This is a genomic window from Delftia sp. JD2 (assembly GCF_001682645.1).
Classification (GTDB): domain Bacteria; phylum Pseudomonadota; class Gammaproteobacteria; order Burkholderiales; family Burkholderiaceae_C; genus Comamonas; species Comamonas acidovorans.
The window spans coordinates 1-114417 of the sequence record NZ_LFJT01000013.1; the positions used below are offsets into that span (position 1 = coordinate 1).

The following is a 114417-nucleotide window of genomic DNA, read 5'->3' on the forward strand; positions in this document are numbered from 1 at the left end:
GGCTGGCGCCGCTGCTGCGCCAGCCGGTGATCGTGGAAAACCGCCCCGGCGTCTCCAACACCCTGGCCGTGGACATGACGGCCAAGTCCACGGACGGGCACACCATGGTGATGGGCGTGGTCACGGCCCATGCCATTGCCCCGCACCTGCTCAAGCTGGGCTACGACAGCAACCGCGACCTGGTGCCGGTGGCCTATGTGGGCGCAGTGCCCAATGTGCTGGTGGTGGGCAACAACCTGCCCGCCAATTCGGTGCAGGAACTGGTAGCCCTGGCCCGCAAGGAGCCTGGCAGGATCAACTTCGCCAGCAGCGGCACGGGCAGCACCCAGCACATCGCGGCCGAGATGTTCAAGGACGCGGCCGGCATTGAACTGACCCACGTGCCCTACAAGGGCAGCGCCGCCGCCCTGGTGGATCTGGTCAGCGGCCAGGTGCAGATGAGCTTCGACACCATGCCTTCGGTGATCGGCCAGATCAAGGCCGGCAAGCTGCGCGCCCTGGGCGTGACATCGCACCGGCGCAACGCCCAGCTGCCCCAGGTGCCCACGCTGGCCGAGGCCGGCCTGCCCGGCGTGGAGATAGGCGCCTGGTACGGCATCTACATGCCAGCGGCCACACCCCGAGCCGTGCAGGCCCGGGTGCACGACGAGGTCAACAAGGTGCTGGCCATGCCCGAGACGCGCACGCGCCTGGAGGCCGTGGGCGCCGAACTGCAGCCCATGGGCCAGGCGGAGTTCATCGCCTTGCACAACGCCGAGTACCAGCGCTTTGGCGAAATCATCCGCAAGAACCACATCAAGATCGACTGAGCCGCACATGCCCGCATCCGAACTTCCCGTCGTCGCCCTGACCCTGGGCGATCCCGCCGGCATAGGCGCCGAACTGATCGCACGCCTGCTGGCGCGGCCCGAGGCCATGCAAAAGGCCAACATCGTGCTGGCCGGCGACCCCTGGCTGTGGCAGCAGGGCCAGCGCATCGCGGGCCTGCAGGTGTCCACCGCGCCCATCGCCAGCATGGCCCATGCACGGGGCCGCACCGACACAGCCCTGCCCGCCTTCCTGGCCATGGACACGGTGGCCCCCGATGCCGTGCACCAGGGCCGTGCCGAAGCCGCAGGCGGGCGCTCGGTGCTGCAGGTGCTGGACCGGTGCATGGACGCGGCCCAGGCCGGCCAGATCGACGCCATCTGCTTTGCGCCGCTCAACAAGCAGGCCATGAAGCTGGGCGGCCTGCGCCATGAGGACGAGCTGCACCACTTTGCCGAGCACCTGGGTGTGACTGGCTATTTCTGCGAATTCAATACGCTGGGCGATCTGTGGACCTCGCGCATTTCGTCGCATGTGCCGCTCAGGGACGTGGCCGGCTATCTGAGCCAGGAGCGCATCGCGCAGGCGGCCGAGCTGATCTACCGCGCGCTGCTGGCCAGCGGCATGGCAGCCCCCAAGGTGGCGGTGGCGGGCTTCAACCCGCACAACGGCGATGGCGGCACCTGCGGGCGCGAGGAGATCGACATCATCGCGCCGGCCGTGCGCGCGCTGCAGGCCCGCGACTGGCCCACGCCCGATCCGTTCCACGGCCCCTTCCCGGCCGACACCATCTTCCTGAAGGCCCAGGCGGGCGAGTACCAGGCCATCGTGACCATGTACCACGACCAGGGCCAGATCGCCATCAAGCTGCTGGGCTTCTCGCGCGGTGTGACCGTGCAGGGCGGCCTGCCGATCCCCATCACCACGCCGGCCCACGGCACGGCCTATGACATCGCGGGCCAGGGCCGGGCCAGCGTGGAGGCCACCTGGCAGGCCTTCCTGATCGCCTGCCGCATGGGCGCCGCGCGCCTGTGCTGACTGACTTCACTCCCTCGCCATCACCATCATGAAAATCAAATCCGTCCGCGCCCGCGTCTACGAATGGCAAGGCAAGACCGTGCCGCCCCAGGGCAACTTCTGCTCCAACGCCATGGACCTGCTCTATGCGCCGCAGGAGACCATGTCCACCTTCCGCTTCCATTCCTGGACGGTGGTGGAGATCGAGACCGACGACGGCATCGTCGGCCTGGGCAACGTGGCGCTGGCACCGCGCATCGCCAAGGCCATCATCGACGAGTACCTGGCGCCCCTGGTCATCGGCCAGGACCCGTGGGACTACGAGTACCTGTGGCAGCGCATGTACCGCGCCACGCACGCCTGGGGCCGCAAGGGCGTGACCATGGCCGCCATCTCGGCCGTGGACCTGGCCATCTGGGACATCCTGGGCAAGAGCGTGAACAAGCCTGTGTTCAAGCTGCTGGGCGGGCGCACCAAGGAAAGGATTCCCTGCTACTACAGCAAGCTCTACCGCACCGACCTCAAGGCCATGCAGGAAGAGGCGCAAAAATTCCTAGACCAGGGCTTCAAGGCCTTCAAGATGCGCTTCGGCTACGGCCCGGCCCATCTGCAGGAAGGTGTGCGCGAGAACCTGCGCTCGGTCGAGGCCGTGCGCGAGGTCATAGGCTACGACTGCGACCTGATGCTGGAGTGCTACATGGGCTGGAACCTGGAGTACGCCAGGCGCATGCTGCCCAAGCTGGAGAAGTTCGAGCCGCGCTGGCTGGAGGAGCCCGTGATCGCCGACGACATCGACGGCTACGCCGAACTCAACCGGCTCACCAGCATTCCGATCTCGGGCGGCGAGCACGAGTTCAGCCTCTACGGCTTCAAGCAACTGCTCGACAAAAAGGCCGTCAGCGTCGTGCAGTACGACACCAACCGCGTGGGCGGCATCACGGCCGCGCACAAGATCAATGCGCTGTGCGAGGCGTTCAGCGTGCCCGTCATCCCGCATGCGGGCCAGATGCACAACTACCACCTGACCATGAGCACGCTGGCCTCGCCCATGGCCGAGTACTTCCCCATCTTCGACGTGGAGGTGGGCAACGAGCTGTTCTGGTACATCTTCGACGGCGAGCCCGTGGCCGAGAACGGTTTCCTGCAGCTCAGGGACGATGTGCCGGGCCTGGGCCTCACGCTCAAGACCGAGTACCTGGACCAGTTCCGCATCGTCGAATGAGGGAGCACGCCATGCCCGGAATTTCTCGGCCGCGCTACAGCGGCATCTTCCCCGTGGTACCCACCACCTTTCACGAGGACGGCACGCTGGACCTGGCCAGCCAGAAGCGTTGCCTGGACTTCATGATCGACTCGGGCGTGGACGGCCTGTGCATCCTGGCCAACTTCTCCGAGCAGTTCCTGCTGGCCGATGACGAGCGCGAGGTCCTCACGCGCACGGCGCTGGAGCATGTGGCGGGCCGCGTGCCCGTGATCGTCACCACCACGCACACCTCGTCGCGAGTGTGCGCCGAGCGAAGCCGCCGCGCGCAGGACATGGGTGCGGCCATGGTGATGGTCATGCCGCCCTACCACGGCGCCACCTTCCGCTTCGGCGAGCCCCAGCTCCAGGGCTTCTTCCAGGCCGTGTCCGATGCCATCGCCATTCCCATCATGGTCCAGGACGCGCCGGCCGCAGGCACGCCGCTGTCCCCCGCCTTCCTCGCGCGCATGGCCCGCGAGATCGAGCAGGTCTGCTACTTCAAGATGGAAACCGCAGGCGCCGCCGGCAAGCTGCGCGAACTCATCGCCCTGGGTGGCGACGCCATCGAAGGCCCCTGGGATGGAGAGGAAGCCATCACCCTGCTGGCCGACCTGCAGGCCGGCGCCACGGGCTCCATGACGGGCGGCGGCTTTGCCGACGGCATACGCCCCATCATCGAAGCCCACAGAAACGGCGACCCCGACACCGCATTCGCCCTCTACCAGCGCTGGCTGCCGCTGATCAACCACGAAAACCGCCAGGCCGGCTTCCTGGCCGCCAAGGCGCTGATGAAGGCCGGCGGCGTGATCGCCTGCGACGCGCCGCGCGCGCCCTGGCCGCCCATGCACCCCGAGGTGCGCCGCCAGTTGCTGGACATTGCACGGCGGCTCGATCCGCTGGTGCTGCGCTGGGGGCGCTGAGGGATTGGGTTGTTGGGGGCGCATTAGAGGGGCACTAGAGGGGCACCAGAGGGCTGCAGCCGCCTGCGCATGGGCTATGCTGCCGCTCTGCCTGCCCAGCCCCAATGAATCGACTGCCGCCCATGTCCGCCACCTCTTTGCCCCCTTCCGACTTCGAGCTGGACGACGCGCTGTATGCAAGAGCCCTGACCTGGAGCGACGCCCAGGCCCTGGCCCAGCAGACCGTGAGCTTCTTCACGGCGGAGGGCGAGCGCACCATCGGCATCGATATGCAAGTGCTCGGCGCAACGCAGACATCGGCCGACACGCCCGGCATGCTGCAGTTCTCCCTGGTGTTTCGCGGTCCGCGCCAGCCGCAGCTGCCGCAGCGCACTTACCGCGTGCGCCATGCACAGCTCGGTGACTACGCCATCTTCATCACGCCCATTGCGCAGTCGGCAGGCCATGTCGATTACGAGGCCTGCTTTTCCCATGCCGTCTGAGCCGTTTGTGCCCGAGCTGCCGCCGCTGAATCTGGAGGATGTGCGGCTGCGCCTGGCCGAAGAAGCCGACTACGCTTTTCTCCGCGCCCTGTACCGCCAGGTACGCGCTGCCGAACTGGCGCCCGTGCCCTGGAGCGAAGCTGAAAAGCATGCCTTCTGCGATTCGCAGTTCGCTTTGCAGGACCAGCACTACCGCAAGCACTACGCACACGGCGCGTTTTTCGTGATCGAGAGGGCAGGTCTGCCTATAGGCCGGCTCTACCTCAATCTCGCACCCGGGCCGTTGGGAGTGATGGACATCTCGCTCGACGCCGCTGTTCAAGGCCAGGGACTGGGCACGGCCCTCATGCAATGGCTGGCCGGCTGGGCAGATCAAGAAGGGCGCGACATGCAGCTGTTCGTGGAAGCCAACAATCCAGCCCGGCGCCTGTATACGCGCCTGGGCTTTGTCGAGCAGGGCCAGGAAGGCATCTACCTGCGCATGCGCAGGACCGCGGCGCTCAGCCGCGGTTGAACACGGCTTCCAGCAGACCGCCTTGCGCGTCGCTGGGGCTCAGGAAGACGGCGTGGCTTCCCAGAGCCGGATGAGAGATTTCCCAGGTGTCCTGCAGCAACGCGCCAGGGCGGGACAACTCGAACAGTGCGCTGAAAGAGCGGTCGCCCTGCAGTGTGTGCGGCAGCGCTGCCAACGAAACCAAACGTAACTCGGAAACTTCTCCTGCTACCGAGAAGCTATGGCCCAGCAGCGGCTGAAAGTGGCTGCGGCGCAACTCCATGCCAGCCGCACAGGCGATCACTGGAATCCCGGAAACGGCCGCTGCAGCGGGCAAGGCCCCTGCAACCTGCATGAAAGCACGGCGTCCTGTCTTCATCGTGGCCCTTCCTGCCAAAGCAACGGCAGCAAAATATTTTTGCCGCGCAACAGGTTGGCATACTAAACTATTTTGCAATTATTAACGTTTTCTAACTTCACCCCACTTTGCCATGGCTCAACCCTATGTTGGGGAAATCCGGATGTTTGCCGGCAACTTCGCGCCATCAGGCTGGATGTTCTGCGAAGGGCAGCAAATGCCCATCTCGGAATACGAAACCCTTTTCACTCTGATCGGCACGACATACGGCGGTGATGGCCAAAGCACGTTCGCCCTGCCAGACATGCGTGGCCGCATCCCCCTGCACGCAGGCAACGAATTCACGCTGGCACAGGCCGCTGGAGTCGAAGAGGTCACGCTGACCGTCAATCAGATTCCAGCCCACACGCACGGCGTCCCCGCTTCCTCCGGCACCGGCTTTCTGGCCTCGCCCGCCGACGCAGTGTTTGCCAAGCACAGGGATCACAAGGCCTTTGTGAACGGCGCCCCCGCCACGTACATGGCTACATCGATGGTGAGTTCGGCAGGAGGGTCACAGCCGCATACCAATATGCCGCCCTATCTTTGCGTGAACTTCATCATCTCGCTGTTCGGCATCTATCCCTTACCCACCTGATGTCTACCCCTTTTCTCGGAGAGGTTCGCGTCTTCTCCTTCAACTTCGCCCCCAAAGGCTGGGCCCTTTGCAATGGGCAATTGCTGCCCATCAACCAGAACCAGGCACTGTTCTCGCTGCTGGGCACCACCTACGGTGGTAACGGGCAGACCAACTTTGCACTGCCCGACCTGCGCGGCCGCATGCCCATGCACATGGGAGCCGGCCATACGCTGGGAGAGAGAGCAGGCGAGCAAGCCCATACCCTGACCCTGCCAGAGATACCGCAGCACAGCCACGCCATGGCCGCTTCCGGCACCACGGGCCAGGCGACATCGGGCAACGGCAACCTGCCTGCAGCGGCGCGCGGCCACTATGCGCAAAGCGGCAATACGACCATGCCCGCCCTGTTGGCCAATGTGGGCGGCAGCCAGCCACACCTCAATATGCCGCCCTATCTGGCACTGAGCTTTTGCATGGCCATGCAAGGCCTCTTTCCTTCTCAGACCTGAAGACCATGTCCGATCCCTTCGTCGCCGAAATCCGCCTTGGCGGGTTCAACTTCGCACCCAAGGGCTGGGCCTTTTGCGATGGTCAGCTCATACCGCTTTCTCAGAACACGGCGCTGTTTTCCCTGCTGGGAACGGCATATGGTGGAGATGGCAAGTCCAACTTCGCGCTTCCCGACTTGCAGGGCCGCATGCCCATGCACCCGGGCCAAGGACCTGGACTGTCACTGCGCGATCTGGGCGAATCCGGCGGTGTTGAAACCGTGACGCTGCAGGCATCGGAAATTCCCGTCCACAGCCATCTGGCCCGAGCGGGCACGCCTGCGGATCCCGCTGTAGCAAGCCCGGCAGGCGCCGTCCTGGGCACCGCACCGACGCGCCCCTACATCGCGCCAGCCTCCAACACCTCTGCGGTCACCATGGCTCCCCCTCAACCTGCGGGCGGCAGCCAGCCACACAACAATCTTCCGCCCTACCTGGTCATGAACTTCATCATCGCCTTGCAGGGCATCTTCCCCGCACGGAGCTGAGTACACCTATGCGCAGTTCCATTGCGGCCCTGACCCTGTTGGCCCTGACCACGGGGGTCCAGGCCGATCCCCTGGTCCAACGCGAATTCTCCGGCAGGGACAACCGCTTCATAGAGATACCCGGTGCCGGCTTTCGCGCCATGGCCGCAGGCAAGCGCATCAGTTTCGATGCGCAAGGCATGAGCATCGACCTGCCCGGCCAGACCAACGGCGTGCAAGGCCGGTCGGCGGCCGCATCCGGCGTGGCACGGAGCCTGAGCCTGCGCCCGGATTCGCGCCTGCGCTACAGCTTCGAGAACGCATCGATGTCGGCCCCGCAGGGCCTGCACCCTTCGCCCACGCTCTACCACTGGCTGGTCGGCGAAGCCGCGCAATGGCGCACGGGCCTGCGCAGCTTCGGCGCCTTGGGCTACCGCAGTGTCTGGCCCGGCATTGATGCCGTCTTCCAGGGTGAGCCCGGTGGCCTCAAATACCAGTTTGAACTGGCTCCTGGTGCCGATGCCGCACAGGTCTGGCTGCGCGTGGAAGGTGCGACGGATGCACGCATCCTGCCCACGGGAGCGCTGCAGTGGAGCATAGGCAACGACCTTTTCACCGACGATGCACCGCTGGTCTACCAACCCCGGGGCAATGGCCGCGTGGACGTGCCCGCCCGCTACCGGCTGGAGCAGGTGGATGCCACCACCTGGCGCGTGGGCTTTGAGCTGGGCAGCCATGACAAAGGCCTGCCGCTGGTCATCGATCCGGCCTGGACCGGCTACTCGGGCCTGGTCGGAGGCAACTCGGCCGACCAGGTCAACGCCGTGGCGCGAGACAGCGACGGCAACACCTACGCCTGTGGCGTGACGCAATCGTCCGACCTGCCCAACGCGGGCAGCAGCAAAGGTGGCGAGGATGCCTTCGTCGTCAGATTCGATCCCAAGGGTGTCCCCATGAGCGTCACTTATGTGGGCGGATCGGAAGACGACGCCTGCAACGGCCTGGCCGTGGACATACAAAACCGCATCCACCTGGCGGGCAGCACGGAATCCACCGGCTTCCCCCTGCTTGGCACAGATGCCAACCAACGCTTTCGGCGCAGCAAGAGCACGACGGATAGGGATGCCTTCGTCATGCGCCTGGCACCAGACGGTGCCGGCATTCTGTATTCGGGCCTGATTGGTGGAACGGGTGACGATCAGGCCAATGCCCTGGCTCTGGACACCCTTGGCCGGGTCTATGTGACCGGATTCACGGAAGGCAAAGGCTTTCCTGCCGTAAGCGGACCGCAGCTCAACCACGGCTCCGGCCCTGCGCAGTCAGAAATGCGGGATGCCTTCGTGGCCCGCATCGACGCTTCAGGCAGCGGGCTGGAGTACGCCGGATACATCGGCGGCGACGGCGGCGCCGACATCGCATATGCCATTGCCGTGGACGGCACCGGCGCGGCCTATGTGGCTGGCGCTACCGACTCTGTCTCGGGGATGCCGGGCGCCACGGGCCTCAGGACACAAATCAATTCGCGCGCCATCGATGGATCAGACGGCTTCGTCGCCAAGATCCGGGCCGACGGCAGCGCCTTCGACTACTTCACGCTGCTGACAGGCTCGGGCGCCGGTGCAGACCGTGCACTGGCCCTGAACCTGATGTATGACGGCTCACTGCTCGTGGGCGGGGAGACCGGGTCCGACAACTTTCCCGCCGACAACAGCGGACGGCGCCAGGGCCTCGGGCCGCAGATCGCGCGCAGCACCGGCATGGACGGCTTTGTGCTGCGCCTGAATGCATCAGGAGACCAGGTGCTGGACGCCACCTACCTGGGTGGCAATGGCTACGACAGCGTGGAAGGGCTGGCCAGCGACGGCAGGAACTGGTTCGCCACGGGCAGCACCAACAATGGCGCAGGCTTTCCCGTCAAGGCTCAAAGCGGCCTGTCCACCACGCCAGGTGGCAAGCAGGACGGCTTCCTGGTCAGCGTCGCAACCAACAATCCGAACAGCTGGGACTATGCCGGGTTCCTGGGCACCTCGGAAAACGAGGCCATGCGCAGCCTGGCCGCAACCAATGTGCAGGGCAGGACCCTTCTTTCCGTGGGCGGCGCCACCACCACATCGGGCACCAACGGCCTGACCAACCCTGCGAACAGCGCCCTCAGCGCAAACGAGAGCCTTTCGAATGGCCTGGTATTTCGCATCGATCCTTTCGGCCCACCTGCGGCCATGGCGGTGCTCACTGGCTCTCAACAGTCCACCCGCATCCAGCAGCCTTTTGCCACGCCGTTGTCGGTCAAGGTCACCGACATCGACGACCAGCCGCTTGCCGGCATCATGGTGGACTTCAATGCGCCTGCCGCATCGGGGCCATCCACCACCTTTGCCACAAGAACCTCGGTCACGACCAACGCCCAGGGCATCGCATCGCTGAGTGCCACGGCCAACCTGTTCGCCGGCAGCTATACCGTGACGGCGCAGGCAGGGGCGGCCAGCACCTCGTTCTCGCTGACCAATGACAAGAGCCCGCAGGCTGCACTGACGGCAAGTGCAGCACTCCAGACCCTGCCCTATGCCAGCACCACCACGCTGAGCACCAACGGCGGCTCTGGCGCAGGCGCCATCAGCTACGCCGTAACCGCAGGCGCGGCCTATTGCACCCTGACAGGCAACACGGTCACAGCCACGGCCGTGGGCGATTGCACCGTGACGGCGACCAAGGCGGGAGACGCCAGCTACCTGGCCGCCACGACCACCGTGGACATCTCGGTGATCAAGGCCCAGCAGCCCGCTCTGACGGCGACGGCAACGCCCAGCACGCTGGCGGCCTTCAGCACGGCCGCGCTGTCAACCAGTGGCGGCGCAGGGTCCGGCGCCGTGGGCTTTTCCATCACGGATGGAGCCGCCTTTTGCTCCGTCAACGGCAACACGCTCACTGCGGAAGGCACGGGCACCTGCACAGTGACCGCCACCAAGCTGGGCGATGCCAACTACCAGGACACGCTGGCCACCACCGTGGTGACCGTGACCCCTGCAGCCCAGGTCACCCTGAGCGTGCAGTCCACGCCTTCGACCCTGACCTTCGGCGCCACGGCAACCCTGGCGACCACTGGGGGTTCGGGCAGCGGCGCCGTCACCTACGCCGTGACGGGTGGTGCCCAGTTCTGCGCGGTGACCGGCAACCAGTTGAGTGCCATTGGCGCCGGCAGTTGCACCATCACGGCCACCAAGGCTGGCGACATCAACCACCAGGCCATCAGCGCCAGCACCACCGTCATCGTGGCCAAGGCTGGACAGACAGCACTGTCGGTGCAGGCCAGTCCTGCAGCCATCAGCTTTGGCGGCATTTCGCAACTGAGCACCACGGGCGGCTCGGGCACCGGCGCCATCGGCTTGAGCGTCGCGGGCCCCTGCAGCATCGCGGGCTCCACGCTCACCGGCCTGGGTGTCGGAACCTGTACGGTCACGGCCACCAAGGCAGCGGATGCCGACCATGAAGAGGCCACGGCCAGCACTTCGGTGACGGTGTCACAGGCAAGCCAGGTGGCCCTGTCCGTGGTGGCATCACCCGCCAGCATTCCCAAAGGCGACTCCAGCACGGTCACCGTCACCGGCGGCAGCGGCAGCGGTGTGCTCACGCTGGCGCTGACGGCAGGCGCTGGCAACTGCACGCTGTTCGGCAACACCGTCACCGGCACGGCCGTAGGCAGCTGCACGGTGACGGCAACCAAGGCGGCCGATGCCAACCATGCACAGGCCACCGGCTCGGTACAGATTGCAGTCGGCAAGGCAATCCAGAACATCACCTTCGATTTCTCGTCCCTGCGTTATCTGAGCCCCCAGGCCCTGTCGCTGGCAAACGCCGCCGGAACCAACTCCAACCTGCCCATCAGCTTCAGCAGCCTCACTCCTCAGACCTGTGTGGTCACCGGCACCTCGCTGCGGCTGATGCGCACGGGAGATTGCACGCTGCAGGCCAGCCAGGCCGGCGATGCCGAGTACGCCGCGGCAACGCCCGTGAACCAGACCTTCACGATCACCCTGCCCCCCCACTCTCTGAGCACCATCACCGGTGCCGTGGGCGGAACGACGGTCTCAGCAGAGATTGCTGCGGGAAGCCCATGGGTCTTCACACCCATGGGAACAGGCCCGGCGCAGACTGCGGGCTTCATCCCGCTGCAGGGGCACATCAGGTCACCTGCCGACGCACCGCCTGCCAATCTTCAGTTCCCGCTGGGCCTGTTCGATTTCGCTGTCCACAACGGTGCGCCGGGATCCACGGTGAGCATCAAGCTCACGTTCCCGAACAATCTGCCCCGCAATGCACAGTACTGGAAGTACGGCCCCACGTCCGACAACGCAACGCCGCACTGGTATCACTTCACCGGCGCGCAGTTCAACGCCAGCGACAACAGCGTGACGCTGACGATTGAAGACGGCAGGAACGGCGATGACGACCTGGATGTGAACGCCTTCATCAGTGACCCGGGCGGCGTGGCCGTGGTGGCCGCCGCTGCCGGCGGCAGCCCCGCGGCCATTCCCACGCTTTCGCAATGGGGCCAGTGGACGCTGGCAGCGCTGATGCTGGGCGTCGCAGTCCTGGCCGGACGCCGCACGCGAATGCGCAAGCCGCGCTGAGTCGTACGCTGTAGCCGGGGGCTGCTCACGCGCCCCCGACTACCCGAGTCAAGCCCCCACGATCCCCGACACATCCAGCACATACATCTGCCGCTGGTGCTCGTGCACGGAGTCGATGCAGACCTGGCGCCCGTCACGGCTCCAGCGCGGGTGCAGGTCGCAGCGGTTTTCCTTGCTGAGATCGGGCGAGGCGTAGAAGCTGCCCAGGTCGTGGCGCTCGCCCGTGTGCATGTCGTACAGGAACAGGAAGCGCTCGTGCGTTCGGTCGTCGGGGTAGGTATCGCTGAGCAGCCAGCGCGTGTCCACGGGCGAGAAGCTCATGTGGCCGTTCTCCACCAGCACGCCTGCACCCACCACCTGCACGTCACCGCCCTCCACATCGTCATAGAGGTGATAGTGGATCTCCCCGGCATGCGGGCCCCACACAATGATGTGGTTGTCGTCCTGCCATAGCGGATGCGAGATCTGGTATTCGGACTTTTCGTAGTCGAAAGTACCCACGGCCATCGGGTCGAAGTCGTCGGCCAGCTGGGGCAGCGGATGGTCCGAGCATTCGAGCAGGCGCATGTCGGAGCCGTCGGGCGCCATGGTGATCAGGCGGTGCAGAAAGCAGGTTTCGTCCTTGACGCGTTCGGTCCAGCGGTGCAGGAACAGGATGCGCGATGACGACGGGTTGACCTCGATATGGCTGACCCAGTGGATGGCCTTGTCCATCGATGTGCGGTGATGAAAGGCCTTGAGCCGCGCATAGCTGGCCAGCAGCCTTGCCTCGCCCGTCGCGACCTCCATGCGCCAGATGCCGTCGTCCTCGGGCGCCAAGGGCAACGCGAAGGGACCACCCTCTTCGCTGTAGCCAATGGTTTCGTGCGTGACGTACAGACGACGGTAGTCCACGCACAGCGCCCAGGCACTGCTGGGCGCCACCACATACACAGGCATGGGCAGGGTGCGCCGCTCGCCGCTGTCCACATCGATGACCACGGAGCCGAACCCCGGATAGCGTCCCCCGGAATCTGCCGTCCTGTCGTTGTGGATCAGTTGGCGGCCCGCCAGCCCGTCCAGCCACTGCAGCTGGCTGCCCATCTGCCAGTTCCAGGCGCCTGTCTCGCCCACGGCGTGGAAGCGGTCGCCGTTTTCGGTATCGAAGTAGCCGATGGAAGCCCGCGCCTGGGGCGTGAGGTACTGGTCCATCCACGGCGTTTGCTGCGCCAGCACCAGGCGGTTGCTGCGGTCCCAGCTGGACTTGTTGTAGTAGCCGAAGAAGTGGTGCTGGCGGCCATCGCCCAGGCGGCGGCAGGGGACGAAGGATGCGGGGGTGTTCGAAGTCATGGAGCGTTTCATTGGGCGGAGATGTGGCCTTCGGCGATCACGCGGTCCCAACGCTGCTTTTCGCGGGCAACGAAGGATTGCGCCTCAGGCAGGCTGTTGGCGACGGCGCTCATGCCCTGCTCTTGCAGGCCCTTGCGGAACTCGGGCGTGGCCACGACCTTTCGGATGTCGTCATTGAGCTTTTTGACGATGGCCTCGGGCACCTTGGAGGAGACGGCCACCGTGGTCCAGGAGGTGGCCACATAGTCCTTGAGCCCGGACTCGGCCGCCGTGGGCACGTCCGGCAGGGCCGGCAGTCGCTGGCTGCCCGTGACGGCCAACGCCTTGAGCTTGCCGCCGCGTATGTGCGACAGCACCGTGGGCGGGTTCTCGAACATGAGCTGGATCTGGCCGCCCAGCAGGTCGTTGAGCGCGGCCGAGCTGCCGCGATAAGGCACGTGCACGATGGGCGCGCCTGCCTGCAGCTTGTACAGCTCGCCCATCATGTGCACGGACGAGCCCACGCCGGCCGAGCCGAAGTTGACCGTGCCAGGCGCCTTTTTGGCCAGCGCTGTCAGCTCGGCCAGGTTGCTGGCGGGAAGGCTGGGCGTGGCCACCACCACATGCGGCATCTCGGCCAGCACGGTCACCACGCGCAGATCCTTTGCCGGGTCATAGGCCAGCTTGCCGTACACGCCATAGGCGGCATGCAGGCCGATGGAGCCCACCATCAGCGTGTAGCCGTCGGCCGGCTGATCTGCCACATATCGGCCTCCCAGATGACCGCCCGCGCCGGGCTTGTTTTCCACCACCACCGGCTGGCCCCAGAGCCGGCTCAGGCGGTCGGCCAGCATGCGTGCCTGCACGTCGGAGCTGCCGCCTGCAGTGAACGGCACGATGATGCGCAGCTGGCGCCCTGGCTGGGGAAAGCCATCCTGCGCGATGGCGGTGACTGGCGCCGCGCCTGCCACCGAGGCGGAGATGGCCGCAGCGAGCATGGCGGCTTTGCGGCCTGCGCTTGTCTTGATCATGGAATCCTTTCGATGGCGCTGCTGCGCCTGGGCAAACGATGCAATGGGGCCAGTGTAGAAATCCGGGCATCTTTGGAAAAATGCATTTTTCCGTGGCCTCTATACAAAAAAGATATACATTGCCAGCCACCCCGAGCAGGACCGAATCGCCATGTCCAGACCCCTGAGCGCCCGAGAGATCGAAGCCTTCCGTGCCGTCATGCAGACCGGCACCACCACGGCCGCGGCGCGGCTGCTGCACACCACGCAGCCTTCGGTCAGCCGGCTGCTGGCCCAGATGCAGGCGGCCGCAGGGCTCAAGCTGTTCGACATGCACAAGGGCCGCCTGCGCCCCACGGCCGAGGCCGTGGAACTGTTCGCCACCGTGCAGCAGCATTTCCTGGGGCGCGAGCGCATAGAGCGCGACCTGGCCGCACTGCGCCAGTCCGGCGCCGGCACGCTGCGCATAGGCTGCACGCCGGCCCTGGGCCTGAGCGTGATCCCGGCCGTGGTGCGCAGCTTCGCGCAGCGCTACCCGGGCACCCACATCAGCCTGCAGACCCTGGGCTCCACGCCCTTGCGCGAGGGCCTGCTGCATGGCCACTTCGACCTGGTGGTCAGCACCATGGCGCTGAGCACGCCCGAGCTGGATGCCACCGTGCTGCACCGCAGCCGCGCCGTCTGCGTCATGCACCCGGACCATGCGCTGGCCACGCGCACGCGGCTGCATGTGCGCGATCTGCAGGGCCAGCTGCTGCTGACCCTCAACGCCGATGACGACATCTACCTGCAACTGCGCAGCACCATGCAGGAGCAGGGCATAGAAGCCGGCTCCACCATGGAGACCACCTACTCCTCCACCATCTGCAGCCTGGCCGCACAGGGGCTGGGGCTGGGCGTGGTCAACCCCTACGTGGCCTCGGTGTTCGCGCGCGACCTGCGTGTGCTGCCACTGCTTCCAGCCTGCGCGGTGGAGGTGGTGCTGGCCCTGCCGCCCCAATACGCGCCCACCGAAAGGGCTGACTGCTTCGTGCAGTTGCTGCGCGAGCAATTGCACGCCTATCCGCAGGCCCGCACGCCCTAAAATTGCGGCCGATTGGAGACAAGCGGTTTGCAAACGAGTACCCACGAGCCCATGCTCACCCCCGCCGAGCGCGAGGCCATCAATTCCGGCCAGTGGTTCTGCAGCCTTTCGCCCTCGCTGCGCCATGACATCCTGCGTCAGACCACGGTCCGGCGGCTCAAGGACGGGGCACTGATCTATGCACGCGGCGATGTGCCGCACAGGTGGTATGCCTGTGCGCAGGGCGCCGTGCGCATGAGTTCGACCAGCCTGTCGGGTCGGCAGACCACGCTGGCCTATGTGGAGCCGGGTGCCTGGTTCGGTGCCATGTCCACCTTTCTTGACGAGCCCCGCACGCGCGATGCCTATGCCCACGGCGACACCACGCTGCTGTGCGTGGACAAGGACAGCTTCCACGCCATCCTGGCCACGCATGTGGAGTTCTACGACGCCCTGCTGCGCCTGCAGGCCCACCGCATACGCCAGACCTACGGGCTGGTGGAAGACCTCAACACCCTGCCCCTGCGCGCACGCCTGGCCAAGCAGTTGCTGCACCTGTCGCGCAGCTACGGCACACAGGTGCTGGACGACCCGCGCGAGCTGCGCATAGGCCTGCAACTGGTGCAGGAGGAGCTGGCCCAGTTGCTGGGCGCCTCGCGCCAGCGCGTGAACCAGGAACTCAAGCGCATGGAGCGCGACAACTGCATTCGCGTGGAAGCCCAGGGCCTGGTGGTCAGGGACCTGGTGGCCCTGCAGACCATCGTGCGCGAGGCCAGCCTGGCCGGCGCCTGAGGCCGGCGCCAGCGCACCGGCGGTTCAGCGACGCCAGTCGATTCTTGCCGGGCGGCCCGGCAGATGCAGCGCAGCCGTTGCAGCAGGCGCCTCGGCCAGCAACCGGCCCTTGCGGAACACCTTCAGGCGCGTGGCGCGCAGCCGTATCGCCTCGGCCGCATCGCGCGCCTGCAGCAGCACGAAGCTGGCATCGCAGCCGGCCTCGATGCCATAGCCGTCCAGGTGCATCACACGCGCCGCGCGCGTGGTCACGGCGTCGAAGCAGTCGCGCATGCCGTCCTGGCTGGTCATCTGCGCCACATGCAAGCCCATGTGGGCGACCTCCAGCATGTCGCCCGAGCCCATGCCGTACCACGGGTCCATCACGCAGTCATGGCCGAAGGCCACGTTGACGCCTGCGGCCAGCAACTCGGGCACGCGCGTCATGCCGCGGCGCTTGGGATAGCTGTCCTGGCGGCCCTGCAGCGTGATGTTGATCAGCGGATTGGCAATCACGGCCACGCCGCTTTCGGCGATCAGCGGCAGCAGCTTGCTCACGTAGTAGTTGTCCATGCTGTGCATGGAGGTGCAGTGCGAGCCCGTCACGCGGCCCTGCAGGCCCAGGCGCTGCGCCTCGAAGGCCAGGGTTTCGATGTGGCGCGACAGCGGGTCGTCGGACTCGTCGCAGTGCATGTCCACCAGCAGGCCGCGCTCGGCCGCCAGCTCGCACAGCAGCCTGATGCTGTCGGCACCCTCGGCCATGGTGCGCTCGAAGTGGGGAATGCCGCCCACCACGTCCACGCCCTTGTCCAGCGCCCGCCGCAGGTTGGCGACGCCGCCGGGCGAGCGCAGCACGCCGTCCTGCGGAAACGCCACCAGCTGCAGGTCGATATAGGGAGCCACCTGGCGCTTGACCTCCAGCAACGCATCGACGGCCAGCAGGCGGGCATCGCTGGTATCCACATGGCTGCGGATGGCCTGCAGCCCCTTGGCCGCCGCCCAGTCGCAATACTCCAGCGCGCGCGAGATCAGCGCCTCGGCCGTGAGCAGCGGCTTGAGCTCGCCCCACAGCGCTATGCCCTCCAGCAGCGTGCCGCTGCGGTTGACGCGCGGCAGGCCGTGGCTCAGCGTGGCATCCATGTGGAAATGCGGATCGACGAAGGGCGGCGACACCAGCTGGTGCTGTGCATCGACCACCTGGTGGGCAGGCGCTGAAAGGCCCGCTGCGACCTCGACGATGCGCCCGCCCTGCACGGCGATGGACATGTCCTGGCGGCCGTCGGGCAGCGTGGCGTGAATGACGAGTAGATCAAGCATCTGCGTATTCTGCGGGCATGGCCGCACACCCGCAGACTTGCCTGACCACGCTGAATGGCCTGCCAGCGGTCAGACCGAAAGCGCAAGGGATCAGGGGGGAACTACTGGTAGCTGATGGTGAAGGTCGCCGCCGCATTGGCACTGCCTATGGTCACGTTCTCTTCGGTCTTGACATAGCGCGCCGTCAGCGGGATATCCAACCGCGCCTGCCCGTAGGCAACAGCCCCTGCAAACCATTGATTCCTGTTGCCGGCGGCATTGGAGTCCGGGCCAAATCCCAGGATCTGCTCACCCTTGCGAATCTGGACTCCCACACCTTTTGCCACCGAGGTTTTGGACAGGGTCAAAACATTCCCGATATTTCCAGGATTTGCCACATCCGTCAGCGTGACATAGGCGTTGGTCAACGAACCTGGGATGCCGCCCTTGCACAACAACGAGATGAGGAAGGAGCGGGGAGCACCGGTTGAGCCGATTGAGGTGAGTTTTTGAGTGACAGTCTGGGCCATGCGCACGGGCTCCGGCGCCTGTGGGGTACAGGTGGGCACCTTGGGCCGGAGGACGACGGGCGAGGAAAAGTTGTATTGAGCGAGAAGCTGGCCAAATGCATCATTCGCGCGTTCGTACAGGAAATCGCTGTCCAGCACGCCACCTGCAGTGATATCGCCATCTGCGGTCTTGATCAACTCAACTGTGACATCGATAAGTGGATATGCAAAAGATCCGTTGTGATTGGAATACCCCAAACCACTTACAGGCGCAGCACCATATCTAGTCGAAACCCTCATGCCAATACCCTCGACTGTCGTCGGATATATATTATTGACTGGTGTAGATTTACCTAAAATATAGCCCGTGACCGATGGAACACAATTCATCAATCTAGCGCCAAGCCCATTACTTATTACCGCTACAGCGGTTTTTGAGTAAATCACCGTATTCTTGGCCACATTGGAATTGAATTCTGGAGGATTGAAATTACTGAACACATACTTGTAATAGCCTGACCCATCAGTTGTATTTTCAATTGCGCATGCGGACCATGCGGAGGTGGCCATCATTGCCAAAATAAATATCATGACAGCCTTGTTTATTCTGCAAAAAACGCCTATGAATATATGCATTTTTAATACCTCCGGATAATGAAAAAATTCCAAGGCCGCATTTCCTTGGAAAATTTTCAATCGTAGACATCTTTCATCCGAGATGAAATCAGATCAATCTGATTCAAGGTCTGCCCGGTGCCATGAAGGTCGTGGCGAGGCAGGCCCCATCACGTCAACAGCCCCGCATGCCGATACGCTGGCCGAAGCCAGGGCTGACAGCCGCGCTGCCGAATCGCCTGAAAAACACCCAAGCGCAATCGCGCATCAAAATAGGGGCTGACTGCTGCGGCAAGGGCATGATTTTTCGGGTGAACAGGCTGGCAACCACCACAAGAGCAACCATCGAAAAATCACGCAACCATTTGATTTAATTGGATTTATTTATGCAAATCGCCACCTGGAACGTCAACTCCCTGTCCGTGCGCCTGCCGCAGGTGCTGGCCTGGCTGCAGGCCAACCCTGTCGATGCGCTGGCGCTGCAGGAACTCAAGCTCACCGACGACAAGTTTCCGCTGCAGGCGCTGCAGGAGGCCGGCTACCACGCAGTCAGCCATGGGCAGAAGACCTACAACGGCGTGGCCTGGCTGACGCGCACGCCGGTGCGCGACGTGGTGCGCAATATCCCGGGCCTGGATGACGAGCAGGCCCGCATCATTGCTGCCACCCTCGATGCCGAAGGCGGGCCGGTGCGCCTGATCAATGGCTACTTCGTGAATGGGCAGGCGCCGGGCACCGACAAGTTCGCCTACAAGATGCGCTGGCTGCAGGCGCTGCAGGACTGGGTGAAAAGCGAAATGGCGACCCACCCGCGCCTGGTGCTGGTGGGTGACTTCAACGTGGCGCCCGAGGACCGCGACTCCTACGATCCCATCGGCCTGAAGGACACGATCCACCACACGGTGGAAGAGCGCACGCATTTCCAGGCGCTGCTGCAGCTGGGCCTGACCGATGCCTTCCGCATGTTCGACCAGCCGGAGAAAAGCTATTCGTGGTGGGACTACCGGATGCTGGGTTTCCAGAAGAACCGGGGCCTGCGCATCGACCATATCCTGGTCAGCGAGGCATTGCGCCCCAGCGTCACCGCCTGCAGCGTGGACCGTGCGCCGCGCAAGAACCCGCAGCCCAGCGATCACGCGCCCGTGGTCGTGACCTTGGGCTGAATTCCAGCCAGCCGGCTACAGCATGTAGCGGCGCAGCCAGTGGATGGCCTCGACATGGCCGCGCAGCATCAGGGACTGGCGGTGAAGAATCTCGCTGAGCGCCCTGGGCAGACGTACCTGCTCGGCAGCCTCATAGGCGCTCAGCCATTGCTGCTGGCAGGACTCGGCCTGGTCCAGCACGTAGTCCGCGCCCTCTTCCCTGCCCAGCAGCCCGTCCCAGAAGGCGTTGCGACGCAGTGCGGCACGGCTGTCGCGCACGGGCAGGACCACGCCGCCGCTGGAGCCGATGGCACGTTCCAGGTCTTCGACGAGGATCTGGCTGGCATTGAAGTGCCGCGCCAGCACCTGTCCGATCAGCCCCTGGGGCATGGGATTCATGCATTCACCCAGGCGTGCATGGGCCTGGCGGCCCAGGGCCAGCACGGCATTGAGCAGGGCCGTGCTCTGCAATTCCAGCGTGGTGGCCACTGGCTGTGTGGGCGTGCGCTGGCGCGCCTGCAGCCATGAGGCCTCGACGGCCTCGCGCACTTGGCTCCAGCGCAGCAGGCTGCTGCCTCGAACCTGCTCCCAGCGCTCTTCGAGCTCGAATTCGACATCGTCGAAATCCTGCTGCGCGTGCTCGGGTTCAAGTGACGCTTTCCAGCCCAGTGCGTAGGCGGGACGGTATTGGTCGTAACCACGCCCTGCAACGAAGTAAGGCTCCAGGAAGTAGCGGTCATGCCAGTACGCATCGACCGGCTCGCCAAGCGTGCGCGGTGTCGATGGGTACATCAGGCCCGGACGAGCGGGCTTGGCTTTTTGCCAGAGGTTGGAGAGGACTGTGGGCACGATAGGTCGGGACGTAGGCCGTTCCAGCGAAGAGGACTCCATTGTCCCCAGCCCTGGCGGCCCGGCCCGTCAGCACCCCGGGCGCCAGCCTGTAGGAGCCGGACCCTTGCCAAGGCAAGGGCCCGGCCGCCCGCCGGCTTGCCTTACTCGAAGGCGTCCTCGTCCATGCCCAGCTCCTGCAGCTTGCGGGTGATGGTGTTGCGGCCAATGCCCAGGCGCTGGGCGGCCTCGACCCGGCGGCCGTGGGTGACGGCCAGGGCCGAGCGGATCAGCTGCGCCTCGAAGCGGCGGGACAGCTGGTCCCAGACTTCACCATGCCCCTGGGCGTGGGTGTGCTCCAGCAGCTGGCGCGCCTGTTGCCCCAGCAGATGGACCCAGTCCAGGTCGGAAGCGGCCAGGGCGGTGTCATGCGGCGGGGCCAGCGCGGACACGGGCACGGCCAGTCGGCCAAGGCCCTCTTCCGCCAGCGGTGCAGGCGCATGCGGCAGCGTGGCCGGTGCAGGCACGCCGCCGTTGCCACCGCCCACGGGCGGGGCGGCTTCGCCCAGCACCTCGGGGGGCAGGTCCTTGACCGAGATGACCTGGGCAGGGGCCATGACGGTCAGCCAGTGGCAGATGTTCTCCAGCTGTCGCACGTTGCCGGGGAAGGCGAAGGTCTGCAGCCGCTGCATGGCATCGACCCCCATGCGCTTGGGCTCCACGCCCAGTTGCCGCGCGCTTTGCTGCAGGAAGTGGCGAGCCAGCATGGGCACGTCTTCATTGCGCTCGCGCAGCGCGGGCAGGCGCAGGCGGATGACGTTGAGGCGGTGGAACAGATCCTCGCGGAAGCCGCCGTTGCGCACGCGCTGCTCCAGGTCCTGGTGGGTGGCAGCGATGACGCGCACATGGGCCTTGACGGCCTGGTGGCCGCCCACGCGGTAGAAGTGCCCGTCCGACAGCACACGCAGCAGGCGCGTCTGCAGGTCGAAGGGCATGTCGCCGATTTCATCGAGAAAGAGCGTGCCGCCCTCGGCCTGCTCGAAGCGTCCGCGCCGTTGCGTCTGGGCGCCCGTGAAGGCGCCGCGCTCGTGGCCGAACAGTTCGGACTCCAGCAGGTCCTTGGGGATGGCGGCGGTGTTGATGGCCACGAAGGGGCCGCCCGCCACGGGCGAGTGCTTGTGCAGCGCGCGCGCCACCAGTTCCTTGCCCGAGCCCGACTCGCCCGTGATCAGCACCGTGACCTGGCTCTGGCTGAGCCGGCCGATGGCGCGGAACACGTCCTGCATGGCAGGCGCCTGGCCCAGCATCTCGGCCTGCAGCGGGGCCTGGGCCTCGGCTACGTCCTCGCGCAGGCTTTCCTCGACGGCGCGCCGGATGAGTTCCACGGCCTTGGGCAGGTCGAAGGGTTTGGGCAGGTATTCGAAGGCTCCGCGCTGGAAGGCCGAGACGGCACTGTCCAGGTCGGAGTACGCGGTCATGATGATGACGGGCAGGCCGGGCTGCTGGGCGCGGATCTGCTCGAGCAGCTCCAGCCCCGAGCCGCCGGGCATGCGGATATCGCTCACCAGCACCTGGGGCGGCTGGCGCGCCGGGTCGCCGGCATCGACATCGGACAGTGCCGTGAGCACATCGCGCGCCTGGATGAAGCTGCGCGTTGCCCAGCCTTCCCGGCCCAGTGCCTTTTCCAGCACGAAGCGGATGGAAGGGTCATCATCCACGATCCAGATCGGTTTCATTGGTGGTGCATCCTTCCCTTGTTGCAGTGTTGACTTCCGTGGGCCTCAAGGCAGGGGAATGAGGATGCGGAAATCCGTGCGGCCCGGCTGGCTCTCACATTCGATCAGCCCCTGGTGGCGCTGCACGAAGGTCTGCGCCAGCGTCAGCCCCAGTCCCGAACCGCCATCCCTTCCCGATACCAGCGGATAGAAGATCCGCTCCTTGATGGCATCGGGAACGCCTGGCCCGTTGTCGATCACATGCAATTCCAATGCCAACCGATAGCGCTGGCGACCAAAAGTTACTTGCCGGGCCACGCGCGTTCGCAAAATGATCTCGGCATCACCAGCCGCAATGCGCTCCTGCAGCGCCTGCGCGGCGTTCTGGACGATGTTGAGCACGGCCTGGATCAGCTGGGCGCTGTCGCCCCGGAACTCCGGGATGGAGATGTCGTAGTCGCGCGTGATGGTCAGCCCGGCAGGGTGCTCGACCAGCACCAGCGAGCGCACGCGCTCGCAGACTTCGTGGATGTTGACGTCGCCCACCTCATGCGGATGGCGGTGCGGCGCCAGCAGCCGATCCACCAGCGCCTGCAGCCGGTCGGCCTCGTGGATGATGACTTCGGTGTACTCGCGCAGCTCGGGGGCGTCCAGATCCATCTGCAACAGCTGGGCTGCGCCACGGATGCCGCCCAGCGGGTTCTTGATCTCGTGGGCCAGGTTGCGGATCAGCTCCTTGTGCGCCTGGGCCTGCTCGCGCAGCCGCTCCTCGCGGTCCTGGCGGGCCTGCTGCTCCAGCGGCCAGAACTCGACCAGCACATGGCCGGGCCGCTCGGCCAGCGAGACCGTGACGTGCACGGGCAGCGCATCGCCGCCCACGCGGTGCAGGCTGGCCTCGAAGCGCAGGGCCGCGAAGTCGTTGTCCTGGGCGCCACGCAAGGCCTTGTCCAGCAAGGCAGGCTCGGTGAAGCAGGCCGCCAGCTCGCTGCCTTCGAGCATGCGGCGCGACAGGCCCAGTGCGTTTTCAAGGGCGGCGTTGGCGAAAAGCACGGCACCCTGCTCGTCGAGCACGGTCATCAGCGTGCACAGCAGGTCAAGCGCCTGATAGGAGGCCGGGGGCGCCGGCCGGTCGTCCTGGATCATGGCCGGGCTCCGGTGGGCCGCGCGGGCCCGTCAGTTCTTGGGAAGTCGATCCAGCTCACGGCGGATGCCGGCGACATCGCCTTCCTGCCGCGAGATGCTGCTCTTGAGCTGCTCGACACGTTCCAGATAGCCCTGGGGATTGCGCAACTCCAATGCGGTGCGCTGGGGATTGCCATCGTTGTACTCCTGACGCAGCTGTGTCAGCTTCTCCTGGGCGCGGGCAAGCTCGCTTTCCAGAATGGTCCGCGCGTCGGAGTCGCGGGCCTTCTGGGCGCTGCTGTTGACCTTGGCCGGAGCGGGCGATCCTGCGGCCGGAGCGGCGGAGGTGCGCGGTGCCTGGCTGCCGCCCGAGGCCGCCGGCTTGCTGCCGCCATGGATCACCGTCACATGCCCGCCGTCCACCGGCTTGCAGTCCTTGGCCTTGGCCTGGCTGACGTTGTTGGTGTACTCGTTGCCGCAGCGGTAGATCACGTCCTGGGACCAGGCTCCCACCGACAGCAGGGGCAGCAGCAGTGACACAAACAGTTTCTTCATTCCATTCCCTCGGGTAGCCAGATCGGAAGGGCCCAGCTTATCCGGGCAAGTATCGCTCCATCTTCCGGGCTGGACGTCATTTCTTGAGCGGGCCAACCCCTTTTGGTTCCGCGCCCAGCATACCCAGGTCCTGGCCGAAAGCAAAAAAGGCGGCTTGCGCCGCCTTTTTGCCGACTCGCCTTACAGCGAGAAGTACATGTCGTACTCGACCGGATGCACGGCCTGACGGTAACGGGTCACTTCGCCCATCTTCAGCTCGATGTAGGCATCGAGCATGCTGTCCGAGAACACGCCGCCCTTGGTCAGGAACGAGCGGTCCGCGTCCAGGGCTTCCAGGGCCTGGTCCAGGCTGTGGCAGACCGTGGGCACCAGCTTGTCCTCTTCCGGGGGCAGGTGGTACAGATCCTTGGTCGCGGCTTCGCCGGGATGGATCTTGTTTTCCACGCCGTCCAGACCTGCCATCAGCAGGGCCGAGAAGCCCAGGTAGGGGTTCATCAGCGGATCGGGGAAGCGTGCCTCGACGCGGCGGCCCTTGGGGTTGGCCACGTAGGGGATGCGGATCGATGCCGAGCGGTTCTTGGCCGAGTAGGCCAGCTTGACCGGAGCCTCGAAGCCGGGCACCAGGCGCTTATAGCTGTTGGTGCCGGGGTTGGTGATGGCGTTCAGGGCACGGGCGTGCTTGATGATGCCGCCGATGTAGTACAGCGCGAAGTCGGACAGGCCGGCGTAGCCGTCACCTGCGAACAGGTTCTTGCCATCCTTCCAGACGGACTGGTGCACGTGCATGCCCGAGCCGTTGTCGCCCGGATAGGGCTTGGGCATGAAGGTGGCGGTCTTGCCGTAGGTGTTGGCCACGTTCCAGATCACGTACTTCATGACCTGTGTCCAGTCGGCGCGCTCCACCAGGGTGCTGAAGCGGGTGCCGATCTCGTTCTGGCCGGCGCCTGCCACTTCGTGGTGGAACACTTCGACGGGAATGCCCAGCTGTTCGAGCAGCAGCACCATTTCGGCGCGCAGATCCTGGGTGCTGTCCACGGGGGGCACGGGGAAGTAGCCGCCCTTGTTGCGCGGACGGTGGCCACGGTTGCCGGACTCGAACTTGGCGCCCGAATTCCAGGGTGCTTCGTACTCTTCGATTTCGTAGAAGGTGCTGCCGGGTTCGGTGTTCCAGCGCACGCCGTCGAAGATGAAGAATTCGGGTTCGGGTCCGAAGTAGGCGGTGTCGCCCAGGCCCGATGCCTTCAGATAGGCTTCGGCGCGCTTGGCCACGGAGCGGGGATCGCGGTCGTAGGCCTTGCCATCACCGGGTTCGATCACATCGCACTGCAGGAACAGCGTGGTCTCTTCAAAGAAGGGGTCGATGTTCGCGGTCGCGGGATCGGGCATCAGCTGCATGTCAGATGCTTCAATGCCCTTCCAGCCTGCCACCGACGAGCCGTCGAAGGCGTGGCCCGAGGTGAACTTGTCTTCGTCGAAGTGCGACACCGGCACCGTGACGTGCTGCTCCTTGCCACGGGTGTCCGTAAAACGAAGGTCCACGAATTTGACCTCGTTCTCCTTCACCATGTTCAACACGTCTGCAACGGTCTTTGCCATCAGATCTCTCCTGCCAATCTGGCTGATCAAAAAAGATAAATACTCTTAAGCAGTTTGCGTGCCAGGCTGCATCCATTGAGTGCATGCCTGCAGACTGGCACCTGCTTGGCGCGCCAGCCCCGTGATTCTGCCGCCTTGGGAAGGGCTTGTGGATGACATTGAGGCCTCTGTCGGCATCCGATCCACCGCCCGGCATCTTCACCAAATCGGTGCAGATTCAGGGATCGGCCCGTAAATCAGATATTGCGCACCAATTCAGGGCCAAGACTTGCACCAAATGAGTGCAAACCTTCCAGCAGCGTGGGCCAGGCCTTGGTGACGGCACCAGCTTCGCCCTTGACACCAAGTTCTATGTGCCGGCCGTGCTTGGAATCATCCACGCTGGGCAGGCTGAACACCTTGACGCCCGGGTGGTCGCGCTCTATGGCCACCATCAGCGGCGTCAGCGTGGCTTCCATGCCGCCGTAGACGATGACCGAATGCTCCCGCTGCACCGTGCTGTGGAAATGCTTGGCGTAGCGCTGCTCCAGCACCCACTCGACCATGGGCCAGGCCATGACAGGGAAACCGGGCACGAAGTGCACGGTGCCCGCTGTGCCCGAGCAGGAAAAGCCCGGGATCTTGTTGTAGACGTTGGGGATGATGCGCGCGCCTTCGGGGAAGTTGCCCATCTGCAGCCGGTGCAGGTTGTCGGCGCGCTGGGGTTCGTAGGGCTTGCCTTCTTCGGCGGCCACATCGCGCATGCGCTCGCGGATCAGGGCCACGGCTTCCGGGTGCAGTGCCAGCGGCACGCCCAGGGCCTCGGCCGCGCATTGGCGCGTGTGGTCGTCGGGGGTGGCGCCTATGCCGCCAAAGCTGAAGACCACGGCCTGCGATGCGAAGGCGCGGCGCAGGGCGTCGGTGATGCGCGCCCTGTCATCGCCCACGTACTCGGCATGGGCCAGGGACAGGCCACGCGCGCCCAGCAGCTCGATCAGCTTGGGAAGGTGCTTGTCGGCACGCTTGCCCGACAGGATTTCGTCTCCGATGATGAGTGCGCCTACTTGAAGGGTCATGAGGTCTTTTCTTGCGGGGTGGAGGGGGAAGAGGCCGCGCTGGCTCCGAGCGGCGCGTCGGGAGCGTAGGGCACGATGGGGGTGTCGGGCAGCGCCGGTTCCTCCTCGCGCATGCGCTGCAGCGCGGCCAGGCAGAAGTGGGCAAACCACAGCGAGGAGAAAGCGAAGATCAGCGCATAGATCCAGATGGCCACCGGAATCAGTATCCAGAAGGCCGCAATGAAGACCACGCCGGAGGCCCAGACAATGGCCGGCGCCGCGCCCAGATAGCCGCAGACCACGCCCATGAGCATCAGCGCCAGGCGGTGGCGCAGGAACAGGCTGCGGCGCTCGGGCTTGCTGGCGTGGGCAGAGAGCGCGTCAAAGGCCATGACGCGGTAGGTCAGCCAGCCCCAGATCAGCGGCGGGATCACCACCACCAGGGGCGGCACGAACCACAGCGGCACCGAAACCAGCAGCGCAATCAAGGCAATCAGCGAAGAGCCTGCGGACCACACCAGGCTGCCGACAAGGGTGGCGCCCTGCCTGCGCTCCAGCGCGGGAAAACGCCGCTGGGCCACCAGCTCGACCAGGGCCGGCGTCATGAACAGCGCCACCAGCAGCAGCGAGACCACGACCAGCACCGGCGTGACCGAGAGCACGACCAGCACCGGCGCCACCAGCTCGGGCAGCGATTGCACGCCCATCCAGGACCAGACGGTGTGCAGCCAGCCCACGCCCTGCAGGACCCCTTCCGTCCAGACGACCGCATCGGCCCAGAAGAAATAGCCCAGCAGCCAGGCCGTGATGGCCATGAACAGCAAGGGAAACAGCGACCATGCAATCACCCGCTTATGCAGGCAATACGCCGTCGCACGCCAGAAGGAATCGAGTAGCAAGCCCATGCCGGCAAGCATACCCCGAGCCCAGCCTCAAGCGCGACCCATCAACCTTAGGAACCCACGCCATTGCTGGGCCCAAAAGCCCTGGCCGTAGTCGCGCAGCTGGCCCTGGGCATTGGGCTGGACCTGGTCGCGCACGCCGGTGGGATCGAAGCGCAGCTCGAAGTTGGCGGTGCCGAACAGCATGTCCCACCAGGGCAGCAGCACGCCGAAGTTGTTGCCATGCGCCTTCTTGTTGCGCACGGGCGCCATGGGCTCATGACCAATGCCGATGGCGTGGTGGCGGCGGTGAAAGCGCGGGCTGATCCACAGCCGCTCGCCGATGGTGCCGAACCAGACGCGCAGGTTGGCATGCTGGAAGCTCTCGCTGAGCTGGGTGAAAGCCACGATGGCCACGAACTGGCCTGGAGCCACGCCGATGAGCTGGGCCACGAGCACGATGATGGTGTCGCGGATGACATCGTCGAGCAGGTGGTTGCGGTTGTCGCTCCACACCGTCATCTGGCGCTGCGAGTGGTGCAGCGCATGCAGCTTCCACCACCAACCGATGCTGTGCTGGCCGCGGTGTATCCAGTAGTCCAGGAAGTCGAAGGCCAGCAGGTAGATGATCAGGCTGACCCAGGCCAGGTCGGTGACGCCGGGCCACACGCCGTCGAGGTGAAAGCTCGGCAGCCCCCAGACATGCAGGCGGCCCATGAGCTCGTCCCACAGCGGGTCCAGCGTGAAGAACAGGGCCAGCCGGAACAGGCCCAGCCGGTGGACCACGGTGTAGATGATGTCCACGTGGATGGCGCGCCGGTCGGTGACGGGCTCGACCGGCCGCCAGTACTGCAGCGGCGCGATCACCGCCACCATGATGAAGATCTGCAGCAGGCCCACCAGCAGCCAGCCCGTGGCGCCATAGGCGTCCTCCAGCAGGCTGGCCTGCCCCAGGCCGAACAGCAGGGGCTGGACAACGCCCTCGAACAGGCGCTGCTGCGCATTACCGAACCACTGAATCCACCAGTCCACACCACGCTCCCATCGCCCGCCGCGCTGCGCGCGCGGACACTATGCGAATTTTGCTACCCAATCCCGATAGTCGGGATGCTCCCGCAGTGTGCGGAAGCAGAACCCCTGCTTGAGCAGGCCCGTGATCAAAGGTTCCAGCACGGCAGGTGCCCAGGGGTCCTTGCGTGACCAGATGCCCAGATGGGCCAGCAGGATGTCTCCGCTGCGGATGTTCTTGAGCGCCTGGGCCAGCAACTGCGCATTCGGGTAGCGGTCGCTGGGCAGCTCATCGCCCAGAAAACCCGCGCTGGCCCAGCCCACATGCATGTAGCCGCCCTGCCGCGCGGCATCCAGCAGCGCGGGCGAAGTCTTGCCGCCGGGCGCACGGAACAGCGGCAGGGGCTTGCGCCCGGTGATCTGCTGCAGCCGCTGTGCGGATCGGCGGATCTCGTCGCAATAGCCTGCCGCATCGACCGTGAAGTTCTCGTTGGCGCGAGGCCCTGCCGAGGGACGCACGCGAAAACCCGTGACCGGCCCGTTCTTCGAGGCGCGCAGATCACCGCGCCAGTACATGTGGTCGTAGGTGTGCGAGGCGAATTCATGGCCTTCGGCAGCGCGCGCGCGCCACCAGGGCGCCCAGGTCTCGCCCAGGCTGCCATCGCCTTGCTGGGTGGGCTCGTTGGCCGCGAAAAACGTCACTGGCACCGCATGGCGCTTGAGCACATCGGCCACCAGGTCGGCAATGCCCATGTGGCCCGTGTCGAAGGTCAGATACACGGTCTTGGCACAGCCTGTGCCCTGCCCTGCCGCCAAGGCGGGGCGCAGCAGGCCGAAAGCCGCCGCACCGGCCAGCGATTGCGCAAAGAGACGGCGGTCCATCAGCGTTGCGCGTGGGCCAGCGTCCACACGCCGTGCGGCGACTTGCCGACCTTGACCTGCTGGACCACCTTCTTTTCCACGGTGTCGATCACCGACAGCTTGCGCGCCCAGCGCGAGCTGACCAGCAGGTAGCGGCCGTCGGCGGAGACGTCCATGCAGTCGGGGCCGCCCGGTGCCGGGTAGTTGGCCACGACCTGGTTGGTCTGCATGTCGATCTTGCTGATGGTGTTGGCCACGCGGTTGCTCACATACAGGTGGCGGCCGTCGCCGGCGGCGCGCATGGCGTGGGCGCCAGCGGCTGTCTTGATGCGGGCCACGCTGCGCGGCTCGGGGCCGGTGATGTCGAACACTTCCACGCCATCGCTGCCGGTCAGGCCGATGAACAGCTTGGTGCCGTCCGGGCTGCCATAGAGATCGGCCGGCATGGGGCCGGTGGGCACGCGGGCCTTGATGGTCTGGGTGGCGATGTCGATGGCCACCAAGGCATCGCTGTCCTGCATGGTGGAATAGATGGTCGTGCTCTTGGCATCGATCCAGAGATGGCTGGGCGTCTTGCCCGTGGGCACGCGCTTGACCAGCTGCGGGTTCTGGCCATCCCAGCGGTAGATGTCGATGTGGTTGAGGCGGTTGGCCGCCGTGACGAACCACTTCATGTCCGGGCTGAAGCGCAGGTGATAGGGGTCGATGATGTCGCGGATCACGCGCTGCACCTCGCCCGTGCGCGGATCGACCAGGGTCAGGGTGTCGCCCAGCGCATTGGCCACGACCAGCGATTTCTCGTCCGGCGTGAGGTACAGGTGATGCGGCTCCTTGCCCGTGGGAATGCGTGCCGTCTCCTGCCAGGTGACCGGGTCCACGATGCTGATGTTGGCATCAAGCGAGTTGAGCACAAAGATGGGCGTGGGGCCCTGGGTCTGCGGTGGCGGCGTGACACGCGCGACCGGGGCCGCGGGAGCTGCCGTAGCCGAGGGAACGGAAGGCGCGGCAGGAACGGCGGCCGCCTGGGCCGATGCGGCTTGCGCCTGCACGGCAGCAGACGTGGCCGAGGCCGCGCGGGCCGATTTGGATCCGGGCAGGGATGCCACGGCCAGCCAGGCCAGCGCACCGCCGCCCACAACCAAAGCCACAGCCGCGCTCAAGCGCCCGACGGAAAGACGTTTCACAAAGCACCACCTTCTGAGAATCTGCGCAGTGTAGCTGCGCCAATCAGCCCCTCGGACGCTCTGGGGCATCGGCTTTTGCTGCTGTGCAAAAAACCGACATTTGCGCGACGTTGGCCCGAGATATCGCGGCAAGCGCGCCAATCCATGACTTGCATCAAGGCATGACAACGGCGCATGGAAATACCCGCCACAACGAAAAAGGGAGCCGACAGGCTCCCTTCGCTGGCATGCACCCAAAGGCGCAGTGGCGATCAGATCTTCCACTTCTCCATGAGCTTTTCGGGACGCAGGGTGTCGTAGTGCTCGAAGGGCTGGTGGATCCAGGGGTTGGTCGGCAGGTAGTCCACCGAGTAGTCGGGCGTGAAAGCCGACAGGCCCTTGGTCCAGATCACGGCGCTGCGCAGCTCGGTGATCGGCGGGTAGTTGGTCTTGAGCATGGCGATCACGGCGTTCAGCGTGTGACCCGAATCGGCCAGGTCATCGACCAGCAGCACGCGGCCGGCGATCTCTCCCTTGGGCGTGGTGATGAAGCGCGCGATGTCCAGATGGCCCTGCACCGTGCCGGCTTCGGCGCGGTAGGAGCTGGTGGACATGATGGCCAGCGGCTTGTCGAAGATGCGGCTGAGCATGTCACCGGGACGCAGGCCGCCACGGGCCAGGCAGAGAATGGTGTCGAATTCCCAGCCGGACTGGTGCACTTTGATCGCGAGCTTTTCGATCAGTCCGTGGTATTCGTCGTAGCTCACATACAGGTGTTGACCGTCTTCCGTCAGCATGGAATGGCTCCTGGTTCAATCTTGGGGTTCAGCCGCCAGTGGTTCACTGGGCGGCGTAGGGGTTTTGCATCAGGATGGTGTGATCCCGGTCGGGGCTGGTCGAAACCATGGCGATGGGCACGCCCGTCACTTCCTCGATGCGCTCCAGATAGCGGCGGGCATTGGCCGGCAGCTTGTCGTAGTCGGTCACGCCCACGGTGGAATCGGTCCAGCCGGGGATGGACTCATAGATGGGCTTGCAGCGGGCGATCTCGTCGGCGCCCATGGGCAGCAGGTCGATCTTCTCGCCATCGAGCTCGTAGCCCACGCACAGCAGCAGTTCCTGCAGGCCGTCGAGCACGTCGAGCTTGGTGATGCACAGGCCCGACAGGCCGTTGACCTGGGCGCTGCGCTTGAGCAGCGCGGCGTCAAACCAGCCGCAGCGGCGCGAGCGGCCGGTGGTCACGCCCTTTTCGGCGCCCACGGTGCTCATGTGCCAGCCCGGCGTGCCTTCCTTTTCCCAATCCAGTTCGGTGGGGAAAGGACCGCCGCCCACGCGGGTGCAGTAGGCCTTGGTGATGCCCAGGATGTAGTGCAGCATGCCGGGGCCCACGCCCGAGCCTGCAGCCGCATTGCCGGCGACGCAGTTGGACGAGGTGACATAGGGATAGGTGCCGTGGTCCACGTCCAGCAGCGTGCCCTGCGCGCCTTCGAACAGCAGGTTGGCGCCTTCGGCGTGCGCGGCGTTCAGCTCGCGGGAGACATCGGCCATCATGGGCTTGAGCAGCTCGGCATGGCGCATGGCCTCTTCGTACACCGCGTCGAATTGCACTTCGCCATTCTTGATGTACGGCTTGAGCGCGTCACCGAAGGTGAAGTTCTTCGAACCCAGCACGTTGACCAGGATGTGGTTATGCAGGGCCAGCAGTTCGCGCAGCTTGGTGGCGAAGCGCTCGGGGTACTTGAGGTCCTGCACGCGCAGTGCGCGGCGGGCAATCTTGTCTTCGTAGGCGGGGCCGATGCCACGGCCGGTGGTGCCGATCTTCTCGGTGCCGCCCTGCTCGCGCGCAGCTTCGCGCGCCACGTCCAGCGCCGAGTGGAAGGGCAGGATCAGCGGGCAGGCTTCGGACACGCGCAGACGGTCACGCACCTGCACGCCGGCCTTCTCCAGACCTTCGATTTCCTCGAACAGCTTGGCGGCAGAGAGCACCACGCCGTTGCCGATATAGCACTTCACGCCGGGGCGCATGATGCCGCTGGGGATCAGGTGCAGTGCGGTCTTCACGCCGTTGATGACCAGCGTGTGGCCAGCGTTGTGGCCACCCTGGAAGCGGACCACGCCCTGGGCGCTTTCGGTCAGCCAGTCCACCAGCTTGCCCTTGCCTTCGTCACCCCACTGGGTGCCGACCACGACCACGTTGCGACCTTTGGTAGCTTTCATATTCAAATCCGATGAAATCCGAAGAAATTGACAAATGCGTCAGATGGCTTGCACGGCCCACTGCCCGGCAACCTGCACGAGCTCGCGGTCGCAGTGGAATTCGTCCACTTCGCTTTCATGCCCTGGCAGCACGCAGACCACGGTCTCGCCCTGCCGGCGCAATGCAGCAATGGCAGCCGCAACCTGGGGATCGTCGCCCCAGGGTGCGCGGATGGCAGCCTTGAGCGGGCGCTCGGGCACGACGGCGACGAGCTGCTTGATGTCCAGGCTGAAGCCGGCGGCGGGCCGGTTGCGGCCAAAGACCGCACCCACCTCGTCATAGCGGCCGCCGCGCACCAGCGCATCGCTGGCACCCGGCACATAGATGGCGAAGCGCGTGCCGCTGTAGTAGGCATATCCGCGCAGATCGGCCAGATCGAAGCTCACGCTCACGCCTTCGAGGCGCTGCGCCAGCCAGCGCAGCTGGTCCAGCAGCGGCTGCACGCCTGCGGTGCGGGCCAGCAGCTTCTCGGCGCGGTCCAGCACCTCGATGCCGCCATACAGCTGCAGCAGGGCCATCAGGCCTTCGCGCGATGCGGCAGGGAAGTCGCGCGTGAGGCGCTCGAGTTCGCTCGCATCCTTGGCGGCCAGCGCAGCGTGCACGCCGCGCAGCACCTGCATGTCCACCATCACGCCAGCCAGCAGGCTGCGCACGATGCGCACATCGGCCAGATCGACATTGATGTTGGTGACACCTGCGCTGCGCAGGCAGTCCAGCGCCAGGTGCAGTGCCTCCAGGTCGGCTTCCATGCCCTGGTGGCCGTAGATCTCGGCACCGAACTGAAGCGGCTCGCGCGTGGCGCGGGGGCGGTCAGGGCGGGCATGGACGACGGGGCCGCAGTAGCACAGGCGCGTGAGGCCCTTGCGGTTGAGAAGATGGGCGTCGATGCGGGCCACCTGCTGCGTGGTGTCTGCACGCAGACCCATGGTGCGGCCTGTCAGCTGGTCGATGAGCTTGCAGGTCTGCAGGTCCAGCGCCTCCCCTGTGCCGGTGAGCAGGGATTCGAGGTACTCCAGCATGGGCGGCATGACCAGTTCATAGCCATAGCCACGCGCTGTATCGAGCAGGCCTCGACGCAATTCTTCGATGTGCCGGGCCTCGGAAGGCAAGACATCGGCGATGTGATCCGGCAGGACCCAAGCAGACATGGAAAAGGGGGAGGCTGTTAAAAACGTGATTCTACCGGCTGTTGCGGGCCAGCCCAAATTGGGGGTGACCCAAGGCCCACGGCGGGTGTTCGGTATTCCGAATCGATTCGGTGCACGGGCGACAGCGGCGGCGCAAGAAAAAACGGCGCCCCAACAGGGGCGCCGTGCAGGGGCCGGGCGGCGTTGCCGCTCAGGCGCGCTTATTTTCCAGAGCTTCCACCACTGCGGTAGGCCTTGAAGAAATCGGTCTGCGAAGGATCGAGCACGAGCACATCGCTCTTCTTGGCAAAGCTGGCCTTGTAGGCCTCCAGGCTGCGGTAGAACTGCGCAAACTGCGGGTCCTTGCCAAAGGCCTCGGCGTAGGTCCGGGCGGCCTCGGCATCGCCCTCGCCCTTGATCTTCTGGGCGTCACGGTAGGCATTGGCGATGGTGATCTCGCGCTGGCGATCGGCCTCGGCGCGGATCTTCTCGCCTTCGGCGGCGCCGGTGGAGCGCAGCTCGTTGGCCACGCGCTTGCGCTCGGCTTCCATGCGGCGGTAGACCGATTCCGTGATCGTCTCGGCATAGTCCACGCGCGTGATGCGCACATCGACCACGTCCACGCCCCAGGGCTTGGCGCCGCGCACGGTCTCCAGCACTTCGCGCTTGACGTCGTTCATCAGCGCATCGCGCTTGCTGGACAGCAGTTCGCGCACGGTGCGGCGGTTGATTTCCTCCTGGAAGGCATTGCGCACCACGCGGTTGAGCTGCATGGCGCCAGCCGACTCGTCCAGGCCCACATTGCGGATGTACTCCGACGGATCGGAGATGCGCCAGCGCACGTACCAGTCGATGACCACACGCTGCTTTTCGGCAGTGAGCATGGGCTCGGTGTCGGTGCTGTCCAGCGTGAGCAGGCGCTTGTCGATGTAGCGCACGTTCTGGAACGGCGGCGGCATCTTGATGTTCAGGCCCGGCTCGGTGATCACTTCCTTGATCTGACCCAGGGCATAGACCACGCCGAACTGGCGCTGATCGACGACGAACAGCATGGAGCTGAGCAGCGCGAGCGCCAGAAGAATGCTGGTGATGAAAAATCCAACTCGGTTCACTTGGGCTGCTCCTCAGCGTGCTTCGCGGTCACGGCTGCGACTGCTGTCGCGGCTGCGCGCATCGTTCGAAAGGCCGGGAATGGCGGCAGGCGCAGGCGCCTGGGTGCTGGGGGCCGCCGAGCTGTCGGCTGCCGGCACATTGCCGCTCACGCCTTGCATGATCTTGTCCAGCGGCAGGTACAGCAGGTTGGAGCCCTGGCGCGATTCCACCAGCACCTTGGTCACGTTGCCGTAGATCTGCTGCATGGTTTCCAGGTACATTCGGTCGCGCGTGACCTGGGGAGCCTTCTGGTACTCGGTGAACACCGAGCTGAAGCGCTGCGCATCACCCTGGGCCTGGGCCACGATGCGGGCCTTGTAGCCGTTGGACTCTTCCAGCAGGCGCGCTGCCGAGCCGGCTGCGCGCGGCACCACGTCGTTGGCGTAGGCCTGCGCTTCGTTCTTGGCACGCTCGCGCTCCTGGCCGGCACGCAGCACGTCGTCGAAGGCCGCCTGGACCTGCTCGGGCGGACGCACGCCGCCTTGCTGCAGGTTGATGCCCACGACTTCCACGCCCACCTTGTAGCGGTCCAGGATGGTCTGCATCAGGTCGCGCACGCGCGGGGCGATCTGGTCGCGCTCCTCGGCCAGCGCCGTGTCCATCTTCATCTTGCCGACGACTTCGCGCACGGCAGTCTCTGCGGCCTGGACCACGGCCTCGGACGGGTTCTTGCTCTCGAAGAGCCAGGCGCGCGCGTCGCTCAGGCGGTACTGGACGGCGAACTTGATCTCGACGATGTTCTCGTCCTCGGTGAGCATGGCCGACTCGCGCAGGCCCGTGCTCTTGATGATGGTGTCGCGCCCCACGTCGGCCGAGCGGATCTGCGTCACGAAGACCAGTTCATGGCGCTGGATCGGGTACGGCAGCCGCCAGTTGATGCCGGCGCCCACCGTGCTCTTGTACTTGCCGAACTGGGTGATGACGGCCTGCTGGCCTTCCTGGACGATGAAGATGCCCGTGCCCATCCAGATGATGAAGGCAATGCCGGCGATCAGGCCCACGCCCATGCCGGCGCTGCGCATGTCCGGAGGCTGGCTGCCGCCGCCATTGCGGATGGGCGGCTGGCCACGGCCGCCGCCCGGCTTGCCGCCGAACAGGCCCGAGAGCTTGCGGTTGAGGTCACGCCACAGCTCATCCAGATCAGGCGGCTGGCCGCCGCCCGACGAGGGGCGGTTGTCACGGCTGTCGCGGTTGTCGCGTGCAGGTTCCGCAGGCGGGGGCGGCGGCGCGGGACGGTCGGCATCGGGGCGCGAAGCATCGTCGTTCTTGTCGTCGCCACGTCCCCATCGCGGATCATTCAGGTTGAACATCCCGCGAAGGCGCTGCGGCAGCATCGCCCAGCGATGGGCGCGTTGTGAAAGATTCATGCGAGAAGTCTCGGTTTCTTCGGTAAAGACAGGGACCCAATCGGCATTTTGCCCAATCAGGGCGCTAGCCCCTAGTATTCGGCGTCCTGCCCAGGGGGCATCGCGCCATCCACCTCCTCCTGATCCCGCTCATCACCACCGTGCGCTTCGGCGTGTTCCGCCTCCGCGCGCAGCGCATGCTCGGCCAGCAACTGCCGCAGCTGCGGCAGCCCCTCGCCGGAGCGGGCGCTGACGAACACCCGTGAAACAGGCAGCCCGTCAAGCTCGTACTGGTCCTGCAACTGCGCTGGAAGCCGCTCCGGATCGACGGCGTCCAATTTGTTGAAAACCAGTACCAGAGGCACCTCCTGGGCACCGATTTCCTTCAGAACTTTCTGGACTTGTTGGATTTGCTCTGGGAAATTCGGATTGGAGGCGTCGACCACATGCAGCAGAAGATCGGCATCGATCGCCTCCTGCAACGTGGCCTGGAATGCATCGACCAGGCCGTGCGGCAGGTCGCGGATGAACCCCACGGTATCCGACAGGGACACCGATTGCTGGGCTTCATTCAGGTACAGCTGGCGCGTGGTCGTATCCAGCGTGGCGAACAGCTGGTCGGCCGCATAGGCGCGCGCCTTGACCAGCGCATTGAACAGCGTGGACTTGCCGGCGTTGGTGTAGCCAACCAGAGAGATATTGAAGATGCCATGGCGCTCGCGCCGCCGACGCTGCGTGGCGCGCTGCTTCTTGACCTTCTGCAGCCGCTCCTTGGTGCGCTTGATCGACTCGTCGATCATGCGGCGGTCCAGCTCGATCTGCTTCTCGCCAGGGCCGCCACGGCCGCCGATACCGCCCATCTGCCGCTCCAGGTGGGTCCAGCGCCGCACGAGGCGCGTGGCCACGTATTGCAGGCGCGCCAGCTCCACCTGCAGCTTGCCTTCATGGCTGCGCGCGCGCTGGGCGAAGATCTCCAGGATCAACAGGGTGCGGTCGTTGACCGGCATCTGCAGATGGCGTTCCAGGTTGCGCTGCTGGGCCGGGCTCAAGGCCTGGTCGAACAGCACTTCCTGGGCACCGTGAATCTGGGCGAGCATGCGGATTTCGTCGGCCTTGCCGCTGCCCACGAACAGCGCCGCATCGGGCACCTTGCGCTTGCAGGTCAGGCGTGCAACGGGACGCAGGCCGGCCGTGCCGGCCAGCAGGCCCAGCTCTTCCAACTCGCCATCGAAATGGGGAAAGCCGAAATCCACGCCCACCAGCAGCACTGGCGTTGGCGTGGACCGGTCAAAAGATTCAGAACTCAAGAAAAACCTCTCCCGAAGGGTGAGGAAGCTCCCCGGCGGTGCGGGGAGGCATCAGGGCGCAGCGAGCTCAAGCGCTGGCGTCGCTGCCGGCAGCTTCGGCCGTGGAGAAGTTCACGGCGCGGCCGGGAACAATGGTGGAGATGGCGTGCTTGTAAACCATCTGCGTGACGGTGTTGCGAAGCAGAACCACGTACTGGTCGAAGGATTCGATCTGGCCTTGCAGCTTGATGCCGTTGACGAGGTAGATGGACACCGGAACATGTTCGCGGCGAAGCGCGTTCAGGAACGGGTCTTGGAGGAGTTGGCCTTTGTTGCTCACGATATTCTCCGTGTTCGAAGAGTGTTGTTGTAAACCGACACCTTACCACAGTGTTTTGGGGCCCTTGTTCGCACAAGGGTTTTCCCGAAATCCCGTAGCTTGTTACTTGTCCTTGTCGGCAAAAGGATTATGAGAGGTTTTCAACTCGATCCGCAACGGCGTGCCAACCAAATTGAATTCCTTGCGGAATCGCCCTTCGAGGAAGCGCTTGTAGGCCTCCGTCACATGCTCGAGCGAATTGCCGTGTATGACGATGACCGGAGGGTTCATGCCACCCTGGTGCGCATAGCGCATCTTGGGGCGGTAGATGCCCGTCTTCTTGGGCGTCTGGAACTGTACGGCCTCCATCAGCAGGCGCGTGAGCACCGGCGTGGGCATCTTGCAGGTGGCAGCCTTGTGCGCCTGGATGATGGAGTTCCACAGCGGACCCAGGCCCTGGCGCTTTTCCGCCGAGATGAAATGCATGGGAGCGAACTTGAGGAAGGATAGGCGCGTCTCGATCGAGCGCTCCAGCATCTGGCGCTGGTAGTCGTCCACCGCATCCCATTTGTTCACGGCCAGCACCACGGCACGGCCGCTTTCCAGCACGTAGCCGGCAATGTGCGCATCCTGGTCGGTCACGCCCTGCGTGGCATCGATGAGCAGCAGCACGACGTTGGCGCTCTCGATGGCCTGCAGCGTCTTGACCACGGAGAACTTCTCGATGGCCTCGAACACCCGGCCCTTGCGGCGCAGGCCTGCCGTGTCGATCAGCTCGAACTTCTGGCCGGCGCGCTCGAAGGGCACCGAGATGGCGTCGCGCGTGGTGCCCGGCATGTCGAAGGCGACCAGCCGCTCCTCACCCAGCCAGGTGTTGATCAGCGTGGATTTGCCGACATTGGGGCGCCCTGCCACGGTGAGGCGGATGGGCTTTTGGGCCACATCGTCGAACGGGTCGTCTTCCTCGGGCTCGGGCAGGTTGAGCTGGCCCAGGGCCAGGTCGAGCAGGTCGCGCACGCCCTGCCCGTGTGCCGCGGAAACCGGCAGCACATCGCCCAGGCCCAGTTCGTAGAACTCGGTCAGCTGCACGCCTTCCTTCATGCCCTCGGCCTTGTTGGCCACGAGCACGCAGGGCTTGCCCAGCCGGCGCAGGTACTTGGCGATGTCGTGGTCCTGGGCGGACATGCCCAGGCGCGCATCGACAACGAAGACCACGACGTCAGCCTCGGCAACAGCCTGCTGCGTCTGGCGTGCCATCTCCTTGAAGATGCCGCTGGATGCATCTGGCTCAAAACCGCCGGTATCGATCACGATGTACTCGTGCTTACCCTGGCGGCCCTGTCCATAGTGGCGGTCACGCGTGAGGCCCGCGAAATCCGCGACGATTGCATCCCTCGACTTGGTCAGCCGATTGAACAGCGTCGATTTGCCCACATTGGGTCGCCCTACCAGGGCAATAACTGGCTTCATTCCCGAAAATACCTATCAATCCGGCCTGAAGCCGTACACAGTTCCGCTGCGGCTTACCACCACCAGCGTATTGGCAGCCGATACCGGGGGCGAGGCCACGCCGGAGTCGTCCGTCTTCAATCGTGCCAGCGCCTGTCCGTCCGTCTTGGACAGCAGGTGCACCACACCATAGTCATCACCAAACACCACCGAGCGGCCCAGCATCAACGGCGCCGTCAGGCGGCGGTGCTGCAGCTGGTCGATGGACCACACGCGCGAGCCGTCGCTGCGGCGCCAGGCCTGGACGGTGCCATTGCTCTCGGCGCCGAACACGGCATCGCCATCGCCGTCGATGCCATCGGCGCCCTTGGACGGCTGGGTCCAGCGCACCGATGCGTTTTGCGTATCCACACAGCCCACGGCAGCCTGGAAGGCACGCGCGCAGACGCTGTCACCGACACGGCTGACGCGGCCCACGAGGTCCACCAGGCGCTCCACGTCATTGGTGCCGCGCGGGCTGGCCAGCGGGGCCTCCCAGCGCACGGCGCCGGTGTCGGGATCGATACCCACCATGCGGCCCGACAGGCCGGCCACCAGCGTGTTGCCCACGGCGATCAGCACGCCGGGCTGGCGCAGCACCAGGGGCTCGCCCGGGCGCTGTGCGGTCCACAGCTTGCGGCCGTTGGCGGCATCGAAAGCGGCCAGCGAGCGGTCGGCTGCCAGCACGAAGACGCGGCCTCCTGCGACCAGCGGCGGCGTGTAGGCGGCTGCGGGCAGCGGCTGCTTCCACAGCTGCTTGCCTTGCGAGTAGACGATGACCTGGTTGCTGCGCGTGAGCACGGCCTGGCGCTCGGCGTCACCGCCCACGCCCGCGGTCAGCGGCTCGCCCACAGTGAAGCGCGACAGCTGGCTGCCGTTGCGTGCGTCCAGGGCCGTGACGCTGCCGTCCTTGGCAGCGATCAGCAGCGTGTCGCCCTGCACATGGATGTCGGTGGCCAGCGGCACTTCGGCGCCGAGCTTGGCGGTCCACGCCTGGTGCACGGCCAGCAGGCCGGGGTTGGCACCCAGTTCCTGGGGCTTGGGCTTGGTGTCGCTGCTGAACCACGAGGACACGGTGGAGCAGCCACCCAGGGCACCGGCCAGCAGGCCCAGAGCCATCCAGCGCGCAACGCCGCGCGGGCGCGAAATCGCCATCAATTGATCAGCCGAGGTTTTCAAGGTTGCTTCTCCGAAGTCGACGTCTTGGCCTGTGCCAGCACGGTGGGTTCAGCACCCAGCGCATTGAGCTTGAACTCGATCAGACGGCCATAGTCCACGCCCTTGTCCAGGGCGGCATGGGCGCGCTGGTAGGCATCAATGGCTTCGGCCTGCTTGCCCTGGGCCGCAAGAATGTCGCCACGGCGATCGGCCACGATGCCGGCGAAGGATTCGGGCATGCTGCCTTCCAGCGCCTTGAGGGCTTCGTCGTATTGCTTTTGCTGCTCCAGCACGGCGCTCAGGCGCAGCTTGGCCAGGGCCTTGTAGCCTTCGTCGCCCTTGTCGGCCACCCAGCTCAGGGCTGCCTTGGCGTCATCGAGCTTGCCTTCGTCCACTGCAGCCTTGGCCAGCAGCAGGCCGGCCTGGGCCGCCTGCGTGGTGCCGGCGTACTTGTCCTTGAGATCGGCGAAGGCCTGGCCGGCGCGCGCCGCGTCCTTGCCAGCCAGCGCCACGTCAACGGCATGCGCCAGAGCGGCAGCCTGCGTGGCCTGGCGCTTTTCCCAGTACTGGTAGCCATTCCAGCCGGCAAAGCCGACGAAGATGACCACGAGCACGCCGGTGATCAACGTGCCCCAGGTATTCCAGAAATGCTTGAGCTGCTCTATCTGCTCTTGTTCTTCGAGATCGAAATGGTTTGCCATGGATCGCCTGTGTCGCTTTATGTATGGAGGTCGCCGCTGGAGCGGTCGCTTGAAAAGCTGCGGATGCTGGTCAAACCGCCGATTGTAGGGTGGCAGCCCATTGGGCCGCATCAGCCAGGGCTTGCTGCACCTGCTGGCCCGCGCCGTCGCGCAGCGACTTGACGGTGACCAGGCCCTGCTGCAGCTCATCGGAGCCGAAGATCAGCGCGAAATGCGCGCCGCTGGCATCGGCCTTCTTGAACTGCGACTTCATGCTGCCCATGCCTTCGGCGCTGGCCGCGTGCATCTGCACGCGCACACCGGCCTCACGCAGCTGCTGCAGGGTGCGCAGCGCCACGGGCATGGCCGCCACATCGGGGACGATGGCGTAGGCATGCAGCGTGGGCGCGGGGATGTCGGTGCCGAGCTCCTTGACGAGTTCCAGCACACGCTCCACACCCAATGCCCAGCCCACGGCAGGCGCGCTCTTGCCGCCTACCTGTTCGATCAGGTAGTCGTAGCGGCCGCCCGCGCAGATGGTGCCCTGCGAGCCCAGCATGTCGGTGATGAACTCGAACACCGTCAGGTTGTAGTAGTCCAGGCCGCGCACCAGGCGCGGGTTCACGGTCCAGGGCACGCCGTTGGCGTCCAGGATGGCCTTGAGCCCGTCGAAGTGGGCCAGCGAGCCCTCGCCCAGGAAGTCCAGCAGGCGCGGCGCGCCGTTGACCATTTCCTGCATGGCGGGGTTCTTGGTGTCCAGCACGCGCAGCGGGTTGCTGTACATGCGGCGCTTGGCCTCTTCGTCCATCACGTCCTGGTGCTGCTCCAGGTAGGCGATCAGGGCCTGGCGGTGTGCCTGGCGCTCCTCGGGCTGGCCCAGGCTGTTGATTTCCAGGCGCCACTGGGTCAGGCCCAGCTGCTTCCACAGGGAAACGGCCAGCATGATGAGTTCGGCATCGACATCGGGGCCGGCAAAGCCCAGGGCCTCGGCGCCGATCTGGTGGAACTGGCGGTAACGGCCGCGCTGCGGGCGCTCATGGCGGAACATGGGCCCCATGTACCACATGCGCTTGCCGCCGTCGTACAGCAAATTGTTCTCGATGGTGGCGCGCACCAGGCTGGCCGTGCCTTCGGGGCGCAGCGTCAGGCGCTCGCCGTTGAGCTTGTCCTCGAAGGAGTACATCTCCTTTTCGACAATGTCCGTCACCTCGCCGATGCCACGAACGAACAGCTGCGTATGCTCGACGATGGGCGTGCGCACGTTGCGGTAGGCAAAGCGCGCCATCAATTCACGCACCTGCGCTTCCAGCCATTCCCAGCGAGCGGACTCGGCGGGAAGAATGTCGTTCATGCCTTTGACGGCGGAAAGTTTTTCGGGTTTGGCCACGTTGTTCTCGTTCGATGAATGCTCGGAAACAGGCGCTGACCCCGCTTTTTTCGCCCCATGCTCTCAACGCCTGTTTCGCGTGAGAGCCAATGAGGCAAAGCGTGGTGCGCTATCTATTTTGCAATAACTGCAATGCTCGATGCAGCCGATCAGGCGGGTGCAGCGGCGGTGGCGCCATAGGTGCGCGCCACATAATTTTCGACCAGTGCCTGGAATTCCTCGGCAATCCGCTCGCCGCGCAGCGTGAGCGCCTTTTCGCCGTCGATGTAGACGGGGGCGGCGGGCGCCTCGCCCGTGCCGGGAAGGCTGATGCCGATGTTGGCGTGCTTGCTCTCGCCGGGACCGTTGACGATGCAGCCCATCACGGCCACCTTCATCGCCTCGACACCGGGATACTTCATGCGCCACAGCGGCATCTGGCCACGCAGATAGTCATCGATCTGCTTGGCCAGTTCCTGGAAGGTGGTGCTGGTGGTGCGGCCGCAGCCCGGGCAGGCCGTGACGCTGGGCACGAAGATGCGCAGGCCCAGGGCCTGCAGGATTTCGGAGGCGACCACCACTTCCTGCGTGCGCGCCTCGCCGGGCTGGGGCGTGAGCGAGACGCGGATGGTGTCGCCAATGCCTTCCTGCAGCAGCACGGACAGCGCGGCGGCCGAGGCCACCGTGCCCTTGGTGCCCATGCCGGCTTCGGTCAGGCCCAGGTGCAGCGCATAGTCGCAGCGTTGCGCAAGGGCCCGGTAGACCGAGATCAGGTCCTGCACGCCGCTGACCTTGCACGACAGGATGATGTTGTCGCCGTTCAGCCCCATGGACTCGGCCAAGCGCGCGGAATCGACGGCCGAGGAAATCAGCGCCTCGAACATGACCTGGCGCGTGTCCCAGGGCTGGGCGCGGCGCGAATTCTCGTCCATCAGCCGGGCCATCAGCTCCTGGTCCAGCGAGCCCCAGTTGACACCGATGCGCACGGCCTTGTCGTAGCGGGCCGCCGCCTCGATCATCTGGCCGAACTGCTTGTCCTTCTTGTCGCCCTTGCCCACGTTGCCGGGGTTGATGCGGTACTTGGACAGTGCCTCGGCGCAGGCCGGGTATTCGGTGAGCAGGCGGTGGCCGTTGTAGTGGAAGTCACCCACCAGCGGCACGTACTCGCCCATGCGGTCCAGCTGCTCGCGGATATAGGGCACGGCGGCGGCCGCCTCGGGCGTGTTGACGGTGATGCGCACCATCTCCGAGCCGGCCTGGGCCAGCTGGCGCACCTGGATGGCCGTCTCGACCGCGTCCACCGTATCGGTGTTGGTCATGGACTGCACGCGCACAGGCGCATCGCCGCCCACGGTGACGACGTTGTTGCGCCAGACCACACGGGCCTGGCGGGACTTGCGCGGCAGCGGCGAGGCAATCGCTATCGGCTGCTGCGTGATGGGGAGATCTTGCACGGTCACTTCACCTCAAAGCGGGCCACATTGTCGCGGGTGGTCTTGGCGACTTCCAGCAATTCGCCACGCACACGCACCTCGGTGCCGCTGGCATTGCCGACGATGACCGACAGCGGCAGCGCGCCCTCGGCGCCAATGGATTCACCGGCCGCCAGCGTCTTTTGCAGCACCACGCGGCCGCTGGAATCCTTGACCTGTACCCACGATTGTGCGTTGGCCTTCATGACCAGCACGCCACCAGGCGTTTGCGCCGCAGTGGCTGCCGATGTCGCTGCGGCGCCCTCGGCAGGCGCATCGGCGGCAGGGGCAGCAGGCGTTGTGGTGGACGCAGGAGCCGGCACGGCTGCCGCTGCAGGCGCTGAAGTTGCCGGTGCAGATGCAGATGCGGATGCGGGGGCAGATGCAGCCGGCACATCGGCCGGCGTCGTCGCCGCAGGCGCAACGGGCTCCTGGGCGGCCACGGGCTCGGACACAGTCCCTGCTGGCTGCACAAGGGCAGCGGCATCGGAAGCGCCGGCCTGCGGCTCTTCGGCGTCGCCTTCATGCTTGGGCAGGAAGTAGACGGCAGCGGCAGCGGCCAGCAGCAGCAGCACGATGATGGCCACCTTGCGCGAGCCGTTTTCACGTCCCAGCGATGTTCCGGTGGCCTTGAAGGAGCGCTCCTTGAACGTGGCGTTGATGCTGCCGCGATCATCGGCCAGGCTCTTGAGCTGGGTGCGCGGCAGCAGGGCCAGCACCGATGCCGAGTCCATGCGCAGCGTGCGGCAGACGCTTTGCGCCAGGGCCCGCATGAAGACATGGTCCTGGAATGCGGCGTAGTCATCCGCCTCCAGCGCCTCCAGCTTGGGGGCTGGCACCTTGAGTGCCGCCGCCAGCCCGGCCAGAGACAGACCCGCCGCCTCGCGCGCCTGGCGCAGCAGCGTGCCCGCCGTCATGGAAGTTTGTGCGTTCTCGCCTTGCGTACCTGCTTCGTCATGCACCGCCAACACCTCACTCATTGAATGCTCCACGCTCGTAGGCCAGCCATTGGCGGGACTCGGGGAAGCGCTGGTGCAGCTGGTCAGCCAGCTGCCGCATCGCTGCAGATTGCTGCAGCGCCCTCTCTATCTTGATCCCCAGCCACAGGCTTTCCGCATTGGACTGGGGACTGCTGTTCAGGCGCCGGATGTAGAACTGCGCCCTCTTGGCATCGCCGCCCTGCAGCATCACGTTGCTCAGGTGGTAGGCGATCACCGGGTTGGCGGGATCGAGTTCATAGCCCTTGAGCAGCGCCTGCTGGGCCTCGACCAGCAGGCCGGCCTGCTGCAGGCACAGGCCCTTGGCCATCCAGGTCTTGGGGCGCTCCAGGTAGCCGGGCTGGGCCAGGGCCTTGTCCAGCCATTCCTGGGCTTGCGCGTATTGCTTGCGCTGGCACAGCAGCCAGCCGTAGTTGTGCTGCAGGTCGCCGTCCTGGGGACGCAGCGACATCGCCTTGCGCAGGCTGGCGTCAGCCTGGTCCCAGTCCTGGTTGCGCATGTAGATCAGGGCCAGCAGGCCGTAGCCGTCGGCGGAACTGGGGTCAGCGGCCAGCGCCTGGTTCACCTCTTCCAGGGCCACATCGATGCGGCCAGCCTGGAAATAGGAAGCCGCCAGCTCCAGGCGGATGCTTGCGCGGCGGCGGGGATCGGCCTCGGCGGCAGAAGCCATCGAGGCATTGGAGACGGAGGAAGCGTTGCCGGAGCCAGAATTCGTCGGGGGCACCAAAGGCTGCTTGCCTGCGCAGCCCGCCAAGAAAAGAACCAGCGCGGGCACTGCCCAGCGCATGCCTGTACCGAAATCCCCCGTTCGCAGCCGCCGAGCCACTGACTTCATGAACTGTCCTTTGTTCCGTCGGGGCATGCCAGGCATGCCCCAGGTCTTCTCAAGGCACCTGCTTGAGAACAATGGTGCGCTGCCTGGCCATGCGCTCGGCAGCGCGCGTGCGGTCCTTGACATCGCCAGCGAGCTGTCCGCAGGCTGCGTCGATGTCGTCGCCACGTGTCTTGCGCACCGTGGTCACGATGCCGGCATTGCTCAGCAGGCTGGCGAACTCCGTCACCCGCGCTGCGGGTGAACGCAGCAGCCCCGAGGCCGGGAACGGATTGAACGGAATCAGGTTGAACTTGCACCAGCTGCGGCCGTCGCCACGCGCGCGGACCAACTCTATCAGTTGGCGCGCATGCTCAGGCTGGTCATTGACGCCATCGAGCATGCAGTATTCGAACGTGATGAAGTCACGGGGCGCGAATTCCAGGTAGCGCTCGCAGGCATCGAGCAGCTCGTGGATGGGGTACTTGCGGTTCAACGGCACCAGCGGGTCGCGCAGCTCGTCATTGGGCGCATGCAGCGACACGGCCATGGCCACGGCGCAGTCCTGGGACAGCCGGTCGATCATCGGCACCACGCCCGAGGTGGACACGGTCACACGGCGGCGCGAGAGGCCGTAGCCATGGTCATCGAGCATGGCGCGCAGCGCCGGCACCAGGGCCGTGTAGTTCTGCAGCGGCTCGCCCATGCCCATCATCACCACGTTGGAGATGACGCGCTCGCCGCCCGTGCCCAGGCGCTTGCGCAGCGCATGCTCGGCATACCACAGCTGGGCCAGGATCTCGCCCGTGCTGAGGTTGCGGCTGAAGCCCTGGTGACCCGTGGAGCAGAAGCGGCAGCCCACGGCGCAGCCCGCCTGGGACGACACGCACAGCGTGCCCCGGTCATCTTCGGGAATGAAAACGGCTTCGACGGCATCGCCGCCTCCCACGTCGAACAGCCACTTGACTGTTCCATCGGCAGACACATGCTCGGTCAGAACCGGCAGGGCCGTGATGTGGGCACACGCCTTGAGCTTTTCGCGCAGGGACTTGGCCAGATCGCTCATCTGGTCGAAGTCGCTGGCGCCTCGCTGGTGGATCCAGCGGAACAGCTGCGTCGCTCGGAAACGCTTCTCGCCGAGTTGCTCGCAGTAAGCGGCAAGTCCGTCGAGATCAAAATCTAGCAAATTGGTATTCATGTCGGCAGGCCGGTGCCACGCCGCTCTCGGCTCTTCCGCGGCAGGCACGGCCTGCACCGGACAGACCATGACGGCCGCGGAAGACGCGGGGATTAGCGCGAGTAGACGTTCATGCCGGGGAAGAAGAAAGCCACTTCCACGGCTGCAGTTTCAGCGGCGTCAGAGCCGTGCACGGCGTTGGCGTCGATGCTGTCGGCGAAGTCGGCGCGGATCGTGCCCTTCTCAGCCTTCTTGGGGTCGGTGGCGCCCATCAGTTCGCGGTTCTTCAGGATGGCGTTCTCGCCTTCCAGAGCCTGGATCATCACGGGGCCGGAGACCATGAAGTCCACCAGGTCCTTGAAGAAAGGACGCTCCTTGTGGACGCCGTAGAACTGCTCGGCTTCGCCGCGCGACAGGTGCACCATCTTGGCAGCGATGACCTTCAGGCCAGCGCCTTCGAAGCGTGCGTAGATCTGGCCGATCACGTTCTTGGCAACGGCGTCGGGCTTGATGATGGAAAGAGTGCGTTCGATGGCCATTTGAATGGTTCCTAATCAGGGTTACTATGGATTTTTGTCAATTGGACAAAACCGTTGATTCTAGCTGTGCCATCAAAGTCCTTGATGACATGGTGCTGCCAAATGGCAGGCTTACAGGGCGGGCCGACCACCTCTGGATGAACCAGAAGGCGGACGGCCCGGCCGCCTTTCAGCGGCGTCCTCCCGGCTTGCGCTTGGCGTTCTGGCGTGCACGCGACAGGCTGTCGGAGCCGATGTAGCCCACCGATGTACGCATCGGATCGGGCTGCTGGCTGCCGCCGCCCTTGCCCCGCCCGCCTGCGCCGCCCTGCCCCTTGCCCTGTCCCTGGCCGCCGTCAGCCTTGCCGCCCTTGGCGGCAGGCTTGGCACGCGGGCCGTCGAGCATGGCGTTGGGCGCCGGGCGATTGCCGTCGAAGTAGCGGCCGCCGCCTTCGCGGCGAACGGTGTTGCGGTCGGCCGGGCCACCACGGCGGCCTCCGGCCGGGGGCTTGGGTGCAGCGGGCGCACGCGCCTGCATGCCGGCTGCCGAAGCCAGGGACTGGATATCGGCCTGGTCCAGCTCCACCCAGGCGCCGCGCTTGAGGCCGCGCGGCAGCACCATGGCGCCGTAGCGGATGCGGATCAGCCGGCTCACGGCATGGCCCACCGCCTCGAACATGCGGCGCACTTCGCGGTTGCGGCCTTCGGAAATGGTCACGCGGTACCAGCAGTTGGCGCCTTCACCACCGCCGTCCTCAATGGAGCCGAAGGCGGCCACGCCGTCTTCCAGCTGCACGCCGTCGGTCAGGCGCTGCTTTTCTTCCTTGCTGAGCGCACCCAGCACACGGGCTGCGTATTCGCGCTCCAAGCCGAAGCGCGGGTGCATCAGGGAGTTGGCCAGCTCGCCCGAGCTGGTGAACAGCAGCAGGCCTTCGGTGTTCAGGTCCAGGCGGCCCACCGATTGCCATTTGCCATGCTGCAGGCGAGGCAGCTTGCGGAACACCGTGGGACGGTTTTGCGGATCGTCATGCGTGACGACCTCGCCCACGGGCTTGTGATAGGCGATGACACGTGCCGGCGGCGGGTCGATGCGAAAGCGGATGGGCTGGCCATTGACCTTGATCTGGTCGCCGAACTGGATGCGCTGGCCCACGTGGGCAGGCTCGTTGTTGACCGAGATGCGGCCTTCAAGAATGAGCTGCTCCATTTCGAGTCGCGATCCCAGCCCGGCCTGGGCCAGCACCTTGTGCAGCTTGGGCGAATCGACCTGGGGCAGCAGCACGCGCTTGGCAGGCGCGGCATCGTCGCGCTCTTCGGCAGCGTCGAGCTCGCCCGAGATGACATCCGCAAAACCGTAGCCTTCGACAGACCCTGAGTCGCTTGACTCTGATGCGTCAGCCGTCACCAGCTCTTGCACGGTGTCTTCGGCATGCACCGCCTCGGCGGCCGGACGCGGCTTGCGCACAGGCTTGGCGCCGGGCCGCGCCCCGGCCTTGGGAGCGCGCGTGCGCGCAGGGCGGGCCTTGCGCTGCGCGCCGGCCTCATCGGACGCCGGCTGGGCGTCCTGGTCTTTGGAGATATCACTACCCGTCATGGCTTTCCTTCTTCGGCCTGCTTTGCAGTGCCGTCCGTATCCGTTGTATCCGCTGTATCCGTTGCGTCTGTTGCCTCTGCCGCATCCGCTGCGTCTGCCGCATCCGCCAGGTCTGCTGTATCTGCTTGAGCCGTATCTGCTGCCATTGCGGCATCTGCCCCGTCCGATTCCGTGGCATCTGTCTCGCCCTGGGGCTCTTCGGGCAAGGGAGCGTCACCGGCTGGCGCGGCCTCGTCCGCTGCCAATTCCTGCGCACCCGACTCTTCCAGCGCCTTGAACAGGCTTTGCTGGGATTCGGGCTCCTCGAGCATGGGCAACTGGTCCAGCGACTGCAGGCCCAGGTCGTCCAGAAACTGGCGCGTGGTGGCGAACAAAGAGGGCCGGCCCACGGTTTCCCGGTGGCCAATGACCTCGATCCATCCCCGGTCTTCCAGTTGCTTGATCAGCAGGCTGTTGACCGTCACGCCGCGTATGTCCTCGATGTCGCCGCGCGTCACTGGCTGGCGGTAGGCGATGATCGCCAGCGTCTCCAGGGTCGCACGGGTGTAGCGTGGCGGCTTTTCGGGATGCAGCCGGTCCAGATAGACCCGCATCTCGGGCCGGCTCTGGAAGCGCCATCCAGACGCCACCTGCACCAGCTCCACACCCTTTTGCGCCCAGTCTTTCTGCAGGTCCAGCAGCAGGTCCTTCAGCGTGTCGGAGCCCAGCACGTCATCGAACAGCGAGCGCAGCTCACGCAGCGTGACAGGCTGCGGCGCACAGATCAATGCAGTTTCCAGGACCCGCTTGGCATCTACCGTATTCATGGCTCAGCGTCTCGGGAACAAAGGCGCGCGAGCCACCAGAGGTGGCAGCCAGGGTGCGCCGAATCAAAGAAGAGGAAGCAAGCGCTCCACGGATGCCATGCGAGAGATGGTCAGAGGCTTTCGGCGGGATTGTAGCTCAGCCCCCAATTTTCCAGCGCCTGTGCCATATCGGGCGGCAGCGGCGCGCGCAGCACCAGGGCCTGGCCTGTCATGGGATGGGTGAAGGCCAGCCGGAAGGCGTGCAGCGCCTGGCGCGCCATGCCGCCAGCCTCCTTGCCGCCGTAGACGGCATCGGCCACCAGCGGGTGGCCCAGCGATGCCATGTGCACGCGGATCTGGTGGGTGCGGCCCGTGTGCAGCGTGCAGCGCACCAGGCTGACTTCCTCGTTTCCGGCCAGCAGGTCGATGTCGGTGCGCGCGGTCTTGCCCGCATGCTGCGCCAGGTCGACCACAGCCATGCGCAGGCGGTTGCGCGGGTCGCGGCCGATGGGCGCATCGACCTCGCGGCGCTTGCGCGGGCCCCAGGCCTTGTGCGCCAGCGCCAGGTACTGGCGGCTGACATCGCGCGCGGCGATCATGGCCACCAGCGCGTCCATGGCGGCGCGGCTGCGCGCCACCACCATGAGCCCGCTGGTGTCCTTGTCCAGGCGGTGGACGATGCCGGCGCGCGGCACCTCCCGCGCCTTGGGGTCGCGCCCCAGCAGGCCGTTGAGCAGGGTTCCCGTCCAATTGCCCGGGGCCGGGTGCACGACCAGGCCAGCCGGCTTGTTGACGACCAGCAAGTGCTCGTCCTCATACACCACGTCCAGCGCCATGTCTTCGGGCTGGAAGGCCATGCTCTGCTGCGTGGGCCGCATCTCCAGCACCATCCGGTCGCCGGCGGCCACCTTGGTGGCCGGCTTGACCAGCACACGCCCATTGAGCGTGACCGCGCCCTGCGCCAGCAGTTGCTGCAGATAGCTGCGGGAGAACTCGGCCACGCATTCGGCCAGCACCTTGTCGGCGCGCAGGCCGTGCTGGGCCGGCGGCACGGTGATCTCGCGCAGCTCGGCTGCGGCGGCCTCGACCTCGCCGCCCTCGGCCTCGTCCTCGACCGGCTCCCACGGCGATTCGCCGGGCACAGAAGAAACAAGCCCCTGCGGGGCAGGGGCTTGTCCGGTTTGCCTGGTGCTGCGGCTCATCAGCGCGAAGGCAGGTAGCGCGAAGGATCGACAGGCTTGCCCTGGCGACGCACCTCGAAGTGCAGCTTCACGCGGTCCGCGTCGGTGCTGCCCATCTCGGCGATCTTCTGGCCCTTGCGCACGGTCTGGTCTTCCTTGACCAGCAGCGTCTGGTTGTGCGCGTAGGCCGTGAGGTAGGTGTTGTTGTGCTTGAGGATGATCAGGTTGCCATAGCCACGCAGGCCGGCGCCGGCATAGACCACGCGGCCATCGGCAGCGGCCATCACGGGATCGCCGGCCTTGCCTGCGATGTCGTAACCCTTGTTGCGCGCCTCGTCAAAACCGGCGATCAGGCTGCCCGATGCAGGCCAGATGAAGTCCACATCGTCGGCGCCCTTGCCGGCTGCGGGTGCAGGGGCGGGTGCCGGGGTCGGTGCGGGTGCAGGCGTTGCCGTGGAGCCGCCCGACGATGCCACGGGCGGCAGCGGCGTTGCCACCACGGGCGAGCCGCTGGGCGTGGAGGACGCAGTGGACGAGGGGCGCGTGCCGACGCTGTCCGAGCTGGTCGGCGGCACGACGCGCACCACCTGACCGACTTCGATCAGGTTGGGGTTCTCCAGATTGTTCCAGCGCGCGATGTCCTTCCAGCTCTGGCCGGTTTCCAGGCCGATGCGGATCAGCGTGTCACCGGGCTTGATCGTGTAGTAGCCGGGCTTGCCGGCGTTTTCGACGCCGGGCAGCGGCTTGACGGCTGCCGATGGCGAGGAAGAGGTGGAGGAGGTGGTGGTCGTTCCACGGTCCTCCACGGGAGCCCTGTTCACTTGGGATGTGCAGCCTGCCAGAACCATGCCGGCCAGCACCACCGTTCCCCAAGCCCCAAGACTTCGCGATACCAACATAAGTTATTCCCTTCTAGGCGATGCCCGATTTTAGGGGGACAAAGTTCACGGCCTCCAAAATCGACTGCGTAAACCCGTGTGAACTCTTGTCAATCACCAGCAGTGCCTGCTTACCACCCGTAACCACCATGGGCGCGACAAGCCGCCCGCCCACGGCCAGCTGGTCGCACCAGGCCGAGGGCATGCTCTCGCCGCCAGCGGCCGAGATGATGCCCGCATACGGCGCGCCGCTGCCATAGCCTTCCATGCCGTCTCCAAAGATCAGATGGACATTGGTCAGCCGCCAGGGACGCAGGTTGCTGCGTGCCTTCTCGTGCAGGCCGCGCAGGCGCTCGATCGAATAGACCTCGCGTGCCACGCGGGCCAGCACCGCCGCCTGGTAGCCGCAGCCCGTGCCGATTTCCAGCACGCGGCCCAGGCCCGACTTCGCGGCCTCCGAACCCAGCAGCAGCTCGGTCATGCGGGCGACCACGCTGGGCTTGGAGATCGTCTGGCCCAGGCCAATGGGCAGACTGGTGTCTTCATAGGCCTGGTTGACCAGGGCGCTGTCCACAAAGCGGTGGCGCTCCACCGATCCCATGGCGGCCAGCACGGCCGGCGACTGTATGCCGGTGGCGGCCAGCCGCTGCACCATGCGCGCGCGCACGGCGGCCGAGTCCAGGCCGATGCCCGAAGGCTGTTGCGGGGCACGGGCACCGGCCGGCGCCAGCGCAGAGCGCGCAGGCGCCGCGCGCGAGGCCGGCGCAGGGGTCTGCACCGAGCGCGCCACCCACGAGGGAACTCCGGGACGGCGCTCGCTCACGGTTGCACCGCCCCGCCCTGGCCGGCCGACGCCAGCCTGGCCGCCGTCTGTGCCCAGTAGCCCAGGTTGTCGTGGTCGGTCAGGTCCACCTTCAGCGGCGTGACGGACACATGGCCGTGCGCCGTGGCGTGGAAGTCCGTGCCCTCCGAGTCATCCTTGGCCGCGCCTGCGCTGCCTATCCAGTACATCATTTCGCCGCGCGGGCTCTCCTGGGTGATGACGCGTTCGGCCGCATGGCGGCGGCCCAGCCGGCACAGCTTGAGAGGCTTGAGCGCGGACAAGGGCATGTTGGGAATGTTCACGTTGAGCAGCCAGGGTGACAGGCCGATCAGTTCCTGCGATTGCATGTCCATGACCAGCTGGCGCGCGGCGGCGGCAGCGGCCTCGATCTCGGACCAGCCCTTGTCCACCTGCGAGAAGGCAATGGAGGGAATGCCGAACAGAAAGCCCTCCATGGCGGCGCCCACGGTGCCGGAATAGATGGTGTCGTCGCCCATGTTGGCGCCGTTGTTGATGCCCGAGACCACCAGGTCGGGCCGGTAGCCCAGCAGGCCGGTCAGGGCGATGTGCACGCAGTCCGCAGGCGTGCCATTGACATAGCGAAAGCCGTTGTGGGCCTGGTGCACATACAGCGGCGCGTTCAGCGTCAGGGCGTTGGACTTGGCACTGTTGTTGTGCTCCGGTGCCACCACCTCGACGTCTGCCACCGTGCGCAGCGCCTCGTACAGGGCCTGGATGCCGGGCGCCTGGTAGCCGTCGTCGTTACAAATGAGAATCTTCATGGATACAGCAGGGATTGCGGGCGATTGTAGGCGGGCGTCTCGTCGCCCGAGGGACAGGAGGCATTCCCACCACACTCCTATCATCGGCCAGGCATTCAATCACAGGAGACAACCACCATGCACGCTTGGCTTTGCACCACGCCCACAGGCGTCGATCAACTGCAGTGGACGCAGCTGCCCACGCCCACGCCGGGCCCGGGGCAGGTACTGCTCGAAGTGAAGGCGGCCAGCCTGAACTTTCCCGATCTGCTGATCGTGCAGAACAAGTACCAGATGAAGCCTGAGCTGCCGTTCGTGCCGGGCTCGGAATACGCGGGCGTGGTCCAGGCCGTGGGTGAGGGCGTGAGCCACCTGGCCGTGGGCCAGCGCGTGGCCTGCCTGTCGGGCACGGGTGGCTTCGGCACCCATACGCTGGCGCCGGCCGCGCTGTGCATGCCGCTGCCAGACGGTTTCAGCTTCGTCGATGCTGCGGCCTTCATCATGACCTATGCCACCTCGCACCATGCGCTGATCGACCGCGGCCAGCTGCGCGCGGGCGAGACCGTGCTGGTGCTGGGCGCAGCGGGCGGCGTGGGCACGGCCGCCATCCAGATCGCCAAGGCGGCGGGTGCGCGTGTGATCGCAGCGGCCTCCACCGACGAGAAATGCGCACTGTGCAAGGCACAGGGCGCCGATGCCACCATCAACTACAGCCAGGGCGATCTGCGCGCCGCCATCAAGGAAGCCACCAACGGCAAGGGCCCCGACGTGGTCTACGACCCCGTGGGCGGCGACTTCGCCGAGCCGGCCTTCCGCTCCATCGCCTGGCGCGGCCGTTATCTGATCGTGGGCTTTGCCGCAGGCCCGATTCCTGCCCTGCCGCTGAACCTGCCGCTGCTCAAGGGCGCATCGCTGGTGGGCGTCTTCTGGGGCGAGTTCTCCCGGCGCGAGCCCAAGGCCAATGCGGCCATGATGCAGGAGCTGGCGCAGTGGTACGGCCAGGGAAAGATCAAGCCCGTGATCGACCGCACCATGCCCATGGCCGAGCTGCACGCCGCCTATGCGCGCATGGGATCGCGCCAGGTGCAGGGCAAGCTGGTGATGGTCAACGAGCAGTGAACCGGGCGCTGGCCATGCCACACTGGAGGGCATTGCATTCTGAAACAACTGCCCACCCATGGCCGAGCGCTCCGCTTCCGAACTGGCACGCGAAACCCTGCGGCAACTGGCGCTGAACCGCCTGCCGCCCACCCCGGAAAACTACACCCGCCTTTATGAACAGGCGGCCGGCGAGCCCGGCCCCGCCAGCTTTCCCCAGGGCCCGCTGCGCCACGTCCACGCGCTGCTGCCTGCGCAGACGCCCGGACAGAAGCGCCTGCGCGACCAGTTGGGCGCCGCCATAGAGCGCAGCGACTGGCAAGGGCTGCAGCAGGTCATCACCGCCTATGCCAACGCGGCCCTGCAGCCGCCCGCCCATGAGGCCCGGCCCGTGGAGCTGCCCGTGCCGCCGCCCGTCCAGGCCCTGCCCGACGACCTGACCCAGCAGTTGGCGCGGCGCTTCGAGGCCTTGTCCACGCTGCTGGACACCCAGGACACCAAAACCGGGCAACTGCACCAGCAACTGATGGAGCAGCTGCAATCGCCGCCCGTGGATGCCAAGGCCCTGGCGCGGCGCCTGCACGACCAGCACTACCAGCTGTCGTTCGCCATCGCCGACCAGCTTCAGGTCCTGCAGTTGATGCAGGAGTTGCTGCAGACCCTGGTGCAGCACCTGGCCCAGGACCCCACGCATGGCAGCTGGCTGGTGCAGCAGCTCACGGCCATCGAGCAGGCCATCACCCCGCCGCTGTCGCCCGCGCCTCTGGCCGATGCACGGCGCGAGCTGCAGACCGTGATCCACCGGCGCCTGCAGTTGCAGGACGGCATGGCCGCCGCGCAGCAGGCGCTCAGGGACATGCTGGGCGGCTTCGTCCAGCATCTGGCGCAGATCACGAGCAGCAACGAAACGCTGGGCGCCCGCATGGAAGAGGCGGCACGCCAGCTGGACGGCATCCAGCGCCTGGAAGACGCAGCCCCGCTGCTGCAGCAGGTGCTGGAGGCCACGCGCACCATGGCCGCCGGCAGCCGCGTGGCCCAGGAGGAGCTGCAGGCGCTGCGCGCCCATGTCGATGCCTGCGAGGCCCGCATCGAAACACTGCAGCAGGAGCTGGACGAGGCCGCGCGCCGCGCACGCCACGACCCGCTGACCGGCCAGCTCAACCGCCTGGGCGTGAGCGAGGCGCTGGACCGCGAAGTGGCACGCGCACAGCGCCATGGCCAGCCGCTGAGCGTTGCCCTGGTTGACATGGACGGCATGCAGGCCCTCAATGCCGAGCTGGGGCATGCCATGGGCGATGCGGCGCTGGTGCATGTGGCCCAGTTGGCGCGCCAAGGGCTGCGCCCGGAAGACGTGGTGGGCCGCTATGAAGGCCAGGCCTTCGTGCTGCTGCTGCCGCAGACCCCGGAGACGGCGGGCGCCCAGGCGCTGCAGCGCCTTCTGCAGTTGCTGGAGCTGGCGCCTTTGCCCCCATCTGCTCAGCCCCCAGGCCAGCCCGCACCCCGGCCCCTGAGCTTCAGCGCGGGCGTGGCCCAGTTGCAAAGCCACGAAAACGGCATGGACGTGCTGCGCCGCGCCGACACCGCCATGCTGCAGGCCAAGGAGCGCGGCAAACACTGCATTGCCACGGCATCAGGCGCACAATGGCAGCCAGTTGGAAATGCAGGCGCCGGCCTTTGATCCACCCAGGGCCACGCCCCGTCTTTCCCCGCTTTTTTGCGCCACCTGCCCCGAACCGCCATGCACCTGCCCTTCAGCGCCTCCGTCCCTGCACCGCGGCGCCAGTTTCTGGTCGGCTCGGGCCTGGCCACGGCGCTGGGCCAGTTGCCTGCCTGGGCCCGGCTGGGCGAGCGGCCTGCGCACAACCCTTTCACGCTGGGCGTGGCCAGCGGCGACCCCGAACCCGACAACGTGCTGCTGTGGACGCGGCTGACGCCACCGCTGGCCCAGCTGGGCGAGACCGACACCACGGCCATGCCTGCGCTCAAGATCCGCTGGGAGCTGGCGCACGACCCGCTGTTCCGCCAGATCGTGCGCAGCGGCGAGGCCATGGCCCAGCCTGAATGGGGCCACGGCGTGCATGTGCAGGTGGGAGGACTGGCGCCCGACCGCTGGTACCACTACCGCTTCATGCTGGGACAGGCGGTCAGCGGCACGGGCCGCTGCCGCACGGCGCCCGCCCCCGGCAGCATGCCGCAGCGCCTGCGCCTGGCCTATGCCTCCTGCCAGCGCTGGGAGCACGGCTACTACGCGGCCTGGCGCCAGGTGGTGCAGGATGCGCCGGACCTGGTGATCTTCCTGGGCGACTACATCTACGAATACGCCACGCCCGCCATGACGTTGGGCCTGGCCCGCACGCACAGCCTGCGCGCCGCGCAGACCCTGCAGGACTACCGCGACCGCTACGCCCTGCACAAGAGCGACCCGCTGCTGCAGGCCGCGCATGCCCTGTGCAACTGGTCCGTGGGCTGGGACGACCATGAGGTAGAGAACAACTACGCGGGCGACCAGGGCCAGGGCGATGCCGCGCGTTTCCTGGCCCGGCGCATGGCCGCCTGGCAGGCCTTCTACGAAAACATGCCGCTGCGTGCCAGCGCGCTGACGGGCGCCGGGGCATCGCATGGCGGCGGCGGCCTGCAGCTGTACCGCAGCCTGCAATGGGGCCGGCTGGCCCGGCTGCATCTGCTGGACGGCCGCCAGTACCGCAGCGCCCAGGCCTGCCGCATCGAGGGCGAGGCAGACAAGGGCAGCGTGCGCCCTGCGCAATGTGCCGCCCTGTCGGACACGGCGCGCAGCTTCCTGGGCTGGACCCAGGAGCAGTGGCTGTACCGCCAACTGGCCGAGGACGCACGCCACCAGGGCAGCGAGGGGCCGCGCTGGAGCATCCTGGCCCAGCCCACCCTGCTGTCGGCGCACCGGCCGCCCTCGGGATCGCAGGCCACGGACAGCTGGGACGGCTACCCGGCCGCGCGCCAGCGCCTGGTGCGCCACCTCACGCCGGGCGCCCAGCCCACGCCGCGCAACAGCGTGCTGCTGGGCGGCGACCTGCACCAGAACTACGTCTGTGCCGTGCATGCCGATCCCGAGGCCGCGCCCGAACGGCGCAACCCCATCGTGGCCAGCGAGTTCTGCAGCACCTCGATCACCTCGCGCAGCGGCACCACACAGGCCAAGGTCGATGCCATCGTCGCCCACAACCCGCAGGTGCTGTACGCACGCTGCGAGGAACGCGGCTATGGCCTGGCAGACATCACGCCCGAACGCTGGACCAGCGAGCTGCGTGCCGTGGCCAACCCCATGCGCGCCGACAGCCGCATCTACACGCTGGCCCGCTTCACCGTCGAGGACAGGCGGCCCGGCCCCGTAGCCAGCTGACAGGGCACTGACACAGGGCACGACCGAAGGGCACTTTCAGCAGGCCTCGGAATCAGTGGCTATCCTGACATCGCCACCCGGCATGCCGCCTATCGTATGGTGAGCTGCCTTGCCCCGCCCACCAGAACACGGAAGCCATGCACCTGACTTTCAGCGCCTACTACACCCTGATCTTCGCCGCCCTCGTCCTTTTGCTGGGCAAATGGCTGGTGCAGCACCTGCGCCTGCTGCGCGAATTCAACATCCCCGAGCCCGTGGCCGGCGGTCTGGTCGTCGCCGTCGCCCTGTTCGTGCTCAACCAGACCCTGGGCTACACCTTCAGCTTCAGCAGCGAGCTGCAAATGGCCTTCATGCTGGTGTTTTTCTCATCCATCGGGCTGAGCGCCAATTTCGCCAAGCTGCGCGAAGGCGGCCGTTCGCTGCTGCTGTTCCTGGCCGTGGTCGCCGTCTTCATCGGCCTGCAGGACCTGGTGGGCGTGAGCCTGGCCACGATGCTCGGGCTCGACCCGCTGTTCGGGCTGATCGCAGGCTCCGTCACCCTGACGGGCGGCCATGGCACGGCAGGCGCCTGGGGCCAGGTTTTCGAGCGCGAGTACGGCATCCAGGGTGCGGTCACGCTGGGCATTGCCTGTGCCACCTTCGGACTGGTGATCGGCGGCCTGATCGGCGGCCCGCTGGCCAAGGCCCTGATCACGCGCCGCAGGCTTGCCGTGCACGACCCCGCAGCCGCCCCCGAAAAACAGCCACCGCTGGGCGAAAGTGCAAGCCACGGCGGCTTCGAGAACCCCGAGCAGACGCGCCTGATCACCACCAGCGCGGCCATAGAAACACTGGCCCTGTTCGCAGGCTGCCTGGGCTTTGCCGAGTTCATGGCGCAGTTCACCGCCGGCACCCTGTTCTCCCTGCCCACCTTCGTCTGGGCGCTGGCAGGCGGCGTCGTGATCCGCAACACGCTGGACTATGTCTTTCACTTCCAGGTATTCGACCGGGCCATCGACGTCTTCGGCAATGCCTCGCTGTCCATCTACCTGGCCATGGCCCTGCTGTCGCTCAAGCTGTGGGAGCTTGCAGGGCTGGCGGCGCCGCTGATGGTGATCCTGGCGGCCCAGACCCTGGTCATGGGCCTGTATGCCGCGCTGGTGACCTTCCGCATCATGGGCAGCAACTACGATGCGGCCGTGCTGGCCGCCGGCCACTGCGGTTTCGGCATGGGTGCCACGCCCACGGCCGTGGCCAACATGCAGGCCATCACCAACCAGTACGGCCCCTCGCACAAGGCCTTTCTCATCGTGCCGATGGTGGGCGCCTTCTTCGTCGACATCGTCAATGCCACGGTGATCCAGCTGTTCATCCGCTGGCTGCACTGACCACCGCAAACACCGAACGCACCATGCCCCTGCTGCGCCGCGCCCTTGCCACCACCCAGGCGCTCGTCCTGGCCCTGCTGCTGGCAGGCTGCAGCCTGCCGCCGCTGGCTGGCCGCAGCGAATCCACGGCGCTGCCGCCCGAGGCCGCCCAGGCCACGCTGCTGGGCCAGGCGCTGGCACCGCTGCTGGACCAGCATCCGGGGCTTACCGGCATCCACGCGCTTTCCGATGCACGCAACGCCTACGCGGCGCGTGCCCTGCTGGCCCGCGTGGCCCAGCGCACGCTGGATGTGCAGTACTACATCTGGCGTGACGACACCACGGGCCACCTGCTGCTTGACGAACTGCGCCAGGCCGCCGACCGGGGCGTGCGCGTGCGCCTGCTGCTGGACGACGGCGGCACGGCAGGGCTGGACACGCAGCTCAGCGCGCTGGACCGGCATCCGCAGATCGAGGTGCGGCTGTTCAACCCCTTTGCGCAGCGCACGCCCAAGGCGCTGGGCTATGTGACGGATTTCTCGCGCACGCAGCGGCGCATGCACAACAAGAGCTTCACGGCCGACAGCCAGGCCAGCATCGTGGGTGGACGCAACATCGGCGACGAGTACTTCGCGGCCACCGACGGCGTGCTGTTCGCCGACCTTGACGTGGTCGCCATGGGGCCGGTGGTGGCCGATATCGCGCACTCGTTCGACCAGTACTGGGCCAGCGCCTCGGCCTACCCCGTGGCCAGCCTGCTTCCGCCGCTGCCCGACTATGCGGTGGCGCGCGCCAGCGAGGCCCTGGCCACCGAGGTGCAGCGGCCCGAGGCCCAGGCCTATGTGCGCGCCGTGGCGCAAAGCCCGTTCACGCAAGAGCTGCTGGCCGGCCGCCTGCCACTGCAATGGGCCCGCACCACCCTGGTCAGCGACGACCCGGCCAAGGTGCTGGGCCAGGTGCCCAGGCAGGGGCTGCTGATCACCCAGCTGGCACCCGCCATCGGCCAGCCGCAGCGCCAGCTGGACCTGGTCTCGCCCTACTTCGTGCCCACCGAGGCCGGTGTGCGCGCCCTGGCCGGCCTGCGCCACCAGGGCATTGCCGTGCGCGTGCTCACCAACAGCCTGGAGGCGACCGACGTGGCCGTGGTCCACGCCGGCTATGCCCGGTACCGGCGCCCGCTGATCGAGGAAGGCGTGCAGCTGTATGAGCTGCGCCGCCAGATCGGCGAGCCGGACACGCCCGCCGCCGATGCAGGCGTGCCCCGGCAAGGGCTACCATCGCCCGCCGCGTCCTCGGGCGGGAAGTCGGGCGGGAAGGCGGGCGTGGGTTCGGGCAGCCGCCCCGGCAGCTCGGGCTCCAGCCTGCATGCGAAGACTTTTGCGGTCGATGGCGAGCGCATCTTCGTGGGCTCGTTCAACTTCGACCCGCGCTCGGCCCACCTCAACACCGAGATGGGCCTGCTGATCGACAGCCCCGAGATGGCTTCGCAGATGAGCCGCATGCTCGACCTGAGCCTGCCAGCGGCCGCCTACCACGTGCAGATCGATGCACAGGGCCGCCTGAGCTGGACCACGGAAAGCGGCACGCCGCCTGAGCCACTCACCACCACCACCGAGCCCGGCAGCAGTGCATTCAAGCGCCTGATGCTGCGCGTGCTGGGCTGGCTGCCCATCGAGGGGCTGCTTTGATGCCCGGCCCGGCCGCTCAGTCCAGCCGGATCGACGGGCGCAGGCGCGAATTCATCAAATCGATCAGCCACAGCAGCCCACCGCGCCAAAAGCCGTAGATGCGGGCCTGGTGCGAGCGGTACAGCATGATGTGGCTCAGCATGGCCATGCGCCCGCGGATCACGCCGCCGTTGAACAGGCCGAATTTGCCCAGCGATCCATAGGCGTCGTAATGGGCCAATGACACCAGGGCGCCAAAGTCGCGGTAGGCAAAGCCTTCGGGACGGAAACCCGGCTCCTTCAGCAGGCGCGGCAGCGTCTCCACCAGATAGCGGGCCTGCTGGTGCGCCACCTGGGCGGTGGGCGGCAGCGGCACGCTGGCACCGGGCAGGGTGAAGCTGGCGCAATCCCCCACGGCGTAGACATGGGGGTCGCTGGTCTGCAGCTGGCCGTTGACCTTGAGCTGGTTGCCTTGCGTGGTCTCCAGTCCCAGCTGCGCCAGGAAGGCCGGGGCCTTCACGCCCGCTGCCCAGACGCGCAGGCCTGCGGGAACGAACTCGCCGCTGGCCAGCACAAACCCCTCTTCGCTGGCCGACTGCACGCGGCCGTTGACGATCACCGAAACGCCCAGGGCCTGCAGACGCAGGCGCGTGGCTTCGGAAATCTCTTCAGGAAAACCGGGCAGCAGGCGCGGCCCGGCCTCGATCAGCACGATGCCGAAGCGCGCGGCCTCGCCCAGCGCGCCGTAGGCGCGGGCGCTCTCGGCCAGCTGCACCAGCTCGGCCGCCAGCTCCACGCCCGTGGCGCCGCCGCCCACGATGGCCACGCGCAGCTGCTCGCCGCTGGTCATGCAGCGCACCATGCGCAGGCGGATCTCGCTGTTGAAGGCATCGGCCTTGCGGCGCGAGTCGATCATGAAGCAGTGCTCGTCCACGCCCGGCGTGCCGAAATCATTGGCACCGCTGCCCACGGCGATCACCAGCCGGTCGTAGGCAATGCGCCGGCCCGGCACGATCTCGCGGCCATCGGGCGCCTCGATGGGGGCCAGCAGCACCTCGCGGGCCTCGCGGTCCAGGCCGCACATTTCGCCGGGCTGATAGGCAAAGCTGGCGTCGCTGGCCTGGGCCAGGTAGGTGGTCTGCTGCTGGGCCAGGTCGCGCGTGCCGGCCGCAATGGTGTGCAGCATGGGCTTCCAGACATGGGCCGAATCGCTGTCCACCAGGGTCACGGAGCCGATGGCGTCCGTGCGCCCCTTGCCCAGCGCCGTGGCAATCTCCAGCCCCGCCACGCCACCGCCCACGACGACGATGCGCGCCCCGCCCGATCCCGTTGCCGAACCCGCTTCTTGTTCCTTGCCCATTGCTGCTCCCTGCCGGAAGGCCCGGCCGGCCGCACCATGCGCCGGCTTGCAGGACATTCGCTTCCAGACAGTCTTGATTCTTGTCAGTTTGGGTAGCAGGCGACTTGCTAGGGGTAAGCCCCAGATCTGCAACAGATATCTGATAGAAGACCTCCGATCGCGCAAGGCCCAGTCTTGTACAGGACCGCGCTGCAGGAAAAACATCATCCCTGCCGGATGGCCAGCCGGACGTGATCATTGCGCTATCAACACAAGAGCATCCGCCCTGTCCGTCACGCAGCATGGACGACGACATGACGGCCTGCATCTGCAGGCCTGCACGAATGCCCCGCCGCCGGGCCCGCGATTTGCGATTGTCAATATACGAAACGTATATTCCCCGTATGATCGCCACCCCATGGGAATCGTCAAAATATCCGACCAATTGCACGACCAGATCCGCCTGTCCAGCGCGGCCCTGGGTCGATCCATCAACGCCCAGGCCGAGCATTGGCTGCGTGTCGGCCAGCTGGCCGAACACCATCCCCATCTCGACTACGCAGGCATCTGCGCCCTGCTGCTGCAAGAGGCCGCGGCCACGCTGAAGCTGGGCGAGCCCGAGGCGGCACCGGCTCCCGCCGATACGGCAGCACGCCGCCCGCGCCCCGTGCGCCTGTCGGGAGGCCTGCAATGAGGGGCGCCAAGCTGCGCAGCGTTCCGCTGCACGACGCCCTCGATATCGGGCAATCACGCAAGGCCGGTGGCCTGGCCGCCCGTGTCCTGCAGATGCTGGTGCCCCACGTGCAGCCGGGCGTCAGCACCGAGCACCTGGACAAGCTCTGCCATGACTTCATCGTCGATGAACTGCGCTGCGTGCCAACCAACGTGGGCTACCACGGCTTTCCGAAGACGGTCTGCACCTCGCCCAACCACGTGGTCTGCCACGGCATCCCCGACGCCCGGCAGATCCTGCGCGAGGGCGACATCCTCAATGTCGATGTGGCCGTGACCACGCCCGAGGGCTGGATCGGCGACACCAGCCGCATGTACTACGTGGGCCAGCCCTCCAACCAGGCGCGCCGCCTGGTGGAGACCACCTACGAGGCCCTGCTGGCCGGCATCCGCGCCGTGCGCCCCGGCGCCACGCTGGGCGACATCGGCCATGCCATCCAGACCGTGGCCCAGCGCGAGCGCTTCAGCGTGGTGCGCGAGTACTGCGGCCACGGCATCGGCAAGGTCTACCACGACGACCCCCAGGTGCTGCATTACGGCCAGCCTGGCCAGGGCATGGTGCTGGAGGCCGGCATGATCTTCACCATCGAGCCCATGCTCAACGCCGGCAAGGCGGCCACGCGCGAACTGGCCGACGGCTGGACGGTGATCACCAACGACAAGTCGCTGTCCGCCCAGTGGGAGCACATGGTGGTGGTGACCGACACGGGCTTCGACGTGCTCACGCGCTGGCCCGAGGGCACGGGCAGCTACGCGTCCATCTGAGCATGGCGTCCAACTACCTGTACCTGGGCCTGGCCATCGTCGCCGAGGTGGCGGCCACGTCCTGCCTCAAGCAGTCCGAAGGCTTCACGCGGCTGTGGCCCAGCGTGGTCACGGTCCTGGGCTACGCGCTGGCCTTCTACTTCCTGTCGCTGACGCTGCGCACCGTGCCCACGGGCGTGGCCTATGCGATCTGGTCCGGCGCGGGCATCGTGCTGATCTCCCTGGTCGGATGGCTCTGGCAGGGCCAGACGCTGGACCTGCCCGCGCTGGCGGGCATGGGCCTGATCGTGGCGGGCGTGCTGGTCATCCAGCTGTTTTCCAAGACGGCCGGACACTGAGCCGCTGCCCGCGCCGCGGCCCGGCCATCAGCCCGTGATGGCCTGGACCGATCCGGCCTGGCGGCGCAGCTCGAACTTCTGGATCTTGCCCGTGCTGGTCTTGGGCAGCTCGCCAAAGACCACGGCGCGCGGCACCTTGTAGCCGGCCAGGTGCTTCTTGCAGTGGGCCACGATGTCTTCGGCCGTGGTCTGCGCGCCGGCCTTCAGCTCGATGAAGGCGCAGGGCGTCTCGCCCCACTTGGGATCGGGCTTGGCCACCACGGCGGCGGCCAGCACGGCCGGGTGGCGGTAGAGCACGTCCTCGACCTCGATGGACGAGATGTTCTCCCCGCCCGAGATGATGATGTCCTTGCTGCGGTCCTTGATCTGTATATAGCCGTCCGGATGCTGCACGGCCAGGTCGCCCGTGTGGAACCAGCCGCCGCGGAAGGCCTCGTCCGTGGCCTGCGGGTTCTTCAGGTAGCCCTTCATGGCGATGTTGCCCTGGAACATGATCTCGCCCATGGTCTGGCCGTCATGGGGCACGGGCTCCATGGTCTCGGGATCAAGCACGCTGGCCGAGCGCTGCAGGTGGTAGCGCACGCCCTGGCGGGAATTGAGGCGCGCGCGTTCGCCGATGTCCAGCGCATCCCAGGCTGCGTGCTTGGCGCAGACCGTGGCCGGGCCGTAGACCTCGGTCAGGCCGTAGACATGGGTGATGTCGAAGCCCAGCTGTTCCATGCCCTCGATCATCGACGCCGGTGGTGCGGCGCCCGCCACCATGGCCTTGACCCCGGCGGGCACTCCCTCCTTCATGGCGGCCGGCGCATTGACCAGCAGGCAGTGCACGATGGGCGCGCCGCAGTAATGCGTGACGCCGTGGTTGCGGATGGCATCGAAGATGGCCTGCGCCTCCACCCGGCGCAGGCAGACGTTGACGCCGGCGCGTGCCGCCACCGTCCACGGAAAGCACCAGCCGTTGCAATGGAACATGGGCAGGGTCCACAGGTAGACGGCGTGCTTGGGCATGTCCCACTCCAGCACATTGCTGATGGCATTGATGGCCGCACCCCGGTGGTGGTAGACCACGCCCTTGGGATTGCCCGTGGTGCCGCTGGTGTAGTTCAGCGCAATGGCGTCCCACTCGTCGGCGGGCAGCTGCCAGTCGAAACCGGCATCGCCGCCGGCCACGAAATCGTCGTAGTCCAGGCTGCCCACCTGCTCGGCGGCCGGGCCGTACAGCGCGTCCTCGACCTGGATCACCAGCAGCGGCGCGCTGCGCTGGCGCAGCTTCAGCGCCTTCGCCACCACGCCCGTGAACTCCGGGTCCACGATCAGCACCTTGGCCTCGCCGTGGTCCAGCATGAAGGCAATGGTTTCCGCATCCAGCCGCGTGTTCAGCGCATTGAGCACGGCCCCCGCCATGGGCACGCCGAAATGCGCCTCCACCATGGGCGGCGTATTGGGCAGCATCACGGCCACGGTGTCGTTCTTGCCCACGCCCGCCTTGTGCAGGCTGCTGGCCAGCTGGCGGCAGCGCGCATAGGTCTCGCCCCAGTTGCGGCGCAGCGTGCCGTGGACCACGGCCAGCCGCTCGGGATAGACCTCGGCCGTGCGGGCGATGAAGCCCAAGGGGCTGAGCGGCGCATGGTTGGCGCTGTTGCGCTCCAGATGCTGGTCGTAAATGTGGGTCATCGTGGTCTCCGGTTCGCTGGGTTTTCTGGTGAGATGCCCGCCTGCCGCCGCAGGCTGGCGAAACCTGAAGATATAGCAAGACAGGCTTACACAAGCTTGATGCGCATCCACCCGGCTCGCCACCGCACAGGCCCGGATAACCAAAGCGGCATGCATGGTCTTTGCAGGGCATCACAATTTTCAGAATTTCATGAAAATTGAAAATACCTATGCAGAACAATCACTTGAACTGCCTGTAGACGCGCCCCCGACTGTCCCCCAGGCGACTGCACCACCACAGTCCTCTATAAGACATCATTTATCAGATGACTCGGCCGCACGGCCCCGGCTTCACTCGTAGAATCGCCGCTTGGATTCGCCGGCCAGCACCGCTGGAAGGCGAACAAGGAGTTCCTAGAGGAGTCGCCTGGCAACGCTCCAGGCATCGTTGGAGACGAGCCTGCACCCCACCGGTGCAGGCTTTTTTTTGCTTCAGCGCAGGCTCAGGGACTGGCGCTTCCAGGCCGGGTCCTGCCAGCGCTGGAACAGCGGCAGGGCCGATACATCGCCGGTCACGCGCTCGGTGGCCAGGCCGTCCAGCCGCACCACTTCGAAGCTCTTGCGGTAGCGGCCCTGGCCACGGGCCTCGCGCGCCACCAGCATCAGCTGGCCGCCAGGCACCCAGCCCGCCCATTCGGCCACGCCGGTCTCCGGGGCGGTGGCGGCCGGGGGCAGCACGTCGGCCAGCCAGCCGCCTTCGGTCTTGCGCAGCACCCACAGTTCGCGCCAGCCTTCCAGCGGCTGCACGGCCAGGGCCACGGCCGTGCCCTCGCGGTTGGTGCTGGCCGATGCAGCCCACACCACGCCATAAGTGCAGCGGCGCAGCAGCGGGGCCTTGGCGCCGTGCTGGGCGTCCACCAGCAGCACGCAGGTTTCGCCGGCAGCACCGGGCTCGGTGAGCAGCGTCGGGCGGGCGCCGGCAGCAGGAGCCGCAGCAGCAACAGGCGACAGCGCCCAGCGCACGGCGCTCACCCGCATGGCCGCGTCGTTGTAGGCGCTCTGGTCTTCATCGGGCAGCTCGGACTTGCTGACGCCCGTGAACTCGGCCAGCGCCCGGGCGGCCGATGCCGCCACGGCAGGGTCGGCCATGCTCTTGCGCGCCTGCTGAAAGGCCAGCGCCGCCCACACGCTGGCGCGGCGCATCTGCACGCGGCCGCGCAGGTAGGGCGGCAGGCCGGTCACGTCCACGCGCTCCAGCACATCGGCCTGCCAGGCATGCATGCGGGCGCGCTCATGGGCCGGCAGATCGGGGTCCACGCATTCGGACCGTGTCAGCGCCAGGGCGGCGCGGGCGCGCTGCGGCGCGTCGGCGGCGGGCATGGCCAGCACGCGGCGGAAGAATTCGCCTTCATAGCAGACCTGCATGCGGCCTTCGACCTCATAGGTCGCAAAGCGCAGGCCGTAGCCGTTGGCCACATCCAGGTGGGCCGACAGCGTGGCGCCCGAGGCCTTGCCGGGCGCAGCGGCGGAGGCGCGCCGCGCCAGCCGGTCGGCAAAGCCGCCCAGTGCGTCGAAGGCCTGCGCGCCTTCGGCGCCGGCCAGGGTCCTGGCGGGCGCGGCCTGCAGGTAGGCGGCCGCAAGGCCGATGCCCAGCGCCTCGGCACCGGGCGTGTCCTGCACGAAGCGCAGCACGGCCAGCAAGGCGGGGGCATCGGCCTCGGTCATGGCCACGCGGCGCACATCGCCTGCGCGGATGAAGCCGCCGCGCTCGCGCTTGTGGTCCCAGACCTGGAGGTAGTCCAGGCGTTCGCCCCTGATCTCCAGCACCTCGCCCTGCCACAGGCTGGCCTGCTGCTGGGCGCCATCGCGCGGCGCGGCGCGCAGGCTGGCCTGGTCCTGCACCACGATGGCGCTGCCCATGCCGGTGGCCAGCGCTGCGGCGGCCAAGGTCGATACGGTCAGCATGGCTTATTGCTCCTGAACGGCTGCGTTGGCATCTTCGGCCGCCACGGAGGCTGCGCCGGCCTGTGCATTGCGGCTGCCGCCCAGCAGGGCCGCGCCGATGAAGTCGCCGTTGGCCGGCGGGGGCGCGATGATGACCTGGATCTTGTCCGAGAGCTTGTCGGCCAGCGTCTTCTGGATCAGCAGCGGGTAGCGCGTGACCAGGGTGCCCTCGCGCGCCATCTGCTCGGCGTTGACCTTGCCCAGGCGGTCCATGCGGAAGGCCTCGGCCTCGGCCAGCTTCTGGCGCGCATCGGCTTCGCCATTGGCCTCGATGCGGCGGGCCTGGGCGCTGCCCTCGGCGGCTTTAACGCGGGCCACGCGCTCGGCCTCGGCCTCCAGCTGGCGCTGCTCGATCTGGCGCTGTTTGAAGGGCAGCACATGCTTCATGGCCTCTTCCTGGGCACGCGCGGCAATCACCTGCTCGCGTGCGGCGGCTTCGGCGGCCACTTCGCGGCGCACCTTGTCGGCATTGGCGTCCAGCTCGGTTTCCTTGACGCGCTTGTCCTTGAGCTCCAGCGTGTAGCGCATCTTCTCGGAGGCCAGCTCCTCGGCCAGCAGGCTGTCCATGCCGCGGCGGTACTCGGCGGGCAGGTCCACCTTGCCGATCTGGATGCTGCGCAGCGTGACGCCGTCGGCCGCCAGGCGCGTGCGCAGTTCCGTTTCCATGATCTGGGCGATCTCGGCGCGCTTGGTCGAGAAGATTTCGCGCACGGTGTAGCGCGCAAACACCTTGTAGACCAGGCCCTGCACGGCGGGCTCCACGATGTCGCCGCCTATGTCCAGAGGCAGGTTGCCGGCCTTGACGGCGGGCGATGCGGGATCAAGCGCATAGCGCACGTTCAGGTCCAGACCCAGGGACAAGCCCTCGACCGACTGCAGGGGTGCGCTGCCATTGGCCTGGCGCATGGCCTCCGGACGGTAGCTCTGATCGCGCAGGGAGAACACGCGCACCGTGTGCAGGCCCGGCACCACCCACACGCTGCCATCGCGCCACAGGCTGACCGAGCCCGTGAACTGGTTCAGGCGCACGCCCAGCGTGCCCTGCTCCAGGTGCTGCACGGGCGGGTTGCGCACCACCACCAGACCTGCCGCCACCACCACGGCACCGATGGCCAGCCAGCGCACGGTACGTGCCGTGGGCAGCAGGACTGCCCAGTCCACGGGCTGGCGGCGGGGCGCGTTGCCCGGCAGCGTGCCAGCGTCTGCTGCAGGCTCGGAGGAATCGGCAGGGCCGGCTCCGTCCAGGCGGGCGGACTTGCGGCCCGTCAGGGCCTGCATGATGCGGTTCCAGGTGGCTTTCATGGTGTTCTCTCTCTCGGCTGTGATGGCTGTTGTTGGCTGTTGTTGGCTGTTTCTGAGGCACCGGAAACAGGGGTGGCTCATTGAGGACCGATTGTTCGGATCCACCCCGGAAGCAACAACGCAGCGCACGGACCAAAGCGCTCACACCGGCGGCGCAAACGCTCCGGCCCCGGAAGAAAAACTCACACCCGGGCCGGCGCAGGGCCGAGATAATCCCGCGAACACCGCCACGGCGGCCTCCCCCGACCCCACCCCTGCACAGCCCCATGACCCGTATCGCCGTGATCGAAGACGACCTGCCCACCAGCAACCAGTTGGCGGGATGGATACGCAGTGCGCGCAGCGGCATCGTGATCGACCAGTGGTTCACGCGCGACGAGGCCGAGGCCGCCCTGGCGCGCGAGCACTACGACGCCGTGGTGCTGGACATCGAGCTGGGCCGCGAGCGCCATGCGGGCGTGGCCCTGATCAACGCCATCAACAAGCTGGGCCAGGGCACGCCGGTGCTGGTGGTCTCGGCCATGCCGGCCGCCATCTACCGCAGCATCATGAAAGCGCTGGACGCCTGGGACTACCTGCAAAAGACCACGTTCGAGGAGGCGGACTTCATCGAGACCTTCCTGGACATCCTGCGCACCACGCAGCGCGCGGCGCCTGTGGCCGCGCAGGCCGCCGCAGCGCCCGCAGGCGACGCCCTGGTGCTGGACCCGCTGTGGCAGCGCACGCCCACCTGGCGCGGCGAGCGCATCAACCTGCCGCTGACGGCCCAGCGCATCCTGGCCACGCTGCACCAGCGCAGCGGCGAAGTGGTGTCCTACGACGAGCTGTTCGAGGTGGTCAAAAGCGGCCGCAACCGCGACAACGTGCGCAAGCACGTGAGCACCATCCGAGAGGCCCTGCGCGAGGTGGACCCGGGCTTCGAAGGCATAGAGAACGTGCCCATGCGCGGCTTTCGCTGGGTGGGCCAGGCCGGCGCCGCCGTCCGCACATGAAGCGCCTGCTCAACCCCAGGCTGGAGCTGCCCCGGCTGGAAGTGCCGCGCCTGGGCCTGGCCGCATTCCGCCAGCGCATTCTGCTGCGCGGCGTGTTCGTGCTGCTGGCCGTGGCCACGGTGTCCTTGAGCGTGGTGGTGCTCAAGGACGAGAAGGAACGCGCCTGGCAGGCCTACCAGCACGGCTTTGTGCGCAGCCAGGCCGAGGTCATGGCGCGGCTGCGCCATCCTTCGGGCCGGCTGGCCCTGCTCAACGCCGGCCACCTGGGCCAGGGCGTGACGCCGCTGGCGCCGCTGCTGCTGCCCTACGCGGCCATCGATTTCGACGATCCGCAAAAGTCCCAGCAGGCCGTGGAGATGGCCGGCTGCTCGGTGCAGTATCCCGATGGCGCCTCGCTGTGCGCAGCCATTGGCAACAATCCCTACGCAGGCGGCTTCATCTATCTGGTGGGCAGCTTCTTCGCAGGCGAGCTGACACCGCGCGAGCGCGGCTCGCGCGAGCCCGCCCAGGCGCACCGCGCCCGCATCACGCTCGACATGCGCGGCAGCACCTACCGCTGGATCGCGCCCTATGAGGCCATGCCGCAGCAGGGCAACAAGTCCGGCAACGGCGAGCACGGCCGGCTCACCGGCTTTGTGGACAACGGCACGCCCCAGCTTGAGGCCCGCGCGCGGCCCGTGCGCGATTTCCGTGGCTGGCTCTGGCAGAACGGCCATTGCCGCGACCTGCCGCCTGGCGTGCAGGGCAATGCGGGCAATGCGGGCAATGACAAGACGCCCCCTGCAGCCGACTGCCTGCGCCGCACGCACTACTCCATCCGCCTGCCGGTCGAGCTGTTCCGCGAAGCCCTGTTCCGCAGGGACGTGCGCCCGGTCTGGCCGCCCGAAGACCTGGGCAGCATGCGTGTGCGCGTGGAAATGCTGGCCCCCGGCGACACCGAGCCGCCGCTGTTCGACAGCAATACGCCCGGGGCGCAGCTTGCGGCCTCGCTCAACGACATATCGCGCAGCCTGCTGCCGGGCGAGCGCGTGCAGATCCGCAAGGTGGGTGCCGACGAGGCCAGCGCCATCACCCTCAAGGGCGTGGATGTGCAGGCCGCGCCGTCGGCACCCTGGCTGCTGCGCCTGATCAGCTGGCTGCCGCTGGATGCGGCCGGCGTCTCCGCCGCCACCATGACCCCGGCCGTGCCCACGGGCCAGGACATTCTGGACACGCCCACGGGCAACTACACCGTCAGCTTCACCGGCCACCCGCGCGATGTGGAGCAGGACCTGGCCGCCGTGGCCACGCGCCTGTCCTGGTACCTGGGCGCCATGCTGGCCGCCATTGCGCTGGCCTGGCTGATCGTCGAGCTGGGGCTGATCCGCCGCGTGACTGCCCTCACCCGGCGCGCCGCCGCCGTGTCCTACAACGTGCAGGACGGCCATGTCGGCCCGCGCCTGGGTGACCTCGAAGTGTCGGACCTTCGTGGTTCCGACGAGCTGGGCATTCTGGCCGGCGGACTGGCCGACCTGCTGCAGCGCGTGAAGGACGACCTGCAGCGCGAACAGCTGCGCGCCCAGCAGGAACGCGACATGTGGCATGCCGTGGGCCACGAAATCATGTCGCCCCTGCAATCGCTGATGGTGCTTTACGGGCCCGACGACCCCGGCCACCGCTACGTGCAGCGCATGCAGCAGGCCGTGCATGTGCTCTACGGCACGGCATCGCCGGCCGAGGCGCTGCAGGCCGCCAACGTGCCCGAAGGCCGGCTGGACCTGAACGCCTTCCTGTCCCACGTGGCCGCCAACGCGCACTTCGCGGGCATTGCCAACGTGGTCTACGAAGGCGGGAGCGGGGAAGGAGGCGGAGGCGGGAACAGGGACGTCACGGGCGCCGTGATCGTGCGCGCCGACGAGTTTGCGCTGGAGGACGTAGTCACTCACATCCTGCGCAATGCCGACAGCTACCGGCCCGCGGGCACGGCCATCACGCTGTCGCTGTCGGCCTCGGAGTCCGCCGCCAGCGCCACGCTGCACAACCAGGGCGCCACCATTGCGGAGGACCTGCTGGAGCGCATCTTCGAGCTGGGCGTGTCCGCCCCCCAGGAGCCGGCGGCCGCCGGCAGCGCCGAGCACCGGGGCCAGGGCCTGTTCGTGGCCAGGACCTACATGGCGAAGATGGGCGGCACGATCAAGGCGCACAACACGCGCGATGGCGTGGCCTTCACGCTGACCTTCCAGCGCCTGGGCTGAGGGCCGGGCACCGCCGGCCAGTGCCCCCGGGGCACGGCCGGATGGCCCCGCGAAGGCACAATACGCGGGTGTCCATTCCCCAATCGTTCATCCAGGAATTGCTCTCGCGCGTCGACGTGGTCGATATCGTGGGACGCTACGTGCAGCTCAGGAAGGGCGGCGCCAACTTCATGGGCCTGTGCCCGTTCCACAGCGAGAAGTCGCCCTCCTTCACCGTCAGTCCCAGCAAGCAGTTCTATCACTGCTTTGGCTGCGGCAAGAATGGCAACGCCATCGGCTTTCTGATGGACCATGCCGGCATGGGCTTTGTCGAAGCCGTGCAGGATCTTGCCGGCCAGGTCGGCCTGCAGGTGCCGCAGGACGACATCAGCCCCGCCGAGCGCGAGCGCCAGGCCGCGCAAAAGCAGAAACAGGCCACCCTCACCGACGTGCTGGAGAAGGCAGGCGACGCCTACCGCAAGCACCTCAAGGCATCGCCCCAGGCCATCGACTACCTCAAGCGCCGCGGCGTCTCGGGCGAGACCGCCAAGCGCTTCGGCCTGGGCTACGCGCCTGCGGGCTGGCGGTCGCTGGCCAGCGTGTTCCCGCAGTACGACGATCCGCAGCTCGAAGAATCGGGTCTGGTCATTGTTGGCGAGGGCGACGACAAGCGCTACGACCGCTTCCGCGACCGGCTGATGTTTCCCATCCGCAACGTCAAGGGCGAGTGCATCGGCTTCGGCGGCCGCGTCTTCGGCGACGAGAAGCCCAAATACCTGAATTCGCCCGAAACCCCGGTCTTTCACAAGGGGCGCGAGCTCTACGGCCTGTTCGAGGCCCGCACCGCCCTGCGCGACATGGGCTATGCGCTGGTCACCGAAGGCTATATGGACGTGGTGGCCCTGGCCCAGCTCGGCTTTGCCAACGCCGTCGCCACGCTGGGCACGGCCTGCACGCCCGACCATATTCACAAACTGTTTCGATTTACCGAAGCCGTCGTCTTCAGCTTCGACGGAGACGCGGCGGGTCGGCGCGCCGCGCGCAAGGCGCTCGATGCGGCCCTGCCCTATGCCAGCGACACGCGCAGCGTCAAATTCCTCTTCCTGCCTGCCGAGCATGATCCGGACAGCTTCATCCGCGAGTACGGCAGCGAAGCCTTTGCCCGCTACGTGGGCGACGCGCTGCCGTTGAGCCGCTTTCTCATCGAAGCCGCCAGCGAAGGCTGCGACCTGGGCCAGGCCGAAGGCCGCGCCCACATGGCCAGCAATGCCCGCCCGCTGTGGACGGCACTGCCCGACGGCGCCCTCAAGCGCCAGCTGCTGGGCGAGATCGCCGAACTCGTGCAGCTGGATGCGCGCGATCTCTCGGACCTGTGGTCGCAGGAAGCCGCCCGCAGCGGCCCCGCACGGGGCTCCATGGCCGGTGGCGCCCACCATCCGGGCCAGGCCAGCCATGCACCGGCCGCGGCCGACTGGGGCCAGCCGGCCGAATACAACGCCCCATCGGGCTGGCCCGAGGGGGGCAGCCAGGGCGGCGGCACAGGCGGCTGGCGTGGCGGCGAGCCCGGGCGCGGCGGCAAAAAGCCCTGGCCGCGCAAGCCCTGGGACAAGAATGGCCGCAGCGACTTCAACCCGCCGCCCATGGGGCCGCGCGTAGCCCCCGCCACGCGCACGGACCAGGCGGCGCGCCTGCTCATGGCGCACATGGAGTTCATGGAAGAACTCACCCACGAGGACTTCGAGGCGCTGGCGCGCTGCGCCGCCGGGCACGGCGCGCTGTTCCGCTGGATGGAAGCACAGTTCCAGGAATCCGGCCCCCGGCCCTTCGCCGTGCTGCGCGAGCAACTGCGCGGCCTGCCCCATGAGGTGCTGGCCGACAAGCTGATGAGCGGCCCCCACGCCCATCCCGAAGGCGAGCTGTCCGAGCTGCGCCGCGAGCTGCGCGGCGTGCTCAACCGCATCGTCATCGACCACATCAAGGCCCAGATCGACGAAGCCGTGCGCGACATGGCACGGGACCCCAGCGCCGCCCAGCGCTATCGCGATCTCTTTGCCCGACAGCAGGTCCTGGAAAACCAGATGCGCACTTCCTCTTGAAATCGAGGTAAGCAGATATAATTAGGGGCTATCGGCAAGAGCGACAGCAGCACCTCCGGACCGGGCCCCGTGAAGAACTCACGTGATTGCAGCAACTGCACGGCCCAATTTCCCGCAAGGACTGCACACCAAATGTTCGCCCAGACATCTTGCCTGGAACGTTTTTCGCTTCCCTGGCGGACCTAGTCCGTCCGCGCGTGCGCCTAGGCGGCGCTTGTTTGAGTTTCCCTTTGTGTGTGTTCGCTCCTGACCGTGAGGTGTTCATGCCCGTTTCAAAGTCCGTGAAGTCCAAGCAGGCCCCCGAAGCTCCAGCGAAGCCCAAGACTTCGACAACCTCTTCAGCCCCGGCCAAGGCCGGTGCCGGCAAAGCCGCTGCAGGACCGAAGAGCGCCGCATCTGCGGCCAAAGCAAAGAAAGATACCGACGTGGTAACCAAGTCCCAAGCCGAACTCAAAGCCATGGCCGACGAGCTGCTCGCCGCCGCGACCCCCAAGCGCGGCCGCAAGAAGGCAGCCGAAGGCGACGACGCCCCCGCCCAGACCGAAAAGAAGCCTGCCGCCGCCAAGAAGGCGCCGGCCAAGGCAGCCGCAAGCTCCACCGCCGCTGCCAAGACCCCCGCCAAGCGCGGCCGCAAGCCCAAGGCCAAGGAAGGCGGCGACGACATCGATGATGCCGACCTGTCCGATATCGATGGCGACATCGACGGCGAAGGTGAAGGCGAGTCCGAGGTCGAGACCGAAGTGGAAGTCGAGGTCGAGACCACTTCGGCCCCGGCCGAAAAGGTCAAGCCCCTGCGCATGAAGATCAGCAAGGCCAAGGAACGCGCCTTGATGAAGGAATTCGGCCTGGACGAAACCGTCCTGACCGAAGAGGAAATGTCCACCCGCCGCCAGCGCCTGAAGGCGCTGATCAAGCTGGGCAAGACGCGCGGCTACCTGACGCACAGCGAAATCAACGACCACCTGCCCGACAAGCTGGTCGATGCCGAGACGCTGGAAGTCGTGATCTCCATGCTCAACGACATGGGCGTGGCCGTCTACGAGCAGACTCCCGACGCGGAAACCCTGCTGCTGAACAACACGGGCCAGTCCGCCACCACCGAAGAGGAAGCCGAGGAAGAGGCCGAAGCCGCCCTGTCCACGGTGGACTCCGAGTTCGGCCGCACCACCGACCCCGTGCGCATGTACATGCGCGAAATGGGCACGGTCGAGCTGCTGACGCGCGAAGGCGAAATCGAAATCGCCAAGCGCATCGAAGGCGGCCTGATGGACATGATGGAGGCCATCTCGGCCTCGCCTGCCACCATCGCCGAGATCCTGGCCATGTCCGAGGAAATCCGCGAAGGCAAGGTCGTCATCTCCACCATCGTCGACGGCTTCGTCAACGCCAATGAGAACGACGACTACGTGGCCGAAGAAGACTTCGACGAATACGACGAAGAGGACGACGACGACGGCAAGGGCGGCTCCAAGGCGCTGACCAAGAAGCTCGAAGAACTCAAGAACGAGGCGCTGCGCCGCTTCGACGCCATGCGCGAGAACTTCGACAAGATGCACAAGGTGTACGACAAGGACGGCTACGGCACGCCCGTGTACATGAAGGTGCAGAAGGCCCTGACCGAAGAGCTGATGACCATCCGCTTCACGGCCAAGACCATCGAGAAGCTGTGCGACCTCGTGCGCGCCCAGGTGGATGACGTGCGCAAGAAGGAACGCGAGCTGCGCAAGATCATCGTCGACAAGTGCGGCATGCCGCAGGAGACCTTCATCGCCCAGTTCCCGCCCAACCTGCTGAACCTGCAGTGGGTGGTGCAGCAGGTCGCGGCCGGCAAGCCCTGGAGCAACGTGCTCGAGCGCAACATCCCGCCCGTGCAGGAGCTGCAGCAGAACCTGATCGACCTGCAATCGCGCGTGGTCGTGCCGCTGGACGAGCTCAAGCGCATCAACAAGCGCATGAACGATGGCGAGCGCGCCAGCCGTGACGCCAAGAAGGAGATGATCGAGGCCAACCTGCGCCTGGTGATCTCCATCGCCAAGAAGTACACGAACCGCGGCCTGCAGTTCCTGGATCTGATCCAGGAAGGCAACATCGGCCTGATGAAGGCGGTGGACAAGTTCGAATACCGTCGCGGCTACAAGTTCTCGACCTATGCCACGTGGTGGATCCGCCAGGCCATCACGCGCTCGATCGCCGACCAGGCGCGCACCATCCGCATCCCGGTGCACATGATCGAGACCATCAACAAGATGAACCGCATCTCGCGCCAGCATCTGCAGGAGTTCGGCTTCGAGCCCGATGCGTCCATCCTGGCGGCCAAGATGGAGATCCCCGAGGACAAGATCCGCAAGATCATGAAGATCGCCAAGGAGCCGATCTCCATGGAAACGCCGATCGGCGACGACGACGATTCGCACCTGGGCGACTTCATCGAGGACACCAACAACACCGCTCCCGTGGACGCCGCCATGCAGGCCGGCCTGCGCGACGTGGTCAAGGACATCCTCGACGGCCTCACCCCGCGCGAAGCCAAGGTGCTGCGCATGCGCTTTGGCATCGAAATGTCCACTGACCACACGCTGGAAGAAGTGGGCAAGCAGTTCGACGTCACGCGCGAACGCATCCGCCAGATCGAGGCCAAGGCCCTGCGCAAGCTCAAGCACCCGAGCCGCTCGGACAAGCTGCGCAGCTTCATCGACTCGCTGTAAGGCGCTGTGGATGCCGGACCCCGGGCCGGCAACCGCCCCCTGGAAAGCCCCGCACTCCCCTGCGGGGCTTTTTGTTTGTGGCGGGCCATCTGCCGGGCAGGGCGACGGTGGCGCGATAGACTGCCGCCTTTGTCTGCACGGGCAACAGCATGGCTCTCGAAATCGAACGCAAATACCTGGTGGCCGACCCTGGCATCGTGGCAGGCCTGACCGGCGTGCGCATGGCGCAGGGATACATCGCCGACAACGGCATGTGGGTGCGGGTGCGCATCGCCGGAGACACCGGATTTCTCACGCTCAAGGGCCCGGCACGCGGCATGAGCCGCGCCGAATTCGAATACCAGATCCCGCTGGCCGATGCCGAGACGCTGCTGGCCCAGCACTGCGCGCATGGCGCCATCGACAAGGTGCGCTACATCGTGCCGGTGGACGGCTTCGACTTCGAGGTCGATGTGTTCGAAGGCCCCCTGGCCGGCCTGGTCACGGCCGAGATCGAACTGGCGAGCGAGGATATCCAGCCGCCATCGCCCGCCTGGCTGGGCGCGGAGGTCACCTCCGACCTGCGCTACAGCAATTCGCAACTGGCCAAGACCCGGCAGTTGCCTTCGCCGGCCCTGCTGCCGGGTTGACGCAGGACGGCCCTGTGGACGCCCCGGGGCTATAGGGACTGACTGCCGGAACTGCCTGCGCTGTGCAGCGGTTCAGCCGCCGGCCCGGTCCAGGGCCATCATCTGCACCCGCAGTTCGCAGCCCTCGCGCAGCGGCTGCAGCCCGCCCACAGGCCGGAAGCCGTGCGCCAGGTACAGGCGCATGGCGGGAGAGTCGGCATCGGTCACACCCAGCCGCACACGCTGCATGCCCTTGTGCCAGGCCCAGGCGACGGCCTGCGCCAGCAGCGCTTGGCCTGCGCCCCGGCCACGCGCGGCAGGATCGACCCACATCTGGAAGAGATCGGCCACGCCGGGCTCGGGGGCACACAGCTTGCACCAGACCAGGCCACAGGCCTGGCCGCCGTTGACGGCGAAGAGCACCCTGTCCCTGCCGCCGGCAGCAGCGGCCTGCAGCCGTGCAGCCCAGTCCGCGTCAGCCCTTGCAGCCTCTGCCGCCCAGGTGCTGCCGAAGGCGTCGGGGGCATCGCGCAGGGCACGCAGGCGGATATCGCGGTACTGCGGCCATTCATGGGGGTCAACGGGGCGGATGGAGATCATGGAGCTTTCTGCGTCAGGCAAAGGGGTTGGGAAAGAGAACCTCAGCCCCGGCCATGCCGGGCTGCGAGCACCGCCAGCATACGGAAGAAGGCGGCACCGATCTCCTCCTCACAGACGCAGGCGTATCCCAGCAGCAGGCCGCGCCGCTTGTGCGGGCCTGCGTAATAGCGCGACAGCGGCTTGACGAAGATGCCCGCCTGCCGGAGATCCTCGGCAAGCGCCACATCGTCGTCCTGGCCCGGCAGCTGCATCACGAAATGCAGGCCTGCGCTGCTTTCCACCCAGGGCAGGTGGTCGGCGCCCAGGTAGCGCTCGATCAGGGACAGCAGCATGCGGCGGCGCTTGCCGTAGAGCAGGCGCATCTTGCGGATGTGGGCGGCGTAGTGGCCTTCGGTGATCAACTCGGCAATCACCTGCTGCGGCAGCTGGTGCCCCTCGCGGTACAGCTCGGAATGGATGCGCCGCAGGGGCTCGGCCAGCGCCGGTGGCAGCACCATGTAGCCCATGCGCAGCCCTGGATAGAGGGTTTTGCTGAAGGTGCCTATGTAGATCACGGGCGCACCTTCCTCCATGCCCTGCATGCTGGGCACGGGACTGCCGGAGAAGCGGAATTCGCTGTCGTAGTCGTCCTCCACGATCCAGGCGCCCACGCGGCGCGCATAGGCAATCAGCGCACGGCGCCGGGCCATGCTCATGACAGCGCCCAAGGGATATTGGTGCGAGGGCGTGACGAAAATCAGCCGGGGCGCGGGCAGGCCTTCGGGCAGTTGCATGCCCTCCTCATCCACGGGCACGCTGTGCAGGTGCAGCCCGTGCTGCATGCGCAGCACGTTGGCAATGCCCCAGTAGCCGGGCTCCTCCATCCACACGCAGTCGCCGGGATCGGCAAGGCTGCGCACCACCAGGTCGATGGCCTGGTGCACGCCTTCGGTGATCAGCACCTGGCCCGGCCCGCAGTCCACGGAGCGCGCCACGCGCAGGTGCTCGGCCAGGGCCTGCTTGAGCGCGTCCACGCCGCCGCGCGTGCCGTAGGTCAGCAGTTGCGGCCCGGCGTGGCGCAGCAGGCGGTTGTGGATGCGCGCATAGGTGGCGCGCGGAAATTCGGTCACGTCGGGCACGCCGGGCATGAAGGCGCCCCATTGCTGCTCGGAGGCCTGGGCCGTTTTCAGCAGGGCCTGCGCCTGTGCAGACAGGCCGCCGCCCGGTGCGGGCGCCGCGGCGGTGGCGCGGCGTGCGGGCGCACGCCCGCCGCTCAGCAGCAAGGCCGCGGGCAGGGTGTCCACCACATGCGTGCCCCGCCCCACCTGGCTGCGCACATAGCCCTCCACCTGCAGCTGCTCGTAGGCGTGGTTGACGGTGTTGCGCGACACGCCCAGCTCGCGCGCCAGGTCACGCGAGGCAGGCAGACGGCTGCGCGGCAACAGGGCCCCGCTGTCTATGGCCTGGCGGATGGCCAGGTACAGGCCCCGGTTGAGATGGGTGCGGTCGCCGCCCAGCCCGCGCCAGTCCATCTGGAGGATGAGATCCGCGCACACGGAGGGTTTTGCCATGCCTGCCTTGGTGGAGTGAGGATAGAGGTGGAGGTGGAGGCGCGCTCAATTGGCACCACCATCTTTTCAAAAGATGGCTCCAGTCATGGAACCAATGGCCACTATAACGGGAAGCCTTGCATCCCCATCAACGGAGAACCCTCTCATGTCCAGCGCCACCGCCTCTTCCCCGAACCAGCAACTCCAGAACCGGCGCAACGCCGCCATGCCGCGCGGCGTGGGCGTGATGTGCGGCTTCCATGCCGTGCAGGCCGACAACGCCCTGCTGACCGATGCCGAGGGCCGGCAGTACATCGATTTCGCGGCCGGCATTGCCGTGCTCAACACGGGCCACCGCCATCCGCGCGTGGTCCAGGCCGTGCAGCAGCAACTGGAGCGCTTCACGCACACGGCCTTCCAGATCGTTCCCTACGAAAGCGCGATTGCACTGGCCGAGCGCATCAATGCGCTGGCGCCCATCGCCGGTCCGGCCAAGACCGCCTTCTTCACCACGGGCGCCGAGGCCGTGGAGAACGCCGTCAAGATCGCGCGCCATGCCACGGGCCGCTCGGCCGTGATCGCCTTCCAGGGCGCCTTCCATGGCCGCACCCAGCTGGGCATGGCACTGACGGGCAAGGTGGCGCCCTACAAGCAGGGCTTCGGCCCCATGCCGGGCGAAGTCTTCCACGCGCCCTTCCCCAGCGAGCAGGCGGGCGTGAGCGTGCAGCAGTCGCTGGACGCCATTGCCATGCTGCTCAAGACCTCGGTGGACCCGCAGCGCGTGGCCGCCATCATCGTGGAGCCCGTACAGGGCGAAGGGGGCTTTCACCCCGTGCCTGCCGCCCTGTTCACCGGCCTGCGCCAGCTGTGCGACCAGCACGGCATGCTGCTGATCGCCGACGAGGTGCAGACCGGCTTCGCTCGCACGGGCAAGCTGTTCGCCATGGAGCACTACGGCGTGCAGCCCGACCTGATCACCATGGCCAAGAGCCTGGGCGGCGGCCTGCCGATCTCGGGCGTGGTGGGCCGCGCGGCCGTCATGGACGCACCCCACCCCGGCGGCCTGGGCGGCACCTATGCCGCCAACCCGCTGGCCGTGGCCGCGGCCCATGCCGTGCTCGACGTGATCGATGAAGAACGGCTGTGCGAGCGCGCCCATGCACTGGGCAACCAGCTGCGCGCGCGCCTGCAAGCCCTGCAGGCGCAGGATGCCGGCATCGCCGACGTGCGCGGACTGGGCTCGATGCTGGCCGTGGAGTTCCGCCTTCCCGGCAGCGGCGAGCCCGATGCGCAGCGCGTGGCCGCCGTCGTCCGGCACGCGCAGGAGCAGGGCCTGCTGCTGCTGACCTGCGGCCTGTACGGCAACGCCATCCGCTTTCTCTATCCGCTGACGATTCCACAGCCGCTGTTCGCCAGGGCCCTGGACATCATCGACAGCGCCATCACCCAGAGCGCGTCCCAGCAAGTCGCCGCCTGAATCCCCATCCCAGCCACACCCTGCCGCACCATGAGTCTTTCACTGCAACGCCCCGATCTGTTCCGCCAGGCCTGCCTGCTCGCCGAGGGCTGGCGAGCCGTGGGCTCCGGCCCCGCCATCGACGTCTTCAACCCCGCCACGGGCGAGCGCCTGGGCCAGGTGCCTGCCCTGCAGGCCGGCGAGACCGAAGCCGCCATTGCCGCCGCACAGCGCGCCCTGCCCGCCTGGGCCGCGCTGACGGGCAAGCAGCGCGCAGGCATCCTGCGCCGCTGGTTCGACCTGATGCTGGCGCACCAGGACGATCTGGCGCGGCTGATGACCCTGGAGCAGGGCAAGCCCCTGGCCGAGGCACGCGGCGAGATCGCCTACGCGGCCTCCTTCATCGAATGGTTTGCCGAGGAAGGCAAGCGCGTGGACGGAGAACTGCTGCAGTCGCCCACGGCCGGCCAGCAACTGCTGACGCTGCGCGAGCCCATTGGCGTGTGCGCCGCCATCACGCCCTGGAACTTCCCGGCCGCCATGATCACGCGCAAGGCCGGCCCGGCGCTGGCCGCCGGCTGCACCATGCTGGTCAAGCCGGCCGAAAGCACGCCCTTCACCGCCCTGGCCCTGGGCGTGCTGGCCCAGGAGGCCGGCATTCCCGCCGGCGTCTTCCAGGTGCTGACCGGCCACCCGCAGGACATCGGCCAGGCTTTGACCCAAAGCCCCGTGGTGCGCAAGCTCAGCTTCACGGGCTCCACGGCCACCGGGCGGCTGCTGATGCGCCAGTGCAGCGACACGGTCAAGAAGCTGTCGCTGGAGCTGGGCGGCAATGCGCCGTTGATCGTGTTCGACGATGCCGATATCGACCAGGCCGTGGCCGGCATCCTGGCCTCCAAGTTCCGCAACGCGGGCCAGACCTGCGTATGCGCCAATCGCATCTATGTGCAGGACGGCATCCATGACGAACTGGCCCGCCGCCTGGCGCGGGCCATGGCGGAGTTCAAGGTCGGCAACGGCCTGGAGCCCGGCGTGACGCATGGCCCGCTGATCAACGAGGCCGCCGTGCAGAAGGTGGAAAGCCATGTGGCCGACGCGCTGTCCAAGGGCGCGCGCCTGCTGGCCGGTGGCAGGCGCCCGGTGCCGGGTAAGCTGTTCTACGAGCCCACGCTGCTGGCCGATGTGAACGACAGCATGCGGGTCTGCGAGGAAGAGACCTTCGGCCCGCTGGCGCCGCTGTTCCGTTTCCACGACGAGGACGAAGTGGTGCGCCGCGCCAACGACACCATCTACGGCCTGGCCGCCTATCTGTTCACCAACGACAACCGCCGCATCTGGCGCGTATCGCGTGCGCTGGAGTACGGCATGGTGGGCATCAATACCGGCCTGATCTCCAACGAGGTCGCGCCCTTCGGCGGCGTCAAGCAGTCCGGCCTGGGCCGCGAGGGCTCGCGCCACGGCATCGAGGAATACCTGGAAACCAAGTACCTGTGCCTGCAGACGGCATGAGCACGGTATGAGCACGGCATGAGGACGGCCTGAAGTCCGCAGTGCCCCCCGGCAGGGAAGACAGCATGGGCCCTTGACGGCAGCTTGGCTAGACTGGGCGCCATCAAAGGCCTATCCGATTCGCACCATGGACGCTTCTTCCGCCAGCCCCTCCTCCCCCACCGCGCCGCTGCGCATCGCCGTCATGGGCGCAGGCGCCGTGGGCTGCTATTTCGGCGCACTGCTGGCACGCGCCGGCCACCAGGTCACGCTGATTGGCCGTCCCGCCCATGTGCAGGCCGTGCAGCAGCATGGCCTGCGGCTGGAGACGGCGGCGCTGGACATCCAGGTGCCCATGCAGGCATCGACCGAGGCCAGCGTCGTGCGCGATGCCGATGTGGTGATGTTCTGCGTCAAGTCCACGGCCACCGAGGAAGCGGCCCGCGAGATGCAGCCGCACCTGGCGCCGGGCGCCCTGGTGCTGACCATGCAAAACGGCGTGGACAACGACGAGCGCGTGCGCGCCGTGCTGGGCCCGTCCGTTGCCGTGGCGGCCGCCGTGGTCTATGTGGCCACGGCCATGGCCGGTCCCGGCCATGTGCGCCACTTCGGGCGTGGCGAGCTGGTCATCGCGCCCTCTGCACTCAGCGAACAGGTGGCCCGGCAATTTGGCGCGGCGGGCATTGCCGTGCAGGTATCGCCCGATGTGCGCGGCGCGCTGTGGGCCAAGCTGGTGATCAACTGCGCCTACAACGCGCTGTCGGCGCTGTGCCAGCTGCCCTACGGCCCGCTGGTGCAGGCGCCCGGCGTGGCGCACGTGGTGGACGACGTGGTGGCCGAATGCCTGGCCGTGGCCAGGGCCGACGGCGTGGCCCTGCCCGGCGACGTGCCCGCTGCCGTGCGGGGCCTGCCGGCCACCATGCCGGGCCAGTTCTCATCCACCGCCCAGGATCTGGCGCTGGGCAAGCCCAGCGAAATCGACCACCTGAACGGCTACGTGGTGCGGCGCGGCGAGGCCCTGGGCGTGCCCGTGCCGCTGAACCGCACGCTGCAGGTGCTGGTCAGGCTGGCCCCTTCACGCATGCAGGCCAGCCAGGCGCCCCGGAACCCGCCTCAGAACTCGTAGTTGGCGGACACCCACAGGCGGCGGCCTTCCTGGTTGTTCGCGTAGCGGTTGCCAAAGATCACGGTACCCTGGACCTGGCCCGGTACGTTGTAGGGCTGGTAGTCCACGAAATCCTTGTTGAACAGGTTGTAGATGGCCGCGTTGATGGTGAACTGCTTGCTCACGCGGTAGCTGCCGCCCAGGTGGAACTGGGTATAGGCCTTGTAGTTGCCCAGCGCGGCCTTGGCGGCCTGGGTGCTGGCGCTGGTGCCGGGGTCGCGGTAGCGCTCGCTGCGGTATTCGGCACGCAGCCACAGGTTCCACTGGGCACCCGGCTCCCAGTTCAGGCGGGCGTTGAGCGCATGCTTGGGCGTGTCGCTCAGCGGGTTGCCCCGGTTGGGGCCGCTCTTTTGCTCGCTCCTGGTGAAGGTGTAGTTGGCGCTGGCGTTCCAGCCGCGCGCCAGCGGCATGCGCGCACTCAGCTCCAGGCCGCGCGTGACGGCCTCGTCCACGTTGATGGACTGGCCGAAGGCATCCACCAGGGGCCAGTTGCCGAAGCTCACGCAGCCGGGGCGGTTGGGCGCTGCCGCAAAGTCGCAGTTGATCAGACCCGGGCCGCTGGTGATCTTGTCCTTGAACTCGTTGTTGAACACCGTGGCGCTGCCCGCAAAGCCCGTGGGGCTGTCGAAATAGACGCCCAGTTCGGTGGTGCGGCTGGTTTCGGGCTTGAGGTTGGGGCTGCCCACCAGCGGCAGGCGGCCCTGCTGGCCGAAGCCGTTGATGCCGGGCGCCAGCTGTTCCACGCGTGGCGTCTTGTAGCCGTTGCTGATGCCGCCCTTCACGGTCCACTGCGGCGCGGCATTCCACACGCCGTAGATGCGCGGGCTGAGCTTGCCGCCGAAGAGACTGTGGCGGTCATAGCGCGCGCCCATGGTGAGCTTGAAGGCGTCGGTCAGGCTCCATTCGTCCTCGGCAAACAGGGCCTTCTGCGTGAAGGCGAACTTGTTCGGCGCCACGCCGTCCTTCATCTCGGCATCCCACCACTGGCCGCCCAGCGTGGTCAGGTGGGCGCCCCAGGGCAGGACCAGCTTGCTGTCCAGCACCTTGCTTTCCACCTCCAGCGTGCGCGCAGCGCCCGGTGTCGCGCCCGGCGTTCCCGGGGGAACGGTGCGGCCCATGGTTTCGGTGCGGTTGACCATGAAGCTGGTGTCCCAGGTTCCGAAGCCGAAGCGGCCCGTGTGCGCCAGCGTGAGCTGGTCGCGGTTGTATTTCTGCTCGGGGCCGTAGCCGCCCTGCAGCCCCAGCGTGCCGAGCTGGCCGCGCGAGTTGTCATAGGTCTGGCGGCCCGAGTCCAGGTCCAGCGTGATGTCGTGGTACCTGTTGGGCGTGAGCGCCAGGCGCAGGCCCAGATTGTTGATCTCGGACTTGACGGGGTTGCCGCCCATGAGGGGAACGGCGGGCTGGCCGTTGGCGCCCGCATAGGTGATGTCCGAAGCGGCCCGGCGCTGCGTGCTGCCGCGGATCGACAGACCCAGCAGGTTCTCCTTGATGGGGCCGCTCAGGTAGAACTTGCCGGATCTGATGTCGCCGAACTCCGACTCTTCCTGCAGCGTGTAGTCGGCGCTGACGCTGCCCGTCCAGGTCTTGCCGACCTTGCGGGTGATGATGTTGATCACGCCGCCCATGGCGTCGGAGCCGTAGAGCGTGGACATGGGGCCGCGGATGACCTCGATGCGCTCGATGGCGCCGATGGGCGGCATGAAGCTGGTCTGCGTCTCGCCAAACCCGTTGGGCGTGACGTTGCCGGCCGAGTTCTGGCGGCGGCCGTCGATGAGCACCAGCGTGTAGTCGCTGGGCATGCCGCGGATGCTGATGTTCAGGCCGCCGGTCTTGCCTGCGGGGGCGCCCACGTCGATGCCTTCCACGCTTTCCAGCGCGTCGGTCAGGCTGCCGAAGCGCCCCTTGGCCAGTTCCTCACGCGGGATGACGGTGATGGAGGCCGGCGCCTCCTTGATGTCCTGCTCGAAACCCGAGGCGGAGACCACGACTTCGCGCAGCTCCGTGGCGGGCGCGGCATTGCCTGTTGCCGTCTGTGCAGAGACGGCACCCGAAGCGCAGACGGCAGCCACCACAAGGGCCAGATGGGAAGGACGCGACGGAAGAACTCCGCGCAGATCGCGATACGACATGCAAACACTCCAGAAACGGAAAACGGGCTGTGGGGCCCGTGCAACTCGCTTTGAAATGTTTGGTTATGCGATGGGATGGGGATATGTAACGAAATTATATGAACATTGAGAATCATTTCCATTCTCATGATCACAATAGGATTTATCTGTCGTGCCGATGCTACGTTCCTAGGAGCAAACCGGCCCATCTTTGCGCTGGCGCAAGCGGGGTTCAGTACACATCGCGCCGGTATCGGCCGCTGCGCACCAGCAGCTCCATCTGCGCCTCGCCCAACACGGCGTGCAGCGCCTGGTCCACGCCCTGGGCCATGCCCTGCAGGCTGCCGCACACGTAGATGGCTGCGCCCTGCGCCACCCATTGGCGCAAGACATCGCCGGACTGCGCCAGCAGGTCCTGCACATAGGCGCGCGGCGCGCCTTCGCTGCGGTCGCGCGAGAAGGCCAGGTCCAGGCGCTGCAGCACGCTGCCATCGCACCATGCCTGAAGCTCGTCGCCGTACAGCCGGTCGTGCGCCGCATTGCGCTCGCCGAACAGCAGCCAGTTGGGACCCAGGCCCGCCGCAGCACGCGCGCGCAGGTGGCTGCGCAGGCCGGCCAGGCCCGTGCCGTTGCCGATCAGCACCAGCGGGCGCTGCAGGTTGTCTTCCAGCCGGAAATTGCGGTGCGCACGCAGCCGCAGGGTGATGGCTGCCCCCAGGGGCGCGCCCTGCGTGAGCCAGCCCGAGGCCAGGCCCGGCGAGCCATCCTCGCGCCGCGCCTGGCGCACCAGCAGGTGCACGCAGCCATCCTGGGCGATGGAGGCGATGGAGTACTCGCGCGGATGCTGCGGGTCCGCAGGAATGCAGACCTGCGCCAGGTCGCCGGACTCCCACAGCGCGGGCTCCGTTGCAGGGGGCTGCAGCTCGATGTGGAACACCGGCTCGCCTGCGCTGCCCGGGTTCATGTGCCGGCGCGCGGCCAGCGTCCATTCGCTGAAGACCGGCTGCTCCCATGCCGGCATGTCGCCCAGGCTGCTGATCTGGGTCAGCTGGTGCTGCCAGGCGGTCAGCGCCTGCGGCGCGCCGTTGTCCATTTCAATGCGCTCGAACCAGGGCCTGGCGCCACCGGCACGCAGCCAGCTGTCCAGCGCGCGGCCAAAGCCGCAGAACTGCGCGTACTGCCGGTCGCCCAGCGCCAGCAGGCCGTATTGCAGATGGGACAGCGGCCGTGCATCGGCCATGGCGTTCGCCAGGAACAGCGCCGCGTTGTCGGGCGGGTCGCCTTCGCCATAGGTGCTGGCGATGAACAGCGCCCTTTGCGTGCGCGCCAGCAGGTCGGCATCCACAGCGTCCAGGGCGCACAGGTGCACGCTTTCTCCGGCCGTGTGCAGCAGCCGGGCGGTTTCGCGCGCCAGTTCCTCGGCCTGGCCGGTCTGGCTGGCATAGGCCACGAGCAGGGGCAGCGCGCCCTCGCGTGCGCTGGTCAGCGCAGCCGCTTCCTGCCGGGCCCGCATGCGCTGGCGGCGCTCGCGCCACCAGATGGCGGCGCACATGGCCGCATAGAGCAGGACCAGCACGGCGGCTGCGAGTACGCGCAGCCCGGTTTCTGACAAGGTCATGGCGGGGACCGGAAATCTACACGGCGGAAAAAGGGAAGGAAACGCTCACGGCAGCAGCGCGGCAAAAGCCGTTGTCATCGCCATGGCAAGGCCTTGCGCAGTGCGCTCGCACAGCAGCGCCGCCACGCCGCGCTGCTCGGCAAAGTCCAGGCCCTCGCGCGGCCCCAGCACGGTGAGCACGGTGGCCAGGGCGTCGGCTTGCATGCATTCGGCATGCAGCACGGTGACGCTGGTCAGGCCATGCGCCACGGGCTCGCCGCTGCGCGGATCGATGGTGTGGGAGTAGCGGCGCCCACCCTGCTCGAAGGCATGCCAGTGGTCGCCCGAGGTGGCGATGGCCATGTCGCGCAGCGGCAGCGCCAGCGGCGTGGACGGGTCCGCCATGCTGGCCACGGCCACGCGCCAGGGCTGGTTGCCAGGGCGCTGACCGCAGGCACGCAGCTCGCCGCCCACCTCGACGAGGAAATCGGTATGGCCCAGCGCCTGCAGGCGCTCGGCGACCAGGTCCACCGAATAGCCTTTGGCGATGCCGCTGAAGTCCACATGGACGGCGCCGGGCTGCAGCGCGCGCCGGCCCGCCAGGTCCAGCACGATGCGCTGGTAGCCCACGCGCTCGCGCACCCGCCGCAGCGCATCGGCATCGGGGATGCCGGCGCCCTGCGCCTTTTCCGCACGCGGGCCGAAGCCCCACAGATCAACCAGCGGCCCCACGGTAGGATCCCAGGCGCCGCCGCTGGCCTGTGCCCACTCGAGTGCACAGGTCAGCACGGTGAAGAATTCGGGCGGCAGTGCATGCCAGCTGCCGGGCTCGGCGCGGTTGAAGCGCGAGATGTCGGAGCCGGCTTCCCAGTTGCTCATCTGGCGCACGACCAGGGCCAGTGCAGCCTCTATGGCCTGGCACGCCTCATCGAGCGGGCGGAAATCCGGGTTGTGCAGGCGCACGCTCCAGGTCGTGCCCATGGCCTCGCCGGTGAGCGTTTGCAGCGCGGCGGGGTCTGCCCGCCGCACCGCCTGCGGCGCGTAGCCGGAGACGGCAAAGGACGCCGCGCCTGTGGACACAGGCGCGGCAAGGCCCCGGCCTGCGCTGCCCTGCAACAGGGCGGGCGCGAAGCTCACGCGCACGGGCGTGGGCGCAGACGGAGCCCCGGGTGGGGACGCAAGGCTCAGGGCAGCACCTCGAACGTGCCCACGTAGGACAGGCGGCGCTCCTTGGCCTGGGGCAGCGATGTCTTGCTGTCCTGGGCATCGGCATCCACCCAGTACATGCCGGCGGTGGGCCAGGTCACGCTGAACTCGCCCTTGGCGTCGGTCGTGGCCTTGATCTCGCCCTTGTTGTCGCGGTAGCGCGTGGCGCCGGGCACCAGCACGACTTCCAGGTTGGCGGCGGGCTTGCCGTCCACATGGAAGGCGAAGGTGGCCTTCTCGCCCTTGACCAGGTCGTTGGGATGGGTCACGGGCACCAGCTCCAGCCCCTTGCCGGAAGGCTTGACGGCGCTGGGCTTGCCCACGGTCACGAAGGTCTCGATGCGGCCCACGGACTGGGTCACCTTCAGGTCCTGCGCGTCGGCGGGCACATCGGCGGCGAACTTCTCGGGCGAGCCGCGCCAGCGGCGGTTCTGGCCCGTGGACTTGTCCTTCCAGGAGGCAAACAGGCCGTCGTTGACGATGGCCAGGCGGTAGGTGCCGCTTTGCTGCAGGTCCAGGTCGAACACGCTGCGCAGCTTGCCGCGATGGGCATTCTGCGGCGCGACGGCCGAGCCGTCCGGCGCCGAGACAACGAGGTTGTCCAGGCCCAGCGGCACGTGGTTGAAGAAGAACAGGTCGTTGGAGACAGCGGCATCCACCGTGATCCATTCGGCCTTGGACAGCACCGTGGTCGAGGGCAGCAGCCACAGGTTGTGGGCCTGGGCGGCCTGGAAGGCGCCGCAGGCAATGGCGAGGCTGGCAGCCAGACGGACGGCAAAGCGGGTCTTGGACTTCATGAAAAATCTCCTTGGTTCGTGGATGGGTCTGGCACGTGCAGCGATGGCGTCGTCCCCCTCGTGAGGGGGAAGGCGCACAGCGCCTCGGCGGCTTTCAATTTCAAGGCTTGAGTTCGACGCTGATCTCGCCCAGCTCGCTGCTGCCCTTGGCGCTCAGTTGCTCGGCCTTGGCCGCGGGCCACTTGAAGGGCACGGTGACCACTTCGCGGCCGCCGACTTCGCGCGCGGCCTCGACCACGAGCTTGTATTCACCGGGCGGCAGCTTGGCGAAGGGATTGGAGCCTTCGGTGAAACTCAGCTGGTGCTTGCCCACGGGACGCGTGGGGCTGGTCACGCCATCGATCGGCAACGTCAGGTCACGGCCCGTGCGGCGCCACCACTGGCGCATGTCCTTGAGCCACTTCGTGCCTTCGGCATTGCGCATCTTCACGTCATACCAGACCGACAGCGTGGAGGCCACCGAGGCGTCGGCGCGCTCGATCCACACGGCCACGTAGGGGCGGTGGTATTCGGCGACATCCAGGCGCGGAATTTCCACGCCCACGTTCAGGCCGGCGGCAAAGACCGGGACCGCGCCCAGGCAGGCGCCAAGCGCCATGGTGTAGCGCAGAGAGAAGTGCGGATTCATTGGCAAGGCTCTTTCGGTTCTCAGTGGATCAACAGGAGGGCCAGCAGCATGGGAATCACCAGCCCCATGCCGACCATGGGCCAGGTGAAGGGGCGGTTGCCTGCATGCATCTTCAGGATGAACAGGCCCGTGACGGTGAACACCAGGCAGGCTGCGGCAAAGATGTCGATGAACCAGCTCCAGGCGGCGCCCGTGTTGCGGCCCTTGTGCAGGTCGTTCAGATAGGCGATCCAGCCCCGGTCGGTGCGCTCGTATTCGGCCTCGCCATCGGCCAGGGCAACGCGCACCCAGGCATCGCCGCCAGGGCGTGGCAGGGAGACATAGAGTTCGTCGGCCGTCCATTCGGCTTCGCGGCCCTCGGCTTCAAGGCCCCACTGGCCGCGCACCCAGTCCGCAAACGGCGCAGGCACGGGCGCCCGGTCGCGCGGCTGGCTGGCCTGCTGCTGGACCAACTGCACGCGCAGCGCATCGGGCAATGCCGCCTCGCCCCGCACGATGCGCGGCTTGGACTCGATCTGCCCCGCATGGTTGAGCGTGAACCCCGTGACGGCGAACAGCAGCATGCCGATCAGGCACAGCGCGGAGCTGACCCAGTGCCACTCGTGCAGTGTCTTGAGCCAGTAGGAACGGCGCCGAGGGTCCGGTTTGGGGGATGTCATCGCAACAGAAAAAGGCGGCAGCGCCACGCGGCGTCAACCATCACGGATGGCGGGCACGGGAGCCCAGGAAAGGAAAGGCCCGGGGATTCTACCGTCCACAAATAAGAATTGATCGCATTTACACAAGCTTTACCGGCTTAATCGTGCGCCACGCCAAGGCGGTGCCAGCATCACCCAAAGTAAAATAAGAATGCTTATCACTTGCATCCCCTCTCTTCACCCTTCGTGTCCTGTCCCGCCGTGACTCCCCACCAGGCCCTTGCCCATCTCTACCAGCAGCACCATGGCTGGCTGCGCACCTGGCTGCAGCGCCGGCTGGGCCATGCAGGCGATGCGGCAGATTTCGCACAGGACACCTACGTGCGCGTGATGGAGTCCCGCACCGAACTGTCCGAGATCCGGGAGCCCCGCGCCTTCCTCACCACGGTGGCCAAGCGCGTGATGGCCAACCACCTGCGCCGCCGAGAAATTGAACGAGCCTATCTGGACACGCTGGCGCTGCAGCCCGAGCCGCTGGCGCCCTCGCCCGAGGAACGCGCCATCGTGCTGGAGACGCTGTGCGAGCTGGACCGCCTGCTCGACGGCCTGCCGCCCAAGGTGCGCGCGGCCTTTTTGCACGCCCAGCTGGACGGCATGGCCTATGCCGAGATCGCGTTGCTGCTGCAGGTCTCGGTCAGCTCGGTCAAGCAGTACATGGCGCGCGCCATCCGGCATTGCTACTTCCCGGAACATGCGGCATGACACAGCGCTGCGCTGCCGGGCGCGTCCATGGTGCCGATGGCTCCACCCATAGTGCCGACCCCGCGCTGCCGCCTGACGTGGTCCACAGCGCCGTGGACTGGCTGGTGCAGCTGTGGTCAGGCGAGTGCACAGAGGAACAACGCGCGCAATGGCTGGACTGGCGCGCGGCCCATCCGCTGCATGAGCGGGCCTGGCAGCGCATCGAGGCCACGAATGCGCGGCTCAGGCTGCCTGACGCACGCCCGGACAGCGGTCCCCTCAATGGACCCCTTGCCACGGCCACGCTGGCGCGCAGCCTCAAGACCGCCCAGGCACGCCGCCGCCTGCTGGCCAGCGTCGCTGGCCTGGCCGGCGCAGGTGCTGCGGCATGGACTGCGCATGAGCGCCTGCCGTGGCAGGCCTGGAATGCCGATGTCAGCACCGCCAAGGGCGAGCGGCGCTCCCTGCGGTTGCCCGATGGCACGCAGCTGCTGCTCAACACCGAGACGTCCGTGGACCTTGCCTTCGACGACCAGCTGCGCCGCGTGCTGCTGTTGCGCGGCGAGCTGATGGTCACCACCGCCCATGACACGGCCCAGCCCGCGCGCCCCTTTGTGGTGGACACGCCCGCGGGCAGGCTGCGCGCCCTGGGCACGCGTTTCACGGTGCGCCATGACATGGAGACTGCGGATACGCGCGTGGCCGTTTTCGAGGGTGCGGTCGAGGCCCGCAGTCGCACGGGCGAGTTGCTGCGTGTCGACAGCGGCGAAGCCGCAAGGCTCAGTGCCACGCAGGCGCTGCCGGCCGGCGCGGCCGGCGAGGGGCCGGGCTGGGACGAAGGCGTGCTCGTGGCCTCGGACATGCGCCTGGACCGCTTCATCGACGAACTGCGCCGCTACCGACCCGGGCTGATCACGCTGGCACCCGAGGTGGCCGGGTTGCGCCTGTCGGGCGTCTTCCCGCTCGCCGATACGGACCGCATCCTGCAGTCCCTGGTACAGGTGCTGCCCGTGCGCATCCATGTGCCGGTGCGCTACTGGGTGCGCATAGGTCCGGCATGAAGAAAAGGCGGCGGGACAACCCGGCCCGGTGACATCGGTCTGTACCTTTTCCCATCTCGCGTGACAAGCAGGGGAGAGGCGCTTTGCGGCGCCATGTTTCCTCCCTGATCCAAAGACCGCACCAACATGTCCGACCTCCATCACCAGCGCCGCCTCGCTACCGCGGCGGCACGCGTCCTCCGCCCCGCGCAGCCTGCGCCCGTGTTCCACCTGTCCGCATTGACCCTGGCCCTGGCCGCCGCACTGGCCAGCCTGTCCGCCCTGCCCTTGCCCGCGAATGCCCAGGGCCAGGCCCAGGCCCAGACAGGTACCGAGCGCACCCAGGCCTACGACATTCCGGCAGGACCGCTGGAGGCCGCGCTCACGCGCTTCGCCAAGGCCTCGGGCGTGCTGCTGGCCTATACGCCCGAGCTGGTGCGCGATCTGCAAAGCCCGGGCCTGCAGGGCAGCCATGCGCCGGCCGAGGCGCTGACCCGCCTGCTGGCGGGCTCGGGCCTGGCGGCCGCGACCTCGGGCAACGGCGGCTATACGCTGCGCCGCTCGCAGGCATCGCCTGCGTCCTCGACAGCGCCTGCCGCATCAGCCGTGGGCGCCACCACGCTGGGCGAGGTGCACGTCACCGCCAAGGCCGAGGTCGGCAGCGCCACGGAAGGCACGGGCGCCTACACCGCGACCGGACCCAGCAGCACGGCCACGGGCCTGGGCCTGTCGCTGCGCGAGACGCCGCAGTCGGTGAGCGTGATGACGCGCCAGCGCATGGACGACTTCAAGCTGGAGACGCTGACCGACGTGCTGGAGCAGACGCCCGGCGTGGCCGTGGTCCGCCAAAGCGAGATGACCACCTTCAACGTGCGCGGCTCCAGCGTCAACCTGCAGACCGATGGCAGCCGCCAGCTCACCAATGGCTGGGGCTGGAACACGCACATCATGTACTCGCTGGACGATCTGGCCGAGATCGACCGCGTTGAAGTGCTCAAGGGCTCGTCGGGCCTGATCAATGGCGACGGCGCCTACGGAGCCACGGTCAACCTGATCCGCAAGCGCCCCACGCGCGACTTCCAGGCCAGCGCAATGGCCAGCGCGGGCAGCTGGGGCACCTACCGTGCCGATGCCGACATTGCCGGTCCGCTGAACCAGGAAGGCAGCCTGCGCGGCCGCCTGGTGGCCTCGCGCAAGAGCGGCGACAGCTTCCGCGACCACCAGCACAGCAACAGCTCCATGCTGTACGGCACGCTGGAATACGACCTCACCCCCGACACCCTGCTGAGCGCCGGCATCACCTACCGCCAGCGCGAGCTGCGCGGCTCGGGCGGCACCACGCCCATCCAAGGCTACACGGGCACCGGCCAGTTCGTCGGCTGGATGCCGCGCTCGCTGAACATCGCCGCGCCCTGGTCGGGCTACGAGCAGGAGTCGCTCAACAGCTTCGCGCGCCTGGAGCACCGCTTTGCCAGCGGCTGGAAGGCCAAGCTGCAGATGTCGCATGAAGAGGTGAAGACGCCCGACATGCAGATCGGCCTGCTGCGCTACGCCCTGCCCAGCTCGGCCCAGTTCGCGGCCTACAAGGACATCGAGTCCCGCAACCAGAACATCAGCATCGACGTGCAGGGCCCGTTCACGCTGTTCGGCCGCCAGCATGAGTTGCTGGTGGGCGCGGGCGCCGCACGCAACCGCACCACGCTGCTGCGCGGCGCGCGCCCCGGCCTGGACCTGCCGCAGGTGGACTTCAGCCAGGGCGGCGCAGCCATCCCGGCGCCAGCGGACAACATCCCCTATTCCAGCGACCTGTTCAGCAACAAGCGCAGCTATCTCTACAGCGCGGCACGCTTCAATCTGGCCGATCCGCTGAAGCTGATCGCCGGCCTGCGCGTGACCAACTACGACCAGAAGGATGTGACCGACATCAGCTGGTACAACTACAACATGCGCGAGCACGGCGTGGTCACGCCCTATGCGGGCCTGGTGTATGACGTCAGCCCGAACATCTCGCTGTATGGCAGCTACGCCAGCATCTTCAAGGCGCAAAGCGCCAAGGATCTGCAGGAACGCACCCTGCCGCCCGAGGAGGGCCTGACCTACGAGATCGGCGCCAAGGGCGAATTCTTCGACAAGCGGTTGAACGCCAGCGTCGCCCATTTCTGGATGCGCACCGACAACACGGCCGTGGAAGACGGGCTCATGCCCAATGGCGACACGGCCTACCGCGCGGTCCAGGGCGCGCGCAGGCGCGGCTTCGAACTGGAACTGTCCGGCGAGCTGGCCAAGGGCTGGCAGGCCCAGGGCAGCTACGTGACCATCAACAGCAATCTGGACAACGCCGCCACCAGCCCGCGCCACCAGTTCAAGCTGGGCACCACCTACCGCTTCGCGCAGGGCGCGCTGTCCGGCCTGACCGTGGGCGGCGCCGCGCGCTGGCAAAGCGCCATCTCCACGAGCCGCGGCGCCGCCACGCTGCGCCAGGACGCCTACTGGGTGATGGACCTGATGGCGCGCTACCAGATCAACCGCCATCTCAGCATCGCGGCCAACGTCAACAACCTGTTCGACAAGCACTATTTCTCGGGCGTGACCAACTTCAATGCCCAGGGCCTGTACTACACCTGGGGCGCGCCGCGCAGCGTCAACGTGAGCATGCGTTACGACTTCTGAGCGCTGAGGGACCGCACCGGCCCAGAGATCACAGAGCCGCGCGGGCCGGACTGCGCTGTACTGTGTTGTGTCAAGCAGCTGACGCACATGCTTACATAATCTGCTTTTCTGATTCATTTGCGCCCACAATGGCGCGCGAACCCGATTGGAGACTGCATGCGCCTTCCGAGCTTTTCGCAAACCGCCGCCAACGCCGCCCATACCGCCGCCCATACCGCCGCCCATACCGCCGATGGAACGCGCCAGAACCGCCGCCAGATGCTGGCCCAGGGCGCTGCCCTGGCCATGCTGTGCTCTCCTCTGGCCCATGCCGCACCGCCAGCGGCAGCACCTGCAGCCCATGCGCCACGGGCGGCCGGCAGCGCCCAGCGCGTGGCGACCAGCCTGCGCATCGTCATTCCAGCCAATGCCGGCGGCGGCTGGGACCAGACCGGCCGCGCATTGGGCGCGGCCCTGGTGGCCAGCGGCGCGGCCGAGCGCGTGGAGTATGAAAACGTGGGCGGCAAGGGAGGCACCATCGGCCTGGCCCAGTTTGCCGAGCGCCATGGCAAGGACCCCGACGCCTTGCTGATCGGCGGCATGGTGATGGTCGGCGCGGTGGCACTGCAAAAGCCGGCCGTCAACATGTCGCATGTGCAGCCGATTGCCCGCCTGACCAGCGACTACCTGGTCGTGGCCGTACCGGCCGACTCCCCCATCCGCAATGCCAAGGACCTGGTGGCCGCGCTGCGCAGCGACCTGGCCCACCAGTCGTTTGCGGGTGGCTCGGCCGGTGGCGTGGACCACATGTTCGCCGGCCTGCTCACGCGCGCGGCCAAGGCGGCGCCCGAGCAACTGGTCTACAAGCCCTTTCCTGGCGGCGCCCAGGTGGTGGAGGCCTTGCTCAAGGGCGATGCGCGCATGGGCGTGTCCGGCTACAGCGAGTTCAGCGAAGCCCTGGCCAGCGGCAAGCTGCGCGCCATCGGCGTGTCCTCGCGCCGCAGCCTGTTCGGCCTGCCCTCGTTCCGCGAGCAGGGGCTGGATGCGGACATGGCCAACTGGCGCGCCGTCTTCACCGGCAAGCAGGTCAGCGCCGCACGTGCCCAGGCCCTGCTGGGCGCCGTGGAGCAGGCCACGCAGCACGAGAGCTGGCAACGCGCCCTGCGCCAGAACCGCTGGGAGCCTTCCTGGCAGGCGGGCCGCGATTTCAACGGCTTTCTGGAGCTGGAGCACACCACGGCCAGCGTGATGACCTATCTGCTCAAACTCAAGAGCTGAGAAACCGCCGCGCAGCGGGCAGGCCACGTGGCGGGCCTGCAACACTGGCTTGGTCATACGCGTATTCCTCTAGCGTGGGGCATTGCCGCTGTGGGTTTTGAGCTACCAAACTTGTAGCAGAATGGATCCAGAGCTATAGTTCCCCGGGACTTGGCTCGGCGCGCGTCCCACCCGGACGCACCCGCCGGCTCACCCACACCATTGCGCAAGGAGAAGCGTCATGAGCTCCAAGGAAAACGCCGCCATCAACCAGCTGTTCGAGAAACTCGAATGCCGCTACGCGGTGCGCGTGCTGTGGGCGCTGCGGGACGGCCATCCTCAGACCTTTCGACTGCTCCAAGACAGCGTGGGCGGCATCACGCCCAACACGCTGAACACCCGCATCAAGGAGCTGCGCGAGTGCGGGCTGCTGGAGCATGGCTCCGACGGCTACACCGTGACGCTGGCCGGCCAGGACCTGCTCAAGCGCCTGTCCGATGTGCAGGCCTTTGCCAACCGCTGGGTGGCCGCGCGCGCCAAGAAGTGATGTCAGGCCGGGCGCGGCACCAGGCGCCACGGCCTCTTCCCGCGCAGGGCCACCGGCCCGCCGGGTCGTCTCCTTTCCCCCTTACCGTTTCTCTCTCAAGGAATACCACCATGGCTTTCACCACCACCGCATCCGGCCTGCAGTATGAAGACACCGTCGTGGGCGACGGCGCCGAAGCCCAGCGCGGCCGCAGCGTGACCGTGCACTACACGGGCTGGCTCTACAACAACGGCGTGCAGGGCGCCAAGTTCGACTCCAGCAAGGACCGCAACGATCCCTTCGTCTTCCCCCTGGGCGGCGGCATGGTGATCAAGGGCTGGGACGAAGGCGTGCAAGGCATGAAGGTGGGCGGCCAGCGCACCCTGATCATCCCGGCCGAGCTGGGCTATGGCGCCCGCGGCGCCGGCGGCGTGATCCCTCCCAATGCCACGCTGAAGTTCGACGTGGAGCTGCTGGCCGTCTGAGCCTGCACCCACGGATTCATGCAAGGGCAAGGTGCGAAGGCGCCTTGCCCTTTTTCATTGCCGCGCCGCCCCAAGGTGAAAAGCGCACCCTCGGCGAGCGTGCGGCCATTCCTCATTCAAGGTGCCTTGCCGAACAGCGCCTCGTGCAGCGGCAGGTAGCTGGCAGGACTGGCCGCCTCGCGCAGGCGCGGCGCCAGCGCCACCAGCTGGTCGTAACCCATGGCCGCTTCCACGGCAAGGTTGAGCCGGAACCCCTTCAGGCCCAGGTTGGCCGTGATGGCCACGGCCAGCGGATAGGCGTTGCGATAGCGCACGGCCAGCGATGGCTCGGACTGCGCGGGGGCATCGCCTGCCGAATCCGTGGACGAAGCCGCTGCAGCAGGCGCGGCAGGGACCGAAGGCACCGCGACGGCCACCACGCCCAGCCGGGGCTCGGCCGCGTCGCGCGGTGCCAGCCATTCGCGCTCCACCAGCGCCAGGATCTCGTCCTGCGTCACGCCCATGCCGGCGACGGCCTGCAGCACCTGCGCCAGGCTGCGTTGCCCGTCAAACAGCAAAAAGGCCGAGCGCAACCGGGGCGAGAGATCGGCATGGCGTTCCTTGAATGCCTGTTGGCCGGTGGACGTTTTCACAAAATGCATGGCGGACGGGATTCTCTGCAAGGGATCGGATCGGACACGGCTCGCAGCGTGTCATGAGCCTCCGGCTCCCAAAAGCGGGTTTTCCAGCACGCACGGGCTTCAGTGGGGCCGGCAATGATCCAGATCTGCCAAAAGCGCAAAAACGGGGCAGAAAATGGCCATCCTCCCGCCCGGCGGCCTCTGCCCGTCAGGACGCTTTTGCGGGCACGGAACGCGCCGGGGCCCGGCGGCGCGGGTCCAGGCAACTGACCAGCCAGGTCACCAGCAGGCCGGCCGGCACGCCGAAGACGCCCGATGAAATCGGCTGTATGCCCCACCACAGGCGCGCGTGCAGCGCTTCGGGCAGCACGGGCTGCAGTGCCGGCACATGCGAGACCATGTAGTACAGCGTGACGCCCAGCCCGGCCAGCATGCCGGCCACGGCGCCCCGGCGCGTGGTGCCACGCCAGAAGATGCCCAGCACCATGGCCGGCACGAAGGCCGAGGCCGCCAGCGAGAACGATGCCGTGACCATGGGCAGGATGTCCGAGGAACGGCGTGAGGCCACGAAGGCGGCCGACAGCGCCATCACCAGCAGCGCGAACTTGGACAGGATCACGCGCTGCTCGGGCGAGGCGCGGCGGCGGCGCTCGCGAAAGTACAGGTCGCGCACCAGCGCGTTGCTGATGGTCAGCAGCAGTCCATCGGCCGTGGACAGCGCCGCAGCCAGGCCGCCGGCCGCCACCAGGCCGGAGACCACGTAGGGCATGCCGCCCAGCTCGGGCGTGGCCAGCATGATGAGGTCGGCGCCCATGCGGATTTCGCCGAACTGCAGCACGCCGTCGCCGTTGACATCCTCCACGGCCAGCAAGGAGGCATCCACCCGGGCCCACTGCGCCATCCAGTTGGGCAGCTCGTCAAAGCGGATGCCCACGAGGTTGTTCATGACCTCGAACTTGACCAGCACGGCCAGGGCCGGCGCGCTCATGTACAGCACGCCGATGAAGAACAGCGTCCAGCCCACCGAGGCCCGCGCCCCCGACACCGAGGGCGCCGTGTAGTAGCGCGTGAGCAAATGCGGCAGGCCGGCCGTGCCGGCCATGAGGCAGAACATCAGCGCCAGGAAGTTGCGCCGGCTGTCCTCGTAGATCTGCTGCTCCTGGAGCGATCCGTCGGGGTTGCCGGCGAATGGCAGGCTGTGCAGCGGGATGCCGCCCAGCGGCTTCTCGCGCTCGCGCATTTCCTGCAGTTGGCGTGTCCACAGCGCGCGCGCGGCGGCTTCGTCGCGCGGCATGGCGGCCAGTTCGCGGCTGGCGGCCATGATGGCGCCGATATCGCCACTGCGCGTGCGCAGATCGCGTATGCGCTCGGCCAGCGCCTGGCGCTCGGCGGCCAGAACGCGCGGCACGTCCTTGAGCTTGTCCTCCAGCACCTCGGCGCGCAGGCGGTAGGCGGCGATCACCTCCTGCTCGGCCGGCGAGTCCAGCAGGCGCTGCTCCATCTCCGCAATCTGGCTGAGCTGGGCCGTATAGGCCAGCGGTGCCACGGGATTGCCCATCTGCCGGTAGGCCAGCCAGGACACGGGGATCAGAAAGGCCAGCAGGATCACCACGTACTGCGCGACCTGTGTCCAGGTGATGGCGCGCATGCCGCCCAGGAAGGAGCACAGCAGCACGCCGCCCAGGCCCAGCATGATGCCGATCTCGAACTGCACGCCCGTCAGCCGCGAGGCGATCAGCCCCACGCCGTAGATCTGCGCCACCACATAGGTGAACGAGCAGATCACGGCCGCCAGCGCCGCGATCACGCGCGGCCAGCGCCCGCCGTAGCGCTGCTGGAAGAAATCGGGAATGGTGTAGAGCTTCATCGCCCGCAGGTGCGGCGCGATCAGCATGGCGACCAGGCAAAAGCCGCCCGTCCAGCCCAGCAGGTAGGCCAGTCCGCCGGCCTGGCCCGGCACGCCGGCAAAGCCCTGCAGGTACAGCGCCCCCGACAGGCTGATGAACGAGGCCGCGCTGACCCAGTCCGCCGCAGCCGCCATGCCGTTGTAGAAGGGCGGAATGCGCCGGCCCGCGACGTAGTACTCCTCGGGGTCGCTGGTGCGCAGGTACACGCCGATGGCCGCATAGACCATGACGGTGAAGAACAGGAAGATGGGGCCTATCCAGTGGCGGGACAGGCCTTGCTGCTCGGCCCAGAACATGAGGGCCAGAAAACCCAGCACGCCCAGCGTGTACAGAGCCACGATGCGGTGCAGCCGCCAGTGGGAGGCCGCCGTCAGCGGTGCTCGCTCAGCCATGGCCGGGAGGCGATGGCGGTGCGGACGGTTGCGTATCGGCCGATGGGGATGCGGGAGCCGGTGCCGTCGCAAAAGCGGCCCGGGCCTCGCGGCGCTCGAAATGGTCCATGGACAGACAATAGACGATGACGATGGCCAGGAACATCAGGACTGCCCCCTGGGCCGCGAACCAGTAGGCCAGCGGCCAGTCGGGCATCAGCGCCTGCAGGTCGCGCGCGTAGTAGCAGGCGCCAAAGGAGACGGCCACCCAGACCGCGAACAGCACGGCCTTGAGCCACAGGTGGCGGATGTCGTGCAGGTCGGGGGCGAAGGTCTCGCCTTCGGACGGCCCCCCGACCGCGTCGTCATGCAAGTGCGCTTTCGGCGTATGCATGGCGACGCTGCCAGCCCTTACTGCGCCAGGCGCTGCCAGGTGGCGACCACGCTGTCGGGATTCAGCGAGATGGAGGCAATGCCTTCGTCAGCCAGCCATTGGGCGAAGTCCGGGTGGTCCGAAGGGCCCTGGCCGCAGATGCCCACGTACTTGCCCTGGTCCAGGCAGGCCTTGATGGCGCGCGACAGCATCTTGCGCACGGCGGGGTCGCGCTCGTCGAAGTCGGCAGCCAGCAGCTCCAGGCCGGAGTCGCGGTCCAGGCCCAGCGTCAGCTGGGTCAGGTCGTTGGAGCCGATGGAGAAGCCGTCGAAGAACTCGAGGAACTCGTCGGCCAGGATGGCGTTGGAGGGCACCTCGCACATCATGATGAGCTTGAGTTCGTTGTCGCCGCGCTTGAGGCCGTTGGCCGCCAGCAGCTGGGTGACGCGCTCGGCCTGCTTGAGCGTGCGCACGAAGGGAATCATGATCTGCACGTTGGTCAGGCCCATGTCCTCGCGCACGCGGCGCAGTGCCTCGCACTCCATGCGGAAGGCCTCGCCGAAGTCCTCGGAGATGTAGCGCGCGGCGCCACGGAAGCCCAGCATGGGGTTCTCTTCCTCGGGCTCGTAGCGGCTGCCGCCGATGAGCTTGCGGTACTCGTTGGACTTGAAGTCCGACATGCGCACGATGACGGGCTTGGGCCAGAAGGCGGCGGCAATCGTGGCCACGCCTTCGGCAACCTTGTCCACATAGAAGGCACGGGGCGAGGCATGGCCGCGGGCCACGGACTCGACGGCCTTCTTGAGGTCGGCATCGACGGCGGGGTAGTCCAGGATGGCCTTGGGGTGCACGCCGATGTTGTTGTTGATGATGAACTCCAGGCGGGCCAGGCCCACGCCCTCGTTGGGCAGCTGGGCGAAGTCGAAGGCCAGCTGGGGGTTGCCCACGTTCATCATGATCTTGGTCTTGATGGCGGGCATCTCGCCACGCTGCACTTCGGTGATCTCGGTCTCGATCAGGCCGTCGTAGATCTTGCCGGTATCGCCTTCGGCGCAGCTGACGGTGACCAGGGTGCCGTCCTTGAGCAGGTCGGTGGCGTTGCCGCAGCCGACCACGGCCGGAATGCCCAGTTCGCGCGCAATGATGGCCGCGTGGCAGGTACGGCCGCCACGGTTGGTGACGATGGCCGAGGCGCGCTTCATCACCGGCTCCCAGTTGGGATCGGTCATGTCGGTCACCAGCACGTCGCCGGGCTGGACCTGGTCCATGTTGGCGATGTCATTGACCAGGCGCACGGGACCCGTGCCGATCTTCTGGCCAATGGCGCGGCCTTCGGCCAGCACATTGCCCGTGCCCTTGAGGGCGTAGCGCTGCTCGGCCTGGCCCTTGGCCTGGCTCTTCACGGTCTCGGGGCGGGCCTGCAGGATGTAGAGCTGGCCGTCCGTGCCGTCCTTGCCCCACTCGATGTCCATGGGGCGGCCATAGTGCTGCTCGATGACCAGGGCATAGTGGGCCAGCTGCTGCACGTCCTCGTCGGACAGCGAGTAGCGGTTGCGCAGCTCATGGGCGACGTCGGTGGTCTTGACCAGCTTGCCGCTGGCGGCCTTTTCCTCGGGCGAGGCAAAGACCATCTGGATCAGCTTGGAGCCCAGGTTGCGGCGGATCAGGGCCTTCTTGCCGGCCTTGAGCATGGGCTTGTGCACATAGAACTCGTCAGGATTGACGGCGCCCTGCACCACGGTCTCGCCCAGGCCGTAGCTGGAGGTGATGAAGACGACTTCCTCGAAGCCCGATTCGGTGTCGATGGTGAACATCACGCCGGCCGCGCCCAGGTCGGAACGCACCATGCGCTGCACGCCGGCCGACAGGGCCACCACGTCGTGGGCAAAGCCCTTGTGCACGCGGTAGGAGATGGCGCGGTCGTTGTACAGCGAGGCGAACACTTCCTTCATCTTGTGCAGCACCGACTCGATGCCCACCACGTTCAGGAAGGTTTCCTGCTGGCCGGCGAACGAAGCGTCGGGCAGGTCTTCGGCCGTGGCCGAGGAGCGCACGGCGAACGAGGCTGCCTCGTTGCCGCCCTGCAGGCGCACGAATTCCTCGCGGATGGCCTGCTCCAGATCGGCCGGGAAGGGCTGGTTCTCGACCAGGGCACGGATTTCGGCACCGACCTGGGCCAGGGCGCGGACATCTTCCACGTCCAGGGCGGCCAGCTTGGCGCTGATCTTGTCGGCCAGGCCGTCGTGGGCCAGGAACTGGCGGAAGGCGTGGGCCGTGGTGGCAAAGCCCGTGGGAACGCGCACGCCTTGCGGCAGCTGCGAGATCATTTCGCCGAGCGAGGCGTTCTTGCCGCCTACGGACTCGACATCGGTCATCCTCAGTTGTTCAAACGGAACGACGAGGGCGGTGGCCTCGAACAGTTGAGACATGGGAAAGCTCCAGAAGTTGAAAACCGTCGTGCGCCGCCCCGGCTGCCAAAGCCGGGCACGGTCGATCCATCCACGCAGGCATGCGCGAGGCTTTGCTGTTCTGGTTGGAGGCCGGCAGCGAGCATGGATGGGAAATTGGGAATAATGGGCGCCATTGTAGGCGTTTGCCGTGAACCGACGGCAGCCCCCCTGTCCAGAGTCCGACCACCATGCACACCCACACCATCTTCGTCATCTCCGATGGCACTGGCATTACAGCCGAGACCTTCGGCACGGCCATCATGGCCCAGTTCGACACCAAGTCGCGCCTGGTCCGCATCCCCTTCGTGGACACCATGGACAAGGTGCACCAGGCCGTGCGGCAGATCAACCATGTGGCCGAGTCGGAAAGCCACAAGCCCATCGTCTTCACCACCCTGGTCAACCAGGACATGCTCGACCTGATCGAGAGCCAGTGCAAGGGCAAGGTATTCGACATGTTCGGCACCTTCGTGCGCCCGCTGGAGCTGGAGCTGGGCCAGAAATCGCTGCACCGCGTGGGCCGCTTCGCCGACATCAGCGAGAGCAAGGAATACCTGGAGCGCATGGAGGCCATCAACTACACGCTGGCCCATGACGACGGCCAGACCCACCAGGACCTGACGGGCGCCGACGTGATCCTGGTCGGTGTGTCGCGTAGCGGCAAGACCCCCACCAGCCTGTACCTGGCCATGCAGTTCGGCCTCAAGGTGGCCAACTACCCGCTGATCCCCGAGGATTTCGAGCGCAAGCAGCTGCCGCCCGCCCTGGTGCCCTCGCGCAAGAAGCTGTTCGGCCTGACCATCGATCCGCAGCGCCTGTCCAGCATCCGCAACGAACGCCGGCCCGACTCCAAGTACGCCAGCCTCGTCAATTGCCGCTACGAGGTGGCCGAGGCCGAATCCATGATGCGCCGCAGCGGCATACCGTGGCTGTCGAGCACGACCAAGTCCATCGAGGAAATCGCCACCACCATCCTGCAGGAGGTGCTGCCCCAGCACCTGGGGCACTAGCGTCCCCTGCGCTGCTCAGGCCGGTACGTTCCAGCGCAGCATGGGCTGCTGCGGCAGCGTCTCGACCAGGTAGTCCACCAGGGCACGCACCTTGGTCGGCACGTACTGGCGGTCGCGAAAGCAGGCGAAGAAATCCAGCGTGGTGTCCTCGAAATGCAGCTGCCCCTTGCGCGCCGGGCCCAGGGCCAGCGGCTGCAGCAGTCCTTCGCGCATGTAGCGGTGGGCAATGAAGCTGCCGATCCAGACAATGCCGCCCCCGGCCACGGCCATCTCGGTCAGGGCATCCACGTCGCTGGCGATGGCGGTCACGCGCAGCTGCGGGTCCACGCGCTTGCCGTCGCGTGAAAACGGCCAGCGCATGAAGCGGCCATCGGCCTCGCGCCGGTACAGCAGGCAGGCATGGTCCAGCAGATCCTGGGCCGTCCGTGGCCTGCCATGGGCCTGCAGATAGGCCGGTGATGCACACAGCACGCGCGGCACGGCCGCCAGCTGGCGCACGGCCATGCCGGGCTCCAGCACATCGCGGTAACGCACGCTGATGTCCACGTCTTCCTTGAGCACATCCACCTGCCTGTCCACCACCAGCAACTCCAGCTCCAGCCGGGGATGCTGCGCGGCAAAGGCCGGCAGCAGCGGCGCCAGCACATGGCGGCCAAAGGCTGCCATGCAGGCGATGCGCAGCCGGCCCTGCAACTCGCCGTGCAGCTGGGACAGGTCGGACTGCGCTTTTTCCAGCTCCTGCAGCACGGGGCCCACGCGCGCCAGATAGCGCTCGCCCGCCTCGGTCAACGCCATGGATCGCGTGGTGCGCGTGATCAGCCGCGTGCCCAGCTCGCGCTCCAGCCGGGCGATGTTCTGGCTGGCCGCCGCCGGAGAAATGCCCAGCTGGCGCGCAGCCGAGGCAATGGAGCCGCCTTCCAGGGCTTTGACGAAGGTCTCGATGGAGCGCAGATTAGGCACAAAAAACTATGGATGAAAAATGGATTCATCAATATAGCTTACGAGTGCACCAAGCTGCAGCCCTCTACACGGCAGCACGGGCCTTGCCTACAGTCCTGCACTTGCCGCGCCGAATCGACAAGCGGCCTGACCGGATCCGTGTCCATGCCTCCTACCTCCGCATCTACCTCTGCCTCTGCCTCCATTTCCCCTGCAGCCCCCCGCAGCCGCAAGCTGCACCGCCGCTTCGCACCCATCGTCTTTGCCTTCTACATGTCGGCAATCATGGCGTTTCTGATGTGCTGCGCCATCGTCGGCGCCAACAGCGGCCTGGGCGCCGACTACCTGCGGCGCGTGATACAGGCCTATGTGCTGGCCATGCCCGTGGCCTTTGTCTGCGTGATGGTGGTGCGTCCGCTGGTGGGCAGGCTGGTGGCCGCCACCGTGCATCTCTGACGCGGCCCGTCGCAGGGCCGGACCGTTGTTTTCAGGGCCTTGGTGCGCTCAGGCCAGCGCCTGCGCTGCCAGGCGTGGCAGGCCCGCCACCAGTTCACGCCAGCCGGGCAGCTCGGCCCGGCCCGGCTTGCGCTCGCCAAAGAACATGGCCATCAGGTCGCCCTGGGCATCGAAGGCCTCGACCGAGGTGACCACGCCATCGGCCGTGGGCTTTTGCACGGCCCAGACGCTGGCGATCAGATCGCAGCGCAGATGCAGGTTGAAATCCGGGTCCATCACATTGATCCACTGTGCGCCGCCGGGCGTGTCCATGGGCTGGATGTTGTGCACGGGGCCGGTGTGGATCTGTATGCAGCCACCGCTGTCCACGAAGACCATGATGGGCAGGCCGTCCATGGCCGCATCGCCCAGCAACTGGGCCACGGACTCGGGAGCCAGCCGCGCGCAGTGGCCGGGTACCAGGCGGAAGGCCTGCTGGCGCTCGGCGCCAAACCGGCGCAGCAGATCGAAGAATTCATGCGTGTCCTGCATGGCGGCCCAGGCAGTGCTCAGGCCGGGCACGTCGATGGCCTCGTCGGCCTGCGGCAGCGCACGCGGGCGGGCACGGCGGAACAGGTAACCAGCGCTGGGCTCGGCGAAACGCTGCACCAGCGCCTCCCATGCCTGCAGGTCGGTGGACTCGCGCGCATGGACCTTGTGCACGGCACGGCCCTGCGCATTGAAGAACTGCAGGCTGCGCATGGCTGGCCTGCCGGCCTGGGCAGCCTGCTCGGTCACGGCATAGCCGGCATGCCATTGGGCAAAGAACATTCGCAGGTCGATGTCGCGGCCCAGGGCAAGGCCCACGCCGCCGTTGGCCGAAAGCTTCTGGTAGACCCCGGTCTTTTCGTGGACCGTGGACTCGTTGCGCGTCAGCGCCATCACGGGGCCGCAGTCCTGCAAGCCCTTCAGGATGGCCAGCCATTCGGCGCGCAGCGGCACGGCCTGGAGGCTGCCCTCATGCTGGCCCGCATGCGCGGCAATGGCGGCGCCTTCCGGCAGGCCCAGGGAATCGGCGGCCTCCTTGGCGCGCAGGCCACCCTGGCGCGCCCGCGCAAAGCGTTGGCGGACTGCGGGAGCATCGACGGGAATCAGGAGCCCGCCCTCCTCGGCATCGTGGACGGCGCTGCTCATTGCAGGGTGTCCAGCGGTGCGTGCCAGAGCGCATGGGGCACCGGCTGGGCTGCATGGACTCCGGGCAGAGACACTCCGGCATCGGGCACGGCGCGGTGCGAGCGCGACGGCGCGCCCGCATCGGCAACTGCCTGCCAGCGTTGCTGCAGGCGCCCCAGCAGGGCGCGCATGTCATGGGACAAGCCGCCTGCGCAGGCCAGGTTTTCGAGCTGCTCGGCCACCCGGGCGGCCATGGCCGGCCTATGGGTGTCGCAGCAGCCGTGGCCGAAGCCGGTCATCAGGGCCAGCGTGGCAGCCAGCGCGGCCTCGTTCTCGGGCAGCAGGTATTCCTCGTCCTGGGCAAGGCTCTCACTCTTGGATGGATGCATGGGGTTCTCCTTGCGTTTCAGTTGGCAGCGTTGCACATGCATGCGCCCGCGCCACAGGCGCATGCTTCAGAAATCCTTGACCATCGACACCCGCACATGGCGGCCGGGCTGGCTGTAGGCGTCGGCAATCGCCGTGCTGGCAGCCAGACCGCGCACATCGGCCCAGCGCCAGTACTTCTTGTCGGTCAGGTTGTAGATGCCGGCGTTCAGGCGCAGGTCGGGGCGTATGCGCCACTGGGCACTCAGGTCGGCCACGGTGGCCGAGGGGCTGAGCCAGGCGGCGTTGCCGTTGGACACGTCGCCGGCCTTCTTGCCGCTCCAGTGCGAGACGTTGAACTGCACGCCCACGGCAGAGCGCTCATAGCGCACGCCCAGCACCAGTTGCTGGGGCGAGATGGTGTCCAGCGGCTTGTCGGACTGCGTGTCCTTGCCGTCGGTATAGCCATAGGCCAGGCGCGTCTGCCAGTCGCCGCCGGCCCAGCGGCCCCAGTCGTAGTCGGCCTTGAGTTCGAAGCCGCTGATGCGGGCACGGCCCACGTTGATGGACTGGTAGATGGCGGGGTTGGCCGCGTTGCCGGGCTGGCCCGCAACCAGTTGCTGGTCGACGATGAAGTCCTTGTAGCGCCCCGTGAACACGGCGGCGTCCAGGCGCAGCCTGTCCATGCGCCCGCGCAGGCCCAGCTCGAAGGTCTGGCTCTTTTCGGGCCGCAGATTGGGGTTGGGAATGTTCCGGTAGAACGCCACCGGGTTCTCGAAGAAGGCATTGATCTGCCCGGCATTGGGCGCCCGGAAGCCCGCCGCGTAGTTGCCGTAGACGGACCAGACCGGGCTGGCCTGCAGCATCACGCCCAGCTTGGGCGAGAGCGCGGAGTCGGAGTTGCTGACCACGGTGGGCACAAAGCCGTTCTGCCGGGGCTTGATGCTGTAGTGCTCGGCGCGCAGGCCCGGGGTCACGCTCCAGGGGCCGTTGTGCAATTCGGCCTGGGCGAACAGGGCGGTGGCGCTTTCGGTGGTGTCGGGAAAGCGCTTGAGCGGGAAGCTTTCGCCCACGGGCGGCGTGATGCCGTTTTGCGCGTTGACCACCTTGTTGCGGAGGTAGTCCAGCCCGTAGGTGAACTTGCCGCTGGCCGAAGAACTCCAGCGCAGCAGGCGGCTGGCCTGGGCGTGCAGCTGGATCGCGTCCTCGTCATAGGTCACGTCGCGCTCGCGGTAGGGCAGGCCGATGCGCGTCTCGGTGACGAATTCGCGCGCGTCGGACTTCTGGTAGCTGGCCATCAGCTGCAGTTCGTCGGCCAGCGCTGTGCCCAGTTGCTGCCATTGGCCCTGCCAGCTGGCGCGCCAGCGCTTCATGTCGGTGCGCGAGTCGGAATTGGCCACGGTAGCCGAGCGCGCGGACAGCAGGGCGTAGTCGGCGCGCTTGTCCACGTTCTCGAAGGTGAAGACATGCTTTTGCACGGCGCTGGGCGTGAAGACCAGGCGACCCATCAGCGATTCGCTGCGGTCTTTCTCGGGATTGGGCGTGGTGCGCGCCGCGCCCGTCACGTTGTTCGTGCCCATGTTCTCCAGCGCGTGCGAGCGGCCCAGGCCCGCCGACAGCAGCCATGCCCATTCGGGGCTGGCACGGCCCGCCACGGTGGCGCCCAGCTTGCGGCCGTTGTCCGAGCCGTCGTAGCCGGCAGCCACGCGGCCGGCGATGCGCTTGTCCTTGCCCAGCAGATCGTCCGGCTGCACGGTCACGAAGTTGACCAGGCCGCCCATGCCGTCCGAGCCATAGAGCGCCGGCGTGGAGCCGCGCAGGATTTCCACGCGCTGCACCAGGCCCAGGTCCAGGTAGTCGCGGCCGAAGCTGTTGGCGCTGAAGCTGTAGCTGCGCGGCAGGCGCACGCCATCGACCAGCATGAGCACGCGGTTGCCGTCCAGGCCACGGATGTTGAAGCCGCTGTTCTGGTCACGCCCGGCCGACGAGGTCGCCAGCGAGAAGCGCGCCGGGGCGCGCGGCACCTCGACATTGGGCAGGAGGTTGACCATCTCGCGGATGTCGCTGGCCTGCTCGCGTTCCATGCGGTCGGCGTCGATCACGTCAATGCTCATGGGCAGGGTGTCAGGGTCCTGCACCTCGCGCGAAGCGCTGATCACCATCTCCTTGAGGGCCGGGGCACGGGTCCGTGCCCCGGACGCGGCCTGCGCCAGCAATTGCGTGTCGGCATCTCCGGCGTTTGCAACGTTTGCAACGTTTGCGGCGGCCTGCCCCGGATCCTGGGCCAGGGCAGCGGAGGCGCACAGCAGCGCGCAGGCGGCGACCAGGGGATGACGCGCCCGCCGGGCGCTTGATTGCATTGCGAAGTCGTAAGCCATTGCGAAGCCCTCTCTCTCTGATCAACATGGATGTGCGAGAGCTGGCTTCTGCTTGCAGCGGCTGGCGGGTGGCCCGCCAGCCGTTGGCGCGTCATGTGCTGGCTGGATGAAGAAAAATTATATGCGAATAGTTCTCATTTATTGGTTTGATCTAGCGCATGGGCCCCGGAACAAACCCTGCTGGCGCTGCGTGCCGCCAGGCAGCTATCTGTGCGACACCCACAGCGACAAGGCCCGCGACTGAAGACGCGGGCATGAAAAACAGCCCCCGCCCTACCCTTGCTGCGCCAGGCCTTCCGCCCCTGGTCGGGCGATGAAAAAAGGGCCCGGATGCCATGGCATCCGGGCCCTTTCTCCGGCTTGCTCCGCACCATGGCGGAGCAGCAACTGGTCAATGGCTGGTCAGTGGCGGATCAGGTGGTCGAAGGCCGACAGCGCAGCCGTGGAGCCGGCACCGGCAGCAATGATGATCTGCTTGTACGGCACGTTGGTGCAGTCGCCTGCGCCGAACACGCCGGGCACGCTGGTGTGGCCCTTGGCGTCGATCACGATCTCGCCGAAGCGTGTCAGCTCCACCGTGCCCTTGAGCCAGTCGGTGTTGGGCAGCAGGCCGATCTGCACGAAGATACCTTCCAGCGCCACGGTCTTGACCTCTTCCGTCGTGCGGTCCTTGTAGGTCAGGCCGGTGACCTTCTTGCCATCGCCGTTGACCTCGGTGGTCTGGGCGTTGAGGATGACCGTGACGTTGGGCAGGCTGCGCAGCTTCTTTTGCAGCACGGCGTCGGCCTTGAGCTCGCTGGCGAACTCCAGCAGCGTCACGCTGCGCACGATGCCAGCCAGGTCGATGGCCGCTTCCACGCCCGAATTGCCGCCGCCGATCACGGCCACATTCTTGCCCTTGAACAAGGGACCGTCGCAGTGCGGGCAGTAGGTCACGCCCTTGGTGCGGTACTTGTCCTCGCCCGGCACGTTCATGTTGCGCCAGCGCGCGCCGGTCGAGAGGATGACGGTCTTGGCCTTGAGGCTGGCGCCCGAGGCGGTCTGCACCTCGATCAGCCCGCCTTCCGTGGCGGCCGGAATCAGTTTGGACGCCGTCTGCAGGTTCATGATGTCCACCTCGTAGTCGCGCACATGGCGCTCCATGGCGGCGGCCAGTTGCGGGCCTTCGGTCTTGGAGACCGAGATGAAGTTCTCGATGTCCACGGTGTCCAGCACCTGGCCACCGAAGCGCTCGGCGGCGATGCCGGTGCGGATGCCCTTGCGTGCCGCATAGATGGCAGCCGCGGCGCCGGCCGGGCCGCCGCCGACGATCAGCACGTCGAAGGCATCCTTGGCGGAAATCTTGGCCGCTTCACGCGAAGCAGCGCCGGTATCGACCTTGGCCACGATCTCGGCCAGCTCCATGCGGCCCTGGCCGAAGCGCTCGCCGTTCACAAAGACGGTGGGCACGCCCATGACTTCGCGCTGCTCGACTTCCTTCTGGAACAGCCCGCCGTCGATGGCGGTATGGCTGATCTTGGGGTTGAGCACGGACATCAGGTTCAGCGCCTGCACCACGTCGGGACAGTTGTGGCAGGACAGCGAGTAATAGGTCTCGAAGTGCAGCGGCGCGTCGATATTGCGCACCTGCTCCAGCAGCTCGGCCGATTCCTTGGACGGATGGCCGCCGACCTGCAGCAGGGCCAGCACCAGCGAGGTGAATTCATGGCCCAGGGGGACGCCTGCGAAACGCACGCCGCTGTCCACGCCAGGATTGGTGATCAGGAACGAGGGCTTGCGCACCTCGGCGTCGTTGTGCTCGACGACGGTGATCTTGTCGCTCAGCTCGCGGATTTCCAGCAGCAGTTCCTTCAGCTCGCGCGCACCCTGGCTGTCATCCAGCGAAGCCACCAGCTCCACCGGACGCTGCAGGCGCTCCAGGTAGGCCTGCAATTGGGCTTTCAGGTTGTTGTCAAGCATGTCGGACTCCTAGGGAAATACGAATTTTCGGAAAAAAAAGCCCGGGCGCCAGGCACCCGGGCGTCTTCAACAGTTCAACTGTGAACAGGAAGCGGTGTACCGCTTAGATCTTGCCGACCAGGTCGAGCGAAGGAGCCAGGGTCTTGTCGCCTTCTTCCCACTTGGCGGGGCAGACTTCACCGGGGTGGTTGCGGACGTACTGGGCAGCCTTGACCTTGCGCAGCAGATCGACGGCGTTGCGGCCAATGCCTTCGGCGGTGATTTCCACGGCCTGGATCACGCCATCGGGATCGACGATGAAGGTGCCGCGGTCAGCCAGGCCCTGGCCGGGACGCAGGACTTCGAAGTTGTTGCTGATTTCCCAGGTGGGGTCGCCCAGCATCGTGTACTTGATCTTGCGGATGGTGTCCGACGTGTCGTGCCATGCCTTGTGCACGAAGTGGGTGTCGGTGGACACGGAGAAGACTTCCACGCCCAGCTTTTGCAGTTCGTCGTAATGGTCGGCCACGTCGCCCAGTTCGGTGGGGCACACGAAGGTGAAGTCAGCGGGGTAGAAGAAGAACACGGCCCACTTGCCCAGGACGTCCTTTTCGGTCACTTCGATGAACTTGCCATTCTTGAAGGCCTGCGTCTTGAAGGGCTTGATTTGGGTGTTGATCACGGACATTGCTGTTTCCTTTGTGGTTGGTGAGTGAACACAGGACGAAGTCTAGGCCCAGGCAATCGATTGATCCAATGAATTGATTGAATTCATCCAATTGCCAAAAACTATGTGAACATCCTTGGTCTCCAGGCCTGCGGGCTTGACCAGCCAGCCACTGGCCTGAAGAGGCTATTTTGGGCCGAAATATGACAAGGCAATGCAGCAACCCCGCAGCCGCGTCGGCAGCCGGCCCGCAAACGAGAACGCGCCTCATAAGCAGCCAATGCGCGATAACAGGGGTTTGCTTGATCTGACGCAGAAACCCTAGACAATCCACCCCTATAGCGGCCGGCGATCGGCGCGGTCCCCCACGTACAACAAAGGAGTTCCCCATGCAAGGCGACGCACAAGTCATCACCTGGCTGCAAGCCCAGCTCAAGAACGAGCTGACGGCCATCAACCAGTACTTCCTGCACTACCGCATGTACAAGCACTGGGGCTTCGACAGGCTGGCCAAGAAGGAATACAAGGAGTCCATCGGCGAGATGAAGCACGCCGACTGGCTCATGGACCGCATCTTCGTGCTCGACGGCCTGCCCAACCTGCAGGACCTGGGCAAGCTGCAAGTCGGCGAGGACGTGCCCGAAGCCCTGGCTTGCGACCTGAGCAGCGAGAAAACCGCGCAGCAGACCATCAAGGATGGCATCGCCCACTGCGAAAGCGTGCGCGACTATGTCTCGCGCGATCTGCTGCAAAAGATCCTGGACGATACCGAGGAGCACATCGACTACCTCGAAACCCAGCTGGACCTGATCGACAAGGTCGGCATCCAGAACTACCTGCAGTCGCAGATGGACGAAGAGTCCTGAGCATCGGACTCAGGGGCGGCGGCACAGGCCGCACCCCGCACTCGAAACGACGGGCCTGTGTGCCCGTTTTTTCATCTTCTGGCCCGGCTATCGGTCACTCGTCGGCATACCGCAGCGGAAACAACAGAAGAAAGGTCGTGCCGGTCTGCGCGGCCGACTGCACCTCGATCGTGGCGTCCAGCAATTCCGCCAGCCGCTTGACGATGGACAGGCCGATCCCCTCGCCTGCGCCGCTGCGGTAGCTGGCCGCCGCACCGCCTTGCTGCGGCGCGCCCCCGGTGCGGACCTCCCCGGACGCCGCCGTCCCCAGGTGGCCCGAAGGGTCCATGTCCGTGGCCTGCTTGAGGGCGGCAACCAAAGGCGCCGCAGGCGCCATGCCAGGGCCCGTGTCCCCGATGGAGAGCATCCAGCGGCGCCGGTCCTCCCCATCACCCAGAGCCCACTTCACCGTGACACCGCCCTCCTGGGTGTACTTGAGCGCGTTGAGTATCAGGTTCTGCGCGATGCGGCGCAGTTTCAAGGCATCGCCTTCCACCGGCATCGTCCCCGGCCCCTGCAGGTGCAGGTACAGGCCGCGATCGTTGGCCAGGGCCTGCAGTCCCTCGCACAGATGGGTGATCACCTCGGCTGCGTCAAAGGAGGTCAGCTGGCGATGCTCGCGCCCGGCGTGCAGCTTGGCCAGCTCCGTCACGTCATCCAGCAGATGGCGCAGCGACTGGACGTTGCGGTCCAGCATGCGCAGGAGTTTCTCGCGCGACTGCGCCGGCGCATGCTGCATGCCCAGGCCATGCGTCACATTGGCCACCACGCCGACGTTGCTGCGCAGGTCATGCGCGACCTGCTCCCACAGTTGCGAGCGCTGCAGGTCCAGCGTGCTCACGTCATGCAGCGCCGCTTCCAGGTCCCGGACATGGCCCTCGGCCTCCTGCTGCTGCAGGCGGAAATACTGGGTGCTGCTGTCCTGCACGTCGCGCGTGTAGGTGGCGGCCCAGGCCTTGCGCGCAACGGGCATGGCGCCATGCGCATCGGGATGCTCCTCGGCATAGGCCTCCAGTTGCGCCACCATGACTTCGTTGAGCAGGCCCAGCTCGCGCACGACTTCATGCAGGTCATAGCCCTGTTGCCAGCGGTGCAGGCCGTGGGCGGCGGCCTGCTCGCCATCGACCGGCGGCTCGGCAGCGCCTGCCGGGGCACCGCCGAGGGCCCGCAATTGCTGCTCGAACGCGGCCAGCACGGCCGGAATGTGATCGTTCAACTGGGTGCGGGGAAGCGCCTCGCCGGCGGTCAGTGCCGGGTCCCGCCTGACGGCCTTGCGCCATGTCTGCAAGAGTCCTTCGCGCTGCGCCGCGAGGGCGTCTGCCAGTCTGCAGAGTTCATTTCCTTGGCTTGTCATGGATCGGCATCCGTGGCGGTCTGTGGAGAGGGGAAAAATGCGTTGCGCCAAGGATGGTAAGGCCAAAAACCCGGCCGATCGGGCTCGTGCCGGCGCGCCTACAGGCCGGTGGGAAAGTGCACGCCCGCGCGCTGGGCAGCCTGCACGATGTGCG

At 66.9% G+C, this 114417-nt stretch carries 100 protein-coding genes (1 of these 100 only partly in view); 39 read left to right on the top strand and 61 right to left on the bottom strand.

All coding sequences use genetic code 11. The features are described 5' to 3' along the window. The 6 genes from ACM14_RS09310 to ACM14_RS09335 form a co-directional block, all read left to right on the top strand. On the top strand, positions 1-809 hold an 809-nt coding region (locus ACM14_RS09310), incomplete at its 5' end, for a tripartite tricarboxylate transporter substrate binding protein (protein ID WP_065345997.1). 7 nt (positions 810-816) lie between these two features. Then, positions 817-1845 (top strand): 4-hydroxythreonine-4-phosphate dehydrogenase PdxA, encoded by a 1029-nt coding sequence (locus ACM14_RS09315; RefSeq protein WP_065345998.1) that lies wholly within the window; start codon positions 817-819, stop codon positions 1843-1845. Between the two features lie 28 nt (positions 1846-1873). Beyond that, a complete protein-coding gene (locus ACM14_RS09320; RefSeq protein ID WP_065345999.1) occupies positions 1874-3046 on the top strand; it encodes an L-rhamnonate dehydratase in 1173 nt (390 codons plus the stop codon). Positions 3047-3057: 11 nt separating this feature from the next. Then, the gene (locus tag ACM14_RS09325) at positions 3058-3987 is read left to right on the top strand and encodes a dihydrodipicolinate synthase family protein (RefSeq protein ID WP_065346000.1); all 930 of its coding nucleotides are present in this window, start codon (positions 3058-3060) and stop codon (positions 3985-3987) included. Positions 3988-4109: 122 nt separating this feature from the next. Further along, on the top strand, positions 4110-4469 hold the full coding sequence (locus tag ACM14_RS09330) for a hypothetical protein (protein ID WP_065346001.1): 360 nt from the start codon (positions 4110-4112) through the stop codon (positions 4467-4469). Next, on the top strand, positions 4459-4983 hold the full coding sequence (locus ACM14_RS09335; protein ID WP_065346002.1) for a GNAT family N-acetyltransferase: 525 nt from the start codon (positions 4459-4461) through the stop codon (positions 4981-4983). Before ACM14_RS09330 ends, ACM14_RS09335 begins: the two co-directional genes overlap by 11 nt. Here the strand turns inward: ACM14_RS09335 and ACM14_RS09340 are convergent. After that, positions 4970-5341, bottom strand: coding sequence for a hypothetical protein (locus tag ACM14_RS09340; RefSeq protein WP_043795897.1), 372 nt, complete (start codon positions 5339-5341; stop codon positions 4970-4972). The genes ACM14_RS09335 and ACM14_RS09340 overlap by 14 nt on opposite strands. Before the next feature lie 142 nt (positions 5342-5483). On the opposite strand from ACM14_RS09340, the gene ACM14_RS09345 reads away from it, so the two are divergent. Genes ACM14_RS09345 through ACM14_RS09360 form a run of 4 tightly spaced genes read left to right on the top strand, consistent with a single transcriptional unit; the run spans position 5484 to position 11582 of the window. Continuing rightward, on the top strand, positions 5484-5957 hold the full coding sequence (locus ACM14_RS09345; RefSeq protein WP_065346003.1) for a phage tail protein: 474 nt from the start codon (positions 5484-5486) through the stop codon (positions 5955-5957). Next, positions 5957-6448, top strand: coding sequence for a phage tail protein (locus tag ACM14_RS09350; RefSeq protein WP_013801405.1), 492 nt, complete (start codon positions 5957-5959; stop codon positions 6446-6448). The genes ACM14_RS09345 and ACM14_RS09350 overlap by 1 nt, the downstream gene beginning before the upstream one ends. 5 nt (positions 6449-6453) lie before the next feature. After that, positions 6454-6975: a phage tail protein gene (locus tag ACM14_RS09355; RefSeq protein ID WP_013801404.1), complete on the top strand. Its 522-nt coding sequence runs from the start codon at positions 6454-6456 to the stop codon at positions 6973-6975. 8 nt (positions 6976-6983) lie between these two features. Continuing rightward, positions 6984-11582 (top strand): IPTL-CTERM sorting domain-containing protein, encoded by a 4599-nt coding sequence (locus ACM14_RS09360; RefSeq protein WP_065346004.1) that lies wholly within the window; start codon positions 6984-6986, stop codon positions 11580-11582. Positions 11583-11630: 48 nt separating this feature from the next. Here the strand turns inward: ACM14_RS09360 and ACM14_RS09365 are convergent, their stop codons facing one another. Both ACM14_RS09365 and ACM14_RS09370 read right to left on the bottom strand, forming a co-directional pair. Then, positions 11631-12923, bottom strand: coding sequence for a hypothetical protein (locus ACM14_RS09365; protein WP_065346005.1), 1293 nt, complete (start codon positions 12921-12923; stop codon positions 11631-11633). Next, positions 12920-13921 carry a tripartite tricarboxylate transporter substrate binding protein gene (locus ACM14_RS09370; RefSeq protein ID WP_013801401.1) on the bottom strand — a complete coding sequence of 334 codons (1002 nt, stop codon included), beginning with the start codon at positions 13919-13921 and terminating at the stop codon, positions 12920-12922. The genes ACM14_RS09365 and ACM14_RS09370 overlap by 4 nt, the downstream gene beginning before the upstream one ends. Before the next feature lie 151 nt (positions 13922-14072). Here ACM14_RS09370 and ACM14_RS09375 point away from each other — a divergent pair, with 151 nt between their 5' ends. After that, positions 14073-14984, top strand: coding sequence for a LysR family transcriptional regulator (locus tag ACM14_RS09375; protein ID WP_034396253.1), 912 nt, complete (start codon positions 14073-14075; stop codon positions 14982-14984). Positions 14985-15035: 51 nt separating this feature from the next. Beyond that, the gene (locus ACM14_RS09380) at positions 15036-15755 is read left to right on the top strand and encodes a Crp/Fnr family transcriptional regulator (RefSeq protein WP_034396256.1); all 720 of its coding nucleotides are present in this window, start codon (positions 15036-15038) and stop codon (positions 15753-15755) included. A 24-nt stretch (positions 15756-15779) separates the two neighbouring features. Here ACM14_RS09380 and ACM14_RS09385 read toward each other — a convergent pair whose 3' ends face one another. Together ACM14_RS09385 and ACM14_RS31495 are read right to left on the bottom strand one after the other, a co-directional pair. After that, positions 15780-17051 carry an amidohydrolase family protein gene (locus ACM14_RS09385; RefSeq protein ID WP_065346006.1) on the bottom strand — a complete coding sequence of 424 codons (1272 nt, stop codon included), beginning with the start codon at positions 17049-17051 and terminating at the stop codon, positions 15780-15782. Between the two features lie 101 nt (positions 17052-17152). Beyond that, positions 17153-18235 carry a fimbrial protein gene (locus tag ACM14_RS31495; RefSeq protein WP_139093406.1) on the bottom strand — a complete coding sequence of 361 codons (1083 nt, stop codon included), beginning with the start codon at positions 18233-18235 and terminating at the stop codon, positions 17153-17155. Between the two features lie 107 nt (positions 18236-18342). On the opposite strand from ACM14_RS31495, the gene ACM14_RS31500 reads away from it, so the two are divergent. Then, entirely contained in the window at positions 18343-18528 is a 186-nt protein-coding gene (locus ACM14_RS31500) for a hypothetical protein (RefSeq protein ID WP_139093407.1), read from the top strand. Between the two features lie 12 nt (positions 18529-18540). After that, positions 18541-19317: an exodeoxyribonuclease III gene (xth, locus tag ACM14_RS09395; protein ID WP_065346008.1), complete on the top strand. Its 777-nt coding sequence runs from the start codon at positions 18541-18543 to the stop codon at positions 19315-19317. A gap of 15 nt (positions 19318-19332) precedes the next feature. On the opposite strand, the gene ACM14_RS09400 is transcribed toward xth, so the two are convergent. The 32 genes from ACM14_RS09400 to surE form a co-directional block, all read right to left on the bottom strand. After that, entirely contained in the window at positions 19333-20145 is an 813-nt protein-coding gene (locus tag ACM14_RS09400; RefSeq protein ID WP_254662028.1) for a hypothetical protein, read from the bottom strand. A gap of 143 nt (positions 20146-20288) precedes the next feature. Then, positions 20289-21860, bottom strand: coding sequence for a nitrogen regulation protein NR(I) (gene ntrC / locus ACM14_RS09405; RefSeq protein WP_065346010.1), 1572 nt, complete (start codon positions 21858-21860; stop codon positions 20289-20291). 45 nt (positions 21861-21905) lie between these two features. After that, positions 21906-22982, bottom strand: coding sequence for a nitrogen regulation protein NR(II) (gene glnL / locus ACM14_RS09410; RefSeq protein ID WP_012206799.1), 1077 nt, complete (start codon positions 22980-22982; stop codon positions 21906-21908). A 30-nt stretch (positions 22983-23012) separates the two neighbouring features. Next, positions 23013-23516 carry a hypothetical protein gene (locus ACM14_RS09415; protein ID WP_013801180.1) on the bottom strand — a complete coding sequence of 168 codons (504 nt, stop codon included), beginning with the start codon at positions 23514-23516 and terminating at the stop codon, positions 23013-23015. A 180-nt stretch (positions 23517-23696) separates the two neighbouring features. After that, positions 23697-25112 (bottom strand): type I glutamate--ammonia ligase, encoded by a 1416-nt coding sequence (glnA, locus tag ACM14_RS09420; protein WP_012206801.1) that lies wholly within the window; start codon positions 25110-25112, stop codon positions 23697-23699. A gap of 236 nt (positions 25113-25348) precedes the next feature. Beyond that, positions 25349-26167, bottom strand: a complete 819-nt coding sequence (locus ACM14_RS09425; RefSeq protein ID WP_065346011.1) for a molybdopterin-binding protein — start codon at positions 26165-26167, stop codon at positions 25349-25351. Continuing rightward, positions 26164-27063, bottom strand: a complete 900-nt coding sequence (locus ACM14_RS09430) for an EI24 domain-containing protein (protein WP_065346012.1) — start codon at positions 27061-27063, stop codon at positions 26164-26166. The genes ACM14_RS09425 and ACM14_RS09430 overlap by 4 nt, the downstream gene beginning before the upstream one ends. Before the next feature lie 15 nt (positions 27064-27078). Then, entirely contained in the window at positions 27079-28059 is a 981-nt protein-coding gene (locus ACM14_RS09435; protein ID WP_012206804.1) for a sterol desaturase family protein, read from the bottom strand. 39 nt (positions 28060-28098) lie between these two features. Continuing rightward, positions 28099-28917 carry a polysaccharide deacetylase family protein gene (locus ACM14_RS09440; protein WP_043819097.1) on the bottom strand — a complete coding sequence of 273 codons (819 nt, stop codon included), beginning with the start codon at positions 28915-28917 and terminating at the stop codon, positions 28099-28101. Continuing rightward, entirely contained in the window at positions 28917-30044 is a 1128-nt protein-coding gene (locus ACM14_RS09445) for a beta-propeller fold lactonase family protein (RefSeq protein WP_325100473.1), read from the bottom strand. The genes ACM14_RS09440 and ACM14_RS09445 overlap by 1 nt, the downstream gene beginning before the upstream one ends. A 287-nt stretch (positions 30045-30331) precedes the next feature. Beyond that, positions 30332-30856: a phosphoribosyltransferase gene (locus ACM14_RS09450; RefSeq protein ID WP_012206807.1), complete on the bottom strand. Its 525-nt coding sequence runs from the start codon at positions 30854-30856 to the stop codon at positions 30332-30334. Between the two features lie 43 nt (positions 30857-30899). Beyond that, positions 30900-32276 carry an adenylosuccinate synthase gene (locus tag ACM14_RS09455; RefSeq protein WP_065346013.1) on the bottom strand — a complete coding sequence of 459 codons (1377 nt, stop codon included), beginning with the start codon at positions 32274-32276 and terminating at the stop codon, positions 30900-30902. Between the two features lie 39 nt (positions 32277-32315). Next, positions 32316-33464, bottom strand: coding sequence for an ATP phosphoribosyltransferase regulatory subunit (locus ACM14_RS09460; RefSeq protein WP_012206809.1), 1149 nt, complete (start codon positions 33462-33464; stop codon positions 32316-32318). 200 nt (positions 33465-33664) lie between these two features. Then, positions 33665-34555 carry a protease modulator HflC gene (hflC, locus tag ACM14_RS09465; RefSeq protein WP_012206810.1) on the bottom strand — a complete coding sequence of 297 codons (891 nt, stop codon included), beginning with the start codon at positions 34553-34555 and terminating at the stop codon, positions 33665-33667. A gap of 12 nt (positions 34556-34567) precedes the next feature. Beyond that, positions 34568-35962, bottom strand: a complete 1395-nt coding sequence (gene hflK, locus ACM14_RS09470) for an FtsH protease activity modulator HflK (RefSeq protein WP_012206811.1) — start codon at positions 35960-35962, stop codon at positions 34568-34570. 71 nt (positions 35963-36033) lie between these two features. Then, positions 36034-37248: a GTPase HflX gene (hflX, locus tag ACM14_RS09475; RefSeq protein ID WP_065346014.1), complete on the bottom strand. Its 1215-nt coding sequence runs from the start codon at positions 37246-37248 to the stop codon at positions 36034-36036. Between the two features lie 67 nt (positions 37249-37315). Continuing rightward, positions 37316-37567 carry an RNA chaperone Hfq gene (hfq, locus tag ACM14_RS09480; RefSeq protein ID WP_012206813.1) on the bottom strand — a complete coding sequence of 84 codons (252 nt, stop codon included), beginning with the start codon at positions 37565-37567 and terminating at the stop codon, positions 37316-37318. 102 nt (positions 37568-37669) lie between these two features. Next, on the bottom strand, positions 37670-39016 hold the full coding sequence (gene der / locus ACM14_RS09485; protein WP_012206814.1) for a ribosome biogenesis GTPase Der: 1347 nt from the start codon (positions 39014-39016) through the stop codon (positions 37670-37672). A 15-nt stretch (positions 39017-39031) separates the two neighbouring features. After that, positions 39032-40189: an outer membrane protein assembly factor BamB gene (gene bamB, locus ACM14_RS09490; RefSeq protein WP_065346015.1), complete on the bottom strand. Its 1158-nt coding sequence runs from the start codon at positions 40187-40189 to the stop codon at positions 39032-39034. Between the two features lie 20 nt (positions 40190-40209). Then, on the bottom strand, positions 40210-40893 hold the full coding sequence (locus tag ACM14_RS09495) for a tetratricopeptide repeat protein (protein WP_012206816.1): 684 nt from the start codon (positions 40891-40893) through the stop codon (positions 40210-40212). Between the two features lie 70 nt (positions 40894-40963). Then, entirely contained in the window at positions 40964-42223 is a 1260-nt protein-coding gene (hisS, locus tag ACM14_RS09500) for a histidine--tRNA ligase (protein ID WP_212739077.1), read from the bottom strand. Positions 42224-42408: 185 nt separating this feature from the next. Continuing rightward, positions 42409-43692, bottom strand: coding sequence for a flavodoxin-dependent (E)-4-hydroxy-3-methylbut-2-enyl-diphosphate synthase (gene ispG / locus ACM14_RS09505; protein WP_012206818.1), 1284 nt, complete (start codon positions 43690-43692; stop codon positions 42409-42411). A 2-nt stretch (positions 43693-43694) separates the two neighbouring features. Further along, positions 43695-44690 carry a RodZ domain-containing protein gene (locus tag ACM14_RS09510; RefSeq protein WP_065346016.1) on the bottom strand — a complete coding sequence of 332 codons (996 nt, stop codon included), beginning with the start codon at positions 44688-44690 and terminating at the stop codon, positions 43695-43697. Beyond that, a complete protein-coding gene (gene pilW, locus ACM14_RS09515) occupies positions 44683-45579 on the bottom strand; it encodes a type IV pilus biogenesis/stability protein PilW (protein WP_315530164.1) in 897 nt (298 codons plus the stop codon). The genes ACM14_RS09510 and pilW overlap by 8 nt, the downstream gene beginning before the upstream one ends. Before the next feature lie 13 nt (positions 45580-45592). Further along, the gene (gene rlmN / locus ACM14_RS09520; protein WP_034396288.1) at positions 45593-46717 is read right to left on the bottom strand and encodes a 23S rRNA (adenine(2503)-C(2))-methyltransferase RlmN; all 1125 of its coding nucleotides are present in this window, start codon (positions 46715-46717) and stop codon (positions 45593-45595) included. Positions 46718-46809: 92 nt separating this feature from the next. Then, a complete protein-coding gene (gene ndk, locus ACM14_RS09525) occupies positions 46810-47235 on the bottom strand; it encodes a nucleoside-diphosphate kinase (protein WP_012206822.1) in 426 nt (141 codons plus the stop codon). Between the two features lie 169 nt (positions 47236-47404). After that, positions 47405-48808, bottom strand: coding sequence for a pseudouridine synthase (locus ACM14_RS09530; protein ID WP_065346017.1), 1404 nt, complete (start codon positions 48806-48808; stop codon positions 47405-47407). Then, complete coding sequence (scpB, locus tag ACM14_RS09535; protein ID WP_065346018.1) at positions 48805-49614, bottom strand: SMC-Scp complex subunit ScpB; 810 nt, start codon at positions 49612-49614, stop codon at positions 48805-48807. The genes ACM14_RS09530 and scpB overlap by 4 nt, the downstream gene beginning before the upstream one ends. 110 nt (positions 49615-49724) lie before the next feature. Beyond that, positions 49725-50795 carry an RluA family pseudouridine synthase gene (locus ACM14_RS09540; protein ID WP_065346019.1) on the bottom strand — a complete coding sequence of 357 codons (1071 nt, stop codon included), beginning with the start codon at positions 50793-50795 and terminating at the stop codon, positions 49725-49727. Further along, complete coding sequence (locus tag ACM14_RS09545) at positions 50795-51673, bottom strand: peptidoglycan DD-metalloendopeptidase family protein (protein WP_012206826.1); 879 nt, start codon at positions 51671-51673, stop codon at positions 50795-50797. Before ACM14_RS09545 ends, ACM14_RS09540 begins: the two co-directional genes overlap by 1 nt. 13 nt (positions 51674-51686) lie before the next feature. Continuing rightward, entirely contained in the window at positions 51687-52475 is a 789-nt protein-coding gene (locus tag ACM14_RS09550) for a protein-L-isoaspartate(D-aspartate) O-methyltransferase (RefSeq protein ID WP_065346020.1), read from the bottom strand. Further along, positions 52472-53257 (bottom strand): 5'/3'-nucleotidase SurE, encoded by a 786-nt coding sequence (gene surE, locus ACM14_RS09555; protein WP_043782596.1) that lies wholly within the window; start codon positions 53255-53257, stop codon positions 52472-52474. Before surE ends, ACM14_RS09550 begins: the two co-directional genes overlap by 4 nt. A gap of 117 nt (positions 53258-53374) precedes the next feature. Here surE and ACM14_RS09560 point away from each other — a divergent pair, with 117 nt between their 5' ends. The 5 genes from ACM14_RS09560 to ACM14_RS09580 all read left to right on the top strand — a co-directional run bounded on the left by ACM14_RS09560 (position 53375) and on the right by ACM14_RS09580 (position 60741). Then, positions 53375-54355 (top strand): NADPH:quinone oxidoreductase family protein, encoded by a 981-nt coding sequence (locus ACM14_RS09560; RefSeq protein ID WP_065346021.1) that lies wholly within the window; start codon positions 53375-53377, stop codon positions 54353-54355. A gap of 58 nt (positions 54356-54413) precedes the next feature. Next, complete coding sequence (locus ACM14_RS09565; RefSeq protein WP_065346022.1) at positions 54414-56012, top strand: GGDEF domain-containing protein; 1599 nt, start codon at positions 54414-54416, stop codon at positions 56010-56012. A gap of 60 nt (positions 56013-56072) precedes the next feature. Then, positions 56073-57707, top strand: a complete 1635-nt coding sequence (locus tag ACM14_RS09570; protein WP_065346023.1) for an alkaline phosphatase — start codon at positions 56073-56075, stop codon at positions 57705-57707. 137 nt (positions 57708-57844) lie between these two features. Next, positions 57845-59074, top strand: a complete 1230-nt coding sequence (gltS, locus tag ACM14_RS09575) for a sodium/glutamate symporter (protein ID WP_012206832.1) — start codon at positions 57845-57847, stop codon at positions 59072-59074. Between the two features lie 23 nt (positions 59075-59097). Beyond that, positions 59098-60741 (top strand): phospholipase D family protein, encoded by a 1644-nt coding sequence (locus ACM14_RS09580; RefSeq protein ID WP_065346024.1) that lies wholly within the window; start codon positions 59098-59100, stop codon positions 60739-60741. A 16-nt stretch (positions 60742-60757) separates the two neighbouring features. Here ACM14_RS09580 and ACM14_RS09585 read toward each other — a convergent pair whose 3' ends face one another. Next, on the bottom strand, positions 60758-62080 hold the full coding sequence (locus ACM14_RS09585; protein WP_013801159.1) for an NAD(P)/FAD-dependent oxidoreductase: 1323 nt from the start codon (positions 62078-62080) through the stop codon (positions 60758-60760). Positions 62081-62477: 397 nt separating this feature from the next. On the opposite strand from ACM14_RS09585, the gene ACM14_RS09590 reads away from it, so the two are divergent. Genes ACM14_RS09590 through ACM14_RS09600 form a run of 3 tightly spaced genes read left to right on the top strand, consistent with a single transcriptional unit; the run spans position 62478 to position 63894 of the window. Continuing rightward, on the top strand, positions 62478-62753 hold the full coding sequence (locus ACM14_RS09590) for a ParD-like family protein (protein WP_012206835.1): 276 nt from the start codon (positions 62478-62480) through the stop codon (positions 62751-62753). Next, entirely contained in the window at positions 62750-63556 is an 807-nt protein-coding gene (gene map / locus ACM14_RS09595) for a type I methionyl aminopeptidase (protein WP_065346025.1), read from the top strand. Before ACM14_RS09590 ends, map begins: the two co-directional genes overlap by 4 nt. A gap of 2 nt (positions 63557-63558) precedes the next feature. Next, positions 63559-63894 carry an SMR family transporter gene (locus ACM14_RS09600; protein ID WP_012206837.1) on the top strand — a complete coding sequence of 112 codons (336 nt, stop codon included), beginning with the start codon at positions 63559-63561 and terminating at the stop codon, positions 63892-63894. Between the two features lie 27 nt (positions 63895-63921). On the opposite strand, the gene ACM14_RS09605 is transcribed toward ACM14_RS09600, so the two are convergent. From ACM14_RS09605 to ACM14_RS09615, 3 genes are all read right to left on the bottom strand, one after another. Next, positions 63922-65568 carry an acyl-CoA synthetase gene (locus tag ACM14_RS09605; RefSeq protein WP_065346026.1) on the bottom strand — a complete coding sequence of 549 codons (1647 nt, stop codon included), beginning with the start codon at positions 65566-65568 and terminating at the stop codon, positions 63922-63924. 471 nt (positions 65569-66039) lie between these two features. After that, entirely contained in the window at positions 66040-67512 is a 1473-nt protein-coding gene (locus ACM14_RS09610; protein WP_065346027.1) for a hypothetical protein, read from the bottom strand. A gap of 3 nt (positions 67513-67515) precedes the next feature. Further along, positions 67516-68853 (bottom strand): SPFH domain-containing protein, encoded by a 1338-nt coding sequence (locus ACM14_RS09615; protein WP_065346028.1) that lies wholly within the window; start codon positions 68851-68853, stop codon positions 67516-67518. Between the two features lie 266 nt (positions 68854-69119). Here ACM14_RS09615 and ACM14_RS09620 point away from each other — a divergent pair, with 266 nt between their 5' ends. The 5 genes from ACM14_RS09620 to ACM14_RS09640 all read left to right on the top strand — a co-directional run bounded on the left by ACM14_RS09620 (position 69120) and on the right by ACM14_RS09640 (position 77488). Then, complete coding sequence (locus ACM14_RS09620; RefSeq protein ID WP_012206841.1) at positions 69120-69845, top strand: response regulator transcription factor; 726 nt, start codon at positions 69120-69122, stop codon at positions 69843-69845. Beyond that, complete coding sequence (locus ACM14_RS09625) at positions 69842-72079, top strand: HAMP domain-containing sensor histidine kinase (protein WP_065346029.1); 2238 nt, start codon at positions 69842-69844, stop codon at positions 72077-72079. Before ACM14_RS09620 ends, ACM14_RS09625 begins: the two co-directional genes overlap by 4 nt. Before the next feature lie 41 nt (positions 72080-72120). Beyond that, entirely contained in the window at positions 72121-74154 is a 2034-nt protein-coding gene (dnaG, locus tag ACM14_RS09630; RefSeq protein ID WP_065346030.1) for a DNA primase, read from the top strand. Positions 74155-74417: 263 nt separating this feature from the next. Continuing rightward, complete coding sequence (gene rpoD / locus ACM14_RS09635) at positions 74418-76859, top strand: RNA polymerase sigma factor RpoD (RefSeq protein WP_013801152.1); 2442 nt, start codon at positions 74418-74420, stop codon at positions 76857-76859. 149 nt (positions 76860-77008) lie between these two features. Next, the gene (locus tag ACM14_RS09640; RefSeq protein WP_034396335.1) at positions 77009-77488 is read left to right on the top strand and encodes a CYTH domain-containing protein; all 480 of its coding nucleotides are present in this window, start codon (positions 77009-77011) and stop codon (positions 77486-77488) included. A 72-nt stretch (positions 77489-77560) separates the two neighbouring features. Here ACM14_RS09640 and ACM14_RS09645 read toward each other — a convergent pair whose 3' ends face one another. Beyond that, positions 77561-78067: a GNAT family N-acetyltransferase gene (locus ACM14_RS09645; protein ID WP_065346031.1), complete on the bottom strand. Its 507-nt coding sequence runs from the start codon at positions 78065-78067 to the stop codon at positions 77561-77563. Between the two features lie 41 nt (positions 78068-78108). Then, entirely contained in the window at positions 78109-79617 is a 1509-nt protein-coding gene (locus ACM14_RS09650) for a PLP-dependent aminotransferase family protein (RefSeq protein WP_043819137.1), read from the bottom strand. A 145-nt stretch (positions 79618-79762) separates the two neighbouring features. On the opposite strand from ACM14_RS09650, the gene gabT reads away from it, so the two are divergent. The 3 genes from gabT to ACM14_RS09665 all read left to right on the top strand — a co-directional run bounded on the left by gabT (position 79763) and on the right by ACM14_RS09665 (position 83666). Further along, complete coding sequence (gene gabT, locus ACM14_RS09655; RefSeq protein ID WP_065346032.1) at positions 79763-81073, top strand: 4-aminobutyrate--2-oxoglutarate transaminase; 1311 nt, start codon at positions 79763-79765, stop codon at positions 81071-81073. Between the two features lie 30 nt (positions 81074-81103). Further along, complete coding sequence (locus tag ACM14_RS09660; RefSeq protein WP_065346033.1) at positions 81104-82561, top strand: NAD-dependent succinate-semialdehyde dehydrogenase; 1458 nt, start codon at positions 81104-81106, stop codon at positions 82559-82561. A 127-nt stretch (positions 82562-82688) separates the two neighbouring features. Further along, positions 82689-83666 carry a ketopantoate reductase family protein gene (locus ACM14_RS09665; protein ID WP_065346034.1) on the top strand — a complete coding sequence of 326 codons (978 nt, stop codon included), beginning with the start codon at positions 82689-82691 and terminating at the stop codon, positions 83664-83666. Here the strand turns inward: ACM14_RS09665 and ACM14_RS09670 are convergent. From ACM14_RS09670 to ACM14_RS09695, 6 genes are all read right to left on the bottom strand, one after another. Next, the gene (locus tag ACM14_RS09670; RefSeq protein ID WP_065346035.1) at positions 83654-85834 is read right to left on the bottom strand and encodes a TonB-dependent receptor; all 2181 of its coding nucleotides are present in this window, start codon (positions 85832-85834) and stop codon (positions 83654-83656) included. The two genes, ACM14_RS09665 and ACM14_RS09670, sit on opposite strands and share 13 nt — an antisense overlap. A 211-nt stretch (positions 85835-86045) precedes the next feature. After that, positions 86046-87431: a sulfite reductase subunit alpha gene (locus ACM14_RS09675; RefSeq protein ID WP_065346036.1), complete on the bottom strand. Its 1386-nt coding sequence runs from the start codon at positions 87429-87431 to the stop codon at positions 86046-86048. A 45-nt stretch (positions 87432-87476) separates the two neighbouring features. Next, the gene (locus ACM14_RS09680; RefSeq protein ID WP_065346037.1) at positions 87477-88553 is read right to left on the bottom strand and encodes an FAD:protein FMN transferase; all 1077 of its coding nucleotides are present in this window, start codon (positions 88551-88553) and stop codon (positions 87477-87479) included. A 41-nt stretch (positions 88554-88594) separates the two neighbouring features. After that, a complete protein-coding gene (locus ACM14_RS09685; protein WP_065346038.1) occupies positions 88595-89413 on the bottom strand; it encodes a DUF4198 domain-containing protein in 819 nt (272 codons plus the stop codon). Positions 89414-89513: 100 nt separating this feature from the next. Further along, positions 89514-90041, bottom strand: coding sequence for a DUF2271 domain-containing protein (locus ACM14_RS09690; RefSeq protein ID WP_013801141.1), 528 nt, complete (start codon positions 90039-90041; stop codon positions 89514-89516). Between the two features lie 20 nt (positions 90042-90061). Next, complete coding sequence (locus ACM14_RS09695; RefSeq protein WP_013801140.1) at positions 90062-90700, bottom strand: PepSY-associated TM helix domain-containing protein; 639 nt, start codon at positions 90698-90700, stop codon at positions 90062-90064. 201 nt (positions 90701-90901) lie between these two features. Between ACM14_RS09695 and ACM14_RS09700 the strand changes: the two genes are divergently transcribed. The 6 genes from ACM14_RS09700 (at position 90902) to ACM14_RS09725 (ending at position 97377) form a co-directional block, all read left to right on the top strand. Continuing rightward, entirely contained in the window at positions 90902-91441 is a 540-nt protein-coding gene (locus ACM14_RS09700) for a sigma-70 family RNA polymerase sigma factor (RefSeq protein ID WP_269447109.1), read from the top strand. Beyond that, entirely contained in the window at positions 91438-92481 is a 1044-nt protein-coding gene (locus ACM14_RS09705; protein ID WP_065346039.1) for a FecR domain-containing protein, read from the top strand. The genes ACM14_RS09700 and ACM14_RS09705 overlap by 4 nt, the downstream gene beginning before the upstream one ends. A gap of 126 nt (positions 92482-92607) precedes the next feature. After that, positions 92608-95130 (top strand): TonB-dependent siderophore receptor, encoded by a 2523-nt coding sequence (locus ACM14_RS09710; RefSeq protein WP_084027343.1) that lies wholly within the window; start codon positions 92608-92610, stop codon positions 95128-95130. 156 nt (positions 95131-95286) lie between these two features. Continuing rightward, positions 95287-96387, top strand: coding sequence for a tripartite tricarboxylate transporter substrate binding protein (locus ACM14_RS09715; protein ID WP_065346040.1), 1101 nt, complete (start codon positions 95287-95289; stop codon positions 96385-96387). Between the two features lie 220 nt (positions 96388-96607). After that, a complete protein-coding gene (locus ACM14_RS09720) occupies positions 96608-96913 on the top strand; it encodes a helix-turn-helix domain-containing protein (protein ID WP_065346041.1) in 306 nt (101 codons plus the stop codon). Between the two features lie 110 nt (positions 96914-97023). Further along, positions 97024-97377 carry an FKBP-type peptidyl-prolyl cis-trans isomerase gene (locus ACM14_RS09725; protein WP_012206859.1) on the top strand — a complete coding sequence of 118 codons (354 nt, stop codon included), beginning with the start codon at positions 97024-97026 and terminating at the stop codon, positions 97375-97377. 116 nt (positions 97378-97493) lie between these two features. Here ACM14_RS09725 and ACM14_RS09730 read toward each other — a convergent pair whose 3' ends face one another. The 4 genes from ACM14_RS09730 to ppsA all read right to left on the bottom strand — a co-directional run bounded on the left by ACM14_RS09730 (position 97494) and on the right by ppsA (position 103077). Then, positions 97494-98018: a hypothetical protein gene (locus tag ACM14_RS09730; RefSeq protein WP_065346042.1), complete on the bottom strand. Its 525-nt coding sequence runs from the start codon at positions 98016-98018 to the stop codon at positions 97494-97496. Between the two features lie 187 nt (positions 98019-98205). Continuing rightward, positions 98206-100296 carry a VC_2705 family sodium/solute symporter gene (locus ACM14_RS09735; RefSeq protein WP_065346043.1) on the bottom strand — a complete coding sequence of 697 codons (2091 nt, stop codon included), beginning with the start codon at positions 100294-100296 and terminating at the stop codon, positions 98206-98208. Continuing rightward, the gene (locus ACM14_RS09740) at positions 100289-100669 is read right to left on the bottom strand and encodes a DUF4212 domain-containing protein (protein WP_012206862.1); all 381 of its coding nucleotides are present in this window, start codon (positions 100667-100669) and stop codon (positions 100289-100291) included. Before ACM14_RS09740 ends, ACM14_RS09735 begins: the two co-directional genes overlap by 8 nt. 17 nt (positions 100670-100686) lie before the next feature. Beyond that, positions 100687-103077, bottom strand: a complete 2391-nt coding sequence (gene ppsA / locus ACM14_RS09745; RefSeq protein WP_012206863.1) for a phosphoenolpyruvate synthase — start codon at positions 103075-103077, stop codon at positions 100687-100689. 209 nt (positions 103078-103286) lie between these two features. Here ppsA and ACM14_RS09750 point away from each other — a divergent pair, with 209 nt between their 5' ends. Continuing rightward, positions 103287-104108 carry a pyruvate, water dikinase regulatory protein gene (locus ACM14_RS09750; protein ID WP_012206864.1) on the top strand — a complete coding sequence of 274 codons (822 nt, stop codon included), beginning with the start codon at positions 103287-103289 and terminating at the stop codon, positions 104106-104108. 15 nt (positions 104109-104123) lie between these two features. Here the strand turns inward: ACM14_RS09750 and ACM14_RS09755 are convergent, their stop codons facing one another. Continuing rightward, positions 104124-105068 (bottom strand): LysR family transcriptional regulator, encoded by a 945-nt coding sequence (locus tag ACM14_RS09755; protein WP_043819159.1) that lies wholly within the window; start codon positions 105066-105068, stop codon positions 104124-104126. 144 nt (positions 105069-105212) lie between these two features. Between ACM14_RS09755 and ACM14_RS09760 the strand changes: the two genes are divergently transcribed. Continuing rightward, the gene (locus tag ACM14_RS09760) at positions 105213-105503 is read left to right on the top strand and encodes a DUF2798 domain-containing protein (RefSeq protein WP_063325360.1); all 291 of its coding nucleotides are present in this window, start codon (positions 105213-105215) and stop codon (positions 105501-105503) included. Positions 105504-105551: 48 nt separating this feature from the next. Here ACM14_RS09760 and ACM14_RS09765 read toward each other — a convergent pair whose 3' ends face one another. The 5 genes from ACM14_RS09765 to ahpC form a co-directional block, all read right to left on the bottom strand. Continuing rightward, a complete protein-coding gene (locus ACM14_RS09765; protein ID WP_065346044.1) occupies positions 105552-106676 on the bottom strand; it encodes a hemin-degrading factor in 1125 nt (374 codons plus the stop codon). Continuing rightward, positions 106673-107044: a hypothetical protein gene (locus tag ACM14_RS09770; RefSeq protein WP_065346052.1), complete on the bottom strand. Its 372-nt coding sequence runs from the start codon at positions 107042-107044 to the stop codon at positions 106673-106675. Before ACM14_RS09770 ends, ACM14_RS09765 begins: the two co-directional genes overlap by 4 nt. Positions 107045-107110: 66 nt before the next feature. Beyond that, positions 107111-109399 carry a TonB-dependent hemoglobin/transferrin/lactoferrin family receptor gene (locus tag ACM14_RS09775; protein WP_065346045.1) on the bottom strand — a complete coding sequence of 763 codons (2289 nt, stop codon included), beginning with the start codon at positions 109397-109399 and terminating at the stop codon, positions 107111-107113. A 402-nt stretch (positions 109400-109801) separates the two neighbouring features. After that, entirely contained in the window at positions 109802-111358 is a 1557-nt protein-coding gene (gene ahpF / locus ACM14_RS09780; RefSeq protein ID WP_065346046.1) for an alkyl hydroperoxide reductase subunit F, read from the bottom strand. A 103-nt stretch (positions 111359-111461) separates the two neighbouring features. Next, positions 111462-112025 carry an alkyl hydroperoxide reductase subunit C gene (gene ahpC, locus ACM14_RS09785; protein WP_012206871.1) on the bottom strand — a complete coding sequence of 188 codons (564 nt, stop codon included), beginning with the start codon at positions 112023-112025 and terminating at the stop codon, positions 111462-111464. Positions 112026-112393: 368 nt separating this feature from the next. Here ahpC and bfr point away from each other — a divergent pair, with 368 nt between their 5' ends. Beyond that, positions 112394-112870 (top strand): bacterioferritin, encoded by a 477-nt coding sequence (gene bfr / locus ACM14_RS09790; protein WP_012206872.1) that lies wholly within the window; start codon positions 112394-112396, stop codon positions 112868-112870. Between the two features lie 94 nt (positions 112871-112964). Here bfr and ACM14_RS09795 read toward each other — a convergent pair whose 3' ends face one another. Together ACM14_RS09795 and ACM14_RS09800 are read right to left on the bottom strand one after the other, a co-directional pair. Continuing rightward, positions 112965-114263: a sensor histidine kinase gene (locus tag ACM14_RS09795; RefSeq protein ID WP_065346047.1), complete on the bottom strand. Its 1299-nt coding sequence runs from the start codon at positions 114261-114263 to the stop codon at positions 112965-112967. Positions 114264-114361: 98 nt separating this feature from the next. Further along, positions 114362-114417 carry the end of a FadR/GntR family transcriptional regulator gene (locus ACM14_RS09800; RefSeq protein WP_043795813.1) on the bottom strand. It continues 664 nt past the right edge of the window, so 56 of the gene's 720 nt are visible here — the last part of the coding sequence; the start codon falls outside the window, past its right edge; the stop codon is at positions 114362-114364.

Excerpts from the sequence above, each read along its gene's own strand:
- ACM14_RS09725 (WP_012206859.1), top strand. The coding sequence starts at position 97,024 with ATGGCTTTCACCACCACCGCATCCGGCCTGCAGTATGAAGACACCGTC.
- ACM14_RS09665 (WP_065346034.1), top strand. The coding sequence starts at position 82,689 with ATGGACGCTTCTTCCGCCAGCCCCTCCTCCCCCACCGCGCCGCTGCGC.
- ACM14_RS09740 (WP_012206862.1), bottom strand. The coding sequence starts at position 100,669 with ATGCATACGCCGAAAGCGCACTTGCATGACGACGCGGTCGGGGGGCCG.
- ahpC (WP_012206871.1), bottom strand. The coding sequence starts at position 112,025 with ATGTCCGTGATCAACACCCAAATCAAGCCCTTCAAGACGCAGGCCTTC.
- ACM14_RS09675 (WP_065346036.1), bottom strand. The coding sequence starts at position 87,431 with ATGACCTTGTCAGAAACCGGGCTGCGCGTACTCGCAGCCGCCGTGCTG.
- ACM14_RS09560 (WP_065346021.1), top strand. The coding sequence starts at position 53,375 with ATGCACGCTTGGCTTTGCACCACGCCCACAGGCGTCGATCAACTGCAG.
- ACM14_RS09605 (WP_065346026.1), bottom strand. The coding sequence starts at position 65,568 with ATGACCCACATTTACGACCAGCATCTGGAGCGCAACAGCGCCAACCAT.
- ACM14_RS09750 (WP_012206864.1), top strand. The coding sequence starts at position 103,287 with ATGCACACCCACACCATCTTCGTCATCTCCGATGGCACTGGCATTACA.
- ACM14_RS09370 (WP_013801401.1), bottom strand. The coding sequence starts at position 13,921 with ATGATCAAGACAAGCGCAGGCCGCAAAGCCGCCATGCTCGCTGCGGCC.
- ACM14_RS31500 (WP_139093407.1), top strand. The coding sequence starts at position 18,343 with ATGCCGATACGCTGGCCGAAGCCAGGGCTGACAGCCGCGCTGCCGAAT.
- ACM14_RS09360 (WP_065346004.1), top strand. The coding sequence starts at position 6,984 with ATGCGCAGTTCCATTGCGGCCCTGACCCTGTTGGCCCTGACCACGGGG.
- ndk (WP_012206822.1), bottom strand. The coding sequence starts at position 47,235 with ATGGCCATCGAACGCACTCTTTCCATCATCAAGCCCGACGCCGTTGCC.
- ACM14_RS09650 (WP_043819137.1), bottom strand. The coding sequence starts at position 79,617 with ATGGCAAAACCCTCCGTGTGCGCGGATCTCATCCTCCAGATGGACTGG.
- ACM14_RS09345 (WP_065346003.1), top strand. The coding sequence starts at position 5,484 with ATGTTTGCCGGCAACTTCGCGCCATCAGGCTGGATGTTCTGCGAAGGG.
- ACM14_RS09415 (WP_013801180.1), bottom strand. The coding sequence starts at position 23,516 with ATGAAGAAACTGTTTGTGTCACTGCTGCTGCCCCTGCTGTCGGTGGGA.
- ACM14_RS09775 (WP_065346045.1), bottom strand. The coding sequence starts at position 109,399 with ATGGCTTACGACTTCGCAATGCAATCAAGCGCCCGGCGGGCGCGTCAT.
- ACM14_RS09355 (WP_013801404.1), top strand. The coding sequence starts at position 6,454 with ATGTCCGATCCCTTCGTCGCCGAAATCCGCCTTGGCGGGTTCAACTTC.
- ACM14_RS09705 (WP_065346039.1), top strand. The coding sequence starts at position 91,438 with ATGACACAGCGCTGCGCTGCCGGGCGCGTCCATGGTGCCGATGGCTCC.
- gabT (WP_065346032.1), top strand. The coding sequence starts at position 79,763 with ATGTCCAGCGCCACCGCCTCTTCCCCGAACCAGCAACTCCAGAACCGG.
- map (WP_065346025.1), top strand. The coding sequence starts at position 62,750 with ATGAGGGGCGCCAAGCTGCGCAGCGTTCCGCTGCACGACGCCCTCGAT.
- ACM14_RS09440 (WP_043819097.1), bottom strand. The coding sequence starts at position 28,917 with ATGGACCGCCGTCTCTTTGCGCAATCGCTGGCCGGTGCGGCGGCTTTC.
- ACM14_RS09565 (WP_065346022.1), top strand. The coding sequence starts at position 54,414 with ATGGCCGAGCGCTCCGCTTCCGAACTGGCACGCGAAACCCTGCGGCAA.
- rpoD (WP_013801152.1), top strand. The coding sequence starts at position 74,418 with ATGCCCGTTTCAAAGTCCGTGAAGTCCAAGCAGGCCCCCGAAGCTCCA.
- ACM14_RS09735 (WP_065346043.1), bottom strand. The coding sequence starts at position 100,296 with ATGGCTGAGCGAGCACCGCTGACGGCGGCCTCCCACTGGCGGCTGCAC.
- ACM14_RS09795 (WP_065346047.1), bottom strand. The coding sequence starts at position 114,263 with ATGACAAGCCAAGGAAATGAACTCTGCAGACTGGCAGACGCCCTCGCG.
- glnA (WP_012206801.1), bottom strand. The coding sequence starts at position 25,112 with ATGGCAAAGACCGTTGCAGACGTGTTGAACATGGTGAAGGAGAACGAG.
- ACM14_RS09450 (WP_012206807.1), bottom strand. The coding sequence starts at position 30,856 with ATGCTGACGGAAGACGGTCAACACCTGTATGTGAGCTACGACGAATAC.
- gltS (WP_012206832.1), top strand. The coding sequence starts at position 57,845 with ATGCACCTGACTTTCAGCGCCTACTACACCCTGATCTTCGCCGCCCTC.
- pilW (WP_315530164.1), bottom strand. The coding sequence starts at position 45,579 with ATGCCTGGCATGCCCCGACGGAACAAAGGACAGTTCATGAAGTCAGTG.
- der (WP_012206814.1), bottom strand. The coding sequence starts at position 39,016 with ATGAAGCCAGTTATTGCCCTGGTAGGGCGACCCAATGTGGGCAAATCG.
- ACM14_RS09460 (WP_012206809.1), bottom strand. The coding sequence starts at position 33,464 with ATGTCTGCTTGGGTCCTGCCGGATCACATCGCCGATGTCTTGCCTTCC.
- ACM14_RS09315 (WP_065345998.1), top strand. The coding sequence starts at position 817 with ATGCCCGCATCCGAACTTCCCGTCGTCGCCCTGACCCTGGGCGATCCC.
- ntrC (WP_065346010.1), bottom strand. The coding sequence starts at position 21,860 with ATGAAACCGATCTGGATCGTGGATGATGACCCTTCCATCCGCTTCGTG.
- ACM14_RS09455 (WP_065346013.1), bottom strand. The coding sequence starts at position 32,276 with ATGAAAGCTACCAAAGGTCGCAACGTGGTCGTGGTCGGCACCCAGTGG.
- dnaG (WP_065346030.1), top strand. The coding sequence starts at position 72,121 with ATGGCCCCGCGAAGGCACAATACGCGGGTGTCCATTCCCCAATCGTTC.
- ppsA (WP_012206863.1), bottom strand. The coding sequence starts at position 103,077 with ATGTCTCAACTGTTCGAGGCCACCGCCCTCGTCGTTCCGTTTGAACAA.
- ACM14_RS09600 (WP_012206837.1), top strand. The coding sequence starts at position 63,559 with ATGGCGTCCAACTACCTGTACCTGGGCCTGGCCATCGTCGCCGAGGTG.
- ACM14_RS09320 (WP_065345999.1), top strand. The coding sequence starts at position 1,874 with ATGAAAATCAAATCCGTCCGCGCCCGCGTCTACGAATGGCAAGGCAAG.
- ACM14_RS09715 (WP_065346040.1), top strand. The coding sequence starts at position 95,287 with ATGCGCCTTCCGAGCTTTTCGCAAACCGCCGCCAACGCCGCCCATACC.
- scpB (WP_065346018.1), bottom strand. The coding sequence starts at position 49,614 with ATGAATACGGTAGATGCCAAGCGGGTCCTGGAAACTGCATTGATCTGT.
- ACM14_RS09375 (WP_034396253.1), top strand. The coding sequence starts at position 14,073 with ATGTCCAGACCCCTGAGCGCCCGAGAGATCGAAGCCTTCCGTGCCGTC.
- ACM14_RS09730 (WP_065346042.1), bottom strand. The coding sequence starts at position 98,018 with ATGCATTTTGTGAAAACGTCCACCGGCCAACAGGCATTCAAGGAACGC.
- ACM14_RS09760 (WP_063325360.1), top strand. The coding sequence starts at position 105,213 with ATGCCTCCTACCTCCGCATCTACCTCTGCCTCTGCCTCCATTTCCCCT.
- ACM14_RS09685 (WP_065346038.1), bottom strand. The coding sequence starts at position 89,413 with ATGAAGTCCAAGACCCGCTTTGCCGTCCGTCTGGCTGCCAGCCTCGCC.
- surE (WP_043782596.1), bottom strand. The coding sequence starts at position 53,257 with ATGAAGATTCTCATTTGTAACGACGACGGCTACCAGGCGCCCGGCATC.
- ACM14_RS09330 (WP_065346001.1), top strand. The coding sequence starts at position 4,110 with ATGTCCGCCACCTCTTTGCCCCCTTCCGACTTCGAGCTGGACGACGCG.
- ACM14_RS09365 (WP_065346005.1), bottom strand. The coding sequence starts at position 12,923 with ATGAAACGCTCCATGACTTCGAACACCCCCGCATCCTTCGTCCCCTGC.
- ACM14_RS09625 (WP_065346029.1), top strand. The coding sequence starts at position 69,842 with ATGAAGCGCCTGCTCAACCCCAGGCTGGAGCTGCCCCGGCTGGAAGTG.
- ACM14_RS09495 (WP_012206816.1), bottom strand. The coding sequence starts at position 40,893 with ATGGCAAACCATTTCGATCTCGAAGAACAAGAGCAGATAGAGCAGCTC.
- ACM14_RS09580 (WP_065346024.1), top strand. The coding sequence starts at position 59,098 with ATGCCCCTGCTGCGCCGCGCCCTTGCCACCACCCAGGCGCTCGTCCTG.
- ACM14_RS09615 (WP_065346028.1), bottom strand. The coding sequence starts at position 68,853 with ATGAAAGCCACCTGGAACCGCATCATGCAGGCCCTGACGGGCCGCAAG.
- ACM14_RS09425 (WP_065346011.1), bottom strand. The coding sequence starts at position 26,167 with ATGACCCTTCAAGTAGGCGCACTCATCATCGGAGACGAAATCCTGTCG.
- ACM14_RS09380 (WP_034396256.1), top strand. The coding sequence starts at position 15,036 with ATGCTCACCCCCGCCGAGCGCGAGGCCATCAATTCCGGCCAGTGGTTC.
- glnL (WP_012206799.1), bottom strand. The coding sequence starts at position 22,982 with ATGATCCAGGACGACCGGCCGGCGCCCCCGGCCTCCTATCAGGCGCTT.
- ACM14_RS09385 (WP_065346006.1), bottom strand. The coding sequence starts at position 17,051 with ATGCTTGATCTACTCGTCATTCACGCCACGCTGCCCGACGGCCGCCAG.
- ACM14_RS09710 (WP_084027343.1), top strand. The coding sequence starts at position 92,608 with ATGTCCGACCTCCATCACCAGCGCCGCCTCGCTACCGCGGCGGCACGC.
- ACM14_RS09510 (WP_065346016.1), bottom strand. The coding sequence starts at position 44,690 with ATGAGTGAGGTGTTGGCGGTGCATGACGAAGCAGGTACGCAAGGCGAG.
- ACM14_RS09570 (WP_065346023.1), top strand. The coding sequence starts at position 56,073 with ATGCACCTGCCCTTCAGCGCCTCCGTCCCTGCACCGCGGCGCCAGTTT.
- hisS (WP_212739077.1), bottom strand. The coding sequence starts at position 42,223 with ATGAACGACATTCTTCCCGCCGAGTCCGCTCGCTGGGAATGGCTGGAA.
- ACM14_RS09530 (WP_065346017.1), bottom strand. The coding sequence starts at position 48,808 with ATGACGGGTAGTGATATCTCCAAAGACCAGGACGCCCAGCCGGCGTCC.
- ACM14_RS09695 (WP_013801140.1), bottom strand. The coding sequence starts at position 90,700 with ATGACATCCCCCAAACCGGACCCTCGGCGCCGTTCCTACTGGCTCAAG.
- ACM14_RS09620 (WP_012206841.1), top strand. The coding sequence starts at position 69,120 with ATGACCCGTATCGCCGTGATCGAAGACGACCTGCCCACCAGCAACCAG.
- ACM14_RS09645 (WP_065346031.1), bottom strand. The coding sequence starts at position 78,067 with ATGATCTCCATCCGCCCCGTTGACCCCCATGAATGGCCGCAGTACCGC.
- ACM14_RS09690 (WP_013801141.1), bottom strand. The coding sequence starts at position 90,041 with ATGAATCCGCACTTCTCTCTGCGCTACACCATGGCGCTTGGCGCCTGC.
- ACM14_RS09430 (WP_065346012.1), bottom strand. The coding sequence starts at position 27,063 with ATGCTTGCCGGCATGGGCTTGCTACTCGATTCCTTCTGGCGTGCGACG.
- xth (WP_065346008.1), top strand. The coding sequence starts at position 18,541 with ATGCAAATCGCCACCTGGAACGTCAACTCCCTGTCCGTGCGCCTGCCG.
- ACM14_RS09350 (WP_013801405.1), top strand. The coding sequence starts at position 5,957 with ATGTCTACCCCTTTTCTCGGAGAGGTTCGCGTCTTCTCCTTCAACTTC.
- hflK (WP_012206811.1), bottom strand. The coding sequence starts at position 35,962 with ATGAATCTTTCACAACGCGCCCATCGCTGGGCGATGCTGCCGCAGCGC.
- ACM14_RS09540 (WP_065346019.1), bottom strand. The coding sequence starts at position 50,795 with ATGAGCCGCAGCACCAGGCAAACCGGACAAGCCCCTGCCCCGCAGGGG.
- ACM14_RS09585 (WP_013801159.1), bottom strand. The coding sequence starts at position 62,080 with ATGGGCAAGGAACAAGAAGCGGGTTCGGCAACGGGATCGGGCGGGGCG.
- bamB (WP_065346015.1), bottom strand. The coding sequence starts at position 40,189 with ATGGCGATTTCGCGCCCGCGCGGCGTTGCGCGCTGGATGGCTCTGGGC.
- ACM14_RS09340 (WP_043795897.1), bottom strand. The coding sequence starts at position 5,341 with ATGAAGACAGGACGCCGTGCTTTCATGCAGGTTGCAGGGGCCTTGCCC.
- ACM14_RS09590 (WP_012206835.1), top strand. The coding sequence starts at position 62,478 with ATGGGAATCGTCAAAATATCCGACCAATTGCACGACCAGATCCGCCTG.
- ACM14_RS09720 (WP_065346041.1), top strand. The coding sequence starts at position 96,608 with ATGAGCTCCAAGGAAAACGCCGCCATCAACCAGCTGTTCGAGAAACTC.
- ACM14_RS09640 (WP_034396335.1), top strand. The coding sequence starts at position 77,009 with ATGGCTCTCGAAATCGAACGCAAATACCTGGTGGCCGACCCTGGCATC.
- ACM14_RS09610 (WP_065346027.1), bottom strand. The coding sequence starts at position 67,512 with ATGCTGACCGTATCGACCTTGGCCGCCGCAGCGCTGGCCACCGGCATG.
- ACM14_RS09335 (WP_065346002.1), top strand. The coding sequence starts at position 4,459 with ATGCCGTCTGAGCCGTTTGTGCCCGAGCTGCCGCCGCTGAATCTGGAG.
- ACM14_RS09765 (WP_065346044.1), bottom strand. The coding sequence starts at position 106,676 with ATGAGCAGCGCCGTCCACGATGCCGAGGAGGGCGGGCTCCTGATTCCC.
- bfr (WP_012206872.1), top strand. The coding sequence starts at position 112,394 with ATGCAAGGCGACGCACAAGTCATCACCTGGCTGCAAGCCCAGCTCAAG.
- ahpF (WP_065346046.1), bottom strand. The coding sequence starts at position 111,358 with ATGCTTGACAACAACCTGAAAGCCCAATTGCAGGCCTACCTGGAGCGC.
- ACM14_RS09770 (WP_065346052.1), bottom strand. The coding sequence starts at position 107,044 with ATGCATCCATCCAAGAGTGAGAGCCTTGCCCAGGACGAGGAATACCTG.
- ACM14_RS09660 (WP_065346033.1), top strand. The coding sequence starts at position 81,104 with ATGAGTCTTTCACTGCAACGCCCCGATCTGTTCCGCCAGGCCTGCCTG.
- ACM14_RS09325 (WP_065346000.1), top strand. The coding sequence starts at position 3,058 with ATGCCCGGAATTTCTCGGCCGCGCTACAGCGGCATCTTCCCCGTGGTA.
- ACM14_RS09545 (WP_012206826.1), bottom strand. The coding sequence starts at position 51,673 with ATGTTGGTATCGCGAAGTCTTGGGGCTTGGGGAACGGTGGTGCTGGCC.
- rlmN (WP_034396288.1), bottom strand. The coding sequence starts at position 46,717 with ATGAATACCAATTTGCTAGATTTTGATCTCGACGGACTTGCCGCTTAC.
- ACM14_RS09670 (WP_065346035.1), bottom strand. The coding sequence starts at position 85,834 with ATGTCGTATCGCGATCTGCGCGGAGTTCTTCCGTCGCGTCCTTCCCAT.